Consider the following 115,343-nt stretch of genomic DNA (forward strand, 5'->3'; position numbering starts at 1 on the left):
ATGTTTCTCCAGAATACACGCATGATTTTACCATTACAAATACAACGCCTAGTTTGGCCCAGACTACTAATCAGGGAGGAGAAATAACCCCTTTTCTTGAATTTGTAGAGAATTATCAAACACTTGATGGCAAAATTGAAAAATTAAAGGATAAAACCCCGGACGGGACTCCTGTTTATTACGAATCAATGGCTAATATCTTTGCCAATAGAGATAAGCGCCTGGCTGCCACCGTACTTTATAGCGGATCAGAATTCAAAGGAAAAGTAACAAGTATACAGGCAGGACAGAAAGTATGGAACCAGCAAACGGGCAATTATGATTATATAACGGGAATGTCTCTTGGAGACAAAGACGAGAATGAATTATTAATTAGAGGCTTTGATGGTCCATCGGAAGATAAGAATATCACAAACACCGGATTTTATCTAAAAAAGTTTGTTTCAACCAGCTCCGATGCCGGATTATCTGCTGTAAAAGCCAGTAATTATTGGCCTATTTTTCGCTATGCCGAAATTCTACTTAATACGGCAGAAGCCGGATTTGAGTTAGGTAAACCTCAAGCGATTGATTACATTAATGCAATAAGGGAAGATGCCGGTTTTGGTCCTAACAGTCTTGTTTCTTTAACTTTTGAAGATATTATTCAGGAAAGGAAGGTTGAACTTGCATTTGAGGGACATCGCTATTTTGACTTAAAACGTTGGAGATTATCCGAAAAAATAATCAATGGAGTAAAATATCACGGACTGTATCCATATTTGATAGTTCATCCTGGCAATGAAAATCATTTGAAATATACATTTGAAAGAGTAGATCTTAAACGTTTGAGTAGATATAAAGTATTTGAGAGAACAAATTACTATACGTTTATTCCTGGTTTTGCCATAGAAAAAAATCCAAAACTAGTCAAAAATCCGGGACAATAATATAATAAAAAAATCACGCAATTATGAAAAAACATATTGTATATATACTATTAAGTTGTATAACCTTAGTTTCTTGTAGTTTATATGAGTTAGACAACCAAGAGCCTCCAAAATCCGAGGTATATGGAAATCTAGTTTATAACGGACAAGTTGTCCCTGTAAAAAATGGGCAGATTCCTTTGAATTTTTATCAGGATTCATATAAAGGAAATGGAAATTTTCAAGTCATGCCTTCGCAAGATGGGAAAATTAACGCATTATTATTTGACGGAGAATATAAAATAATATTAGCGAGTAATCAAGGGGCTTATGAAGAAAATGCCACTCCATACATATTAAACGTAAAAGGAAAAACTGAACTTAATTGGGAGATAACACCTTTTTTCTTTGTTAATAAAGCCACATATAATTGTGCAAATAAACAAATTACAGCAAAGGTAGATATTAGTAAAATCAGTCAAAACCGAGATTTGGAATTTGTATCAATCATTGTATCAAAATCAATAATATGCGACAGAATTAATAAAGAAAAAGAATTTATTCTAAACGCTAGCGATATTTCCAATCTATCTGACATTCATATAACAGGCGATTTATCTGACTGGAAAAATGATTACTGCTTTGTTAGAATCGGAGTCAAATCAGTTGGAAACACTTTCTACAATTATAGCCAAGTTCAAAGAATAGAATTATAGACTGCTACACAATGGAGGTTGGTTCAAAAGACAATGAAAAAGTATTTAATGTGATTTACTTTTGAGCCAACCTCTCCCACTATTTCAATAAATAAAAGATGAATATAAAATATATATTTTCAATGATGGCCATTGTCTGTTTGGCAGCATGTAGTACGCCATCTTCACATACCATAGTCACCTCTGTATCACACCCCGATGTATCTACACAAAATGCATATTATACTGGCAACAGAGAACCATTGCTGCCATTACATTTTATAAAATTACCTGTCGGTTCCATACGTCCGGAAGGTTGGGTAAAAGAATTTCTTCTTCGCCAACGTGATGGCATGACCGGGCACCTAACTGAAATAAGCGGTTGGCTGGAAAAAGAAAACAACGCGTGGCTAAGTCCCGATGGAACAGGAAAGCACGGTTGGGAAGAAGTCCCCTACTGGCTCAAAGGCTATTTGAGCCTCGCATATACGCTTGACGACCAAGACATGATAAACGAAGCTCATACCTGGATTGAAGCAGCATTGAACAGTCAACGCAGTGACGGATACTTCGGACCTTGGATTGAAAAGCAAGGAAATCCCGATCTTTGGGGAAATATGATTATGTTGTGGTGCTTACAAACTTATTATGAATATACCACTGACCCAAGAGTAATCGAGTTAATGACTAATTACTTCAAATGGCAATTGGAATATCCGGAAGAAAAGTTCCTGAAAGACCGCTGGGATACCATACGGGCAGGAGATAATCTATACAGTGTATACTGGCTTTACAACATCACAGGGGACGAATGGCTTCTCGAACTCGGAAAGAAAATCCAACGCAATACAGCCAATTGGCGCATTGATAGTACCCTCCCTCAATGGCATAATGTAGATATCGCACAAGGATTCCGCGAACCTGCAACCCGTTGGATGCAGACCAAAGATTCGGCTGATCTGGCGGCTACATACAATAATTTCCACTTGGTACGCCGCATATTCGGGCAAGTACCAGGAGGAATGTTCGGAGGTGATGAAAATTGTAGGATGGGATACATTGACCCCCGTCAGGGTATTGAACTTTGCGGAATGGTAGAACAAATGGCTTCGGATGAATTACTTCTCCGCTTTACCGGAGACCCTATATGGGCGGATAATTGCGAAGACATTGCATTCAATACGTACCCGGCCGCCGTAATGCCCGACTTTAAGTCGCTACGTTACTTTACCTGCCCCAATATGGTTACCACCGATGCACGCAATCACAATCCTGGTATAAACAATCACGGACAATTCCTTATTATGAATCCGTTCAGCCATCGTTGCTGCCAGCACAATCATGCACAAGGTTGGCCGTATTATGCTGAAAATATGTGGTTAGCCACTCCTGACAATGGTCTGGCAGCTACACTATATAGTGCTGGAACTGTAACTGCACGAGTAGGCAACGGCACTGAAGTTAGCATAACCGAAGTAACCAATTATCCGTTTGAAGAAAAAATAAGATTAATCGTACATACTCCGGATGCTGTAAAATTCCCGCTTTATCTCCGTATTCCCGGATGGTGCGAAACAGCAAAAATATCCATTAATGGAAAGACAGTTACAGAAACATTTGCAGCCAGTAAATATGTCAGATTGGAACAATTATGGAAAAACGGAGATGAAGTATTAATTGATTTCCCGATGAAAATTACTATGCGCCAATGGCCCACCAACCAAGAAAGCGTAAGTCTCAACTATGGTCCACTTACATTTTCCATTAAAATAGATGAAGAATACATACGTCAGGACAGTCGGGCAACTAAATTTGACGATTCCATCCTACACCCACAGATACAGGATGAGCAGTGGCCCGCCTGGGAAATCAATCCCAAAAGCACATGGAATTACGGTCTAGTATGTAATCCGAGTAATCCAGAACCTGATTTTACAATAATAAGAAAGGAATGGCCAAAAGATAATTTCCCATTCACTGCAAACAGTGCTCCTATAGAAATTAAAGCAAAAGGACAGGTGATTCCTAGCTGGAAAATAGATAATAATTATCTTTGCGGAGTACTCCCCCCTAATCCGGTACAAAGCCATGAGCCGGTTGAAGAAATTACACTGATTCCTATGGGAGCTGCCCGGTTGCGAATATCGGCCTTTCCCGTTATACAATAATCCATTAATCGTTTCAAAGAATGATAAACAAAATTAAGAACCTTATTCTTCTTTTCCTGTTTGCAGGAATACTGCCTCTACAGGCACAACAAACAAAAGTGTCTAACTACACCAACAACCGTTATCCATTGTTGCAGAAACCTTTTGTCGAATTGCCCATTGGAACTATAAAGCCAAAAGGTTGGCTCGAAGAACAAATGAACCGTATGGCTACCGGTATGACCGGTCACATGGATAGTATTTACGAAAAAGTAATGGGACAGCGCAATGGTTGGTTAGGTGGTGACGGAGATGTATGGGAACGTGGCCCGTATTGGATTGACGGACTGTTGCCCTTAGCTTACATTCTGGATAATAAAGAGTTAAAACAAAAAGTACAGCCCTGGATTGAATGGACACTGGCTTCTCAAAAGCCTAATGGATATTTCGGCCCCGATACCGACAAAGGCTACGAACCTGGTCTGCAAAGAGACAATGCACGAGACTGGTGGCCCAAAATGGTTGTATTGAAAATTATGCAACAATACTATTCAGCTACCAAAGATCAACGGGTTATACCATTTATGACCAATTATTTTAAATATCAACTGGAAGAATTGCCGAAAAACCCGCTGGGCAAATGGACTTTCTGGGCCGAGCAGCGAGGAGGAGATAACCTGATGATGGTATACTGGCTATACAATATTACAGGTGATAAATTCCTGTTAGAACTGGGTGAACTTCTAAATAGTCAAAACGTTAACTGGACTGATGTATTTACCAAAGACAATCATTTATATCGTCAACACAGTCTGCATTGTGTAAACCTGGCACAAGGATTCAAACAACCTACCGTATATTACCAGCAAAGCAAGGACAAGGAGAATCTGGAAGCAGCAGAAAAAGCGATGAAAACGATTCGCAATACTATCGGAACACCAATAGGTCTTTGGGCAGGCGATGAACTGATTCGTTTCGGTGACCCGATATACGGTTCCGAACTCTGTACTGCGGTAGAAATGATGTACTCACTGGAAACCATGCTCGAAATTACAGGCAATATGCAATGGGCTGACCAACTGGAACGAATAGCCTACAATGCACTTCCCACCCAGATTTCAGACGATGCACAGGCCAGGCAATATTATCAGCAAGTAAACCAGATTGCAGTAGTGAACGATTACCACAACTTCTCCACACCCCATGAAGGTACTGATAATCTTTTCGGAACACTGACGGGATATCCCTGTTGCAGTTCCAATCTGCACCAAGGATGGCCGAAGTTTGTACAACATTTGTGGTATGCCACTGTAGATAATGGCGTTGCCGCACTTGTATATGCACCTTCCGAAGTAAAAATGCAGGTAGCCAACAACATCTTGGTCAATATTAAGGAAGAAACTTATTATCCGTTCGATGAAACAGTCTCTTTTTCTATCACTTATCCGGATAAGAAAATAAAGAAAGCCGCTTTCCCATTTCATCTTCGCGTACCCGAATGGTGTAAAAAACCAATTGTAAATCTCAATGGACAAACGATTGAAACGGATGTAACCGGAGAACGGATGATTATACTCAACCGCGAATGGCAACAGAATGATAAAATAACTATCGAGTTTCCGGCAACCATTTCAATATCTCATTGGTTTGATGGTGGAGCGGTTGTTGAAAGAGGGCCACTGGTATATGCTCTGAAACTGAACGAAAAGTGGGAGAAAAAAACATTCGACTCACCTAAAGATCAAGAACAGTATGGAGAATGGTATTACCAGGTTACTACCGATTCGCCTTGGAATTTTGCTTTCAAACACAACCAAATACACAAAGATGGTATTGAAAAGAATTTCATCGTCGAGAAAAAAAAGAACATTGCAACTTATCCATGGACGTCAGCAGATGCTCCCATAACTATTCGGAGCAAAGCATACCGACTGCCCGGCTGGACAGAAAACCGTAATTCTACCGGTTCTATTGCTTATCTTGTACAACATCATGATAGTCCGGAACCCAAAGAATACGACATCGAATTAATTCCTTATGGATGTAGTACCCTACGGATAACGTTGTTTCCCGTAAGATAAATTCAAAATACCACAGAAATTTTGTATGCGGGTGGCCTTTTGGGACACCCGCGTTTATCATTTCACATTCATTCCTTCAGCCATTGTATACATATCCGGCAAATCGGCAGAGAAAAGCGAAACCGGACTTTCATACATCTTTATAAAACTCTTTTCAGAGGCATGCCCTTTAAAAACAGAGTAGAAATGCGACTCACTTTCACTAGGATCATATTTGTTTCTCCACATCACAATCATGCTGACAAACTGTCCCGTAGCAGGGGTAAGGATTTGCTGTGTCCAATAGTTTTTCTCCGGAACACCATCACGTTGAATACCCTCTACTCCAGTTTCTGTAACCCCACACGGTTTTTTCAGTTCTTTTGACAGACGAGACAAGGTATTCATATTGGTAGTCAGCACAACCGGACTCAAACCATGATAAGAATCCATTCCTAAAAAATCTACATAATCATTGCCGGGCCATCTAAATAGGAAGTTCTCACGTCCCTGCACAGAATCTATTTGCGGGGAAATCGCATAAATAAGGTTATGCACATTTTTTGTGTCCCGCAAATAATTGACTGTAAATTTCCAAAAGGAAGTAAATTCATCACTGGTCGTACATGAACTCCCCCACCACGACCATGTTTGGGTATGCTCATGATAAGGGCGGAAAATGACCGGAACCAATTCACCATTCTTACCTTTCAAATTCAGTGCAAAATTCGCCAAACGATCCAGCCAAGTTTTAAATTTAAGATGTGTAGGACTTCCCTCTTTAAGAATCTCCTTCACAACCTCATTGCTGGAATTATCCCATGAATCACCTCCGGTCAACGGATTATTCAGATGTGCACATGCAATAAGTACCTCGCCACGCTCATAAGCCTCTAAAGCGACTCTTTTACGGATTTCATTTTCCGGGTTCTGATAACGATCATCCATTATTTCAGCAACATCAAAACTGAAAACCGCCGGATAGTCGCCACAAACATCATGAGTGTCGGAGCGTCCTTCCTCATTATACCATTTACGACCATACCAAAGATCATCATGATGTCCGAACATGAAACCTTTTGACTGAATAGCCCAAAGATTCGAATACAAGGCTTTAGTCTCGGAAGTCGCGTTTTTATCTACAATGGAGAGTTCTTTCACTTCTTCATATTCCGGATAAAGCGCCGATACCTCTTCCACATCGCTACAACTCATAAAGACGGATGCTAATCCGACCAAAAGTATATTGATTTGCTTTTTCATAATTATCTGTCTTTTAATCTATATTCGTTAATAAAATAAAACTTCGAGCCTTGAGGATAGTCTGATAAGTTCCATCAACAGTTAATCCTGTCTGGACAGGGACGGGGTGTCCTTCATTGTTAGTTTGCCTATTCCTTTCTTCATATACATATAAAGAAACATTCTCGAGAGCAGCAGGCAAAGAAATATCCAAAGAGCGCTCCTCGTCTCCTATATTAACGGCAGCAAAAACATATTTTCCTTGATATTCTCCAGCAGCCGCATAAACACCTTTCGTGCGATCAAGCGTTGTTTTAAGGATATTAGAACCAGTCGGAAAATAACGGCACATCAATGACCAAGTGTAATACCACGGACGGATTTCTTCCTGCAAAGGGTCATCGAAGACTTCTTCTCCTAAGATATTCCACATTCCCCACAGCTTAATATCTTCCGTCTTACCAGAATCACCGCTACTGTGCATTGCGTCATCCAACATCCAGGCAGCTATTCCCGAATATCCTCCATTCATTACCTCCATACAGAGCAATGGCATATCAAGACCATAAAAATAGTCGTATACCAACATATTAGAATCTGTACCTTTAGTAAACGGATGACCTTCGACACGCCGGTTATACTCTTTCATTAACAACGAATCTGCTTCACGCCAATATTTGTAACCGGCCTCTCCCAACACAATCTTTTTACCAGCAGGAATAAATTCCTTATGGCGAGCCAGAATCTCCGCATATTGCCCAGAACGTACTTCATGTTGTCCGGGATAGGCATGAATATCGTAAATACCGATGTGCGAATCCAAGTCGGTGGCCGCCTGTTTCACCCATCCTGCCGCGTCAAATGGAGAAGACGGATTCTTGTAATCAACGACTGCATCAGGGCCGGCAAACTTCACTTTGCCGTCTAGTCCGGGATATTCTTTCATCTTATCCGCAAAACGGAGTAACATGGATTTCCACAGGTCATAGTCACCGTCAGTTGACGCCCAATTCCCATCAGGTTCATTAAAGATCACAAAATATTTGATACAGGAAAAGCCAAGATCATTGACCAGATAATTCAGGTAATCGACAGACATATCCACCCAACATTGTTCATCCTTCATAGCCCAAGTAGGGGGATTATATTCACCATACATCACCACAATATTATGATCCGTACAATACTGCAACAAGCGGGAAAGTGACGCTATATTACGTGTTTTATCATACTTTCCCGTCTGCGGATCATAATAACGAAAAGGACTGTTAATCATACAACGCACATACCCCATACGCATAAAGTCAAGGCGTTTAAACAGTTTCTGCCAGTCTTCGTCAGAAACGGAGGCTCCCCATGACTCGGCTTCATCGTAAGGGTCCCACTCCACACCATTTCCTATGTAACCGGAAGTAACAACCTCTTGAGATACATTCACTGTCAGCCGGTTGTCAGAGTGCGTACATGAAACAAGCAACATCCCCACCACAAAAGTTCCTATTATTGTTTTTAAATTCATCATTCTGTTTTTAATAATCGTAATTAGTATACACTATCAGTGATTCCGCCGGCATAGTCACTGTCTCTCCTTTCTCAAGATGAAGAATCAAGTTCTCATCATTCGGCAAAAGGAGATGATCTCCTTTCCGCTTCAACGTACCGTCCGAATAGATGAACTTCTTACAACCTGACAGAGAAGAAAGAACATTACTTTTTAGTTTTACCGTTTTCGGACTATCAGAAACATTCACCAAAGCAATCATGTATTTCCCATCTTTTCCTGATACGGCAGCCTTTACGAAAGGCTCTCCGGTGGTGTCTGTTCTATAAACCGCAGTTCCGGCAGGCATATACTTGGTCAGTAACGACCAGACATAATACCACGGACGGACGTTTTCCTCTTCTGCTCCGAAACATTCTTCACCGAATATATTCCAGAATCCCCAAATCTTCAGTTTGTCAGGTGCTTCATTAGAGTGCATGGCATCATCCAGCATCCAGGCAATGGAACCTGAAAAACCAGTATTGACAGTTTGAATAAGAGCATCTGCCATATCTGTTCCATACATATAATCATAAACAAACATCTGCGAATCTTCCAACGAGGCGTTAACTTTACTCCCGGCTCTACGAATATTCTCCTTCTGATACAAAGAATCAGCCTTTTCCACAAATTTAAAACCAATTTCTCCCATCACGATTTTCTTTCCTTCAGGAATCTTCTCTTTATAGGCAGCAATAATATCTGCATATTCTCCAGAATTAACGGTGACTTTAGACGGATAAGTATGGATATCGTAAAGTTCTATTTGTTCGTTCAACTGCACTGCACAGCTATCTATCCATCCTGTCTCCGCTTTATCCCAGATGGCAATATCCGGACCGACGATACCAACTTCTCCGATCAGGTCAAATTCTTTCATATATTGATAAAACTGCCGGACAGATGATGCCCAAAGAGGAAAACTCTTATTAGTGGCAGCCCAATAACCATTCGGCTCATTCACTAGATTGTAATAGCGGATACAAGAATATCCTTTATTATGAACCAGATAATCAACCAAGGCAGCTGCGTGACGAAGACTTTGACTGTCAATCTCTGCTTCGCGGGCACGAATGACACTCCATCCCCAATCTCCGAACATGACAGTCACATTACGGCTCTGGCAGTAGTCTAACATTTTGGATAATACTTCCATCCCCCGTTCCGGCACCAATCTCCCTTGGTCAACAAACGAAGAAGTATTAATCATGATACGAATAAACTGCGGACGCATAAAATCAAGTCTGTCATACAGTTTCTCCCAATCAGCTTCCGAAATAGTTAGTTTACCTTTGCCATAATCCAGTTGATAAGGATCCCACTGCGCCCCATTGCCTATATAGCAATCATTTAGCACCGTTTCCGTATCTATGGTGATTATTACATCCTGTTCTACCGGAGAACAGGATGCAAAAAAGGCAACTATAAAAATAAAGAAGTATTTCTTCATATTTTATCATCCATTAGTTAATCCTCATTTTTTGTCACGAGTACAAAGAACTTACGTGCCTGTTTAGCAAACACATCATAATCAGTATAAATATAGGTCCACTCATCCACACCATTGATTTGGAAAGAGAAAGCATTATTCGGCAAAGTTACCGTATTGGTATAACCTCCCCCCTGGAATAATGTATAAGTTCCCGGATTTTCGAGTACGGCAGTCGATTCATTTCCGTCCGAATCAATAAAAGTAATAGTACCTAAACTGTAATTACGAATCCAACGGCTCTCTCCTACTGGGATTTTCCGATAATACTTCTTCAGATCAATATCCGTCTTATCTGCCGGATTAGAAGAACCTTTAAATATAAAGTCTGCATATTTCCCGTCAGGCCCGGCAGCATTTATACATTTCCCGGATGTGTTTCCATCATCTGTGATATTCTCCATAATAAAGGTCAGTGTATTGTCATACTCTTTTTCCGGGGAATATTCATCATACCAGCACCATGATTTGTCCATAAACGGATAAACTCTTCCGCCACCCCATTCCGGACCTGTACCACCATAAATAATCAAATTATTAATCGACCATGTACCTTCCAGGCTTTCACGGAATTCATTCACATAGATCATATATTCACGTGTTTTTCCAGTTGCGGAAGTTACAGTAAGAACCGATTTTCGCTCCGGATTACTAAAATCCAATGTACTGCCTTTACCTGCAGAAGCTGTGGCTTGATACGACAATTCGATAGATTCTATTTCAACTTTCGACAAATCAGGAATAGCCCCCACATTAAGGGTTACGGTAACTTCCCCAGTTGTATCATCAATGCGTTCAATTTCAGCCTGTCCCACCTGGTTCTTGAATTTAAGACTCGTTACAGACCTCTCGTTATTCCATCCTCCATCATTCAAATCATCCTGCATGTCTTTCACACAAGATTGCATTATCCCCATACAAAGGATAAACAGTGTGTATTTTAATAGTTTATTCATAGCTCACGATTTTTTATTATTCTCTTAAACTTGGATTAAGATTAATCTCGGTTTGCGGCAACGGATAGAAAGAATATTGACTTTCATTTAGTCCGGCATCCTTCACTTCTTTGATTTCTCCAATCCTGCCCCAACGACGAATATCGTACATACGATCTCCTTCAAAAGCCATTTCAAACTTACGTTCTTCATATACTTTCTCCCGGAATTCATCTATCGGCAATCCTGGAGTCAAATCCCCCAATCCTGCCCTATGTCTGATAAAGTTTATCAGTTCATAAGCTTTGGTAGTCGGGCCGGCAGCTTCGGCATACACCATAGCAATGTCAGTAAAACGAATGAGAAAGGGGCGTGTACTAGTCTTATCCCCATCAAATTTGGGATCGATGTATTTTCGGCAGAAGGGGTACTCAAAATCACCGCCATCCGGTTTCCATTCCGCTTTTACCGTTCCATCTTCATTATACACCTTGTCCACAATGAGATCTTTCTTACGCAAATCGTTTCCATCAAACTCATTATAGAAATTCATTTCCGTACGATATTCTCCCCAACCGTCATGAGATTTTATATATTCATCTTTGTCTCCTTGCTTGATCCAGATAGTAGCACCCTCAATATAAGGAAGGAACATTTTGGATATCTTAGAATATTGTCCTTCTGCCTCTCCCGTTCTATCCATAGACATCAAGAAAATATTTTCTTTACCGGCAAAGTTCTCTACATCATAAATCTTGAGCAAATCACTTTCAAAACCATACGTATTCTGCGGATAATCCGGATCCAATCCTAATGCTCTTCCGGCATAAGTCATAGCATCTTGATAGAGAGAATTGACATCTTTCGCCATTTCCTTGTATAAAGGCACATTATTTGCTTTGGCAGAAGCTGCATATAAATAGATTTTAGCTAACAAAGCCTGTGCACCGACTCTATCGATACGTCCCATTATGGGGGCAGCGTATACAGGCAACAATTCTTCCGCTTTTTTACAATCGTCAATCATCAAATCATAAATCTCATCCATATTATTTGCCAAAGGAGTACCCGTTTGCGACAATGTCTCCACTACTCCATAATGCATCGGTACCAAACCGAAGTTACGTGAAAGACAGAAGTAATTGTATGCACGTAAAAAATAAGCTTCACCCAAATACTGATCCTTTAGCTTGGAATCAATATCCGTACCCGGCATCTTCTTAATGACAGCATTCGCCCGATTAATAGCTATGAATGAGTATTTAAAGAAATTGACCAAAGTAGCATTGGTATCAAAGTTATCAATTCTCCACAGATTCAAGGCACGATTATCAACGGAGGCATCTCCTTTAGTAGTCATAATTTCAGTAGGCATATCACCGATGAAATAAAGAGCACGTGAATACTCGATATAGGTAAGAGTAGCATAAGCGTAATGAATAGCTGCCATTGCATCCCCCTCTGTTTTATAGAAGTTATCTTCGGAATAGAATCCGTAAGGCTCTTCATCAAGACTGCAACCGGAAAAGCCCAGGATACAGCTTATTAAAATGAAAGTGTATATATTCTTTTTCATATCATTTAATTTAGAATGTTATATCAAGACCTACTGTCCATTTTCTCAAGCGAGGATACCCACCGGAATAAATTCCGTTTTGCCCGACTTCCGGATCATACCCGTCGAACTTGGTAAATGTATATAAATTGGAAGCATTCATATATAGGCGTATTTTCGAGGCAAACACTTTCTGTTTAGGCAAATCAAAGGTATACCCTACTGTCAGATTCTGGATTCTCACAAAAGAGCCGTCTTCTATCCAATAGTCAGAAAAGCGAGTCTGACGTCCGTCACGCAGACTGGGATATTTGTTAGTCGGGTTGTCAGGTGTCCAACGGAGTGCAGCATTATGCGGATCACCAAAAGTCTTGGTGTTCAACACATCATTTCCAAACACACCATTCAGGAAAATACTCGCATCCAGTTTCTTCCAACGGAAAGAAAGATTCAGACTTGCCGTAAAATCAGGATTAGGATCACCGATAATACATTTATCGTTTTCATTCACAACACCTTGTGTCCCGTCCCCATCATACGTATTGACATATTTGAATTCTCCCGGCATAGCATCTTCTCCCGACAATCCTGCGTTAAGTCCTTCCGGCAAAGTCTGAATAATTCCATCACATTTATATCCATAAAAGACATTGATCGGTTGGCCAATAGCAAGTATATTAGTATAAGAGCGATACTGTTCACTCAAGTTACCGACAACTTCATATTCCATTCCCGTACGGGCATCTTTCAATAGACCCGATTCGACACTACTTCCCAAATCAAGCACCTTGTTACGGTTCATAGAGAATATAAAAGTTCCATTCAAGCTCCAATCTTTTTTATCTACCATAACTCCGTCAATCGTTACTTCAAATCCCCGGTTGCGAATCTTACCATCATTCACCCACATGCGGTCATAACCGGAAGAAAGGGCCAGGTTTCTTTCTCTCAACAGGTCAGACGTCTCTTTATTGTAAATATCCAAAGTGACGCGAAGTCTTCTGTTAAAGAAAGCCATATCAATACCAAAGTCCCATTGCGCAGTTGTCTCCCATTTCAAGTCCGGATTAGGAATTCCACTCCAAATTTTCCAGATTCCGTCTTGCCCGGACTGCCCTGACTCATACCCGGGACCGATAGCAGTCAGCCATTGTCCCTGATGGTAATATTTAGTCGTTCCATAACGGCTAAGAGTCTGATAAGGACTGATTCCCTGATTTCCCGAAATACCGTAACTTAAACGAAACTTCAATTCATCAAATGTATTTAGTTTCTTTATAAACTTCTCTTCGTGAGCTTTCCAGCTGATAGCTCCGGAAGGGAAATACCCCCACTTGTTATTCTTACCGAATTTAGAAGAACCGTCGGCACGAAAAGTGGCAGTAAGCAAATACTTATTATCATAAGTGTAATTCAGACGGGCCATTCCGGAAACCAGTTTACTTTTCGAGAACCCGTTGGAAATAATATTGTTCGCTTTCTCTCCGGCTCCCATATTCTCATTTCCCAATGCTTCATTCACAAAACCATTAGCAGTCAGATACGAATCACGATATTGATACCACTCGTAAGAATGACCTACCATGGCGCCCACTTCATGTTTGCCGAACATTTGAGAGTAATTGGCAAATGTTTCGGAAACAAAATTTTGATTCTCTGTGTTACCAATGACTCCCCTACCACGATTCTCCGTACCGACTTGGGTGTATTTCTGTGGCAGATACTGGTCGTTGGTAGATTTTCCATATTTATAATTCAACTGGCTTGTGAGACGAAGTTGCGGTATCACTTGCCATTCAAAAGCCCCGGATGAGATAACATCCAGCATTTTGGTTTTATCCTTTTTATGCTCGCGAATAGCGATAGGATGACTATAATCTTGAGCAGTAGTCTGATAATAAGTTCCGTCTTCATTATACACAGGATAAATCGGATTTCTCCAATACGCCATTCCGCCATTGTTATTACGGTTGCCAAGATATAGAATATTGGATGCACGAATCGTAAAGTTCTTATATATCTTATGACTGACATTCAGATTATACCCCCCTTTACTATAATCATCATCAATATACATTCCTTGGTCCGTATAATAATTAGCACTCAAGTTAAAACTCGTCTTCTCGTTAGCACTGGAGACAGAAACTGTTGTATTATTAGACACAGGCGCATCTCTAAACACTAATTCATCCCAACGGGTATTGGTTGTCCAAGTAGTCTGAAGCTCCTCAATAGACGGGTAATAAACACCGGCAGAATTATTTGCACCGATATAGAGCGGCTGTAATCCACCATTCACACGTCCCTCATTGTTCAACATTGCCATCATCACCGGGTCTCTCCACAAATCCAGTTTGGAAGAAAATTCGGAGAAAGTGAGCTGCTGTTTGACAGATACCGTCGTAGTTCCTTCTTTCGCCCTTCGAGTGGTTACAATTATAACTCCATTAGCACCTCTGGAACCATAAATTGCAGAAGCAGAAGCATCTTTCAATACTTCCATTGAAACAATATCATCGGTATTAATCTGTTTCAAATCACCGGCATCTCCCAATGGAAAACCATCTACCACAATCAAAGGTGAATTGGATCCGCGCAGCGAACTATTACCACGAATACGAACCGTTGATCCGGCTCCCGGATCCTGTGACGAATTGATTACTTGTACACCAGCCGCACGCCCCTGCAACAATCCTTCAACAGAATTAGCCGGTATATCACTTAATGCCTCCGGCTTTACCGTCGCAACCGATCCCGTCAAATCACTCTTTTTCACCGACCCGTACCCAATGACCACCACCTGATCAAGTAATTGAGTAGCATCACTAAGTACCGCATTTACCACCTTTTTTCCGGAAACCGATATTTCTATACTATTCATACCTACATAAGAAAACTCTAAAACCCCATTCACCGGCACATTGGCCAGAGAGTAATTCCCATCAAAATCACTGACTGTTCCTACAGCCGAACCTTTAATTTTAATAGTAGCTCCTATCAGAGGCTCACCTTGTACATCTTTAACCACTCCAGTCACAGTAATCTTGGAAGATGTTTGCTCTACCGCAGCCCATGCGGTAGAAAATACGGACAAAAAAAGGCATATCAACACAACTTTGCAGAGTGACATGCTACCAAGCCGTTTTTTCTGTTTATTCATCATAATATAAAATTTAAGCGTTGAATTCTTTACTGATAATTTGATAATACAAATATAGACTATAACCTTTCATTTTCATTCGCACTATTTACTCTATTATTATACTTTTTTGAACGATTTAATCTATGATTATCTATTTTTCGCATAGCAACCTCCCCAATGTACACATAAACAGTGTATACACATCGCATTAAAAGACTAAAAGATAAAGGAGATTCAGTTAATTACACCTTGCAGTCGGTCAACAAGTAAGAGAGCAGTTCATTTACAGAGCAGGTAGCCACGCAGACATACTTATCCGCACTACCATAATACACAAAGAGCGTATCATCCACAATCACATTTCCCGTAGGGAATACACAACCGTTATAATACCCGTTTATCTCGAAGTCCTCTTCCGGTTCGAGAATTGATTCATGCGTTTTGGCTAGTATTTTCAGAGGGTTATCCAAGTCGAGCAATAAAGCCCCCACCCTATAATACCCTTTTCCGCCATGCTCCACACCATGATAGAGCATCAACCAACCCTTATCCGTTTTCAGGGGAGGAGTACTTCCACCAATCTTTTCCTCCCAAGTATTTTCACGTCCTGTCAGAAGAAGATGGCTTTCCTTACCCTCCCAATCTAATAAATCATCCGAAAACTTTATCCAGATAGAAGGGTATTCTACACCAAATTTTTCGCCAATATACTGCTTGGGGCGATGTAACATAACAAATTGTCCGTTTACCTTCTCGGGAAAAAGAATCACATCGCGATCATCAAGCACCGGTGAAGTCAAACGTCCCAAACGGCGAAAATGGCAAAAATCTGTAGTAACAGCCAACCCAGTATTACCCAAATTCTTAGCAATAGCTGCAGGAGCATACTTACCACATTCAGGAAGTAAAACTTCATCATGCCCAAACTTCCAATACTGCCCGGGTGGTACCGGCCGATAGGCATAAGTAATATAATACTCACCATCAAACTTCACAATACGAGGATCTTCCACACATCCGGAATCAGGCCCATCGACACTCGGAGAAAAAGCCGGCTGATCCGAGTGTCTTTCAAAATAAAACCCATCCCTGCTCGTAGCCAATCCCAAGCGGATAACATGTTCTCTATCGTTACCTGCAGCACGATATAACATATAAAACATACCGTTATCATAGAACACGCCAGGATTACAAGTCACCAAAGATTCCCAATCATTCTTTTCCGACGGAGAAAGAATCGGGTTTCCTTCAAATTTCTTTAATTTCATATATTCTATTTATTTTATTGGAAAATAATCCAAATCAATGCGCTTAACACAAGTAACACCCCTGCCCATACCTGATAGTTCTTATACCAGACTACTGTTTTCAAGGTTACATATTCTTCTTTCAGATCACTAAGAGAAAAGGTGGTGTCAGTAAGCTTATCTTTACCCGGAGCCGCATAAAAGAAACTGCTTACACAAATCACTATTATACTGAATATCAACAAGAAAGGGACCATCAACAAAAAGTGCAAATCACCAAAAACCGTATTTTTAAAGAAAAGTAAAAGAACCGCTACTACCAGACCGAGAATCAATCCCATAAAAGCTCCGTCACCATTCACTCTCTTATTAAAAATTCCAAGAAGGAAAGCCGCTACGATAGGAGGAGAAATATAAGAAAGCATTTCCTGATAATATTTTAGAAGAGATCCGAATTTACCAATTTGAGGTGCCCATAATGCAGCTAACAGAATAATCACACAAGAAGCGATTTTACCAACCAGTACCAGCTTTTTTGTATCAGCATGTTTATTAAACTTCGCATAAAAGTCCATCGTAAACAAAGTAGAAGTAGAATTCAAGATAGCACTAATCGTAGAAGTCAATGCAGACAACAGAGCAGCCAGCATAATACCCAGCAAACCCACAGGCATTAATTGCATCACCATATTAGGATATACCATATCGGGTTTATCCAAACCTGGAAATAAATCACGGGCAATCAATCCGGGAATAGCAATAATAAACAATGTGCTCATCGTGAGAAAACCGGTGAATATAACACCTCTCCGACCTTCATCAATAGTCCTGGCACTCAAAACACGTTGTACTAGAGTCTGATTATTAGCCCAGAAGTAAATACCCAATATGGGCATCCCCACGATCAGCCCCAACCAAGGAGTGGCATTATCGGACAACGGGCGAATCAGCTTCACCAATATATCATCGTTTTCAAACAAATGATAGAAATAACTTCCTCCCTGTTGAAAACAGAAATAGGTAAGCAAAACCGAACCCAAAATCAAAACTACCGCCTGTATCAGTTCCGCGTTAATGGCAGAAGAAAGTCCTCCCGGAATTGTATATGAAGCTGCAATAATAGCAAAGACTATAATAATCATCTGAAGATCAGCTTCAGGTAATACCAGTTTGATAATTAATGCGGCTGCATAAAGCGCACCGGCAGCATCCAGAAAAATATTTCCGATAATACAAATAGCGGAAAAGTAGTAACGGGAACGTTTATCAAATCTCTTCTCCAGAAACTCCGGAATCGTAAAAACCTTCGACCTTATATATAAAGGTAGAAGGAAAACAGCAAAAAACACCATAACTACAATACCGGTCAGGTTATAATTGAAAACGGCAAGCCCCGTATCATAAGCATCACCCGATTGCCCGATAAGCGTAGTACTGGATATACTGGCGGCAAACAGAGACAACCCTACAACCCACCAGGGCATGGAACGTCCGGCAAGAAAATACGATTGAGCATCCGAACTCTTTCCGTTCTTTACACCCCACCATATAATAAATAGCAAATATACGACTACGATTATAATATCAATAGTTCCGATAGAAAATGATTCCATAGCATTCAATTAGTTATTAAGTATGATTCACTTTGCAAATGTAAGGCATATAATGATAGTTTTTTGATATTATATTGCTTAATAATTATACTTTTTTGAATAGCCTGTTTTTGTATTATTATTATTCGTACATTTGTATCAAGTTAAATACAGTTCTTATGAAAGACATTCAAAAGGAAATTACTCCCATTTCTTCTGATGATTTATTCATCGTTTTAAATCATCCCAATGCAAAATTTGATTATCCGGTACATTATCACTCCGATTATGAAATTAATCTTGTGATGAATACGTATGGAGAAAGAATTGTAGGCGATTCAGTCGAAAAGTTTGACAATCTAGATTTGGTAATGACTGGCCCCAATCTTCCGCATGCCTGGAAAGGGGAGATTGTAGAAGGCAATCATGTGGTGACAATTCAGTTCTCGGACAAATTGCTCAATTTTCCAATATTGGAGAAACGACTATTCAGCCCGATTAAACAACTGTTACTCGACTCACAGAAAGGAATTAGCTTTTCTGAAAACACCATGCTGGCAATGAAAGAGAAAATTCTCCAGCTTACCCGGATGCAAGGCTTCCACACCGTTTTAGAGTTTCTCTCTATCTTGTATGATCTCTCCACTGCCGACAGACATATTTTAGTCAGTAATCTCTATGACACAAAAGACACGATACGTACCTCAAAAAGTAGACGCATTGCAAAAGTCTGCGACTATATAGAGAAGAATTTTGAAGAACCTATCAAACTGGGAGATGTAGCAGCTCTGGTAAATATGTCAGAATCCGCTTTCAGCCATTTCTTCAGAAAGAAAACAAATTGCACCTTTATTGACTATATCAACAACCTCCGTGTGGCCCGTGCTTGCCAAATGCTGACTGAAACATCACACACGGTAGCAGAAATCTGCTACTCGTGCGGATTTAATAATCTATCGAACTTTATTCGGATATTCAAAAAGAAGAAAGGAAACACACCTAGTGAATACCGTACAATCCTGCAACAGATGTTGATTAAATATTAAGTGCATTTATTTAATATCCATCGACCAACGATTTGATTTTTAGCTGTCGGGAAAAGTCCGTATATGAAATATCGGTACGAACTTTCACTATCTTATCTTTTCCCGGCATCAAATCGAAATAATTATCTTCAAAGAAATTATCAATTCCATCAAGAGACAAGTATACAGCTCTTGCAAAACGGTCTGCTTTTAAAGTCAATTCATATCCGTCAGGCAGTGACTTTAATTGATATGATATATTTACTTGCGGATATAACATCTCCTTTTGCTTCGTCAAGAAATAATTATTTGTGTAAATCGTTCCTTGTTGATCGGTAAGGGTTGCGGAGATAACAAGCTGATTTTCCGGTTGTGATTTTATAAATGAATTCAATTTGTGGGATATAACGACTTTACTTTCATTAGCAGGAATAGTTACCGATCTTCTGACTGAATTAACAAGCTTTCCTTCCATGTCACAGACTTCCAGTTCCAGTATAGCGCTCGTTTTCCTTAATCTATCAGATACAATATATACATCAAGCCTGTCATTATTAACTATGGGAGATACAAGCACGTCCCGAAAAGCTGCCTTGGCAAAATAATGTTGCGCTTTCCAACGTCCGTAGTAATCACGGCTCGACCACGAAGCAACCGGCCAGCAATCATTATGTTGCCAAAATAATGTCCCCATACAGTAAGGCATATCCCTGCGATGTGCTTCAATAGCCGTTTTAATAGCATCCCCTTGCAGTACAAGGTTCATATACAGAAATGATTCGAGATCTTTAGGTTTGCGATATTCGTTCAGCAAATAGTCTTCAATCAGTTTGTTCGCGAACTCACCTCCCCGTTGATGAGACATCATTACCTCGGAAGTTATTTCCCAGTCTTCAGGGTGCGGAGCATACATTTTGACCGACTCAAATTCGGGAAAAGATTGAAAACCATATTCACTAAAGAAACGACTACGCACCTTATTATATTCGGAGATCGGCTTTTTTGCATGCCATACAGCCCAATAATGCGTATCTCCTTTATTATTCTCGGAAACTCCGTCATAACGACTGAAGGGCGATGAAGGCCAATAAAATGTTTCAGGGCTGTTGTCAGTCACCACTTCCGGTAGCATTTTATGAAACAGATCTTCATACTGCTGCCAGATAATCCGGGCATACTCCGGATTCTGCTTCGCATAGTTTTCTTTCCAATTCCAACCAAACCAAGCTTCCAGGCATTCATTATTACCACACCATAAAGCAAGAGAAGGGTGATTGCGCAAACGGCGAACATTATCAATTGCTTCCTGACGAACATTTTCCAGCAATTCACCTTCGGAGGGATATACGCTGCAGGCAAACATAAAATCCTGCCACACAAGAATACCATATTTATCGCATAATTCGTAGAAATAATCATCTTCATAAGTCCCTCCACCCCACACACGCAAAGTATTCATATTAGCATTGACAGCATCCAGGATCGTTTTCTCATACAGTTCCTTCGTCACACGAGGCAGAAAATTATCACAAGGGATATAATTAGCCCCTTTGGAAAATACAGGTATTCCATTAAGTTGAAAATAGAATGATCTTCCCTCTTTATCCTCCTTACGTATAACTTTTAATGAACGTATTCCTGTAGAAGTTATAAGACAGTCCTTATTTTGCTCGTTTGTTTTTACTTCGGTCCGGAATTCATATAGATTGGCTTTTCCGAGTCCATTGCTCCACCACAAATTAGGATTCTTTATAAAGAAATTTACAGCAATCTTATTCAATCCTTTTGTCAGGCAGGTAGCAGTAGCACCATAAATCTTTCCAGTCTTATTGTCTCTGACCGTAACTTCAGCCTTCTCAATATCTTTATCGGCTAGTATTTCTACAATATTACTGATGTCGGCTTGTTTATAAGAAACCTCTTTTTGCCGGATAAACACATTTTCTATCCGAAAATCATCCCATGCTTCTAATAAAACAGGTCTCCAGATGCCAGAAGTTACCAGGCGAGGTCCCCAGTCCCAACCATAATGATAGCCTGCCTTACGGGCAAAAACACTAACCTTTCTATTGAATACTCCTCCATTCTCCGACTGGTCGTTGATTGCCTCATAGTGAAAAGGCAGCGCATCCCATTTAGGCATATCCCGTTTAATTGGAGAATGGAAATATATCCTTAATTTATTATCCTTTGCTTTCAGTTTATCTTTTACGGGAAGTTTCCATTCACGAAACATATTGTCTGCCTCCAATATCTTTTCTCCATTCAAATAGACATCTGCATAAGTATCAAGCCCTTTAAAATAAAGCCGTATATTGTTTTTATCCATCAATTCGGGTGCTACATCGAAGGTTGTTTCATAAATCCAATCTTCCTTATCAACCCACTGTACACCTCTTTCATTTAAGCGATAAAAAGGATCTTCAATGATTTTATTATCAATCAAGTCAGTGTGTACTACTCCCGGGACTGTAGCAGGATACCAGTTAGAAAGACGAGCTTGTTTAAACCTCCATCCCGAATGGAGTTCTTTCTGAAGTGTATTGGCAGATATGTGACCATTCAGAGTGGAAAATGTAGTGACCATAGCTAGTGCAACCATCTTTAAATAAATTATCCTTGTTGATTTTCTCATAACAACTTTATTGTGTATTAGATTTCCATTTAAAATAACGTTGCAAACATAGGCAATTGTCAATCAATATTTTAATACTATATTACTTAATCATTATACTTTCTTGAAAAGGGTAATAGGAATTTATTTTATTTAAATAAACAACTGCTTATCGACTTGATAATATATACTTTCAATGTTCTATTTTTAATATTATACAAGGAAATGGCCAATTAGAAAATAACGAACCGGAAAATAAACTGCATAAATAAACGCATGAGCATACAAAAGGATGCCTAATATTGCATAAAAGCAAACAGGATATGCATCTTTCTCTATTCAGAAACCGCTCATTGCTTTAAAACCAACGAAGTGTTCCTCGGTGTGCATCGACTTGTTCCTCACCGAGGAAGCTATCGTTCCCCGGTGAAGAAGATAAAAATGGACTATTAAGAAACATTTTTATCTCTAGTTTACCATAATATATCGGAAAGGAAAAAATAATAAAATGATTAGTTATTCGGGCATCTGCTCTCCAAATAACAAAAATAATCAAAAATCTATCGCAGCTTGATTGGCATATTTTCGAAACAGCCGAAATAGAGAATCGCGTAATTACAAATGCAGGACATTTTCCTGCTTTTCTTTACCAAACTGCAATTCACGTCCTTCTTCCAATGATTAAATATTCCTTTTTTAAGAATCATCGTTTTTTAAGAGGCTACTGATTCCTTCAGAAGGCTCTTTCAACTTTTATCCTTCAATAGCTCTTTTGTCTTATCCGCCAAAAACAGGGGGATATTAATCAAATTACCATCTTGTTTCAAATTCAGCATTGAATAGCGAATCAGGTAAGCGGGTTGGAAAAGCTTCTCATAATGAATCACACTTTTGATATCAGAAATGTGATAACTTACACATTTCTGATATGAGTTTCGTGCGAATCTACACATTATCCATATAAAACGAAAGAAAAACTCTGAATATTAGCTTGCCAACAGCTCCCTGTTTATTTAAAAGTAATCATCAACTGTTCATCAACACCTTTATCAGGTATTCTCACACTACAGACACCTGTTTCCTTATCCCAACTCCACGCTACAGTTTCAGTGTTATTCTCCAGATTTTCTTCCAAACGTTCCGGTTTAGTTTGCTTTATCTTCTTTCCTTTGACAGTTATCTCTTTCGGAGCTTTCGCAGAATAAATACGGAACAACAGATTTCTCGGACCGGGAACAGTGTATCCTTTTCCTTCACGGGCAGAGACGGTCAGTTCATATCCATTTGCCAGAGTGCTGCAAATAATCGGTGTTTTGACAAATTCATCACGCTGATATCCTAAGTCTTCTCCTTCATCTTCGTAAAGAGTAAAGGCTGCTTGTGCACCTTCCTGGGCGGGAAAGATTTCAAAAGTAAGTGGATATACCGGTTTCTCATGGGTGTAGTTCATCACCGGCATGGTAGGGATGATGGAACCTTGCTTCACAAACATGGGAACAGAGGACAAGGGAGCATCAACGGTAGTCCATTGCTCTCCGGTGTAGACCGTCTGCTTGTTGTTGTAGTCTATCCATGTGCCTTCGGGAAGATACACGTTCTTTGTGCGAGCACCTTTCTTCACCACAGGAGCTACCAACAATTCACGACCGAACAGGAATTGGGCATCCGTGGAGAAAGTTTCCATATCCATTGGATATTCGAGAAACAGAGGCCGCATGATAGGCAATCCTGTATCATACGCTTCGCGGGCGTAAGTGTAGATATACGGCAACAAACGATATTTCAGTTCGATAGCTGCTTTCGCGTTCTTTTCCGCTTCCGGTCCGAAAAGCCATGGTTCCACCGGATTATCTCCCTCATGATGAATACGGCTCAAAGGATTGAATGCACCGAATTGAATCCAACGGGTATAGAGTTCCGCCATAGCCGGATAATCCTCAATATCCCCACAGTAACCGGTAATATCACAGGAAGAAAATGGGATTAATCCCAAACCTGCGGAAAGCATTACAGGAATCTGATTGGCTAATTGTCCCCAACCTTGCAATACGTCGTCTCCGTTTCCGCTATCACCCGTCCAGCCGAACGTATAACGTTGCAATCCGGCATAAGCAGCACGAGTCATTTGAAAAACACGACGGTCCGGATTCCTCTTTTCAAATTGCTCCTTCACCACTTTGTCCCAGGTCAGGCCATAGACGTTATGGATTTCATCGTGCATACCCAAATGGTGCTTCATCACCAGGCGTTCCGTCTGCTCTTCGTTACTCCAGGCAGGTTCGCCCATATCCGTCCAGAAGCCGAAGATGCCATCGTCAATAGGTTTCTGCTGATAAGTTCCCCACCAGTCGGCTACGGCAGGCAGAGTGAAGTCCACCACTCCGCAGTTGCCACCCCAAGGCCAGGGCATATCGTAGCTTTTACCGTTCGTACTGTCCTTTACAAAATAACCCAAACGGTCTGCTTCTTCCCATTGTTTTTTGTTGGCTTGTGCAATTACCGGGTCTTGAGATACGACTACCTTAAAACCCATCTCTTTCAAATCCGAAAGCATCTTTTTGGGGTTCTCATAGTTTCCTTTGCGCCACTCGAAATCCTGCAAGTATTCTGTCCAGCCGATATCCTGATAGATAATATCACAAGGTATTCCCCGTTTCCGGTAGCCTTCGGCTATCTCACGACTTAGCTTTTCACTTGTCAACAGACCGCGGCATTGAGCAAATCCCAACGCCCATTTCGGCGGCATGATAGGTTTTCCCGTCAGTCCGACGTATTGGCTGATGATTTCTTTATAGTCTTTACCGAAGATAAAGTAATATACCATTTCCCCGTTCGGCGCTTCAAAGCTGTAATAATCACGGCTTTCCGTTCCGAATTTGAATTCCGTCTTATAGGTGTTATCAAGAAAAATACCATATCGGTAATTGCTCATAAAGAAAGGAATACTCTTGTAAAGAGGATCTTCTACCACACTATAACAAGGTTTGTCACTATTCCACATCTTATAAGACTCGCCACGACGATCCATCTTTCCCGCTTTCTCACCAAGTCCGAAGAAGTGCTCGTCACGACGAAGCACTTTATATTCCACCTTCTTCGTTCCTTCACTGACATGGCCTTTATCGGCATAATCGCTAAACAAGAGTTTCTGATATTTATCGAATATCTGAAGACTCATCGGAGATTTATTCACCCGGATACGCAACTTCGGAGTAAATATCTCATAACAGGCCGCTTGTTCATCCACATGAATAGTTCCTACCTCTTCCAGCTCTTCATTAATCACTGCAAACGAAGCATTTCTTCGCTGCAATTGCCCGTCGGGTGAGAACCAGATTTTCACGACGGAAGAGCTACAAAGTTGCAATTGCAACGCGGCACTGTCCGTCAGGTGAAAAGTCACCTGACGTCCCTGCTGTGTAAAAGAGGAGCATGTACGTGTCGTTTTTTCCGCCCAAACCCATGTTGGAAACACCAAGCACAACACCCATACCCATAATCTATATCTAATCATCATACCTATCATTTTAAGTCATTCTGCTACAGCCGCGTTATTGGACTATACTCATTTTATTCAGCTGCAATCTCTTTTATTCAGCCACAATCATTGTCCAATATTTCAAGGAAGGCAATGTAAAAGAGACAATTCCGTTCTCCTGTGTAAAGGCCAATTCCTGCAAGGCTCCTCCGTGTGCATCCGGCGACGCTACCCATAACTTATTCACCTTTGCCGACAGATTCATTTGCAAAGCCGCTTTCGTAATCAAAGCCGGTTCCGGCATCGTACCGTCCACATCTCTCCAGCTAAGACTGTTCGCTTGCGAGAAATTAAGAAGATGTATGACTTGCTTGCCACCTACCTGCTTGGCATAAGTAGTAACTGATCCCTGTTGAGGAGGCCAACTATTCAATCTCATTTCGCCATTGGTACAATCTATGGAAACACGATTCTCCGTACCACCGTCACGAAGCAGATTCTGATAAGAAGTCAGAAAATCATAATAACGAACCATCGCTGTTTTCAATTCTTCGCTCATTGTCAGATTCTCATTCGGGAAGTACTCTTTGCACAACATGTGATCGCCTCCCAGTTCAAGGTGCGAACCACCCAAAGCAAACATGACAGCATCTGTCAATAAGATACCCGGCGTATTAAATTCTCCCCGGTTATCCGCTTTATTATAATTCATATAAGCTGCAAAAACCGTATTCAACTGATAATTGCCATATACTCCATTTTCATAAAGAATGGCTTTCAGATTGGTAAAATCAGCCTCATCCGCCCACACTTCATTATAGAAGAAATCAACTTTACCTGTCTCTCCTATCTGACGGGCACCGTAACGGCTGACCGCATTCATCACCAAACTCTTGTCCGGATGAGCCTGCTTCGTCGCTTCAATAAAAGAAGCATATCCCTCACGCAGATTGACCGGAATACCGTTGTAATTGTAAAGCGTGCTGCGTCGTCCCAACTGGTCTATCTGATAGCCGTCGAAGGCAAAGTTCGCATATACATCATCATTCCTTTCGTTCAAATATTTCTGCCATTCCTTATTAGAAGGATCTACCAGATAAATATTACTTTTCCATCCGCCCGGCAAATCATGACTATCTTTAGTAGTGTGAGAAGCATCCTTAAACAAATACCATTCCTCCTTCACCCCGTCCGTAGCGGCATCCTTCAATGCTCCGAAACAAAGATTGTAAAACATAGACTTCATACCGAAACGATGCTGCGCTTCAATGTAATTTTTCACCGAACTTGTATAAACCTCCCGGTTAGCGATGTCCATATATACTTCGTCCAACTGTGTGCGTGTACCGCCCAACGGCCAGTGATGTTTATTATGCCAGTCCTGAAACTGTACCCAATTGATGTGATGACGATTCAGATACGCCATCTCTTCCTGTGTCTTTTCAGCCGTCTTCTCCCGACTGAAATCAGCGACAAAACCATAACGCGGAAAACGTGCCGGATCACTGGATACATCTACCGCAATCGTACCGACAATCACATCCGTACCATTCTCCTGACGGTACAGTTCCGCCATATATCCTTTGAAATCAGTAGTAGGCGGTTGCCATGTCCAACTGGTACCATTTACCACCGACTCTTCTCCGACAACCTCCCCTAAAAGGCGATAACGAACTTTAGTTCCGGCAGGCAACGCATCTTCTGCTGTAAATACCACTTTCTCCCCCGGTTTATAGAAAGCCTTATCCGTAGACAGGTCCACACTTAAATCCGATGTTACCGGAGTCACTTCGGTGACACTGCCCGAAGCTCCTCCATTCTCCTGGTTCGACCCATGATCGTCACTGCAAGCCATACACAGGAAAGCAGCCACCCAATATATTATTTTCTTCATCTTGAATTCTTGTTTTATTGTTTCACAATCGAAATCGTCTCTTTCAACTGGTCAATCGTAATCCGATAAGAACCGGCTTCCTGAATATTCCATTTATAATCCAAACTACCCAAATCTGCATCCGGATACATACTGTTCAACTCCGCATCCGACTTGGTAACGAACAATGCCGTCTCTACTTCCCCCGTCGGAGCCTTGTTGCTCTTATCCGCCATAAACCAATCCCCGTTCCAGTCTGACTGCTTGTCGCAGGAAATCTTCATCTCACCTGTTTTCAGCGTACCGCTCCAGGTAAAGATGTAAGGACTGTCGGCACTCTTCGTCATCGGAGTAGCATTGCCTAAATCCCATCCGTTCGGAGTTGCTTCACCCACCAGATACAGCCCTTCGTAAGGAGTGAACGGACGCATCAGCATCTTCTCTTTTCCTTTTCCTGTGTAGAACCATACTTTATAAGGCTTGCCACATTCGGCTTCCTTCATCTGCCATTTAGTATCGTCATCTCCTCCAAGTACTACCGATGTCGAAGTGTACGGAGCATTAGCCATGGTAGGATGGAAGAAAGCATCCGCCTGACCGAAGTCTGCCACGGAAGCGAATTTAAATTCTCCGTCCGCCTTCCAGGGAATCACGGCTCCATAATGGAACAGGTTCATCTGAACAGCATCTTTAGACAGTGCTTCAAATCCCCAACCATTGTTACCCGTAAACGAACCGACAATGAAAAATTCTTCATATCTCCAGCCAATATCTTCCGTTTCGGTAAGTGTTAATGTCAGGTCGAGCAGGTTTGCTTTTACGATATAAGTTGCTTCTTTACTGATTGTGAACTGTTCGTCCGGTTGGTCACCCGATGTACGGTAGGTCAGTTTGAATCCTTCTTCGGCAGTAGCATCACGGTTGTACGACGGCAGGAATTCTCCTAAGGTCGTTATAAATTTAAACGATCCGGTATTCAGCTTTCCTGTCCATGTAAATTGTCCGTTATCCGTACGTTCCATTGCCGTTGCGTTATCGGCGCTCCATCCGTTCGGAGTAGCATCACCAATCAGGTAAAGCGTCGTAGTAACCGGCTGGTAAGTAGTCACCGTAAAGGCAGCCGTCGCAATCTGTTTCTGATCTTCCATTCCGGCAACAACCGCTGTGATACGTGCTTCCAACTCCGCTTTCACGGCATAACCGATACCGAACTGCGTATGCAGAAATTGGTTAAGTTCTTCCACTTTCTTAGTCCATTGATACGTTCCCGTACCCAAATCTACCGAATAAGGATTCGCAAAGTCCGTTCCGGCTTTCGCCAGTTCCAGCGTATAAGAGATACGGTTACCGCTTCCATAATTCGTTCCGGTAGTCCATGAAAGCGCCAGCGCCTCCTGACTATGGTTCTTTTCGTTCAACACCAACTCCTGCTGATTCACCGAAAGGGTGAGGGTATCATGTCCTTTATCTGTCTCCATATAATCCTCGGTACAAGCAACCATCGTTCCACCGATGAAAAGAGAGCATAACAACTGATATATATATTTCTTCATCATATTATTTGTCTAAATGAATGATTATAAAACGGATTAATAACCGGGATTTTGAGTCATCAGGTGATTGGAGTCCATCTCCGTCTGCGGAATAGGCAACAGGAGACGTTCTTTGGTCACATTATTCTTACCGATAGATTTCAGGAATGTCAATGCATAATTTCCATTATCAACCCGGATCATATCGAACCAGCGATGTCCCTCAAAAGCAAGTTCCATCCGACGTTCGTGAATAATCTTTTCTCTCATTTCGGTCTGCGTCAGAGTAGTCGGCAGCTCTGTCAGTCCGGCACGCTTACGAACGATATTCAATGGTTCGGCAGCCTGATCCGGATGTCCCTGCTCATTCAAAGCTTCCGCTTTCTTCAGTAAGACATCCGCATAACGGTATACTACAAAGTTGTTGGGGTTGGTATTATACTCCGGAGAGACGGTTTTCGACACAAGGAACTTACGTACGTTATAACCCGTATTCGACCAGGAACGTCTGTATTCCATACCGTCAAAAGCAGGACAACCCTGATACAACACAGTGATGTCTTTCCGCAAATCACCGTCTTCGTATTGCTTGAAGAACTCTTCCGTAGGCAGGTTCCATCCATAAGCACCGGCTACCATACCCGAATTACGAGGCCCCATGAAGGTAGACAGCCAGGATGACTGGTTATCACCGCCCCAGAAGTCATATTCCGTACTACCGGAGTATTGCACTTCGAAGAGAGATTCTGCACCATTATTGATCGTCGCATTAAAGTTATCGGCATAATTGCATTGAGTCAGATCATATCCCATTGCAGCAATGTTATTGCACAAGGTCACTACTTCATTATAATAGTCACGATGATTGGGAGCCAGTGTCAGGTAAATATCCGCCAGCATCGCCATTGCAGCCTCTTTGCAGGCACGTCCCCTGTCAGCATCTCCATAACTGCTTTTCGGAGGAAGCATATTCACTGCATTTTTGCAGTCGGAAAGAATTTGAGCATATACCTCATCTACCGTATTACGGGCAATATCCGCAGATTCTCCCGGTTCAAACGGCTCCAAGCGCAAAGGCACCCCTCCGTACAAACGAACCAGAATATAATAATAATGTGCACGCAGGAAATAAGCCTCACCCATGCAACGGGTCTTTATCTCATCGGAGATAGATGCTGAAGGCAAATTGGAAAGCACGATGTTGCAACGTCCGATCCCAACCCACGGAGAACGCCATACATACAAGGCAAAGCCGTTGTCGCTCTGGGCTATGAAGTTGGAAGCCTGAACAGTCTCCAAACCGTCAGTACCTCCTCCGGCTCCTACTTCACTGTTGCCTGCGATGATGTCGAGGCTCCAAATACGCTGGTTATACATATTAGATGACTGAAGAGTCTTGTAGCAGGCAGTAGTCAGTGCCACAGCAATCTCATTCGTCACTTCCGACTCGGGATCGACGCCATATTTGGGATATTTATCCAAGAAGTCGTTGCACGATGTCAATGCCAGCACGGCAGACATAAATACCAAAGTTATTATCTTTTTCATATTCTTTCTCCTGATTTAAAAGTTAAAGTTCAAGCCCATACTGAAGGTACGTGAAATCGGGTAACGGCTGCTGTCGATGCCATTAATATCCACTTCCGGGTCGAAGCCGGAATATCCGGTGATAGTTGCCACATTCTCGCAAGAGAAAGAGATGCGGGCATTTTCCAGTTGAATCTTTTGCATCCACTTTTTAGGCAGTGTATACGAAAGCGTGATATTCTTCAGACGGAGATAGGAACCGTTTTCCACAAACCTGTCGGATACACGGCAGTTTTGGTTCGGGTCTCCCCAAATGGCGCGGGGCATAGAGTTGCTGGTTCCTTCACCCGTCCAGCGGTTCAATACGGCTGTGGTCTGGTTGTAAGCGGCTGCCATTCCTTCGTTGTCAACATTGTTGGCGTTATAAATCTTGTTTCCCGATACGCCTTGCAGGAAAACGGAGAGTTCCCATCCCTTATAAGAGAAATTATTGCTTAAAGAGAAGAACCAGTTCGGATTCGGGTTACCGATAACGGTACGGTCTTCATCGTTGATGACTCCATCGTTATTCAAATCCCTGAAACGGATATCCCCCGGAGCTGCTCCCGGTTGGGTGGCGTGGCGGTTTACTTCCTCCCAGTTTTGGAAAAGTCCGTCGGTCACGTATCCGTAGAATACATTGATCGGATAACCGGCTCTAAGCATAGTCACGTATGAGTTACCCATCTGATTGATAAACATCGGAGTTTCGCTGTTCAGGTCCAGAATTTCATTCTTGTTATAGGTAGCCGTTAAAGCAGATTCCCAAGAGAAAAGACCTTTCAGGTTGATGGTGCGCAGGGTCATTTCCACTCCTTTGTTACGCATTTTGCCGGCATTGGTAAAGGTTTCAGTAGTATCTTCAAAACCGGAGGTGATAGGGATGGAAGCTTTCACCAACATGTCTGCCGTCTTTTTGATGTAGGCATCCAGCGAAAGGTTGACACGTGAATTGAACAGGCTCATATCCACACCGAAGTTGGTTTGGCGTACCTCTTCCCAATGAATATTCGGATTGGAAAGGGTGGTAGATACCAAAGCGGTGGAGTTGTTGTTGCCGAAAGGATAAACTCCCGTATTATAGGAAGCCACAAAGCCGTAGTTACCGATTTCCTGATTACCGGTCACACCGTATCCGATACGCAATTTGAGGTCATTCACCGGAGAATTGTCTTTCGGAAACCATTCTTCCTGCGAAATACGCCATGCCAGAGAAACGGAAGGGAATGTTCCCCAACGGTTGTTCTTACCGAAGCGGGAGGAACCGTCACGGCGCACAGTGGCTGTAAGCAGGTATTTATCTTCGTAAGAATAGTTGAGACGTGCCATCAGAGAAAGCAGTGCCCAGTCGCTCTGGCTGCCACCGATACTGTACATCTTCTCGCCGTTGTCCATTTCATGGATATTATCAAACATGAAGATATTCTTTTGAGCATTCAGGTAATCATAGTTGTTCCACTGGGCGGAAGAACCTGCCATCACACCTACACGATGTTTTTGGGCGAAAGTATGGTCGAATACAAAATAATTATCCCACAGGTAGGTAAATGATTTGTTGTCACTCTTATAGCGGGAAGATTCTTCTACCGGATTCGGTTTCCAGTCGTAAGCCGGAGTAAAGTTGTCGACAAACCAGAATTTGGCATCATAACCAAAGGTACTTTTCAACTTCAACCATTTGGTAAAGGCAATCTCTCCGGTGATGTTTGCCAGAAAGTTATATCCTTTTGTCTCGTTCGTCATCATATATAACGTACCGATCGGATTGCGGACACTTCCATACCATTGCGCTTCCTGTCCGGGACCGCTCCAGCTACCGTCTTCATTCTTCACCGGCTGGGTGGGAAGTGCTTTCATCGCATCTCCGATGCTATAGCTTCCTCCTTCTTTCACGTCCGTACTGAATGTCAGGTTAGTAGTGAACTTCAACCATTTATTGACCTGGGCATCACTATTTGCCTGGAAATTGAAACGACGGTAATTAACGCTTTCTACGATACCGGACTGGTCGAGGAAACCGCCGGATACATAGTAATGTGCCTTTTCCGTACCACCGGAATAGCTAACCGAATAGCTTTGTTTCACTCCCGTACGTAGCATCTCATCCAGCCAGTTCGTTCCTGTTCCCAATAAAGAAGGATCTGCCCAATAAGGGTTTGTATTATCATCATTATTAGACAGCATATCATTGCTCAAGGCGGCATATTGCGCAGCATTCAGCATATCGGGCACTTTAGTAGCGTTCTGAATAGCCCAGTTTGCGTTTACCGTTACTTTTCCGGCACCTTCGGCACCACGTTTGCTGGTAATCATCACCACACCGTTGGCACCACGCGAACCATAGATAGCTGTTGCCGAAGCATCTTTCAATACGTCTACCCGTTCCACATCAGCCATATTCAAGGAAGACAATCCCAAGTCGGTAGGAATTCCGTCAATGACAATCAGCGGGTTACTGTTATTGATCGTACCCAAACCACGGATCTTAATGGTGACATTATCACCCGGTTTACCGGCATCGATAATCTGCACGCCGGATACTTTTCCCTGCATTGCCTGACCGATATTAGCTACCGGAGAGTCTTTGATGTCCTTCACTCCGACAGAAGATACGGCACCAGTCAAATCGCTCTTTTTCATCGTTCCGTAACCTACTACAACAACTTCGTCCAATACTTCCGTATCTTCCTGCAAGGTTACTTTCAACGAGTTTTTCCCGTTCACCGGAACAGTCTGCGTTTTATAGCCGACAAAAGAGATAGTCAGCGTGCTGTTAGCCGGAACGCTTAATGAGAAATTACCGTCTACATCGGTTATCGTACCATTCGTTGTACGTCCTTCCACCACACTGGCACCGATCACCGGTTCACCTGTGGCATCTACTACATGTCCTTTTATTGAAATCTGTTGTGCGAATGCACTAAGAGATAGGAACAAGCCCCACATTATTAATAAGAGGCGGCGTTCAAAGCCTTTCGACTTCATACTCTGTTTCATGTACATTAATTTAAAGTTAATATTAGGGTTACTTTTGTTTTCGTTCTCTGTGTCATTGCTGAAATGACCGTGAAACAAAAGTATCCACATTTCATACTGCTTCTTTGAGCAGATAGCAAAAATATAGTGATTTAGAATCAACGAAAACATCTAATCACCTTATAACAAACAAATTACAGTAACAACCATACAAATAAAAAGTAGTGATTGTATTTACGAAAAAGTGGCTTAACAGGGATGATATCTCCGATAAGTCACTTTATTAACCTAATTATTCAAGTATCATTCGCTAGCTGAAATAACTCCGTCAGCTATTTTAATAGCAGGAATAGATAGGACGTTTTCATCATATAATCACCACCAGTCTCATAAGAAATTGGCTGGTTGATTACAGGGACAAAGATTCACTCTCACGGAGCAACCTTTGCCGTCGTAACAGAAATGATTGAACCGATTTAATTATTTTTATTAATCAGATTTACAATAACTTTTATCATCGTATCCATTTCCTCCGTACGACTTTCGGCAATCATTAAGGTTAGAGCCACAAGCGTATTATTTCCGATACGTTTACTTCCGTCCGAATTGTAGAGAATCCCGTTCCGCTCCATGAACCAAAGGAATAAGAACGCAGCAATCCGTTTATTACCATCGCTAAATGAATGATTCTTAGTAGCTAAATACAACAAAATCGCCGCTTTCTCCTCTACGCTCGGATAGAGGTCTTTACCGCCAAAAGTTTGGTAAATAGTGCCAATGGAGCTTTTGAACGACTGGTCTTTCTCATTACCGAACAGAGAACTACCACCAAATTTCTCCCGCAACTCATTAATAGCTACCATCGCACTCTCATAGGTAACAGTAAATTGCTCTTTATTAGTTGTCTGATTTATTTCAAGTTGCTGATAATCGTATCGATCAAGAGTATCAAGGGCATACGTATAGTCGGTAACTATTCGTAGCAAACCTGTCGCTTCGGAATATTCCAATGTCTTGCAGTTAAGAACATTTGCCAACACTTTGATGGTTTGTTTCAAATCCTCGTACTGCTCTAACTTGATGTTATCCTTAACGGCATATCCTTTAATGAGATACTCTTTCAATATTTTATTTGCCCAGATACGAAATTGAGTCGCATTTTTTGAATTAACTCTATAACCAACGGACAAAATAGCATCAAGATTATAATATTTCACTTCTGTTGTTTGCGTTTTATCCGTCATTGCACCGTGTCGAGTGGTATGTTCCAAAATGGAACATACCATATTTTCCTCCAATTCACCCGATAAAAATATATTTTTCAGGTGTTTCGTTATAGCAGGTCGTTTCGTTCCGAATAATTCAGCTATTTGTTTTTGAGTTAGCCAAATGGTGTCCTGCTCCAACTTAACATCAAGCGATATACTGCCGTCAGTAGTCTGGTATATGATTATCTCCCCTTTGTTCATAGCGTCTAAATTTTCGTAAAGTTAATGATTAATTCCACTCGTTCAGACAGGTTATCGGATATCATATTATTCCTCCACCATCTTTCCAATGCCCATCACTTTAGCCTCAAATTCATCTCTTTCTCCCAAAGATTTGTTACGGACACGGGTCCGGTAATTATAAATGGTAGTGACGGAATAACGGAGGAATTGCGCTATCTTAGTACTGTCCGTAATCCCCAGCCGGATGAGGGCAAAGATACGGAGTTCGGTGTTCAACAGTTCTCCCGGTTTGGGTTGCATGGGTTCTGTGAGCAGCGCATTAAATTCCTCCACAAAATTGGGGAAGAGTTGCAGGAAAGTCATGTCGAAGTTTGCATAAAACTCTTTCAGTTCTTCATCAAGGAATTGGGAGGATTTAATGGCTTTATATAGTTCTTCCACTCTTCCGGCGGCAGCAATTTTATTCAGGGAGCGACGGTATAAATCCATCTTGTCGAGATAGGTGGAGCATTGATCCATGTATCGGCCGATATATTCCTCCTTGATATAGTTGGCTTCCGAAAGCGTATGATTCATCTCTTTCAGTTGCGAATTGGAATCATGGAGCTCTTCGTTCAGTTCTTGCAACAACGTATTGGTATCGACCACTTCGCGACGTGCGGCAGCAACCTTTTTCATCTGCTTGTAAACGAAGAAAATGGCAACCAACAAAAATACGGAAAGCAAACTGATACAAATCAATGATACTTTCATCTCCTGCTGCTGCCGTTTGGTTTTCAATTGGTAAGCCTGGTCAATGATAGGAAAGACTTGCGAGATTTCTAACGTACGAAGGCGGGCATTACAAAGAGTGGCATCCTCTAAGGAGCATTTCAGGTAATTGTAGGCACGGTCAATATCCCCTTCATCGTAGACAAGAGAAGCGAGTTTGCGCAAAGATACATATTCCTTTACTGCCGATTTCAGGTCGGCAATAGCCGAAAGGGCCAGGTAATGCTTTTGCCCCTGCTTGTCGCCTTTCAACCGGTAACCCTCGGAGAGAGTATAAGTAAGCATTGCTTTTGAATGGTCGTCCAAAGAAGGTTTGTTGTAATATTCCATCAGCATACGGATGGCTTCATCGTATTGAGCATGTACGATGCACTTATCCGCCATCACCAATACGTGCCCCAAAGAGTCGGAAGCGTTGACCTGCAGAAGAGAGTCACGATACAGATCCGTCATTCGATAATATTCTTTCTTGGCTTTCTCCGTAACGGCATAATCTCCCATCAATCCGTAAATAGTGCGATACAAATGATAATAGTAACCATAGAGATAATCGGGCAACGTTTTCTTATCAATCTGCCCCAATAGTTCCAACGCTTCTTTATACATTCCGGTAGTTCCCATCACTTCCGCCATATTCATGGCAGCATCATCCAGGTAATCCAGTTTATCCATGCGATGGGCCAGTTCTTCTTTCCGTTGGGCATAGACAAAAGACGAATCCAGATTATAAGCCCGGTATTCATCAAAAAGACGTCCGCAAAAACCATATCGTTGTTCATCGGAAGTAGCCTCCGTCAACAATTTCTTCAGGTCAGCGATACGCGCCTCCTTTTCCGCTCCATAGGTCTGACGGTTTTTAATGATACCATCAATCTCACGAAGTAACGCATCGGTACTCTTATTATCTTTTGCATAAAGCAGACCGGAAAGGACGATTGTCACAAAAATCAGAATCACTTTTTTCATAGTGCCGTATGTGTTATGTAGGTTTGCGGCGTTACCGCCGCATTCCCCATTAAGAACTGTACGTGCGAGTTTCCCCGCATACAGCTCCGATAATTCAAAATTTAATTCTCATAAAATTAAATCGGCTCATCCGCGCCTTTACAGGCAACTGTTTCCGATAAAGTTCCCTTTCGGGACGTACGTGAGCGGTTGCGTTTCTGCATCCGCTTCAAGAAGTAGGCATCCCAAGTCGGGTCGTATGGATTGGCTTCACATTTCACCTTTACATGTCGTCTAATCGGTATGTCAGCCAGCTTCATAAGTGTAAAGATAGCACCTTTTTCACAATCTTTGTACTTGAAGCCGAAAATCCAGTCCCGATTGCCGACCTTGATAAAGTATTTGTTCTTTATCCATTCTCTCGACTTGTTCGTATGCCTTCGATAGGACCACCGCTTTAACTGGTTGGTTAATATATGGTCTATCTTGCTAAACGTAGTTTTCGATACCACACTACTGTAGTAGTTTCCCCATCCCCTCAATACAGGGTTGAGGTCTTCTATCAGCTTCTGCTGTGCTACAGCCTTGTTCTTTTTGAACACGACTTCGTGCAGTTTCTCTGTGAACCGTTTCTGACTCTTAGGGGATGGTTTGATTAACAATGTGCCGTTGTACTTCCGAACATTGAACCCTAAAAAGTCAAAACCCTCGCTGATGTGTGTTATCAGTGTCTTTTCTTCGGATAGCGTGAGACCACGTTTCCCAAGAAACTCAATCAACATACATTTTGTCTCTTCCAGTATTTCTCGTTTGTCTGCCGTGATGATGAAATCATCAGCATAACGCACGCAATTCACTTTCGGATGATAAAGTTTTCCATCGATGTAGCTCACCTTATACTTCTCTTTCAACATTCTTTCCATGCCGTCGAGTGTCATGTTGGCAAGTGTCGGTGAGATGATGCCACCCTGCGGAGTACCCTCCACGGTGGGTTGTAGCAACTTATTGAATACGACACCACTTTTCAGCCATTTCTCTAAGATGTGCTTGTCGATTCGTACGTTATCGAGAAGCCATTGGTGACTGATGTGGTCGAAGCATCCTTTAATGTCTCCCTCCAATATCCATTGGGGAGAGCAATCTTTGCTTAACCATCTGTGCAGGGCATCCATAGCATCTGCCGCACTTCTGAACTTTCTAAATCCATAAGAGTTGGCATCAGCGGTTGTCTCCGCAATGGGTTCTAGAGCCATCAGATAAAGAGCTTGCATGGCTCTGTCCTTCATGGTCGGAATCCCGAGCGGTCTCATCTTTCCGTTCTTCTTTGGTATGTTAACCCTTTTCAGTGGAAGGGCTTTGTACCCTCTCCGTTTCAAAGAACTCACTGCGTTTATTTTCTTGGCATCGGTGTCCCATAGTACATGGTCCGCTCCTGCCGTACGTTTTCCTTTATTGGACGTCACTTTCTTTACCGCCAATCCCTTGGCTTCAAAGGAGGTGACAAGAAGATGTTGCAAGGCTGTCACCTTGTTGTATCTTCCTTCTTTCTGAGCCTTTGCTATTCGGACTTGTAGCTTCCTTACCCTACGCTCGCATCGTGCGAAATCTATTCCTTTCCACACTGTTTTGCGTTCGGCTGAAGATGCACACTTGGCTTGCGCCTCGCTCCTTTGCTGTTTCTCCATACTTGAAGTTCTACAATTCGTTTCACAAAGAATTACCCTGTGGAAGTCTGCCCGCTTTCGCGTAGGGTGACGTTGAAACCCTTATCCACAACATTACATCATGATATTCGCTTTCTCCACAATCCTTTACCCGCACCCCGTTCGGCCGCTCTTACGATTGGCTTACCCATTTGCTATTGGCTGATGGGAGAAATACGGGCTTACCAAGTTTCGCACAAGTAACTGACGACCGACTTAGAGTCCGCCCATCCACCGGCAGTGCAACATCCGTGTAGTACGACATAACAACGTACTATCCTGACTGCTTGCCTTTTGGCATGGCTCCTAAACATCCGTAAGCCAATTCTTTGTAACGATGGTGCAGCGATTCACCTGCGTTACTCCTATCGGTCAGCCTTGCCATTCTTCGCCTATGATGTTTAGGTTGGAACGTCGTTCTCAAGAGGGCTCCGCACCCGACCGTTACCAGTCACGCACGCCTCTTTAGGCTACTATTGACGGAACAATAGGTTCAGACATGATGCTGAACAATTACTTGTGAGACCTCTTGTCGCACATTATGATTGCAAAGATAAAAGTCTTTCAGAAACTTCCGGCTTTCAGGAGAAAATTATTGCAGGCAGAAAAACAATGTTTATTAAAAAGAGGAGGTAAATCGGATTTATTATAAACATAATTATTATATTTGTAATAATTGTGTTTATAATAATCAGTATGAAATAGCAGATAAACTGTTGGGAGTCTGGTTACAAAAGAATTACTAGACTATAAATCCTAGAAATGAATAGTTAAGAATAAGGTTTCATTCATTTTTGGTACGGTTATTAGCAAAGCATCTCCATTATCAACATTATTTGGCTAATGACATAAAAACGCAAGAGAGTTTATATTCATCACTCTGGTGCGTCAACATCCCCAACTTTCTTTCCCTTTCTTTGTTCTTTCTGCGGGAATATGCTACTTTTGCATTATCTCATAAATATGAGAACTAAAGAAAGGAACAAATTATGGAAGAAGTAAAAAGAATCCCTTACGGAGTTTCCAACTTTGTGGAAGTGGTGGAACAGAATCAATATTACGTAGATAAGACTATGTATCTGCCGTTGTTGGAAAAACAACCTAGTAATTTGTTCTTTATCCGCCCCCGCCGTTTCGGCAAGAGCATCTTTCTGAGTATGCTCCGAACTTATTATGACATCGCTCAAAAAGAAAAGTTCGAAAAACGTTTCAGCAATTTATGGATAGGCAGTCGTCCTACACAGTTGCAAGGGACTTTCCAAATACTCTTTCTTGATTTCTCCAGAGTGGGAGGGCTTGACAGAACGCTTGCCGAAAACTTTGATGATTACTGTTGCGGCGGACTGGATGATTTTGCTTCTATCTATGAACCCTATTATTATCCCGGCTTTGAAGAGGAAATGAAAGCCCAATACGGCACTACCAACAAACTGAATTTCCTCGATCGCAAGGCACGCAACAACGGCTCCAAGCTTTATCTGATAGTGGATGAATATGATAATTTCACGAATGTGGTGCTAAACGAGCAAGGCGACAAAGTCTATCACGCCCTAACCCATGCCAGTGGCTTCTACCGCGAAATCTTCAAGAAGTTCAAAGGCATGTTCGAACGCATCTTCATGACCGGAGTCAGCCCCGTAACGCTGGACGACCTGACTAGCGGATTCAATATCGGCTGGAATATCAGCACCGATCATCAGTTTAATATGATGTTGGGATTCAGCGAGACCGATGTACGCGAGATGATCCAATACTATAAGGATGCCGGACAGTTGCCGGGCAATACGAACATAGATGCGATGATAGAGGAAATGCGACCGTGGTATGACAATTATTGTTTTGCCGAAGAAAGCTTGGAGCGTGACCCGAAGATGTTCAACTGTGACATGGTGTTCTATTATCTGCGTCATTATATGACTTTGGGCAAATCTCCCAAAGAAATGATAGACCCCAATACCCGCACGGACTATAATAAGATGAAAAAACTTATCCGGCTGGACAAGTTGGACGGTAACCGCAAAGGAGTGTTACGTAAAATCACCGAAGATGGGCAGATTGTCACCACGTTGACAACTACCTTTCCCGCTACCGATATTACCAAACCTGAGATTTTCCCCAGTCTGCTTTTTTATTATGGTATGCTTACCATTACTGCCACTCGCGGCAACTATCTGGTGTTAAGTATTCCCAATAATAACGTGCGTAAACAGTATTACGAATTCTTGTTGGAAGAATATCAGGACAATCGACATATTAATCTGAACGACCTTGGCCTGATGTATTACGAAATGGCTTACGACGGCCATTGGCGTGAAACGCTGGAATTTATCGCCCATGCCTACAAGGAAAACTCTTCCGTGCGCAACGCTATTGAGGGAGAGCGCAACCTGCAAGGCTTCTTTACTGCTTACCTGAGTACGAATGCATATTACCTGATAGCCCCGGAAGTAGAATTGAACCACGGTTATTGTGATCTGTTCCTAATGCCCGACCTGATACGCTATGACGTGAAGCACAGTTATATCATCGAACTAAAATATCTCTCTGTCAAAGACTCGGAAGCGAAAGCCGAAGCCCAATGGAAAGAAGCTGTAGAGCAGATAAAAGGTTATGCTGCCGGTCCCAAGGTACGCAGGATGATATACGACACCGAGTTGCATTGCATCGTCATGCAGTTTCGCGGATGGGAGTTGGAACGGATGGAAGAAGTCAGATAGAAACTCTGCCTGATATAATTATTCTGAATACACAAATTTTCATTTCTCATAGTGTCTTTCCAGTCAACCTATAACAAGAATAAAAAAACAACTAGTCAACCATTATCAGGGAAGTACATATTCTTTTTGTCCCATATATTGTGGGAAAGTATTCCCTACTGACTGGGAAAAGATTCCCTCATTTTGTGGGAACAAATTCCCATAATATGAGGGAATACTTTCCCACAATATATGGGACGATCGGAACTAGTTTATCTCCAACTAGAAAAAGGAAGAAGACAGTATCTTGACTATGAGAAATACCTTGAAATACTATGAGAACAAGGTGAATTTTAAGCTAAAATAGAGGGTACGTTATGAGAAATACCATATTAGAAAGTATTTCTCATAAGCTACTTATTTGATTCTTTGTTGTTTATCAGTCATCAATGAGAATATGAGAAATAAAAATGAAAAATCGTTTGCAGAGCTTGCTGAATTTTTAATTGATGTACTCATGACTGCACCGTTCTTAGTTAAATGGAAATTTAGGGGCGCTATGCCCCTAAATTTCCATGTTTGAGTTGACATTTGCCTCATTTCCAGACCTTTGTAAACCAATTCAATTTTATTCTTTTGATTCTCATACACCACTTTTTTAACCGGCATTTATAACAGTTGAACTGTCCTAATTCAAGTTCTATTTCTAAATCCCGTACCCGTTCGTTTTGTTCCATCCACATGCCCCGTAACGCATCTCGCTGTGATTTGGCTTCCCTATACATTTCAAGCTCTTTGTCGCGTGCCCCTAAGAGGAAAGCATATATCAAGCACGTCTCGGATTTACTGATACAGAATTGTTCCAATGCTTTCACATATTCCGGATCAATGCCTTTCTCCCTGGTTTTCAGGAATCCACGGAGACTTTCATCGTTTACAACCGTTTTGTAATCCTTGAAATATGACATGATTACCCGCATATCCACCCAAAGTTGGATATATTCTTTTTTAAGATTGTATTTCTTAGCCGCTTCTTCTACGCTAATCCATTCTGACATAATGTTCGTTTTTTTATGTGTGATACAATGAAAGAGGGATACTCTTTTTATTATATTAGTGCAACGGGCATCTACGCTTCCTGCAGTCCGGTGGGCGGGGATTGGTTAGGTTATATTGGGGTATTATGAATAAACCGACCGGATACAAGAAAGGCGCAGATGCTGTTGCACCATTATCCGCTCATGAGGCTTAGCAAGACCTTTCCAAAGGATAATGATAACAACAGACACCCACGCCAATCGTTTATATATAACACATTCCTGACGGATATGTTGATATACACCGTTCGGGTGGAGTATCTGCTGAATCATCTCTCTTTGGTCGAAAGTTGCTAATTTTCATGAGCGAGAGATAATACGCTTTTACTCCAATAAGAGATAAAACCACTTTCCACCAGTTCCATCACGCTGATGGGCAGAAAGCGTGTGACAAAGATAAATGATTTATTTGGAATATATTGGAAATAAGGCAATAAATAATAAAAGGTACATACCTTACAATAGAAACAGACAAAAGAAAAACAAGTCTGTTAATAAGCCCTCAACCCATAATCGAATCTCATCTTCTTGCTATCTTTCACTTCAATTTTCAACAAATTACTTCCTTTTCGCAAGTAACGGCTGTAATCGCTGATATTATATTGATTATATTGCCTGGTCTGCTTTGCCTCCTGCGCAAAGACTTCCACTCCATTCAGCCAAACTTTGGCTTCTCCGGCAACATTCAGCCATAAAGACAGATGATTGAAATCCTTATCCACCTTAAAAGTAGCTTCTGATACTACCGTAGAACGAGGGGGACAGTCGAAAGGCAAAGAAGTCATTTTCAGCTCCTGACCGTTCAGACTGACAAGACGGGTATTCTTGCTTCCGTTCTGACTGTCTGCAATCAAAGTAACAGCTTTCGCAGGGGTGATTTCATACAAACGGTTGTGCATCAGGTGTAACAAGCCTTCTGGTATTTTAGTTACTTTCCGGTCGTAAGTAATCAGGCCGTTCACTTCTCCTTCCACATCAGTGGTTTGTGTATAGACTGCCGCACTCAATCCTTGGGCAATCAGCGTTTCCAAATCATATACCAGACGGCCATAACTATCAATCAGAGCCATTGCTCCGTCTATATTCTTATACCCCCAGTTCCTCATATTCGGATTCCAGATATGCTCTTTGATTGCCCAGCCATAGCCGCCGAATTCTCCCAGTACGGAAATGCGGTTGCCGTTGTTCTCCGGCAGAATCATGGAAGTGACAGGATAATTATGTACGTCGTACATATCGCCTACGCCTCTGTCCGTCCAGCCGGTCACTCCGTTTATCAGGCGTGTATCGTCGTATTTTATCACTTTATTTACGATTTCCACCGTGTTATGCTGTCCCCATCCTTCATTGAAAACCACCCAGGTAGTGATACAGGGATAGAAACGGAGACGGTCGATCATCTCGAACATTTCTTTTTGCCATTGGCGGGTGTGTTCTTCGGGAGCGTTCCAATCAGTAGTAGCCAACGGATTGACGTGTTCCTCCTTCTTCCTTGACGTAGCAAAACCGGAAACCATGTCTTGCCACATCATCAATCCCAGAGAATCGGCGTAATAATAATATTGCTCCGGTTCTACTTTGATATGTTTACGGATCATATTGAATCCCATCTTCTTCAACTGCACCATGTCCCACAACATCGCTTCCTCGGAAGGAGGAGTCAACAATCCGTCGGGCCACCAGCCTTGATCCAGCGGACCGTATTGGAAGATGGGTTGGTTATTCAGGCAAATACGGTTGTATCCACATTCATCTTTACGGGCATCTACTTTTCTCAAGGCAAAGTAACTCTTTACCCGGTCTAAAACACGTCCTCCATTGGATAAGACAATATTCAAATGATACAGTTTCGGAGATTCGGGAGACCATAAGACAGCGTTCGGAACGTCTATCTCCATCGCATTAGTCAACTTCTGTTCCACCGTCTTGATTACTTTGCCATCATCCAACACTTCTATTTTCACTTCTTCATTGCCTTTGGCTCCGATTATATCGAAAGCCAGCTTCACGGATTTTCTTTCAATATCAGTGGAAGGAAGTACCTGACGGATATAGGTTTTATTCACCGCTTCCAGCCACACAGTTTGCCAAATGCCCGATACAGGCGTGTACCAGATACCTTCCTGATTAAGTTGTTGTTTCCCTCGGGAAATAGATTCCGTGTCCGTCGGGTCGGTGACGGCTACTTCAATGCTTTGAGGACCACTCTTCTTCAGATATTTAGTAATATCGAACGAGAACGGGTTGTTTCCTCCTTTATGCGTACCGACCAACCGGTTATTCACCCATACTTGACATTCATAATCCACTGCTCCGAAATGCAGGATAGTAGATTTGTTCTTCCAGGAAGGATCTAAGGTGAACTCACGTTGATACCATAGTTTATCCGTAGGAAGAAATGTTTTCTGCACTCCGGACAGAGATGATTCAATCGCAAACGGGACCAGGATTTCCCCTTCAAAGGAAACATTCTTCCGAGGCGTGTTCTGATCCGTTACGGCATACTTCCACAATCCGTTCAGATTGATCCATTCTGCCCGTTGCAACTGTGGTCTGGGATAACTTTGCCACACATTTTCCGGCGTCACCTGTTCAGCCCATACTGTTTTAATTTTATCTCCTTTAGGCTCCCATGCATGGGTAAACACCTGCGACATGGCTCCTAAAGCCAGAGTTAGTAAGATTCTCTTATCCATAAGCATTAGCGGGTTTTATATTCTTTAAAATCTTTCCGTCGATTCTTATTGTAGGTATTCCACATTTTCTGGAAATACAGTACATCACTCTTGTCCGCCCATTCGAAATAGGCTGTTTCCAATTCTTTTGCCATTTCAGGATATTTACCGATCAGGTTGTGCTGTTCGGTACGGTCTTCCTTGATGTTGTACAATTCCCATTCATCTCCCTTGAAGTTGGCGGAAACCAGCTTCCAGTCACCTTTACGCACCATGCGGTTGCCTTCATGCTCGGCATAAATATATCTTTCGGGCATCTTCTTTCCTTTCACAATCGGAAGGATAGACTGACCTGCCGTAGGCAGAATCGCTCTTCCCTGATATTCTTTCGGATAAGTGGCTCCTGCCAGTTCCACACAGGTAGACATGATATCGGAGAATTGTGCAGGCTGATGATTCAGTCCGCCTTTGTTCTTCACATGATTACCCCAGGAAATGATACACGGAGTGGAAATACCTCCTTCGTGTGCATAATGTTTATAGAGCGTGAACGGCGTGCAGCAAACATTTGCCCAGCCTGTACCGTAATGATGATAGGTTCCGGGCAAACCCATTTGGTCGAGTTCTTCTCCGGTATGGGTATGGTATTCGACTCCGGTCTGTTTGTCGAAGCCAAATTCGTGCCATTCGGCACAAGCTCCGTTATCGGACATAAACATGATAAACGTATTGTCTAACTCACCGTTCTTCTTCAATTCATCTACTACCCGGCCGATGTTCGCGTCCATCACATCTACCATAGCGGCAAAAATGGACATACGGCGTGCGAGGTCGGTCTGCTGATCTTTCGTCAATGAGTCCCATGCCGGTAGCGGATGCGTTTCATCTTCAAACAGACTTTCGGGAACTACACCACGCGGACTAAGTGCCGGCTTTCCCTGCATAAGTTTCAGGTCCACAATCCGTTTCCAGCGGGCGTCACGAATCTTGTCCCATCCCTGCATATAGAGAGACATATATTTATCGGTCACTTCTTTCGGCGCGTGCAAAGGGAAATGGGGAGCGTTATAGGCCAGATACAGGAACAACGGTTTCTTCTCCTGATGTGCCTGGTCGATAAAGTCAATCGCATAATCCGTTATCACATTGGTAGCGTAGAAAGTTCCTTCCTCATAGTGTCTGGGCGTACGGTCTTTCGGCAAACGGGTATATACCGCCGGATTCCAGAAAGAGTTGAATCCGCCCAACAAACCGTAATACTCTTGAAACCCACGAAGAATAGGATTCGACTTATTCCCCAAATGCCACTTTCCTGACATCGCCGTAAAATATCCGGCATCTTTCAGGACTTCTGCAATCGTGACGTTGTCCGAATTGGAACGGAAACCGGAATATCCTTTCGGCCAGGCAGGATGACTGCCGTCCATGTGTCCCAATCCCGTCTGATGCGGATAAAGCCCCGTCAACAGGTTGGCACGCGACGGGCAACTGCGTGCACTGTTATACATCTGCGTCATACGGACGCCATTCTTTGCCAGTTTATCCAACACCGGTGTATGAATCTCACCACCGAAACAGCCAAGATCGGAGAAGCCCAAATCGTCTGCCAGTATGATAATAATATTCGGTTTGTCCTGCGCATACGTCATCGGGACCAGAGCCAGGCTGCCTGCTATCAATAAAGAAGTTTTCATTTGGTATTATAATTAAAGTTGGGTTTGAATTTACCATTCTCATAGATCATCGGAATTAATCCGGGACGGCACGTCACTTTATATTCCGCCGCCTGTGCCCCACGCGGATTGAAGAACATGGTAGCCCACCAGTTTCCATCCTTATCCTGGAAAAGGTTGTTGTGTCCTCCTCCCGTGATGGCATTGTAGCGTTCGCTATAGGGACCATACACATTATCGGCTGTCGAGATGATGCAGTCATAACTATAACGTGTCTTCGGCGAGGTTACTCCCTTTTTCTCAACATAGGTATCTCCCTCCGACGTACGGTGCGACCATATAGCCTGTACGAGGTGATATTTGTTATCATATTTGAAGATAAACGCTCCTTCAATATACGGTTCCGGATTATATTTTTTCTCTTTCAATGTTTTCAGTTCCTCGGCAAATCCGCTCATATCCGGTTTCATACGGGCGATATAATGGTTGTGCCCGACAAAGTAGACAGTGCCGTCCGTATCTTCGAACAAACTTCCGTCGATATTCGGGAAGATGGCTTTGTCTTTATTACCTTCGATATTCTCGTACGGTCCTTCCGGTTTTCCGGTCTTGCTCCGCAAAATGAAAGAACCTCTCCCACCTGCCGACTCATTCATGCAGGCAACGATAAACCAGTTCTTCGCGCTTTTGATATAATGCATTTCCGGAGCCCACACTGCATGGAAGCGGTTGTCCATCGGATCACCGTTGATGGATTTCTTCTGATATTTCTCTCCTGCTTTATATACTTTCGGCTTCTTTTGCCAGGTTCCGTCTTTTTCCATCGACCATATTTGTCCTCTGGCTTCCCAGGACTTCATATCTTTGGAACGCCACAAGTACAAACCGTCGTTCCAGTCCCAGCAATGCCTCTGTCCCGGAAAGTAACGGTCGGGGGTAGAGGTGGTTCCTGTGATATAATAATAACCGTCGGGACCCAGCGTAGCCCAAGTGTCCCTCATCCAATAATCAAATGCCGGCTTTACAGATGTCGGAACACGTAGTTCCGGAGCGTTTGTATCTGCCGTTCCATATAACTGTGCTGATGCTGTAGAGATGGAAATAAATCCTGTAAACAAGATCAATCCTAATCGCAAAATCAATTTCATAAATTTCTGTTTTATGTTTACGGATACAAAAATAGGCCGTTGCGGGGCAGACTTCATGGAATCATGTTTTTAATATCCGTAGGTATGTACAATCTTCTTATTTTTTAGTGTTCCGGGTGGAGATAATTAAATGGATTCTGTTTAAAATGGTAACGTCTTTGCGGGAGAGGCAGCGGGTCCTGCAAACGCAACTCCCATGCCAGTAAACGGGTCAGAAGTTCTGTTTGAATTTCGCTGTATTTCTTCTCGCCAAACAGATTATGAATCTCCGAAGGATCTTTCTTTAAATTATAGAGTTCTCCGTTGCCATAATGATTCATGACCAGTTTCCAGTCATCCTTTCTTATCATGCGTGAGGTACCGCTTTGCGTCCAGGTGTTCAGTTCGTCGAAGTGGGCTATTTTGCCGGAAGTCAATGCTCCTTCCTGTTCAAAAGTCAAGGAGGCATCCAGTCCAACATCAGCTCCTCCGAAGCCTTGTTGTACGACCATGCTAGAGAATTCTTCTTTAGGGTAAGCTTTTCCGGTCAGCATCGGCCACAAGCTACGGCCCTGAACTCCTGCCGGTATTTCGGCACCGATGGCAGAGCAGAAGGTGGGGAAAAGGTCGGCTATCGATACGTGGCTATCCATAGGGGCAGGCTGGTTCTTAATGTGATATCCTGCCCATACCATCGGGATACGTGCGAGGCTTTCGGAAAGTCCGGCTCCTTTACGGATCAATCCGTATTCCCCCCAGTAGTCACCGTGGTCGGAAAGTACGACAAAGAGGGTGTTTTCATATTGTCCGCTGGCTTTCAATGATTCGATCAGTCTCTTGATCTGATCGTCTATCAACCGGATCATTCCGATATAGTTGGCACGGATTCGAGGCAAGTCTTGTTCCAGGTTCGGGCAGGACGCGTCTTCCAGTTGCGCCAAAATACGGTATTTCTCTCCTTTCTTTGCCAAATCTTTGCGGGAGGTCTTTAAGACGGGAAGCTTATCGGGGGAGAACATGGAGTAATAGGGTTCACATACCTGATAAGGGTTGTGAGGTTCCGGAAAAGAAACCCATACGAAGAAAGGATTTTCTTTCTGCTGCTTAATCCATGCCAGTGCTTCGTTCACGATTTTGGTGGGATGCTGTTCTTCCAGCGAGATGGGAGATGGCTCCAACCATTGCCCCCTGGCTTGCTGATTCAGGAAACGGGCAGTCTCCTTCTCTGCGGGAGTCGTCTTTTTGTGCTTTCCCCAGTGTCCGTATTCAGACCAGAAATCAAGGTCGGCAGGTTTCAGGTAAGCGTGATTCTTGCCGACCAATGCTGTTTTATATCCGTTTTCTTTCAATACGCCCACTAAGTCCTGTTGATAGGAAATGTCAGGAATATTATGATTCGTGCGTACGTGAGTGGCGGAAGGAAAACGCCCGGTGAACATGGAACAACGTGCCGGAGAGCTGGCTGGCATCACAGTGTATGCCTTATTGAACCATACATTCTCTTGCGCCAACCGGTCGACAAAGGGAGTCACTTCCAGCGGAAAACCTTCCCTGCCGCACAAATCGGCACGCTGCTGATCGGTCATAATAACCACAATATTCGGTTTGCCGGTTTGCGCCTGGGCTGATATTGTCAAACCTTGTATGGCAAGCCCTGTGATACAAAAGATTGCTTTCATTTTATTAATTTGCTATTTGACGATTAAAAAACTGTCATGACTTATATCTCGGAATAGTAAATGATAATTTTGCGGAGTGCCCTGAAAGGGCTTAATTATATAGCGTAGGGCAACGCCCTACGTAAAAACGACAATCTGAATTTGCGCCCTGAAAGGGCATAATTGTATACAGTTCCGCCCTTTCAGGGCTTGTGGCTGGTGTGTCTTTTTCGTAGGGCGTTGCCCTACGCTATGTAATTAAGCCCTTTCAGGGCACCCCAATAAATATATAATTGTAAGGCTTTCAGCCTAACTGATAAGTTCTCATTTAACCGATAAATTCCCATTTATCATTTCAATTTAAAACGGTATACAACCATGGAAGCGGCTTCCAATTCGAGCGGCTGATTCAGGTCCAGTCCGACTTCCGTCTCTACCGGTTGGACTTCATTCGGAGCAAACGGTGTGTTTTCTTTTCCCGGAACCAGTACCAGACTTGTTTTATGTGCCTTGACGGGACGTTTGAAGCCGGAAACTTCCGGTTGTAGAGTGACTTTTTTATCCTGCAGGTTTATCAGTTTCAGGATATATTGTTTGCTGGCCGTATCATATCCCATCGTAACAAAGATGTTCTGCAAACCTTCTATATCCTTGATCGCTGCATCCAGACACACGTCAAACGTGTTATCCCTGAACATCTTTGCCAGGTAGAAGAAGGAAGTCTTTACGCTACTGCCTACTCCATTAATCAACATCGGCAGGAAGATACGGTGTTCCAGAAAGTCCCAATGCCTCATCACCGGACGTTCGGCAAACAAAGGATTCAGATCGCCGTTGCGTTCTATTGACATACGGATGGCTCCGGTAGCCAGCAGGTTATAAGGATATTTTCCGTTGATTCCCAATTCGCCGATAAATAGATCGGCAACACCCCGTTTGTAGTTATCAAAGCGATAATGCTGTTCGCAAGCCCATTCGATTGAGTTATAATAATGTTCGTCGAACACTTTTACATTCTTCGGGTTGACAAAATTGGGAATATCTTTCCGTTTGTCGTCATTCTCCCTTCCGACTACACGGATGACACTATTGGCTATATAAACCAAGTCGGGGTATTTGGCGGACAATGCCTGATAGATTTTTTCATAACGTTCCCAATACACAGGTCCGAAATCTTCATTTCCAATCTCGATATATTTTAGCGGGAAAGGAGCAGGATGACCGTTCTTTGCTCGTTCGGCTCCCCATTTCGTAGTTGTATCACCAATGGCATACTCGATGGCATCCAACGCATCCTGGATATAAGCGTCCAGATCGACATCAATGTGTCTGAAATTCCATTGTGGACTTTGCTTCACCCAACCGCTGCAAATCATACCCGTAGGCATCACATACATCGCATCGGCTCCCACATATTCGCACAATTCATAAAACTCATGATAACCGATTCCGTCGGTACGGTAATAAGGCGCCCATTTGCTCCACTGTCCCGGACGATTTTCAATCGGTCCGAGCGTCTTTTTCCAGTGATACATCGTTTCTTCATTGACTCCGTGCACGATGCACCCGCCCGGAAAACGGATAAAGCTGGGAGAAAACTCTTTCAAGTTCTGAACAATGTCTTTACGGAATACGGATTTTCCATCGTTCCAGGTATCGGACGGGAACAGGGAAACGACATCTATCTGAAATTGTCCTTTCGACATCGGTTGTATGGCAAACATTCCACGCCGGACGTTCTTTTCCGGTTTCAGTTCACCGGTATATTTTGTCCAGTCCCGATTCCCTACATTCACTTCGATCACATTGCTCACCCGCTGTCCCCATTCGTCAACCAGAAATACACGTAACGGAGCGGAATAATTCCTGTTCTTCAGAAACAAGGAAAGGCGGTAAGACGTATCCGTCTTCAGGTTCATTCCATAATATCCACGGTTGAGAATCAGGGCATCCGGATGGTTCGCAATATCTTCCGTGACATTAACCAGCATCGAATACTTATTTTCCCCACTCATCGGATTTTCATCCGTGCGACTGATAAATACAGGAGTATATGATAACGGATAAGTCGTCCATCCAATCAGCGGATCGGCCTGAAACACTTTTTTCTCTTTAACGCGGGGAGCCGGAACATTTTCATAAAGACCGTTCTTCACAGATAATCCGGCAGGCGGTGTAGCTTCTTCAAACGAACGGTTACGTATCAGTTCGGCGTGCAGGGCACCCTCGCCCATCATTCCTATTTCTTCATAATGGAAACCGTACTTTACGGGAGCCACTTTGTGGGTTTTCGATTTATTGATATACAACGTTCCATCGGAGGAAGACGGAGAGGAACTATTCCCATATACCAGAGGTAATGTGAAAAACAGACCGATACCAAACGTAAAGGATTTGAATGTCGAATGATTCATAGCATTTGTTTTTAGAGTTTCACATTGCAAATGTGGTCTTTTCTATCCAAGAAAAACAGAAAAATAATGCTTAATACCTGCAATCATGTATAAAAATCTGTAGCGAAGCGGCAAACTGAACATGAGTGCTGCCCGTTTGAACAATTCTACGACTGTTCAAAACAAAAAAAGACGTATCTTTAGGTCGTGAAAATCAATCAGAAAAGCCATGAGAACCACCTTACTTAAATTCGTACTCTTATTTAGTCTCGTGCTCTTAAATACAAGCTTGTCGACGGGACAGATTCAATATAATAACATACGCTTCAAACAGCTAAGTATAGCTGAAGGACTCCCGCATAATACGATCAATGCAATCACCCAGGACAACCATGGGTTCATCTGGTTTGGTACACGCAACGGATTGTGCCGATATGACGGTTATAATATCAACCTGTTCGCACATAATGAAGCCGACAGCACCTCACTCCGCCACAATTTCATCACACGCTTATATAACGATTCGCTCCGTAACATTCTATGGATCTCTACCGATCAGGGCATCTGCAGCTATAACTACGAGACAGAAGATTTCAGCCGTTACCAGATTAAAGGGAACACTAAGGATGATGTTTGTTTCCTGAATACCAGCGATGGTGTGCTTCTGGCCGCTTGTAGCAACGGACTCTATCGCTACAATGAACAAGACAGCTTGTTCGTCCCTTTTCTTCTCGATAAAGAAAAACCTCATGTGAGATACTTTGCGGAGGACGGAGACAAAACCTTATGGATAGATACCAACAAAGGACTGATGCGATACAGTCTGGAAAAGAAACAGTTCGTTTCCCTCCCGACTCTCATCCAGCCTTTTACACAGCAATGCAACAATGCCGTCCTGATCTCGTCCAACCAGCTTTTATTTAATACTAACAACGATTTTTTCGTCTATCATATACAAAGCAATACCCTGTGTAATCTTTCGAAAGACCTTGAAGTGAAAGACTTCCGGTGTGCGGCAACCGACCATACGGGGAATATATGGGTAGGCACGGAGTATGGCATCTTTGTCTTCAACAAACTCTATCAACTGATTGCACACTACGAACAATCGGAACGGGATTTAAGTGCGCTGAACGATTCTCCCATTTACAGCCTTTATCAGGACAAGGCTCATAATATGTGGGTGGGAACCTATTTCGGAGGAGTCAATTATTATATATTCGGTTCCGACCAGTTCCAGATATATCCATACGGAGCCAGTTTCAATCATTTGAGCGGAAAGGCTGTCCGCCAGATTATCAATGCTCCGGACAATGGTCTGTACATCGCCACCGAAGATGGCGGATTGAACTACCTGGACAATAAGAAAGAAATCACCCGCGCCGAACGGCTTCACAAGCAAATGCAAATCTACGCCAAGAACATACATTCTTTATGGCTCGACAAAGATAACAGCCTGTGGCTCGGACTGTTCCTGAAAGGAGCTCTTCACTATATACCGCATCTAAACCGCACGGTGGACTATAATCTACTGTCGGATGAAGTTTCTTCCGGCTTCTGCATCATCGAAGACAAGAACGATCATATCTGGTACGGAGGCCCTTCCGGCTTATTCCTGATCGACAAGAAGAAAGCGAACTCCCGCCCAGAAAAGATTTCATCTCTCCGTGTCTTTAACCTGGTACAGTTTAATGACAGTATACTTTGGGCAGGAACCCGAAAAGGCAGTATATTTCAGATCAATACCCATACACTGAAAGTAACCTCGCTCCCTATCCTGCCGCATACCGATCTCTACATCACCTATATCTACCCCGATTCACATCAACGGATATGGATAGGTACAGACAACAACGGGCTTTATGTATCAGACCGCAACGGTAGCATTATCGCCTTTTACAGTAAAGAACAGTTGGGATCCAACGCCATCAAAGGTATCATTGAAGATGAGATGAGTAATGTTTGGGTAGGTACCGGAAACGGACTTTGTTGTATCAATTCCCAAGCAGGAAGCATTGACCGATATACCACGGCCGACGGATTGCCCATCAACCAGTTCAACTACTCCTCCGCCTGCAAGAAGCCTGACGGAGAATTGTATTTCGGAACTATCAACGGTATGATTTCTTTCTACCCGGAACAGGTACGCTCCGTCAATCCCCGTTTCAACATTGCACTGACTGCCATTTGGAGCAACAGCGAATATATGTCGCCCAACAATGAGAAAGCATTCATCCCTTCCTCTATCTCCGAACTGACAGAGATCACCCTGACGCACGAACAAGCCCAATCCCTGCGTCTCGAATACTCCGGACTGAATTATCAATATACCGACAACACTCAATATGCGATGAAAATGGAAGGTATCGACAAGGACTGGCAGTTTGTAGGCAACCAGCATCAGGTACGCTTCTCCAATCTGCCTTCAGGAAGATATATCTTAAAGATCAAAGCCAGCAAAGATGGTATCCACTGGGACGAAACGGGCCAAAAGGACCTTGCTATCAGAGTCCTTCCTCCCTGGTGGCTCTCGCCGGGAGCATATTTAGTTTATGCACTACTCTTCCTATTAATCATTTACGCCGCATACAGATATACCAAAACGCGTATCATCCTGCTCATGCGACTGAAAACGGAGCATGAACAGCGCGTCAACATAGAGAATATGAATCAACAGAAGATCAATTTCTTCACTTACATCTCCCATGACCTGAAAACACCGTTAACTCTGATTCTATCGCCTCTGCAACGATTGATCCAGCAGCCACAAATCAGCAACAACGATAAAGAGAAACTGGAAGTCATCTACCGAAACGCCAACCGGATGAATTATCTGATTAATGAACTATTGACGTTCAGTAAAATCGAGATGAAACAGATGCGTATCAGCGTCCGGAAGGGAGACATCATGCACTTTCTGGAAGAACTGTCGCACATCTTCGACATCGTAGCCGGAGAACGGGAGATTGACTTCATCGTCAATCTGGAAGACACCGAAGAGGAAGTCTGGTTCTCGCCTTCCAAGCTGGAACGGATTCTTTATAACTTGCTCTCAAACGCATTTAAATATACCCAGCCCGGCGGATACGTCAAGTTGAGTGCCAAACTAATAAAAGAAGAGAAGGGGACATTTGTGCAAATCTCTGTCAAAGACAATGGCAGGGGGATTCCTAAAGAAGCTCAGGAACAAATATTTGAAAGTTATTACCAGGTTGAGAAGCGAGACCATCGCGAGGGATTCGGACTGGGATTATCGCTTACGCGTTCGCTCATACACATGCACAAAGGAGAAATCCGGGTAGAAAGCGAAGTCAATGAGGGTTCGGACTTTATCGTTACCCTGAATGTATCGGAGGATGCTTATGGTCCCGATGAACGCTCGTCCGAGAACATCACGACCGAAGAAATACAGAAATATAACCAGCGAATCAAGGAAACCATCGAACTCATTCCCGAAAAGCTGACCAACAAAGAAAAAGATCCTGCTCGGGAATCTATTATGATTGTGGAGGACAACAAAGAAATGAATGATTATCTTGCCAGCATATTCAGTGAGAAATATGATATTATACGGGCGTATAACGGTGCGGAAGCCTGCAAGAAGATAGCCAAACAGCTGCCCAACCTCATTATATCGGATTTAATGATGCCGGTGATGGACGGCCTGGAATTCACGGAACGTGTCAAACAGGACGTAACGACCAGCCATATCCCCGTTATCCTCCTGACTGCAAAGACTGATGAAAACGATCATACGGAAGGTTATCTGCGAGGAGCCGATGCGTATATCACCAAACCTTTCAACGCCAAGAATCTGGAACTGCTGGTACAGAATATCCAAAAGAGCCGGAAACAGAGTATTGAACACTTCAAACAGGCAGAAGAACTGAACATCAAGCAAATAACCAACAACCCGCGGGATGAAATATTCATGAAAGAACTGATGGAACTGATTATGGCGAACCTCACCAAGGAAGACTTCGGAGTAACGGAAATCACAGCCCATCTCCGCATCAGCCGCAGCCTGTTGCACATGAAGCTGAAATCACTCACCGGATGCTCCATCACTCAATTCATACGGACCATCAAAATGAAAGAGGCTAAAACTCATTTACTGAATGGTATGAATGTCTCCGAAGCATCATTTGCCGTCGGTATATCAGATCCGAACTACTTTACAAAGTGTTTCAAGAAAGAATTTAATATCACTCCGACAGAGTTTCTCAAACAGTTGAAATAGAAAGCAAAAGTAACTGCTTCAGAAATTCAACCTACCCTTAGACAACGTGTCAACTATTAATAGAAAAGTTCTTTTGCTCCCTTTGCAAAGATCTCTTCCCTTCATAGTAAAGTTGTCTTTGCCCTATTTCAAACTATAAACGCAAGTTCCGTTTATATAATTGCAAGCTTTGTTTTTATAAACGGAACTTGCATTTATAAAAACAAAGCTTGCAATTATAGTTTGGAATGAAGAAAAAGGAAGTTATCCAACCGGCAAAAAGAAGTTTGGTCTATATCAAAAGGAAGTTAGCTATTAATAGCCAACAGGGCAAGTAGGTATATATTGTAAATCAACTACGCCCAACAGAAAAAGATATCGCCGGTAATTAATCTGCAACATTCACTGATGTAGCTAATTACCGGCGAGCAATAGAAATCTATAATCAACTCATACCTATTCTACCATTCCTGGAAGCGTAAATCAGCTTCCGGATTCTGACGACGAATCAGTTCCTCGTCAACCTGATAAGTGACGCCACCTTTCGTGTACTTATAAGAAAGGGTAAACTTAGGCTGTTTCCCTACAAATTCCAATGATTCGGCTGCAGGATCTAATGTGGCGGATGCATCTGTGATAGCGACGCTTCCTCCGGCTTCAATATTGACGCTTCCATCCGGATTGACTGTCAGATTCACCGACTCATTGTTTTCCAATGTGTTTCCGAAACCCGGTCTGCGTACTTTGTTTCTACCTAACGAAACAAAGTCGCGGGTCATATTCTGACTCAAATCCTTGTTACTGTATTCAGTAACCTGCTGGGTAGACAAATTGGTAACTTTTCCTTTCACAAAGTAGGTACCATGATACTGGCTGACAAATTTGACAACTACAATACTGTAATCCTTCAAATTACCATTCACATCAGTACTAATTTCATCCTGATTATGATCGACCAACCGGAAAGGGATTGCATAGTGCTTGTTCAAAGCAGCATTGTCTTCATAGAAAGCATCGGAGAAAGTCACTTTCACATCTGCGATTGCCAGGTTCGGGTTGCTGATCGTCATCTTGTTCGGATTAGCCAACTGATAATAGTTTCCCGGCATTAGTGTCAAGCCCGTACCATCCAATAAAGACGGATCGATCTCGAATGTAGCCCAATCATCGGTATGCACCTCTCTTTTACCGCCAATAGCCACTCCTACCTTTATCGACATATCTGTATCGGCTACCAGTGTCCGCAAAGGTTTTTGCGAAGCAAAGTACACAGAACTCTTATCGTAGTCCTTTTCATAATCGTCATAACAAGCAGTCATCAGAACGCTTATCAGCCCTATCCATAATATATTTAGTCTTTTCATTGTAAATAAGTATTTATATCAACAGCACGTTATTCCCAACCCTGATTATTCATTAGATTCTTATTCTTTTCCAGCTCTGCATACGGTAATGGCATGAAATAGTTTTTCACTTCATATTTCCGTTGTTCCACTTTCTGTACTTTGAAGCTGAATGTGCCATCTTCATTGCGGGTAACGGCAACACCCTCCACCTCTTCGTTCAACGGTAATACCCAACGACGCATATCAAAATAACGATGATTCTCGAAAGTAAATTCCAAGCGACGTTCGTTCTGAATCAACTTTCTGAACGAGTCCTTACTTTGAGCCATTTCATCCAGATAAAGATCAAAATTGATACCCCCGGCTTGCGAACGGATTGTTTTCAATATTTCGTATGCAGAATACAGGCATCCTTCGGCTTTCACCGTCGGGTTGCCCCAAGCCTCATTGGCAGCTTCGGCAAAGTTAAGAAGAACTTCCGATTTCCGTAACAAAGGATTGTAATGAACCGAGTTTAACGTCTGAATCGGATTCAGCATAGCCGATTTCTTGGAAACGAATTTAGCCAGATAATAACCCGTACGTGTAGCATTCTCACTAAACGAAGGAGAATCTTTTCCACCCTCGGACATATCCAACGGCTGACCGGAATCGCCAAATGTAGCACTATGATAGTAGACATTCAGCGCAAAGCGATTATCCAGTACGGCATAAAGCTGCGTCAGATCGAAATCAGGATCAGACAGATCGACACCGGAACGAACATCGGTTGCCGGATAACCATTCTTCGCATAAAAAGCCTTTACCAGATTATGAGAAGGAGTGGCACGGGCACTTCCGTAGTAGAACGGCGGGAAATGAAGGCCTTCCAACAGGTTATTATTAAAATATCTGCGGAAAGCATAATCGGAACTTTCCGTCTGAACATCGGCAATGGAGGAAGCCGTAACAGGAACATAAGTTCCGAAACCTTCCATGCCCAGAATCTTATTGATCTCTTTGGCTACCGCTTCCCATTTTGCTTGGTAAACCGTAGGGTTCAGTATTTCGAATTGTCCCATGCCGGTGATCTTCGTCACGTCATCATCCTGCATGGCAGGGCTTGCGCTATATAAAAGCGCACGACTTTTCAGAACAGCTGCCGCCGCTTTCGTGGCACGACCGATTTGTGTATTACCGAACTCCAAGTCATCTCCCTGATACACGTTCGGCAATAACTCGATGGCATTATTCAAATCGTTGACGATAAAATCGACTGTTGCCTGATAAGTAGGACGAAGAAATTCACCGTTCTGCGCGGCCTCATCCTGCGAAATAAAATGATCTGCCAACGGAATACCCAACGCTTTTCCATTCTTCGCCTTTCCGCCGTACATCTTCAATAGCTCAAAATGCCACCATGCACGCAGGAAATACGATTCACCTTCCAGACGCAGCTTGATTTGCTTGTCCACTTCCGGGTCGGTGCGGTTGTACTGCACTTGGTCGGTTAAGCCGTTTTCGAGGAAAGAGTTTACATAGTTCAGCATGTTGTACGCATTACTCCAGTTTCCGATTGGGTTGTTAAACGCTGTCATCCCACCCATATTTAATTTATAGACAGAAGAGCTGCGCAGATTAGTCACTGCATTATCGGTAGCACAATCCAGAAAGTTATCTTCAAAACAATCCGGACGGTTGGCTATGCCATTATAAGCTTTATATAGTACGCCTTGAGCAAGTTCCGGCACTCTCCAGGTATCAGAGTCTCCGATCTGCCATGTCACCTTTGTATCCAATGTGTCGTCACAAGCACAAAAGAGAAACAGACCTGCTAAAACGCAACTTCCTAATATATGTTTCATATTGCCATCTATTAATTGTTCAAAATTAAAATACAAAAGAGACTCCGCCTGTAAAAGTACGCGTCACCGGGTAGTTTGTCACACCGGCATTCAGCAATTCAGGATCCAAATCTTTCACGGAAGAAAGCACAAACAAATTTGCACCACGAGCGAAAACCTTCATCTTCTTCACGACCGAACTTGGGGAGAACTGATTGAACGTGTAGCTCAATTCAACATTCTTCATACGGAAGAAGCTTGTATTCTTCAACCAGAAAGAAGAATTGCGGAAATTGTTCTCACCGGCAGTGGTTGTCAGGCGCGGATAACTTCCGGTCGGATTGTTTGCCGGATGATAACGATCTAATGCCAGTTTAGAGTATTTACCTTCTCCATTGTTCCAATAATAAGCATTTGTTGCCCAAGTGTGAACGCCCAGTTCGGAATATCCCTGAAGATACAATCCCCAGCCTTTGTAACTTACATTGAAATCGATGCCCAATGTAGTACGTGGGAATGAGTTTCCGAGTTCCTTTACGTCACGACCGTCAATGATCTTATCGCCGTTCAGGTCTTTGTAGGCGATGTCGCCTTCCTGATAATCGGCAAACGTCTGGGGGGCATGTCCGTTGATGGCTACATCTTTGCCAAATAATCCTTCGGCAACCAGTCCCATCATAGCATCGGTAGAACGCCCCACTGTATAACGGTATTCTTCACCATGTTTCACCTGGTTCCATTTCAATACTTTATTCTTAGACCATACGAAATTAGCTCCTACCGAATAAGACCAGTCGTTGATACGGTCGCTCCAAGTGAACATTCCTTCTATACCATGATTCAAGACGGAGCCCATGTTATCCTGGTAGGTAAAGTTGCCTGTATAATCCCCGTAAGAGGCATCGACAGAACCGATGATGTCCGTATGTTTCTCACGGAAATAGTTTATTTCGGTATATAAGCGGTTGTTCAGGAACAGGCCTTCCACACCGATGTTCCATTCTGCTGCCTTTTCCCATTTCAGGTTCGGATTGCCTGCACGGACAAAAGTGGAATAGTAAGCCGTAGCACCGTTGTTCGTTGTTCCGAACCGGAAGCTGCCGTCTTGCGACCAGGCACGTTCATACAATAAATGTTCCGTGCTTCTGTCATAGCCCAATATACCGGCACTGGTTTTCAGTTTCAGGAAGTTCACGTATTCATTGTCTTTCAGGAAATCTTCATTGCTTAGAATCCAGGCTAGGCCGCCTGCTGCCGAGAAGAAGTATTTATCTCCCGATTTGAAACGGTTGCTTCCCATCAATGCCATGTCGGCTTCCACAGCATAGCGGTGGTCATACATATAGTTCAGACGCAATGCGTAGTTTGCATTGATGATGTCTTGGGTCACTCCCTGATTCGTTGTTTTCGAGTACATGTAAGTCAGCCGTGCCGATACATCATGCTTTTGGTTGAATGTATTCTCGTATGCGGCAAAGGCATTCCAACCCAATGTCTGCTGCAAGGTAGTCGACTTCCGGCTTTGTGAAGTGGCTACATCTGTTTTCTTCATCTGGGTGTACATAATTTGTTCCTCACCGGCAAAGTCACGATATGTCTTGATGGCATACGTCGGATAGACTTTGCTCAAAGAGAGTTGCAGGTAATCATAGTTGTCGAAAGAAAGGAAAGCACCGGCTTTCAATCCTTTTGTCAGCATATCAAGATCAAATTTCAAACCGATATTGGTCTGGCTGCGTGTATAACGCTCATCCGTATATCCTCCGTACATCGTTTCCGCGTATGCATTCATCGGACGCAACAGACTTGCGCCAAACAAGGGAATCCCGTCCGAGCTGGCCAGTCCGGTTTCTTCCGGTGACATAGTCAGCGGGTATTCATTCGGACGATGCGTAGACAGGGCCGTAAATACCTGACCACAGTCCAATTGCCCCCATTTACGCATTTCCATACGTCCGGCAACGTCTGCGGATATAGTCAGGAAATCCGTTACATTGAAGTCGAGGTTTCCGCGAAGAGTCAGGCGGTGCAATTGCGGAGTATAGGTGACGTCTTCAAATCCGCTACCTCCTACATATCCGGCAATCAGGGCATAACGCACTCTGTCGGTACCACCCGTCATATCGAACGATACTTTCCGATAGTTGGCATTTTTGTTCAATAACTGATCGTACAAATCGACGTTCGGATACAATAGGTCATTGGCTCCTTTGGAGTTTTTATATCCTTCCAGTTGTTTCTGATTATAGTAAGGAGTCAATCCGTCATTTGCACGCGCTTCATTGTACAGATTAGCATACTGATAAGAATTCAGAAAATCAGGAGTACGCGTCATCTGTACCACACCTGCTTCGGCGGTTGCGTTATAAATGCGGCGGTTGGCCTTTCCTCTGCGGGTAGTCACCCAAAGTACGCCATTCGCAGCACGTGCCCCATAAAGAATCTTGGCAGTGGCATCTTTCAGCAACTCGATACGTTCGATTTCTTCAGGAATCAAATCCGCTGCCGGACGTTCCACACCATCGATGATAACAATAGCTGTATTCTCCGACATGCCATGCTGGCCACGGATAAATAAATCAGGCGTATTATTACCCAATCCGCTGACTGTGGAGCGAACTTGCAGACCTAACATTTTACCTTGCAGCATATTAGTCAGCGTCAAATCAGGGAACGTTCCGAACTGTCCGTTCTCCAGTACGCTCGTTGCGCCTACTTCATTCCCTTTATATGTCTTGCCACCATCGGCTCTATTCACCAGCGATTCTTCGGTCAGGAACAGAGGCTCTTTCTTCAGGACAATCTTTTCAGGAACGATATTGCTGCCTGTCAGCTTATACACTTTATCTTCATATCCCAAAGCCTCCACCATGACGGTTGCGTCATTCTCGACCTTCGTCTGAAAACGTCCCTTTGCATCTGTATATAGAACGACTGCGCCTTCTCCACAAATGATAGAAACATTCTTCAACGGGTTACCTTTCTCGTCGGTAACAATAGAAACTACTTCCACCAAAGGCTTCTTCGCCGACTTTCTCTTTGATTTATTCTGTGCGAAAGTCAGGCTAGAGCCAACAATAAGGACAAATATGAGCCCTATCAGTCTTATATATCTAATCTTGTTTCTCATATACTTTTCTTTATTTATAGGTATCACCATCCGGGGTTCTGTTGAAGATTATCCAAAGCCGCCACTTCATCCATCGGTAGCGGATACCAATAATTACGCTTGTTAAACGTCCGTACGGCTGTCCTCACCGGGACATACTCGTAAGTAAAGTCGGTCAACTTATAAGTGCAGGCTTTATCCTCTTTCAACTGGTTGGCCGTATAAGAATGGTTGATCGGAGTTGCTTTGACACCCATGATCGGATATTCACCCTTAAACAGGTCTTCAGCAATCATCCAACGGCGGATATCATACCAGCGGTGTCCTTCGAACATCAATTCCACACCACGTTCCCGGCGATAAGCTTCTCTAAAGTCAACTCCATCCGGCAGTTCACCGATTCCGGCTCTTACACGGATTTTATTCAAAGCCTGACGGGCCGACATCGTACAACCCGTAACGACTGCATCCGGATCACCTGTCGCTTCGTATGAAGCCTCTGCCATATCCAGATAAACTTGCGAAACACGAATGTACACAGCCACCAAACGATATAATTGGAAACCAGCTTCGCCAAACAAAGGCACACTTGCTTCCGGCCAAATGAACTTCTTACACATATATCCGGTCTGTTGAGAGCCTCTCGTAAACTGATTGGTAGAAATGAAGTTCTCGGAGTAACCGCCCGAATAAGTAGTCAGATAATAGGGAACACCCTGTAAATTCTTTCCCCATTGCTCACCGGGCACGAGGATATTATTAGTGAAACGAGGGTCTCTGTCCGAGTAAGGGTCGGTAGTCTTTACCGCATCATAGCCGGAACGCGGATCAGTGATTGGATAGTAGTTGCCGTCAGCTCCCTTACGTTCGTACATATCTACCGCATTTTGTGTCGGAGCATTATAAGGAGTACCTTCGGCACCGGTCTTGTTATCGTATGGTTGTGTCAGCCATTGCGCTCTGACGAAAGCAGACCAGTTGCCATGATGCCAACGCAGGAACCATAAGTATTCCGGCTGTGCGAATTGATTGGAATTAGGCATTAATTGAATACTACGATATTCGTCGTGATTCATCAAGCGATAATATTCGTGGCTTTCAATAGCGTTGATCGCCTTTTGCGCACTACGGGCAGCTTCGGCAGCCATCTCTTTTCCATATCCTTTGTTTTCAATAGAATTCAAGTCGTTCTGCATCAAAGGGCTGGCAGCATACAGCTGTGTCATCGCTTTTAATGCCATGGCGCCTACTCTGTCAGGCCGCCCATGTTCCTCGTCAGGCCAGCTTATAGGTAAATATTCAATGGCTTTATCCAAGTCTGTCTGCATCCAAGCATTGGATTCCTGATAAGTTTTACGGGGAAAGTCAAAGTCGTCCGATGCTCCCCAAAGCTGGTCAAAGATGGGCATTCCGCCATATCGTTTGATAATCTCAAAATAGAAGTAGGCACGCAGGAAATGAGCCTGTCCCAACAGTTTTCTCCTTTGGTCGTCTGTGATGGATTTCACTTGATCGACTCCACTAATTACACGGTTCACGATACGAAGTCCGGTATAGGCACGAGCAATAGCACTTTTGTTATTCTTCCCGTCACTTTTACTTCCTATTTCGAAACGTGTACTAGCATTCTCCAGCCAATTACCTGCATTGACAAACTTCGACGGATCATTATCGCGAACGGATGCATATTCATCCGATAAATTACCTACCGTTACGTATGTATTCGAATAAGAGTTGATACCATGTGTAAAGATTAATATATCATCATTTTGAAAGATGCGGTCCATGAACCCTAACAAACTGCTATAATCTTTATAAACATCATCTTCGGAAAGTCCGTCATCAGGAGAGCGGTCCAGATAGTCCTCACAGCTTCCTACAAACAGCCCCAATAGAATGATCCATATCCAATTCAACTTATGTCTTCTCATATCAGTAAATTTAAAGTGTCTCATAATCCTAATCTAAAACCAATGTTATAACGTCTCACCACCGGATAAACATTCTGTCCCGAATGTTCGGGGTCACGGCGGGAATCACCTTTTGAGAACGTCAACAGATTGGTACCGTTGACATATACTTGCAGTTTTGTCAGACGTAAAGGCTGCAACCAACGCTTCGGAATCTGATAATTCACTTCCAGGTTCTTCAAGCGAAGATAAGCATGGTTGGTATATGTGTATGTACTAGCCACCGAATTATAACTTCTCTGAACATGAATACTGGGGCGAATCGGACCGCTTTGAATCGGAGCATCGGCTGTCCATGTATTCAACGTATTTGGTTGAGCCTTGATATTACCTTCCGGAAAATCCCATAAATAGGAAGGAATCGCTTCTTTATAAACGTCCATAGCACTGTACCACAACATATTGAATCCGATTCCTTTGTAAGAACCTCCCAATGTAAATCCGAGGGTAGTAGTCGGATAGTTCAGGTTTTTCATCGGAACCATATCCTTAGCATCAATCATGCCGTCACCATTATAATCGATGTAATACAAGTCTCCCGGAATCAATGTATTATGTGTACCATTGGCAATAGTGGACTGCGCCGAGTTATAAATATCATCCAATGACTGGAAGTTTCCTGTTGCCAGGTATTTATTCACATATCCGATTGACTTTCCGGCTTTTTTCAAATATTCGCTCTGATTCTTCGGGTCATCAATAAAGACAACACGGTTCTCACTGGTTGCAAAATTAAACTTCGCGTAATAATTAAACTTTCCAATACGGTCGTTCCAAGCAATATCCAGTTCAAGACCGTGATTTTTAGTCTTACCCAGATTCACCTGCGGAAAAGCAATACCACTATCGGCCCATGACGGAATCGTATTACGTGTCATCAAAATGTTATTACGCTTTTCATCGAACAAGTCCACAGTAAAGTTTAGTTTACCCCACAAACCTATTTCGATACCGATATTCTGCTTAATAGATTCTTCCCAGGTAGCATCGGGGTCGGCCAATTTTCCTTCTTTGTATAAAGGTCCCCAGTTACTGGTCTGATATTTACCAAACTGCGCATTGGCAGATAGTTGCTCAAACTTCTGAATATAGTTGAAACGGGTAGCACCTTTATCATTACCAACTACTCCATACGAATAGCGCACTTTCAGGTTGGTCAGTACACCTTTGGTCAATTTCTTTACCCATGGTTCTTCACTGATACGCCAACCAATAGAGGCAGAGGGGAAGAATCCGAAACGGCGTCCCGGAGCAAATTTTTCCGAACCAGTGTAGGCACCGTTAAATTCAGCAAGATAACGCTCTTTGAAGTTGTAAGTGACACGGCCTACCCAGTCTTCTTCGTAAGCCGGGAAGTTCATCACACCCGAATTAGCAGTATTGGTTGATTCGTTCATCTTACGGTTAAACACAAATAAGGCGCTTACATCGTGATCGCCAAACTGGCGACTATAATTCAATGCTAATTCGTAATAAAGTTTACGTCCGTAAGCCTTGAATCCGTCATAAACACCACCGACAGGCAAATCTCCGGGAGCATTTTCATCTGGATAGCGTTTCTCGGTATAATTATAAGTAATTGTTCCGTCAGCATTGTAAATAGGATTCGTGTAATCATACACACGATTAATACGAATATGCGTACGTTGGGCAACCAAGTCATCCTTACCCAAAATCTTACCCGGCATAATCTGGGTAGTCCATGAAGAAGAAGTAGTGTAAGACAATGATGCTTTCAATGACAGTCCCTTTGTAATAAAGTCCAGCTTCTGATTCAAGATTACATCATAGAAACCTTGATGCTGTTTAATATTACGACTACCTCCTTCGTTCATCAGACAGGCTATATTTTGATCGGAACTTAACCCGTCTCCCCATATTCCATTACTATATTTAATCGGAAATTCATTACTTGGAGCCGTAAAGAACGTTTTAAAAAAACGTTCATCCGGAGAATCGACATTCTCATAATAAGACGGTTGGTTCTGATAACCCATCTTACCGGCCACATTGAACGAAAGTTTAGTAGTACTTGTGATATTGAAGTCGAAATTACTACGCCAGTTATAACGACGGTAAGAGAAGGAAGGATCGAAATCCTCTTGTTTGGTAGTATTAAAAATATCTCCGTCATGCAAATAACCCAAAGATACGAAATAACTCATTTTCTTCGTACCACCACGTACATTAAGATTATAAGCCTGTTCATAACCTACATTCTTTACCAGTTCTTTCCACCAGTCCACTTCGGGAAAGACATCGTTATACGGACCGTAATTTCCGGTAGCATACGCATTTTCCCATGCGGTAATGGTAGATTCGGGAACCATTGCTCCCCAGTTACCATCATTAGCCTGGGCTCTGTTATATTGTTTCATAGAGGTCACATAGTCAGACCATTCAGGAGCAGCAGAAGGTTGTTTAAAACCGAAGTTAGCTGTAAATGATATTTCCGGTTTCTGTTCGAGTCCGCGTTTGGTTGTCAGCAAGATAACGCCGTTCGCACCTTTCACACCGTAAACCGCAGTTGCCGAAGCGTCTTTCAGTACAGAAATAGATTCGATTTCGTTCACATCGACATCGTTGAAGTCACGTTCGATACCATCCACTAATACCAGTGGCTCCGCTTCTCCCCAAGTAGACTTACCACGAATCAATAAAGAAGCTTTATCGGCTCCCGGCTTTGAAGTGGAATTGATGGCAACCACACCCGGCATCTGACCTTGCAAGGCTTCGGAAACGGAGTTCACGCTACCTATCTTTAATAAATCATCTCCTTTTGCAGTAGCAATGGAACCGACACTGGATACCTTTTTCTGTACACCGTATCCAACCACTACCACTTCTTCCAGTGTCTCCGTATCTTCTCCTAAAGAGATTACTCCTAAAGTCGTTTTATTCTTTAAATCCAGTTCCAGAGTTTTATAACCCACATAAGAAATGACAAGTATGTCTCCTTTCGATGCCTTCACAGTAAAATTACCGTCAAAATCAGTAATCGTACCGCTTCCCGTACCTTTCACGCGAACACTGACGCCAATCATCGGTTCACCAGATACTGCATCCTTCACTTGTCCCTTCCAATAATCTTGTTGTGCCTGCACGTCCAGCGCACAAAACAAAAAGCAACAAAGACATAAGAAAGAAAAATAAAGTCTGTCTCTTTTCATAAACATTATTTTTAACTGTTAACAAATTCTTTATCTCAAGACACAAATTAAGCGGGAAAATCTTCAAATGAAAAGGAAGATTATCCTCAAAACCCGTACAAATGTGCAAAATAGATTTCTCTACTACATTTCTGAACAAATCATTTCCACATTGGCTTTATGACGTGCTCTTTGTCTACGGTGATGTTGTATATGCCATCGTTTCCTTTCTTCAGGATGAGCGGAACAATACGTGTTTTACGAGGGGACACGGTGGAATCTGAACGATGAACGTGGTAAACATAGTAATATTTTCCATCCAGACCTTTAAATACATCTCCATGTCCTGATCCGTTTTCTCCTACGAGGCTGCGATGAATGATCGGACTGTTCGGATGCTTTTTCCACGGACCGAAAGGGGAAGAAGCAGTGGCATAACCTACCGAATAGTCGATATTCATAAAATGATTGGCAGAATAGAAGAGGTAATATACCCCGTCCCACTTCATAACAGTCGGTCCTTCCATCACCGGTGCAGACTTATAGTTCGGAGTCTTTTCCCAAGGCTCCGTACAGTCCATACATTGTTTCAATGTTTCCGGTTTGATACTTCCTTTCTTTATGTCAAACTCGGCTACCCAAAGATAATTGCCTTTATTAAAGCGGACATGATACAGGTAGTATTTTCCATCATCATCCTTAAATAGGAAAGAGTCTATATTCTTAGCGGAAGCGTCTATCGGTTTGACTTCCTTCTGCCGGAAAGGACCGAACACCGATTTGGAAGAAGCGATCACCGTTTGCTCATTGGCGGTATAAGTGAAATAATAAGTTCTTTTATCCTTAAAATATTGAGGTGCCCAGAAGCCTTTTTCACCATACGTTCGATCTCCTTTCCGAAGTATCAGTTGCAGGGAGGTTCCATCAGGCACCGTCCAATGCTCCAGATCGGTCGATTCGAGGATAGCAAAGCCCTGCGGTTCCTGATTGCGTGTGCCGGTGAGGTAATACTTGCCGTTTTCCACATAAATTGTAGGATCGGCATAAGTGATCTCCTTCTCATTAACCGAATCAGCCCGTACCCCAGTGACAGACAAACCAATGATTCCTAATGCGAGAATAAGTCTTTTTGTCATTTTATATTTTTTCATACCTATTTTATTCTATATCTGATCTTTATCTCATCTACAAAATTTCAATCTAACATCCAAACCAAACCGGGTTTCTCCCCTGCGAGATTCCATATTGCTTCATCCCAAGAAAGAGCCTTGGCAGCATCTATCGGGGTACTCATCGTAGAAAGACCATTGTAACGGTCGGCACCAAATGTTTGTGCTCCGTAATCGGGTATTTCTTCGTCTACGATAGCGGGCGTATTGGCAGAGAAACGACATTCCATATTTGGATTCGCATAGCAATTATTAGCCTCATTCTTGTTAAAGCGTCCGCAAATTCTTCCCGACTTAGGTGCACCGTTAGAGAATAATTTCTGGTTCCAAGCCACACAATGTGTTACGGTGATTCCTGTCGCCTTGTTAGCAAATCCCATAATACCGCCTACCTGATTTTGAGCGGAAATCTCGCAATCGGAATAACAATAAGAGATCACAGCTGTCGGACTAGGATCTACAAATCCGGCAATACCACCCGCAGGATTCGCCACTTTCATCGGGAAAGCTTGTGCGAGACCTGAAGAATAACACTGCGTAACGATAGAATATAACATACGTCCAACGATGCCTCCTACACATGATTCAGTCACAATATCCCCAGTGGAAGAGCATTGAGAGATCGTTGCTCCGCCTCTCGTTTCCCCACAAATACCGCCGGCGCACCATACGGCAGTAATATCCGTTGCCGATGTACACTGATGAATTTTACTATCTGCACCATGAAGTCTTGCACAGATACCACCAGCCTGACCGTTATCCCAGGCAGCCGCTCCCGTTCCCGAAGTTAAAGAAATCGTACCGGATACCCGAACATTCTCCACGATACCCGGAGAAGTAGCAGCTCCCACCTGTCCGGCAAGGATGCCTGCCATCTTTGTATTGGCTGTAATCTGCGCATTTTCAAAGTTTATATTGGAACACTTACCAACCAACAATCCAAAGAATCCCTGATTAACAGAAGAGGAAGTATTTACTTTCAGATTACGAATCGTATGGCCGCCTCCATCCAATACAAGTTGTTTGGAAACCGAGGTCTCTATCGGTTGCCAGTCTACACCTTGCAAATCAATATCATTCTCTATCTTGGCATAGATCGTCTTACCATCTTTGAGTTTCTCTCCGAGAGTTATCAAGTCGTTCGTTGTCGCCACGGTATAAGGGTTGTCGATTTCTCCCTGTTTCTGTTGCAGGAAGAAAGTCATTGTACTTTTCTCTTGATTGACTGCAAGATCGTCGGAAACCAGTTTCAAACCGAGAACGTATTTCTTTGATCCGTCAAGCGTACCTAAATCATGGAAGCGCAAATTTACCATACGCAGGACATCGTCCCCCTTAAAATTAAAATTATTTCCATCCAGATCATAATATTCCACAGGTAAGAGGTGATATTCTTCACCAAACTCTTTGGCATCGACAACAGCCAATTTCGCCTTTGCTTCTTTTTCGCAATGGCTTTTCTCCACCATAATGTTATATTGGTATTCCGGCTCATCCAGATATAAATCATATTTGCCTGTCTGATAAAGCGACAAGGTAATATTGGAATAGGTAACTTCAGCCTTTTCCGGCTGTGTCAGATCCATGACTTCACCACATGATATCAACGAAAACACCATTAATGACGCTACAATAGGAATGTATCTTTTCATAATATCTTTCTTTTAATTATTAAAAACAGGGATTACCATACCGACGTTATCTCCTGACAACCAAACTTTATCTCCGTCTATACGAACTACCTCCATCTCCATCCCTTCTTTGAGGAAAGAAACTCCTTGGAATGAGAATTCAGCCTTTATCTTTTGACCGACAGCCGTGGGCTTCCCGTCAAACTTCACATGAATGTATTTGCTTTGATCCGAATTTTGCAGGCGATAAGTCAACCGTTTAGGATTAATTGCAGCCTGAAGTTGTTCCTGCTCTGTAAAAGTACAAATTCCATCCAAACTATAAAACCCAACTTCGGTATATCCTGTTATATTCTTCTTATCAACCCCGTTTTCGGCATATTCCGTCTCCGCACAAGAGGTGAAAGCCAACAAACATACCAACACTACATATATTACTTTCATAAGCGAATAAATTTAAGATAATTACTTTCTAATAGTTGTCGACAATATTTCTACCGATCCATCCTTATAAGTCACTTCGGCGGTAAGTATTTGTCCGTTCAGGTTCTTATTCACTATATTGATTTCCTGTCCATCCAGCTTTACTTTATAAGATGAGACATCAGCCGGCAAATTTAATAGTTGTACTAACATATATTCATCCACTTGTTGATATTTCAACAAAGGAAACTTTCCTGTTACAGACTTGGTCTTAACATCATCCTTCCACAACACGGCATCATCCGATTTCAGCAATGCTACATGGTAGGCAGTTCCGGGAACAAGATTTTCAACCAATGTATAGTCATTCTCCGAATCAAGCGACCGACGTACTACCTCTGTTCCATTTTCATCTGTTACTGACAATATACCTGTTTTATCGGCTCCATTCCCCCAACGAATGAACAATTCCCGTTGCCCTCCGACAAGGCTGGAAACTGCCAATCCATCCCGGGCAGCGATGAAATCGGGATACAGCAATGGATTGGGATTGTAGAATCCGTCTGCATCCAGTCCTAAATAACGGGAAAAATAAATTCCTCCAAGTTCCCACATTTCAGTCTTCGCATCGTAAACAGCTCTCGCTCCACCGGGAACCACACTAAAACGTCCGGTAATGGCATACGTATCATATTTCTTGAACACCTCATAAAAAGTTTTATACCAATTCTTCGGATACCAGGAATAACTCTCAAAAAGGCTCTTGAACTCGGTTGCACTGACCGGTGTACCGGCGTTAGCTTTTTCGGCTATCAGATTAAGATATTCGTAAATTTTCATCCCGGCCGTATAACCATGCTTGGTTCCCCATTCTCCCAGTGCGTCGGCTACATGAGGATTTAAAGCACGTACCATAGAGAATTCCGTGCAAATCAGTTTCTTTGTTACACCATATTTATCGCGGATAATACGGAAATCATCTTCCGCCTGGTTGATTTTCAATGCGTGAACGTGTAAGTCGAGCCCTACAACATTAGGATTGTTATTAACCACAGAGACTACCGCAGGTACCGTTTCGCTCTTCGGCAATTCGGATACACGGTTCAATGCTCCGGCATAAATATCAAATGTCCATCCATTAGCCTGTTTCCAGGCAGTCAGCCGATTGGCAAACTCATTCAGAAATGCCCGATAATCCTCACCGTCCGCATGACAGAGATCGGTATCCAATGCATTCTCCCATTCCGGTTCGTTACCCATGACAAGTATTTCAATATTCTTCGCCATATCATAGGTTTTCAGTAATACTTCAGTTGCCTGAAATATGTACTCCATCTCCTTAGTTCCTACTTTGGGAACCGTGTCGGTATATAATTCAAAAGGTATTTTCAGGCTCAATATAAATTTCACACGGTCGCCCAAGGCTTTCTTGGCCTGAATAAATTTCAGTGTAGGAATATGTGTCCTGATGGCATTTTCTTTCACACCAACAATCTTCCCGTTTTCATTCTGAAGAAACAGATTGGGGATATTGACAAATCCTCTCACCCAAGTCACTTTCGACTGTTTCAACATCTCTATTTCCGTAATCGGGTAATCTATATTTTCATTATAGTTCGCCCCCAAATCCTGCGCCTTTGTTCCCATCGAACATAAGAACAGCAATACAAACATTAAAAAAGCTTTCATTTTCATATACATACTTCAAGGTTAATTGTCCGACATCGAACAGAACAAAGGTAGAGAAATAAACTCCGGTAGAATAGAACGATTGTTTTATCAACGGGATTTATGTTCAGAATAAACATTTGACCTTATTTTAATGGTTCTTCTTCTACTTCACTGCGATAATAACCGTCCACTTCAGCAAAGAAATTCTGCTTCAGGGAGTCCAGAAGTTCGGGCTGTTGTGCCGCCATATTCTGTTGTTGAGTCCGGTCGGCTTTTACATTGAATAATCCGTATTCACCCAGATTACCCAATTCATTTCCGGTCAGGTTTCGTTCGGAACCTTTATAAGGAGGCATCATAATCCAGTCGCCCGAACGATAAGCCATACGTCCTTGCGCTTCCAGCACTACATCCTTGCGGGCAGTCTGCTCTTTTCCGAAGAAAGCATCCAGATAGTTCCGACTATCCAAACCTTCCGGCAAATCGGCATGTATCATCGAACCCAGAGAAGCGAGAATATCTACCTGACAAACCAGTGCATCGGATACGACCGGCTGAATCTTTCCTTTCCAATAAACAAACAGAGGAATATGCGTACCACCGTCGAACAAACTATATTTACCTCCGCGCAGACCTCCTGCAGGAAGGTGATCGCCTGCCAGTTCGGGAGCACCGTCTTTGTAACCGTCATTCAGAACCGGCCCGTTATCGCTGGAGAAGATAATCAGTGTCTTTTCCAACAAGCCTTCTTTCTTCAAGTGGGCAAGCAGTTCGCCGACACACCAGTCTGCCTCAACGATGGCATCGCCACGAGGCCCCATCGTTGTTTTGCCCACAAATCGCTGGTGGGGAGCACGAGGGACGTGAGGTTCGTGTAAGCCATAATACAGGAAGAAAGGAGCACCTTTGTGTTCAGTAACAAAGTTCTTTACCTTATCTACAAAATAGTCGGCCATATCCTCGTCTTTCCAACGGGCTTTCTGTCCGCCTTTCATATATCCGATACGAGGAATTCCGTTTACTATAGAGTTATTATGTCCGTGTGCCCACTGCATTTTCAGCATCTCCGGATGAGAGATGGCAGTCGGTTCGCCCTCAAAATTATGCTCGTAACTTACTTCGATGGGGTCAGCCGGGTCGAGTCCTACTACATCACCGTTTTCCACGTAAACCGTCGGGACACGGTCGTTGGTTGCCGCAATCAGGCAAGAGTAGTCGAAACCGATTTCTTTGGCACCCGGTTTGACGGTTTCGTTCCAGTTGACATTGCCGTCTCCCATCCCCAAATGCCACTTTCCGATAGCTCCGGTCACATACCCGCACTGCTGCATCATCTTCGGCAAGGTAAACTGATTTTCATTAATGATAAGAGGAGCATCTCCCGGCAGGATTTTTGCATCCTTATTTTTCCACGGATACATTCCGGTCATCAAAGCGTAGCGGCTGGGAGTGGAAGTTGCCGAAGTGGCATATCCGTTCGTGAAACAAACTCCGCCATGAGCCAGACTGTCGATATTCGGAGTATGAATCGTAGTAGAGCCGTAAGCGCTGACATCACCAAATCCCAGATCATCGGCAAGAATCACAATCACATTCGGCTTTTCTTCTACGTGCTGTGAGGTACAACCTACTAAAGACAACGTAGGAACTAGATAGATTATCTTTTTCATAATATTATGTAGTTAATAACGATGCAAATTTAGCCACCACTTATTTATTTATGTAGAACAAATGTTTAATAATGGGGAGAAATGTCCATCCTGCAACTATTCTTATGAATCGGATGTAGCATATATATCAATCAAGAGCCTTATGTGAGTTTACAAACAGTAGACAAATTACTTCCACATTTCGATTGCAAAAGCATTTTTTTTCATAACTTTGTTCGCAATATCTTGGTTGCCTCTCTTGCGGAATACAATTTAATGAGCCAAGATACCCGATAATATATGCAGACTCGACTACTACAACTGGCTATTTTACTCATCTGCCTGTCCGGATGCACCAATGAACATACCAATACTCCCGCATTTTATATATGGAAAAGCAAATTAAGCGTACAAGATGCGGATACTGCCTACCTGAATACACTCGGAGCCAAAAAGATATATACCCGCATGTTCGATGTAGACAACAAAGGAAACGGGGTATTCCCTACGGCAGACTATTCGCCTTCGTTTTCTTTGGGTAGTCCCGGTTTTCGGCAAGAGGTAGTCCCCGTTATATTTATCACCAACAAGGCAATCCGGCAATGTACTGCCGCTGATATAGAGAAGCTTGCCCGCAACTGTGCCGACCGGATAGACACCTTATACCGTTTGCATTTCAACAAGCTCCCGACCGAATATCAGTTCGACTGCGACTGGACGGAAAAGACAAAAGAAAACTATTTCAACTTCCTGAACCACATCCGTAAGCTAAGGAAAGGAGTCCCGATAAGCTGCACCATCCGCCTCCATCAGATCAAATTCAAAGACAAAACCGGAATACCTCCCGTCGATAAGGGAACACTGATGTATTACGCTTCATCCGAACCTACGGATTTCGAGAATAAAAATACCATATTAAACAATAAAGACGCTGCTTCATACATCGAAAAGATCGGTTCCTATCCGCTGCATCTGGACATCGCACTGCCGCTCTACAGTTGGGGAATCGTGAGAAATCCGTTCGGACAGATTAAACTGATAAACGGAGTCCGCAAAGCTACCATCGACGCACGTCCCGACTATTACCAACCAACGAAAGACGGTATTTACTGCATACTCCAATCGCACTATATAAACGGAGTATGGGTGAATAAAGACTACGAACTTAAAGTAGAAGAAGTCAGCCCGGAAACACTGCTCGAAGCGGCCAAACTCCTGCGCAAAAAACTACGAAAGGAAAACAGGGAAATCATTTTCTACCACCTGGACAAAGAGATTATCAAGCAATATTCTACCGAACAATTAATCAACATCATAAACACTTTCTCATGAAACATCTGAAACGCTTTATCGCCACACTTGCCATAACCGTACTCCCCTTCCACTCCTACGTCAACGGATGCGGAGGCGATTTTTACGATTATATGAACTACTATAACCTTTTCGACCAGCTTCTTCTCGAGAACAAAGGCCTGCAACCTTTCCTCCTGACAACGGATGATGCATTCTACGGAGAAGACATGAACCCGGACGGGAAACAACAGCAGCCCGACGAAAATATAAACGCATGGATGACATTCTTCAAGAAGAACAAAACCCTTCAGGACATGAATGAAGAGCAGTTCAAAGCATTGCTTTACACCGCTTCCTACCAGTCGTTGAAGCAACCTTCTTCCCCATACGTCACCGCCCTGAACAAGACAGATGCAGGAAAGCATACCCTTATCTACCTGCAATATGCGAAAGAACTGGAGCCATACGCCCAACTATCGAATAACGGCGACTGGTGGGAAATGAAACGCACCTCCTCCCCCTCTGAAGAAACATACACCCACTACAAAGACAAAGGACTGGAACTCTACCGGAACTGCCCATACGATGAACTGAAATTAAGGTACGGCTACCAACTCGTACGCCTGGCACACTATATGCGAAATAAGAACAACGAAGCTATCCGAATGTACAACCTATACGTGAAACCTCTCAAACAGGAACATTACATCTACTACGCCGCCCTCGAACAGACAGCCGGTGCCCTCTATAACATAGGTAAACTGGCAAATGCCAACTACCTCTACTCCCGTGTGTTCGACCATTCGGATAACAGGAAGAAAACAGCCTACACCAGCTTCAAAATACAAAACGAAATAGACTGGAACGAAGCAATGTCCTGGTGTAAAGACAATCGGGAGAAAGCAGCCATGTATGCACTCCGGGGTTATAATACGTTCTCCAATGAACTGGAAGAAGTGGAAAACATCCTGAATATATATCCTGAATCACCCTATATCAAGCTGCTCGCCATCCGGTATATCAACAAGATGGAAAGGGATATTCTGACGCGCTACAGTCATTCGGATGCCACCGACGACACTAGTTCATTCATGCAACCTTCCGGAAAAGTACTTGCAGAATATGAGCGTGCACAGCAGATAATCAAAGCGGTAATGAATCACCCCAAAGTGGGCGACAAAGACTTTTGGGCTCTCTACCATGCACATATCTCTTTCCTCTGCAAAGATTACCGGCAGGCAGCCACATTCATCGACTCCGTCCAAACCACGAAGCCCGAATTGCTGAAACAAAAAAGCCGTACCCAATTCAGTCTTTACCTGGCACAACTGAAGTTTATCGGTGAAGATGAAGAAAAAAACATCCGGCAATACCTGCAAACAAGCCATGCCGATGAGGACTTTATCAACGAAATTGTCGGTCATCTTTATAAAATGCAGAAAGACTACGGCAAAGCATTCCTTACCCACAACCGCATAGAGAACCTGCGGCAGAATCCGGACCCGGATATTATCAATTCGCTTCTGGCAAATGCCGGGAAAGAGAATGACCAGACGCTATTGACCCAGCTTTACGAACTGAAAGGAACTTATTACCTACGCATGAATAACTTTGCAGAAGCAGCCAAATGGTTTGCCAAAGTTCCGGAATCCTATAGCCTCACTCACTATAAATACGATTATGAAACAGAGAAATATATCCCTACGGGTATCTCCTCGGATGACTTCAACGGCTATTCGGAAATCTCCCCGTTGATATTCAGCAATGGATTCAAAAGACTATTCAGCGTTCCTGCCGCTTCGCAACTAACGGACGTGATGTACGAACAGTATCCCTATCTGAACAAAGAACACAATAAGGCTACATTGACCGCCGCCCTGATGCAACTGGAAAAGGAAAGCCAGATGATGACGGAAAAAGGCGCACGGGCTGCCTATATGCTGGCCAACTATTATTATAACATATCTCCTACCGGTTATTACAGAAATATTCCTACATACTTCACAGACAACTCCTACTATTGGTCTGCATACGTCTCATACGGCACAACAGGCCCAAACTCCATTCCTGATTACAGCAAAGAGTATAATTACAGAGACTTCACCCAGGAATATATGGTAGTCGATAATATGGAGAACGCCCTCGCCCTGTATGAACAAGCTGCCACCTACTTCACCGACCGCGAATATAAAGCACGCGCACTGTTCATGGCCTCTTCCTGTACAATGGATCTTTATGCCCAAAACTGGTGGAGTAACTGGAACAATATCCTTAATCCTGATTTCAGCAGGTCGGATGACGAGAAGAAAGTGGACAGCTATTTCCGTCAATTAAAAAAATCATATAGCGATACACAGTTCTTCAAGGAGGCCGTGTACGAATGTAAGTATTTCGAATATTACGTAAAAACTGAACTCTAATTCCCTAATCATCATCACTATAAAATGAAAACAGCAGTATTTAAAACAAAAATGAGAACTCTCGTCTTATTACTGGCAGGGCTGGCTTTATCCTCTTCCTTATCCGCCCAAGATATTTCGGGAACTTGGCATGGAAAACTTTCCCTTCCCACCGGTTCGCTGACTATTGTATTCCACATCAGTCAAACGGAACAAGGCGCTTATGTGACCACACTGGACAGTCCCGACCAGGAAGCCAACGGTATCAAGACACAGACCACTTCTTTCAATGATTCTACTTTAATTATCCAGATACCTATGATTCATGCTTCGTACAAAGGAAAGCTGAACAGTGATAACACAATCAACGGAACATTTACGCAAGGGATGCCCCTTCCGTTGAATTTGAAAAAGGGAGAAGCCAGCCGCCCCAAACGTCCGCAGGAGCCTCAACCGCCTTTCCCTTACAGAAGTGAAGAAGTCACCGTGAGGAATGAACGGGATGGAATTAACCTTGCCGGAACATTGACTCTTCCCGAAAAAGGAACTAAATTTCCGGCAGTGGTAATGGTGACGGGAAGCGGTGCGCAGAACCGGGATGAGGAAATCATGGGACACAAACCTTTCTTTGTCATCGCCGATTATCTGACCCGGAACGGAATTGCTGTACTTAGGTGTGATGACAGGGGCACTGCCGCTTCACAAGGTACTCACGCAACAGCTACCAATGAAGATTTTGCCACAGATACGGAAGCAATGGTGAATTATCTGCGCAGCAGAAAAGAAATAAATGCAAAGAAGATCGGAATTATCGGACATAGCGCAGGCGGAATCATTGCATTCATCGTTGCCCAAAAGGACCCATCCATTGCATTTGTCGTTTCATTGGCAGGAGCCGGTGTGAAAGGCGACAGTCTGATGCTGAAGCAGGTAGAGTTAATCTCTAAATCCCAAGGAATGCCGGATGCCGTCTGGCAAGGGATGAAGCCTTCAATACGAAACAGATATGCCATACTGCAACAAACAGACAAAACTCCCGAGGAGTTGCAGAAAGAACTGTATGCAGACGTTACAAAAACAATGTCGCCCGAACAATTGAAAGACCTGAATACCATCCAGCAACTATCCGCACAAATCAGTTCGATGACTTCTCCGTGGTATCTTCATTTTATGAGATATGACCCGGCCCAGGATTTGAAGAAACTAAAATGTCCGGTTCTGGCTCTGAACGGAGAAAAGGATATCCAGGTGGATGCCGCCATGAACCTGACTGCCATCCAGGAAAGAATCACTGGAAATGGAAACAAAAATGTAACAGTCAAAGCCTATCCGAACTTAAATCATCTGTTTCAGACTTGCGAAAAAGGAACATTGGCTGAATACGGGCAGTTGGAAGAAACAATCAATCCGGAAGTCTTGAAAGATATCATTGAATGGATAAGGAAACAATAAGTCTATTAATGATATTACTTAGCAAGTACACATTTCTCAATATCACATTCTTTTCTTGCTAATTCTTGCTAATTCTTCAAATATTTGCAAGAATTAGCAAGAAAAGAATTATATTTGTAGACCAAATATAATATAAACAGATGGTATTATGATTGAATTCCCTCCTCAAATAAGTCAGGAAGAATATTTAAAGGTTCTTCTCACTGATCCGCTTGAAAAACTCAAGGCAATCATAGAAAAAAACAATGATAAATATAGTTATTGGTCTGATGTAAAATACCAAAAGGCTCCTGAAGGCATGTCGAGTAAAGAATTATGGTGCTATATAAAAGCATCACGGAGAGCAAAACGAATTATTGTATGGAAAAAATATGGCATATCTATCAGTATAACCAACGCCATGCAGCGGATGTGTCACGAGTTTGATATGAACTTTGGCGGCTCTTGGGGAAGTAATTCAATCATTCCGGCAGAAAACAAAGAACAGTATCTAATTAGCTCATTAATGGAAGAAGCAATCTCCTCCAGCCAAATGGAGGGAGCGGCAACTACCAGAAAAGTAGCTAAGGAGATGCTAAGAAAAAGCCTTTCTCCACAGGACAAATCTCAACAAATGATATTCAATAATTATCAAACAATACGTTTTATAACCCAAAATATACATACCCCACTATCATCCGAACTATTACAGCAGATTCATGTCTTAATGACTGAAAAAACGTTAGAAAATCCAGCAGATGCAGGAGCATACAGAACGAATGACGAAGTAGTAGTGGAAGATGCTATTACGCATGAAGTAGTACATACTCCCCCCTCATACAAAGATATCCCCTCATTTATTGAAGATTTATGCATATTCTTCAATGAAAGTGATTCTAAAGTATTTATTCACCCAATAATCAGAGGCATTATCATCCATTTTATGATTGCTTATATGCATCCGTTTGTAGATGGGAACGGACGTACAGCAAGAGCTTTATTCTATTGGTATATGCTAAAAAGTGGTTATTGGTTAACTGAATATTTATCTATCTCAAGAGTAATCGCCAAATCAAAAAAGTCCTATGAAAATGCTTATTTATACACAGAAGCTGATGAAAAAGACATGGGATACTTTATAGCTTACAACCTAAGAGTGCTAGAGCTTGCTTTTAAAGAACTACAAACTTATATCAAACGTAAATTAGATCAAAAACATCAGGCTTCTGTATTCTATAAATTAAATAATATCAACGAACGGCAAGCAGATATTCTTAGGCTTATTAATGATAATCCTAAAATATTATTCACCGTGAAAGAGCTACAAAATAGGTTTTCTATTACTCATACTACCGCCAAAAATGATATTGACGGTCTTGTGGAAAGAAAACTGGTTGATGAAATATCACTTAATAAAGTAAAGAAAGGATATGTAAAAGGAGAACTTTTTGATAAAACAGTTAAGTCTATCACATAATCTTTCCAATTCTTGCAAATTCTTCAAATATTTGCAAGAATTGGAAAGAAAGTAAATGGGTACAATTTACATATACTACATAAATCCCTCGTCATCAGTTTACACCAACATTGTCTAAATTGATTTAAATCAAAATCCATCTCATCGAACTCACCCTGAAAGATTTTGTTTTACCTTTGCAGCCAAAACAAATAAACGGCAAATAATAGTAAGGTAAAAAGGTAATAGGTATTAAGGTTAAGTTTTGTATGAAGAAGAGTCTTATTGCATTGGCGTTCGGCACACTAGGATTAGGTATTGCCGAATTTGTAATGATGGGAATTTTGCCCGATGTGGCAAAAGATTTAGGTATTAGTATTCCGACCGCAGGGCATTTCATTTCTGCTTATGCATTAGGCGTCTGTGTCGGTGCACCTGTATTAACATTGGCTCGCAAATATCCGCTAAAACATATTCTGTTAGTATTAGTTACCTTAATTATGATAGGTAATATCTGTGCGGCTATGGCTCCCAATTACTGGGTGTTGCTCGCTGCCCGTTTTATCTCCGGCTTGCCTCATGGTGCATACTTCGGAGTAGGCTCTATTGTTGCAGAGAAACTGGCCGACAAGGGTAAAGGTTCGGAAGCCGTCTCCATCATGATTGCAGGAATGACCATTGCCAATCTGTTTGGTGTACCTTTGGGCACTTCCTTAAGTACCATGCTTTCCTGGCGTGCCACTTTCCTGCTGGTCGGTATCTGGGGAATTGTTATCCTATATTATATCTGGCGATGGGTTCCTCATGTAGAGGGTCTGAAGGATACCGGCTTTAAAGGACAATTCCGCTTTCTTAAAACTCCGGCTCCGTGGCTGATTCTCGGTGCTACGGCATTAGGTAATGGCGGTGTATTCTGCTGGTATAGCTACATCAATCCGATGCTTACCAATGTGTCCGGCTTCTCCGCGGAAAGCATTACGCCTTTAATGATCCTTGCCGGCTTCGGTATGGTAGTGGGAAACCTGATTAGCGGACGTCTCTCCGACCGCTACACCCCCGGAAAAGTAGGAACTGCCGCTCAAGCACTTATCTGTATTATGTTATTGCTCATCTTCTTCCTTTCTCCCTATAAATGGGCAGCAGCCCTGTTGATGTGCCTTTGTACGGCAGGACTGTTCGCTGTATCCAGTCCGGAGCAGATATTAATTATCCGCGTATCAAAGGGAGGAGAAATGCTGGGAGCAGCCTGCGTGCAGGTTGCATTCAATCTCGGAAATGCCATCGGTGCTTATGCAGGCGGACTGGCTGTTAATGGTGGCTACCGTTATCCGTCCCTGGCGGGTGTACCATTCGCCCTGATCGGATTTACTTTATTCCTGATTTTTTATAAGAAATATCAGGCAAAATACTAAATAACTAGTAAAAGCTGCCCTACTTTCTGCTGCAAGATAAAATTCACTTTAAAGTCTTGTAGAATTATATTTTTACTCATACTTTTGTAAGGTCTGTTAAGTCTTGATAAATGGGAATGAGGAAAGATACACTTATCACAATTATTATGGGAGTAATTAGTATATTTACTTCTTGTAATCCGCATCCCAATCTATCAAAGGCTGACCAACTAATAAATTTTTATCCTGATAGTTCCCTGACATATTTGAAAGCTATCCAGCATCCTGAAAATATGTCCCCAAAGGATTATGCAAAATGGTGCCTATTAGTAGCTCAAGCAAAATATAACAATGCTCAAAGCTTAGTTCCGGACTCATTTGTTTTTAAAGCTTTTGATTATTTTTCCAAAGACACATCCGACCCGATACTAACAGCAAGAACATATTTTTATACTGCACTTATCAGTAAAGAAATAAGAAACATAGAAGAAGCTGCTCAATACTTATTAAAAGCAAGAGATTTCGCGGAGAAAGCAAATGACTACAATCTAGCATTCAAAATTTCCCATGACTTGTGCGACATCTACTCTAAACAAGGATTATTTGATTATAAGTTAACAGAGGCATGGAGAGGATATAATTATGCACAGATTTCTAAAGATAGTCTGTCTATTTATTATGCATTGGCAGATCTGGGACATGCTTATTCTACCAAAGAGCAAATCGATAGCGCACTTTATTTTTTCGAAAAGGCATTCCCTATTGCTCAAAAAGTACATCCCAAAGCCACCTCTTCTGCTTTAAACGATATATGTTATGCATATATAAATAAAAAAGATTATATTTCCGCACTAAAAATCTGCAATGAGGCCATTGCATGTGAAAAGGATTCAATTGACCGATATAACAATTACATTATCAAAGGAGTAATCTTTCAAGATATACAACAATATGATTCTGCTATCCATTATTTTACCCTAAGTAGTAAAAACCAATATATATATGCAAAAGCACTCAGTTATAGCTATCTGGGAGAAATTTATGAAAAAAAAGGGAACATTCTTAAAGCGTTAGAATTTATCAAAACCTATGAACTATTAAGAGATTCAATAGAAGATCAAAACCAAAGCGTGGCAATTATTAAAATGCAGAATCTATTTCAAAACGAAAAACTGCAGAAAAACAACAAAGAACTATCTAAAAAGATGGAAGAAATTAGTTCTCTTGTATATAAAATAAGTGCAATTGCAGCTTTCGCGTTACTAATTACAGGATTATGCTACTTCATAACCTACAAAAAGAAGAGTGAACGTATACGAAAACAAGAAAGAGAAATATCTCAAGCCAAAGATAAACTACAACAGCAAGCTATAGAAAATCTTCAAAAAGAAGAAAAACTATCTTCACTACAAGCAGACTTTTTACGCAGATTAGTGGCTATCAACATTCCATCTCTAAATAATAAAGCAAACGATCTCGTTATCAAACTTTCTAATGAGGATTTTGCTAATCTGGAAAAAGATATTAATGCTACTTTTGATCAATTTACAGTAAGACTAAAGAAAGAATATCCACTACTCGACAAAAATGAAATTCAGTTCTGCTGTTTAATAAAAATACAATTAGATTTAAATACCCTTGCCAATATCTACTGCAGAAGTAAAGCTGCAATTAGCAAAAGAAAACTTAGAATCAAACAAGAAAAACTAAACATTACAGATAAAAACATCTCTTTAGATGATTTTATTCAAAGATTCTGAAATATCCCTCCTTACATTAACATCTATTCATAATAAAAGGATTTAATTGCCATTTGTCCAATGGTAATCTATACCTATTTACATTAACACATTAATTATTAGCGATTTATATAATATCTATTGTCCAATGCTTTTTTTGTATTCATAAATCATATTCCATAACTTTGCAATATCAAACGTAAGCAAAATCAGATTCTATAATAACATCTTGATTAAACTATTAATATATAATATAAAATGTGATATAGCAAAAAAATCAATATTAATTATTTAAAACTAGAATTATGAAGAACCTAATTTGGCTTAGCGCATATCTTATCATAAGCGCAATTTTCAGTTCTTGTTCAAAAGACGACGAAAACACCTCTATTATTCCGGAAGGAGAAAAAACAAATGTAAATGTATCATTAAATATTGCTCCTATCAACGCAATGGGAACCAATATAAATGATAACAGAACTTCTATTGAAAACTTTTGGTTATTAGAATTCGATCAACAAGGTAAAAATGTTGCAGTTATAAAAGAACTACGATTCAGTATCAACTCTGCAGAAACAGTAGAATTAGTAGCAGGGGCTAATATGAAACTGGTAGTAATTGCTAATGTAGATAAAAGCATTGTTTTCCAATTAGGAAAACAAAACTATGAAGCACTAAAGAATACTATTCATACATTACCAGTCAATTCATCTAACGCAATTCCGCTAGTAGGAGAGCAAGTAGTTTCTATTACCAAAGAAAATCAGACATTAGATGCTATCACATTAGAACGAATTGCAGCTGAAGTAAAATTCACTATCAATAATACCTCTTCTGATTTCCAGTTAACTTCCATAGCATTAAAGAATATATATAAAATGTATTACTTTAGTAAGGGAACAATATCTCAAAGTAATATTGCAGACTATAGTGAAATCCCATGTACTATCGGTGAAGAAAATTATACCCATTACATAGCTGAGAACCTGATGGGAACAAATTCTAGTATCACAACAGACAAAGACAAGGTAACAGATAAACTAGCGACTTTCATTGAAATTGTTGGTGAAAGAATGAGTGAAGGCAATAAAGAAATAGCAACTTTCAAAATGTTCATTGGGAAAAATGAAAAAGATTTCAATGTAACAAGAAATAATGCATATAATTACAATATTAATCTTGATCTGGCAGATGCCAGTGATAAACGCATCACTATTGAAAAGATTCCATTAGAAGGCATTGCAGCTGAAGCTAACTGCTATATACTGAATCCAAATTCAGAACATGAGCTACTGGTTCCTGTGAAACGAGTAAATGCATTTTGGGGAACAGAAGAAGGCGGCTTCAAAACAGATCATATGTTGAATGACGGAAACAACCAAGGAAAAGTAACTAAATGGATTGCCCGTATCATAACAAAAGATAGTTCCAAGGAATTACTGAAATTCACCACCCAACAAGGAAGCTCCGCCAATGATTATATAGGAATCAAACCTACAGGAAACGAAGGTAATGTATTAATAGGTATTTACGACGCAACAGCAGGAGAACCTGCTCAAGACGCTAAACCATTATGGAGCTGGCACATTTGGATTACAGATTATAATCCGGGAGGAGATATTAATGGAATAATTCCTGCAATTTCTCAAAACCCAGGAAAAGCAGATGTTACAGGAGGAGCTATCTACCGTTTTGGGGGAGTTGATAACAATCAAACGAAAGATGGATCCACACAGGCAATGATGGATCGTAACTTAGGCGCACTAAGTGCAACACCAACTGACGGTGCGAAAACGATCGGTATGTATTATCAATGCGGTCGAAAGGATCCGATAATGACTGATTGGAGCCAAATCACTAAGTTAGGAACCAGCTCTTTAGGGGGAGACGTTTACTCCATTCATATCAAAACAGCAAAAGGTCCCGTATCTAAAGAAACAGCTGTGAAAAACCCGGATACCTATTTCTTGGGAGATGCAGACCATTTTACTTATAAAGATTGGTTAATTGAAGGCAGCGGTAGTACTGAACTATGGTACAAAAAGAGTGATGAAAAAACCAAAACACTATACGATCCATGTCCGGCAGGCTGGAGAGTGCCTTATAAGATGAACACTTATGGTGAAATAAACGGAGAAGATGTTGACAATGGTATATATCTTTGCCCTAATAATAGTTCCATAAAAATATTTTACCCGTTTGGAGGACATTTAAATGCCATTACCGGTCAATATCCGGGAGGAAGTTTGTTTGAATACAAAACTGCACAAAATGGTTGGCTAGGCAGTTATCCGGACAATCCTAATAATGCCTATAGTTATCATATATTCTCTGCAACATTAGTGGACGAATATGACGGACCATTCTTTCCCATCATGCCTAACAATGCAGACGGCAGATACTTAGGTTATAGCGTACGTTGTGTAAAAGAATAAATCACCAAAGAAAACAGGTACATGAATAAACACATTATTCTATTATTTATCATATTGTGCATTGGCCTTACAAAGGCCAGTGCACAACATAGTATTACCGGTAAGGTGCTAGATGCTACTAACCAGGAGCCTATCCCATTTGCCAGTGTTACTATAAAGAACGTCAAGAGCGGAACAACTACGGACAATAATGGTAATTTTACCTTAAAGGTCAATAATAACGATATTCTTATCGTCAGTTTTATGGGATACGAAACTAAAGAGGTTAACATTGGAACACAAAAGAAAGTAACGATATTATTATCAGAATCTTCTGTTTTATTGGATGCGGTAGTAGTCACCGGGTTTCAGAATCTTAAAAAAACAACCTTTACCGGCTCTTCCGTTAAAATCAAAGCTGATGATATTAATTTGCCCGGTGAAACAGACATAAGCCGTATGCTGGAAGGCAAAGCAGCCGGAGTATCTATTCAGAATGTATCGAGTACCTTTGGTAGTGCCCCCAAAATACGTGTACGTGGTGCCACGTCTATCAATGGAGAAAACAAACCTTTGTGGGTAGTAGATGGAATCGTATTAGAAGATGTGGTAAATGTATCTAACGACCAACTAGCAAGCGGTGACCCTACCACCCTGTTAGGCTCCTCCGTAGCAGGTATCAATACTAACGATATCGAAACAATTGACGTACTAAAAGATGCTGCCGCAACAGCATTATATGGAGCCAGAGCCATGAATGGAGTAGTTGTAATTACGACTAAAAGAGGAAAAGAAGGAAAACCACGTATTCATTATAGCGGAAACTACACAGTACGGACCAAACCACGTTATTCTGAATTCAATATTATGAATTCAGCCGATCAAATGTCTGTGTATGCAGAAATGGAACGAAAAGGCTTATTAACTTCGGACATTGTAAATAACCAGTCTTCCGGTATTTATGGAATCATGTATAATAGAATCAACACATGGGATGAATCAAAGCAACAATACCTTTTAGAGAATACATATGCAGCCCGTCACAACTTTTTAATGGAACACGCAGCAGCTAATACAGACTGGTTTGATCTGCTATTTACTAATTCCATAATGAATGAACATACATTAAGTGTATCAAGTGGTTCACAAAAGTCGAAATCCTACATTTCATTAGGCTTTTTGAACGATCCGGGATGGACTGTTGCCGACAAAGTGAATCGAATCACAATGAACTTCCGAAATGACTACCAGCTAAATGACAAAATCGGATTTAGTTTTCAAACGGTAGGTTCTGTCAGAATGCAGAACGCTCCCGGTTCATTAAGTCGTTCCAGTGACGTTGTAAGCGGTATTTCTTCACGTAATTTTGATATAAATCCGTTCAATTATGCATTAAACACAAGCCGTGCATTACGAGCATACGACTCAAATGGAGAACGGGAATATTATACACTCAACTTTGCCCCATTCAATATTTTAGAAGAACTCGATAATAACTATATTAAATTGAATGTGATAGATTTAAAAGCCCAAGCCGAATTTAACTGGCAAATTTTTAAAGGATTAAAATACAATTTTACCGGAGCTATCCGCTATGTACGTTCAAAGCAAGAGCATGAAATACACGAAAATTCTAATATGGCAAATGCTTATCGTGCAGCTGGCAATTCTACCATTCGAGAAAACAATCCCTACCTCTACAAGGACCCTAGTGATCCGTCAGCCGAACCGATTGTTGTTCTCCCCAAAGGGGGATTCTATAATACTGCCGAAAACTTATTATTAAATTATGATATAAGAAACTCTGTTAGTTTCAGCAAAATATGGAATGAGAAACATGAGTTCAACGCATTATTAGGACAACAAATCAAATATTCCGATAGACAAACGAACAGCAACACCGGCTACGGATTCCAATATGACATGGGAGGCACTGTTAGTATGAACTATCTTATAATGAAACAAATGATCGAGCAAAATTTTGATTATTATTCAAGAGCTTTGACATACGATCGTTTTGCCGCTTTTTATGCAAATGTTGATTACACCTATGACAGACGATATTCCATTTCCGGAACAGTACGGTATGACGGCTCCAACACAATGGCAAATTCCAGTTCAGCCCGCTGGCTGCCTACCTGGAATATCAGTGGGAAATGGAATATAGGTAATGAAGCGTTTATGAAAGATTTTGTCTGGCTGGATGCATTAGCGCTACGTGCCGGCGTTGGATTAACAGCCAGTATGCCTCCATTATCAAATGCAACACCCATTTTTATAAATTCCAATACTACGCGACCAAGTACGGACATCGAATCAGGCATTGAAATTTACACATTAGGTAATTCTGATTTGACATGGGAAAAGAGTTATCAATCTAATTTTGGTTTTGATGCCACTTTCCTTAAAGGAAGACTCGACTTTTCTTTTGACTATTTTATCCGAAACAGTTTCGACTTGTTAAGTGTAATAAAAGTCTCCGGAGTTGGAGGAGAAAGATATAAATGGGCCAACAGTGCCGACTTAAGCGCCTCCGGTTTCGATATAACATTGTCAGGAAAACCTATTGTAACAAAAGATTTCATGTGGTCAAGTTCTTTCACTATGGGATATTCCAAAAATGAAATCAAGAATTCAATGCAACAACCACAAGTCAACACGTTGGTAGGAATCACAGGAGGAAACAAAAACGGGTATCCGGTGAACGGGCTTTTCTCTATACCATTTGCCGGTCTGAATCCGGAAAATGGTGTACCGATGTTCTATGATGAGAATGGTACTATCACCAGTGATATCAATTTCCAAAGTACTTCAACAGATTACTTAAAATACGAAGGACCGACAGATCCCAAATATACAGGAGGATTTAACAATTCCTTTACTTGGAAAGGTATCTCATTAGATATTTTCTTCACTTTCCAAGCCGGAAATGTAATCCGGTTGAATCCTGTATTTAACAGCAGTTATAATGACTCTCAAGCAACCCCCAAAGAGTTCTTTAACAGATGGGAATTCAGAGGAGATGAGAAACATACTAATATCCCTGCAATAGCTGATAAAGATCTGATATCAGATTTGAGCAGTACTTATCCTTATTCAGCATACAATTATTCAGATATACGGGTAGCGAAAGGAGATTTCATCCGTCTTAAATCATTATCTGTAGGATATACCATTCCGCAGAAGCTTTTTAAATCGTGGAAGTTGTTCTCTGATATTCGTTTACGAGTAACCGGCAAAAACTTATGGTTACTATACTCTGATAAAAAATTGAATGGACAAGACCCTGAATTTGTCAATACCGGTGGTGTAGCCCAACCGATACAAAAACAAGTTATTTTTTCATTAGATGTCAGTTTCTAAATCATCCTTATACAATGAAGAGAATTAAAATATACTTATATATTGGAATCATGTCCTTTTGTACCAGTTGCTCTGACTTTCTGGACAAAGTGCCCGACGAACGTACTCAAATAGATTCTCCGGATAAAGTATCCGCATTATTAGTAAATGCGTATCCTAAAGTTTCTTATGCGGCTATTGTCAATACCCGTTGTGATTACATAACCGACTTCGGAAGCGTTTACTCTGGTGCACAACCAGGGGCCTTATTCAGCTTTATGGGGGAAAATTTCTTATGGAAAGACGTGATAGAAAATGGAAATGATTCCTTCGAAAACTTCTGGACAGGATGCTATGCAGCTATTGCAGTATCTAACCAAGCGCTTGTTTCTATCGATGAGTTAGGAACACCTGTAAGCACAATCAATCAAAAGGGAGAAGCACTCATGACCAGAGCCTTCTCACATTTTTGTCTTGCTTCACTCTTTGCCCAACAATATGACGAATCGACTGCATCGTTATATCCGGGTATTCCTTATGTAGAGAAACCAGAAACACAGCCAGTAGAACAATATGACCGGGAGACAGTGGCAGACACTTATAGAAAAATCACACAAGATTTTGAGGACAGCTATCCTCTTATGACGGATGGAAGCATTTATACAGCTCCCAAATATCATTTCAATAAGAAATCAGCTGCCGCCTTTGGTACCCGTCTTTATCTATTAATGAAACAATATGATAAGGTACTTGAATATGCCAATCAACTCATTTCCATACCGTCACAATTTGAAACATTGACGGATAGTAAAGGAGAACCTCTTAAAAATCAAGATGGCACCCCGCAACAATATATCTCAAAGGATGATCCTGCATTTTCGTTTGTAAGCAACAACTTTCATCCTTTTGCAACAACTTACATGGATGCAAGCGGATATATTGAAATGCGTTCGTATTTCTGCAGTTCTTCCACCAATGCCAATTTATTGATTACAGAAGCATTGTCTTCAATCGCCTGGGGAGAATTACCCTTCTATTCAAGATATGGTTTATCTTCTACTGACATTGGCAAGACAATCAATGCGGATAATGTTACAAATGGCATGTGGGCTATTCCCTATTACGGTACATCCAATTTCTACTTTATACCTAAATTTACCCAATTTACTAAACAAGAATCTTTAGACGCATCCAACTTTTTGCCGTATGCCAATATTCCTGTTTTGAGAATGGAAGAAGTGTTATTAAACCGTGCAGAAGCCTACCTAATGCTTAACCAATATGACAAAGCTATCGCTGATCTAAATTTATATGCCAGCCAACGTTTTGTTATAGCGAGAAGCCCGGCATCAAGCAGATATTATGATTCTAAAGAATTATGTATCACACGGGATAAGATACTCAATTTCTATAAAACCAAACTTAATAATACTGATCACTTTATCAATAAGTACAATCAGTCAGACTCTTGGAGTGATTTGAAAAAAGGTATCCTACTTGCAATACTTGATTTCAGAAGTATAGAGTTTTATAATGAAGGACTTAGATGGTATGATATTGTACGCTGGAATATCCCCGTCACCCATACCCAGGCTAACGGCAGCAAGTCCAGCTTAATGCCGGACGACGACCGAAGGGTACTACAAATTCCGGAAATGGCAACTATTTCGGGAATAAAACTTAATCCAAGAAATAACGTAAATAATTCATGGGAATAAAATGAAAACAACAAATCACATTGCCAAATGGATACAAGCATATTTCATGCTACTATTCTGCATTAGTACTGTTATTTTCACTGCCTGTAATGAGGACAAACTCAATCTTGACCAAGAGATTTATGGATTGGGTGGAAATGACGAGCAAAAAAATGAACTGGATAAATGGTTATATGAAAACTATACCCAAGCTTACAATATCGAAGTGAAATATAAATGGAACAGTTATGAACTGAACACTACCGCCCAACTAGTCCCCATTATGGAACGCTTCGTAAAACCTTCTATGGATATGATTCAACGAGTGTGGTTTGAGCCTTATAAACAATTGGCAGGAGATAAATTTCTTAGAGAAATGACACCTAAGAAAATCATTTTGGTAGGTAGCCCGGAATATAATGCAGATGGCAGTCAAGTATTAGGACAGGCTGAAGGCGCTCGTAAAATTACACTATTTGATGGTAATAGCTACAATCCGAGTGATGCAGACTGGATACGTTCTATCATGCATACCATTGAACACGAATTCGCTCATATTCTCCATCAAACCAAAATGTATGATTCCAGTTTCAAAGATATATCCGCCGGAGATTATAATCCGACAGGATGGACTTCTGAAACGGAAGTAAGCGCATTACTTGCCGGATTCTATTCCGCATACGCAATGTCGGGAGTTGATGAAGATTTCGTTGAAGTGGCATCATTAATTATGGTGTATGGAAAAGAATGGCGTGACTATCGAATTAATTTGCTCAAAAGTTTAACAACGTCTCCTCCTTCAGAGGGAGAAACAGCAGAAGAAACAGCACAGCGTATAGCCCTTGCCAATCAGGCACAAACGGCTTTAACCAGATTACTGGCTAAAGAAGAAATTGTGATCAATTACTTTAAAAATGTATGGAACGTACAGTTTTATGACGACGCAATGGGAAATAAAGGATTAGTATCTTTAGTACAAGATGCTATTAATCAAATTGTAAATGAAAACACTCCAGAATAAATAATTATGAAAATAGTTTATACATATTATCTTCTAACCTGTGTAGCATTGTGCAGTATATTTTCATCTTGCAATAATGAAACCGACATTTATATGGAAAACCCGGATAAACGGATTCAAACTAAAATGCAGGAATATACTGATATACTCACAGGAGCTCCCGATGGATGGATTGCAGAAATAAATACCCAATTAGGAGGTATTCACACCTTATGGATGCAATTCACTGCAGACAATCGAGTATCTATGATGTTCGATTATGTAGAATATTACCGCGACTTGAAAGCAAGTCCGTTTGAAAGTAGCTATATACTCAAGCCACTACAAGGACCAACTATATCATTTGATACGTACTCTTTCTTATCTATCTTTGCAGATCCCAACCAGCTGATGAATGGTGCAGGACAAGCAGGAACCGGATTAGGAGCAGACTACGAATACGAGATTATATCCTACAAAAACGATCAGTTTCTCCTAAAAGGAAGAAAAAACAAAATGGAAGCTACACTGACTAAAGCTACCAATGAGGAAAGAGAGGCCATCAAAAATGGCGCCTTAATGGAAAATCAGGATCAGGCTCCTATCTATCAAAAAAAATACTTCACTTTCAGTTATAAAGGACAAGCGTATGATTTTGTATCTAATGGTAGAAAAACAGGTTTCTTATCCGCTAACAATGGAAATCCGACCCTACAAATAGAAGGTTCTAAAATAGACCTGAACGGAAATATCGTAATGATGAACCCGTTAATCCTTAATGGTTACGAAATTTATCAGTTCAACAAGACATCCACCGGATACACTACACAAGTAGGCAATGATATACTTGAAATTAAAGGAGGTACTACACCAATTGTTCCTCTATTCAATGCACCTCCAGGAGCAATTCATCAGACAATGGTAGTGTACAACGATATGCAAAATCAATGGTCATCCGAATATTTTGATAAACATAAAGCTGCTGTTTCGAATTTATTTGCATTCACTCAAACTCAATTCTATATTGTGTATGTTGCCATACACATGTACACAGACGGAAGTATAGTGGAGATTGGTTATAAAATATATCAAAACGGTTCATTAGGAGCCGATACTTACGGATTCTATTATACATTCAACTATCAGAAGAATTCAGATGGTTCTATCACTTTTGGAGATTATACACCGTTCGATACAAGCAATCCTAATCACGAAGAGTTCGACAAATGTCTGTCACCTATTTTAGATGGTTACTTTAAAAAACACAAATTCTTCATTAAAAGCTGGCCGGCTTTGTACAACAATTCCAGCCAATATGTGATGTCCTCGCTAATTCCTGCAGAAGATAAGACACTTGGTGTCATGGTAGGCGTACCTATGACGTTCTAAAGTTTACTTTACATTTATAGGGATGCCTGAAAACGGCATCCCTCACTCATTAAATAGATATAAGAAAGAAGTATTTGTTTTCCAACCAATGTATATAATCTAAAAATGCCTATCTTTGCAGTCAGATTATCGATAACTAAATAAAAACGAAATAGATAAATGGCATTGCAATGTGGTATTGTAGGACTACCGAACGTGGGTAAGTCGACACTTTTCAACTGTTTGTCGAATGCGAAAGCACAGGCGGCAAATTTCCCTTTTTGTACAATTGAACCCAATGTAGGTGTAATCACTGTTCCTGACGAACGTCTGAACGCACTCGCTGAATTGGTGCACCCCCAACGAATTGTTCCTACAACTGTAGAAATCGTAGATATCGCCGGACTGGTGAAAGGCGCAAGCAAAGGTGAAGGACTAGGAAACAAGTTCCTTGCCAATATCCGTGAAACAGACGCAATTATCCACGTACTCCGTTGCTTCGATGACGACAATGTGACACACGTAGACGGAAGCGTAAATCCCATCCGCGACAAAGAAATCATTGACTACGAACTTCAATTGAAAGACCTGGAAACCATCGAAAGCCGTATCCAGAAAGTACAGAAACAAGCACAGACGGGCGGAGACAAAGCTGCAAAGTTAGCTTACGATGTACTCGTTCAATATAAAGACGCACTGGAACAGGGAAAATCTGCACGTACAGTGACTTTTGAAACAAAAGACGAACAAAGGATAGCTCACGAACTGTTCTTATTGACCAGCAAACCGGTAATGTATGTTTGCAATGTTGATGAAGCAAGCGCAGTAAACGGAAATAAATACGTAGATATGGTACGCGAAGCCGTAAAAGACGAGAATGCTCAAATCCTGATTGTCGCAGCCAAAACAGAAGCGGACATCGCCGAACTGGAAACGTACGAAGACCGTCAAATGTTCCTTGCCGAAGTAGGCTTGGAAGAATCGGGCGTAGCACGTCTTATCAAATCTGCTTATAAACTCCTGAATCTCGAAACATATTTCACTGCCGGTGTACAAGAAGTACGTGCCTGGACATACGAAAAAGGATGGAAAGCTCCTCAATGTGCCGGAGTGATCCACACCGATTTTGAAAAAGGCTTTATCCGTGCCGAAGTTATCAAATACGATGATTATATCAAATACGGCTCGGAAGCAGCTGTGAAAGAAGCCGGAAAACTGGGTGTGGAAGGAAAAGAATATGTGGTGCAGGATGGCGACATCATGCATTTCCGTTTCAACGTGTGATTATCGGTTACCACCGACGACTTATTAATTACTAATTCGCTAACAATATGAAATATCTCATTGCAGGAACGGGAGGTGTAGGCGGCAGTATCGCAGGATTCTTGTCGCTGGCAGGCAAAGATGTAACCTGTATTGCCCGTGGAGCTCATTTGCAGTCGATTCAAACGAACGGTTTGAAACTGAAATCGGATTTGAAGGGCGAACATACGCTCCGGATTCCGGCTACTACCGCTGAAGAATTCAATGGAAAAGCAGATGTGATATTTGTATGCGTAAAAGGTTATTCGGTCGATTCTATCGTAGAACTGATAAAAAGAGCAGCACACAAAGACACGGTTGTCATCCCTATTCTGAATGTATATGGCACAGGGCCGCGCATACAGAAGCTAGTTCCGGAAGTCACCGTTCTCGACGGCTGCATCTATATCGTAGGCTTCGTATCCGGCACCGGAGAAATCACCCAAATGGGAAAGATATTCCGGTTGGTATACGGCGCTCATCGCGGCACAGTTGTAAAACCCGGATTACTGGAAGCTATCCAACAAGACTTGCAGGAAGCAGGCATAAAGGTAGACCTCTCACCGGACATCAACCGGGATACGTTTATCAAATGGTCGTTTATCTCCGCAATGGCTGTGACGGGTGCTTACTACGACGTTCCGATGGGAGAAGTGCAGAAACCGGGAAAGATACGGGATACATTTATCGGACTTTCTACGGAAAGCGCTGCCTTAGGAAAGAAACTGGGCGTCGAATTTCCCGAAGACCCAGTCAGCTACAACCTGAAAGTGATTGACAAGCTCGATCCCGAAAGTACCGCTTCTATGCAAAAAGACCTGGCACGCGGACACGACTCGGAAATACAAGGATTGCTCTTCGACATGATTGCAGCAGCCGAAGAACAGGGAATAGATATACCGACCTACCGGATGGTTGCGGAGAAATTCAAAGAATCTAATCATTAACATTAATCCAATATAGAATGAATACCATGCTATTATCCATCAACTGGAACCCGAATCCCGAACTATTCAACCTGTTCGGCATTTCTATCCGTTATTACGGATTACTGTGGGCAGTAGGAATATTCTTTGCTTATGTGGTTGTTCACTACCAGTACCGGGATAAAAAGATAGAGGAGAAGAAGTTTGACCCGCTTTTCTTTTATTGTTTCTTTGGTATTCTGATTGGTGCCCGCCTGGGACACTGTCTGTTCTATGATCCAGGATACTACTTGTCTCATTTTTGGGAAATGATTCTTCCTATCAAATTCATGCCGGACGGAAACTGGAAATTCACCGGATATGAAGGACTTGCCAGCCACGGCGGTACATTAGGACTGATAATCGCCCTTTGGCTGTATTGCCGCAAGACGAAGCTCCATTATATGGACGTGCTGGATATGATTGCCGTAGCTACTCCAATCACCGCCTGCTTCATCCGTCTTGCCAACCTGATGAACTCCGAAATCATCGGCAAACCGTCTGATGTGCCCTGGGCATTCATATTCGAACGTGTAGATATGCAACCCCGTCATCCGGGACAGCTCTACGAAGCCATTGCTTATCTTATCCTGTTCTTCATCATGATTTACCTGTATAAGAATTACAGTAAGAAACTGCATCGCGGCTTCTTCTTCGGGCTTTGTCTGACTTATATCTTCACCTTCCGCTTTTTCATCGAATTCCTAAAAGAAAATCAGGAAGATTTTGAAAACAGCATGATGTTCAATATGGGGCAATGGCTAAGCGTTCCGTTTATCATAATAGGCGTCTATTTCATGTTCTTCTATGACAAGAAGAAAAATAAAATAGCCTAAATCAAAAAAAGAGGGATTAGCGGTTCAAACATCACTAATCCCTCTTTTTTATCAATAAAACAGGGATATTCCTAAAATAATAAAATTTAAGGCAACTAATTCATTGCGAGTTAGTTGCCTTTTTTGTATCTTTAAGCATTCCCCCCAAAAAACGGTTTGACGGCCAAAACGGGGGTAATTAAAAATAAAAACACATGGTAAAGATACAAAAAATCTCAGAAATCGAACCTTGTTTAGGTTTTACCGAGTTCGATATGCTTAAAAAATATCGTCAAAGTTTTGCAACGAGTGAATTAGGTCGCCTCCATTCTCTGTTCCCTTTCTCGGAACTGGCCCGACAAATGCATTTGAAGTCCTCTCCTTTTGGGCGTAAAAGTTATTTTTCTCCCGAAGGTAAAATAGCCTTGATGGTCTTGAAGTCCTATACCAACTTTTCCGATGCACAACTGATTGAGCATTTAAACGGTAATATTCATTACCAGTTATTTTGTGGTGTTCAGATTGATCCGCTTCATCCACTAACCAATCCTAAAATCGTTAGTGCAATTCGTCAGGAACTAGCGGATCGCCTTGACGTTGAGTCCCTCCAGCTCATTCTTGCCGAGCATTGGACACCTTATCTTGAGAACCTTCATGTCTGTATGACCGATGCCACCTGTTATGAAAGTCATCTGCGTTTCCCTACTGATACCAAACTCTTATGGGAAGGTATTGTATGGCTTCATCGTCATCTGTGCAAACATTGCCAGACCTTGCACATACAACGTCCCCGTAACAAGTATCTTGATGTACGCCGTGCCTATCTTGCTTATAGCAAACTGCGTAAACGCAAGAAATCACAGACTCGTATGATTACACGAAGGTTACTTCAGTTATTGGAAAAGTTACTTGACCAGCTGGAGCTGCTTCATTCGTCCTACAGGAACAGGCTTACACTATCCTCTGATTACCAAAGACGTTTCTCGGTCATACAGACAGTCCTTGAGCAAGGGAAGAATTTATTTGCAGGCAAAAAAGTGTCCAACCGTATCGTGAGTATCGACCGGCATTACCTTCGCCCCATTATCAGAGGCAAGGAAACCAAATCCGTTGAATTCGGAGCCAAAGTCAACAATATACAGATAGACGGAATCTCCTTTATAGAACATATCTCCTTTAAGGCTTTTAACGAAGGAGTACGTTTGAAAGACTGTATTCATCTGCAACAACAACTGACCGGGGTTAGGGTTAAGGCGCTTGCGGCGGATTCAATCTATGCCAATAATGCCAACCGGAAATTTTGTACAAAATATCATATAAGTACTTCCTTTAAGCGTAAGGGCAGAGCTGCCAAAGATGAGCCGCTTCGGAAAATCTTACGGTCGGAACTCAGCCGTGAAAGAGCTACCCGCCTGGAAGGAAGTTTTGGAACGCAGAAACAACATTACTCACTGGCCAGGATAAAAGCTAGAAACAGGAAAACGGAAGTACTTTGGATTTTCTTTGGGATACATACAGCCAATGCGGTATGTATGATAGAAAAGGTCGAAAAGAAAAAAAGAAAGGCAGCATAATCTAACTAAAATAACAGGAAAAACAGGAGAGGTTTTAACTTCCCCTAAAAAAGACATGTACATAATGCATGGGTGGGAAGGAAAAAATAAGAATATGTAAACAATATTCTACAAAAAAGATAGAAGACTGGGAGAGTTGAACGAAAAAATCAAGAGAAAAGCTCACGTAAAGCAAAGCTTTTCTCTTGATTTTTTAGAAAGAGGAACATTTACTGAATATCCCTAAAACAAATGCCATTTCCCTAATGTCAGGACAACAATCGAAAACATATCCTAAGACATTATATACATTTTCAGCTTATTTCCCCCTGACTATCTTCTTAATATCATTCAGTTTATTCAGCGCTTCAATAGGAGTAAGATTATTCACATCAAGATTCAATATCTCATCGCGAATCTGACAGAGAATCGGATCGTCCAACTGGAAGAAGCTTAACTGCATACCTCCACGATTCTCGCTCACTTCTGCCAGCGGTTTACCTGCTATGCCCTGTTGACGATTATCAGATTCAAGCTGTTTCAATATCTCATTTGCACGTTTCACAATGCTTTTCGGCATACCGGCCATCTTTGCCACATGAATACCAAAAGAGTGTTCACTACCGCCACGTTCCAGTTTACGAAGGAAGATTACTTTATTATCAACTTCTTTCACCGATACATTATAATTCTTGATGCGCTTGAAAGATTTCTCCATCTCATTCAATTCATGATAATGCGTAGCAAATAATGTACGTGCTTTTGCTTTCGGATGTTCATGGATATACTCTACAATTGCCCAGGCAATGGAAATACCATCATAAGTAGAAGTACCACGACCCAATTCGTCAAATAATACCAGACTCCGGGAAGAAACATTATTCAGGATATCAGCCGCTTCATTCATCTCTACCATAAATGTAGATTCACCGACTGATATATTATCGCTCGCTCCTACACGGGTAAATATCTTATCAACTAAACCGATATGCGCACTTTCCGCAGGAACAAACGAGCCGATTTGAGCCAATAGCGTAATCAACGCCGTCTGACGCAAGAGTGCCGACTTACCGGCCATGTTCGGACCTGTAATAATAATAATCTGCTGTGTATCGCTGTCCAGCATTACATCATTGGCAATATACTTCTCACCTATCGGAAGTTGTTTTTCTATTACCGGGTGACGTCCCTGACGAATATCCAGTACGTCATTATCCTCAATAATCGGACGGATATAACGATTCTCACGGGCCACATTGGCAAATGACAACAAGCAGTCCAAACGTGCAATCTGATTCGCATTAATCTGTATCTGTGGAATAAATTCCATCAATGCCTGTACTAAGTCCGTATATAGCTGCGTTTCCAGAACCAGAATCTTATCTTCCGCTCCCAAAATCTTTTCTTCGTATTCTTTCAGTTCCTGCGTGATATAACGCTCTGCGTTGACCAACGTCTGTTTGCGAATCCATTCGGGTGGAACCTTATCCTTATGCACATTACGGACTTCGATATAATAACCGAATACATTATTATAAGCTACTTTCAAGCTCGGAATACCCGTCTCTTCGCTCTCCCGCTGCTGTATCTTTAGCAGATAATCTTTTCCTGAATAGGAGATTTGCCGCAATTCATCCAAGTCTGCGTTCACACCGTCCTGAATCACTCCACCTTTATTTATCAGTAAAGGAGGATCATTTTTAATCTCTTTGGCAATCCGGTCACGAATAGAAATACAAAGATTCAACTGTTCGCCAATGCGATTCAAGCTCGCATTATCAGCTTCCATACATGCCTGTTTTATCGGCTCAATTGCTTGCAAGGCAACTTTCAACTGAACGACTTCACGAGGCGACACACGCCCTACAGCCACTTTGGAAATAATACGTTCCAGGTCACCTATCAGATGCAACTGTTCTTCAATCAATTCCTTAAAATCTGGTTGGCGGAAGAAATATTCCACTACGTTCAAGCGTTCATTAATCGGCTTCTCATCCTTCAACGGAAAAACCATCCAACGTTTCAACAGACGCGCTCCCATCGGGCTGATCGTTCTGTCGATCACATTGATTAGACTACTGCCTCCATCATTCATATTGCCAATCAGCTCAAGGCTACGCACCGTGAACTTATCCAGACGGACGTATTTATCTTCTTCAATACGTGCCAATGAAGTGATGTGACCAATCTGCGTATGCTGCGTCATTGTCAGATACTGCAGGATAGCACCGGAAGCAATGATACCGTTTTTCAAGTGCTCCACTCCGAAACCTTTCAGATTCTTCGTTTCAAAGTGTTTCAGCAGTTTCTCACGGGCAGTCGTTTCTGTAAATACCCAGTCGTCCAGCTCGAATGTAAAGAACTTGTTACCGAAATTACCTTCAAACATCAGGCGTTTGCCACGTTCAAAAAGAATTTCCTTAGGGGCAAAGTTATTCAACAGTTTGTCTATATAATCAAAAGGTCCTTCTGCAGTAAGGAATTCACCGGTAGAAATATCGAGAAAAGCAACTCCACAGGAAGCCTTTCCGAAATGAACGGCAGCCAGGAAGTTATTCTCTTTATAGTTCAGAACATTATCATTGATAGAAACACCAGGAGTAACCAATTCGGTAATACCACGCTTCACCAGCTTCTTCGTCATTTTGGGGTCTTCGAGCTGGTCGCAGATAGCGACACGTTTTCCAGCGCGAACCAGTTTCGGAAGGTAGGTATCAAGGGCATGATGAGGAAAACCTGCCATCTCGATAGTTTTTCCTTTCCCATTGGCACGTTTTGTCAGTGTGATCCCTAAAATTTCGGCTGCAACGATGGCATCCGTAGAATATGTTTCATAAAAGTCACCGCAACGAAACAGCATCACTGCATCCGGATGTTTTGCCTTCAAATCCAGAAACTGTTTCATCATCGGGGTGAGGACGATCTCTTCTTCGTTCACGGGTGTCTCCTTTTCTTTTTTATTGAGTGCATAATGTGATTATCCTTGCAAAGATAACGGTTTTTCGGCAGAGAATCAACGGTATGCTCCGATTCAATTTTCAAAATTAATGTTACATACCTTGAAATAAGGAGGACTGATTTCTTAACAAGTAGGGGAAAACTATTAAAACGTGTTATAAAACATGCTATTTTTCTTGGATAATTTGCTAATTTCCCAAGAGTCCGTATCTTTGCAATGTGTTTTTCATAGTATTAGATTTAAGGTTAACAAAGGTTGGAGCAAGGCGTTGCTCCTTTTTTTATGCCTATACGCTTCGTCCCTATTTGATATAAACCAGCAGAACTCTCTCTTTTCAATCATCAGATTCTTTTGGCGCAATCTGAAATCCTAGAGATTCGGTTCAGAGCAACCCCACCTTTAAAAATAGATTCATTCCGGTGCTCTAATGAACTAAACTAAACAGTAGCTTCCAATAGCCAGTAAGAGATAACCTGTTTTAATACTGTATTTAGTTTTTCATAATACTTAATTATTAAATTAAAAAATACAGTATTGATTAATGCATTAAAGATGAACCAAAGATATTTTATGGTGATTAATATTCTCTTAATGGCGAGACTTTACAAAAAAAATATTTGTAGAAGATAGATTTTAAGGTTACATTAAGTTTTCATTAATCAAACCATCCTATATTTACAGCAAATCTAATTAAAACCATCGAAAAATAAAAAAATCTGTTTATGTACAAGAGAAAATTCATTCCGTTAGTACTGTTAATGATTTTAATCGTCAATGGATGCAGCAACAAGCAAGAGGTAGTGTTAACTCCGGTTGACTATGTAAATCCCTATATGGGGAATATCAGTCATTTGTTAGTTCCTACTTACCCAACTGTCCATCTTCCCAATAGTATGCTCCGCATCTATCCGGAAAGAGCAGATTACACCTCTGATAAAATAAAAGGCTTACCGGTCATTGTCACCTCGCATCGGGGAAAGTCTGCATTCAGCCTGTCTTTCTATCAGGGAGCAGAGAGCGGATTACAACCGGTATATTACTATTGTTATGATAATGAAGCGATAAAACCCTATTCCTATTCTTCCTATTTTGAAGAAGAAGAGGTTTCCACTAAATTCGCTCCTTCCCACCAGGCAGGAATCTATGAACTAAGTTTCCGGAAAAACAATGCTCCATATTTAATACTTAGTACCACCAATGGTGAGCTTAAAACTACGGAGAATACCATTTCCGGTTATCAGAACATAGATCATCAAACCAAAGTATATGTTTATATGGAGACTTCCGCACTGCCGGAAAAAACGATGACTGTCAGCAAAGAAGAAATAAATCACAGCCACACTGCCATAAAAGGCAAGAACGTGGGTATCGCTCTCTTATATTCAACAGATATAAAAACAATCAAAGTTCGCTACGGCATTTCCTTCATTGATGAAAAGCAAGCAAAAGCCAACCTACAGCGGGAAATAAAAGATTATGATGTAGAAAACCAGATGAACATTGCCAAAAACATCTGGAATCAAACATTAAGTAAAATCAAAGTGGAAGGAATAGACGAAAATGCAAAAGCAATATTCTATACTTCCCTCTACCGGACTTACGAACGGATGATTTGCCTTTCGGAAGACAACCGCTATTACAGTGCTTTCGACAATAGTATCCACAAAGATTCTGTCCCATTTTATACCGACGATTGGATTTGGGACACGTATAGAGCAGTCCACCCCTTACGTGTTATCATCGAACCACAAATGGAAGCTGACATGATTCAGTCTTTTATCAGAATGGCACAGCAAATGGAACATAACTGGATGCCTACATTTCCTGAAGTTACGGGAGACAGCCGTAGAATGAATTCCAATCACGGTGTAGCCACTGTTATTGATTCATATATAAAAGGAATCCGTAACTTTGATTTATCAGCTGCTTACGAAGCCTGCAAACTTGGTATTACAGAAAAAACGTTAGCCCCGTGGTCAGGCATAAAGGGAGGTGAAATCACAAAATTCTATTGGGAAAACGGATATTTACCGGCATTGGCACCGGGAGAACAAGAAACAGCTGACGAAGTACACCCATTTGAAAAACGTCAACCGGTAGCCGTCACTCTAGGTACGTCTTACGATGAATGGTGCCTGGCACAAATAGCCAAACAACTTGGGTATGAGAAAGACTATAACTACTTTCTACAAGGGAGTAAAAACTATCGGAATATTTTCAATCCTGAAACAAAATTCTTCCATCCCAAAAATGCAAAAGGCGAATTCATAGAACCCTTTGATTATGCCACTGCCGGCGGATTAGGTGCTCGTGAAGCATACGGCGAGAATAACGGTTGGATATACCGATGGGATGTTCCCCATAATATTGCTGATTTAATTGAACTGATGGGAGGGAAAGAAGCATTCAGAAATAATCTTGAAACGATGTATAACACCCCATTGGGCGAAGCCAAATATGTATTTTATGCACAATTACCGGATCATACGGGTAATGTAGGTCAATTTTCAATGGCTAATGAACCCAGTATGCACATTCCTTATCTGTACAACTATATAGGAGAGCCCTGGAGAACTCAAAAAAGAGTAAGGACATTGCTCGATGAATGGTTTAGAAATGACCTGATGGGACTCCCGGGCGACGAAGATGGCGGAGGAATGTCAGCATTTGTAGTCTTTTCCATGCTAGGTTTCTATCCTATTACTCCTGGTTTGCCTATTTATGTCATCGGAACTCCTATGTTCGAAAGAGCAGTTATTGAAACAGGAGCCGGCAAATCATTCGAAGTTATTGCGCACAACTATTCGCCGACAAATAAATATATCCAATCAGCCAAATTAAATGGCAAAGATTGGAACCAATCCTGGTTCGAACATAAAGAACTGATGAATGGCGGCAAACTGGAATTTACAATGGGAAACACTCCCAATAAGAATTGGGCGGCAGACAGTGTGCCCCCTTCTTTTGAAATGAATAAATAACAGAATATGAATAAAATATTATTTGTCCTTTTATCGCTTTTGACTTCTCTGCAATCATACTCCCAAGAGCAAAATGAAAAAGAAGTTTCATTTCTCTTGTTGGGAGATATACACTATGATTTATTGGAAGATCACGATATGGAATGGTTATCCACCAAACCGGATGATCTGCGCCAAGTTACCAAAGAATATTCAGTATTCACGAAAAATACATGGCCGGAATTCTCCCGGATAATCAGCGGGCAAGTTCAAAAACACCAGCCGTCAATAAAAGCCGCTCTGCAAATGGGGGACTTGTCAGAAGGATTGGCCGGTTCTCCACAAAAAGCAATACAGATGGCTAACAGTGCCTTTAAAGCTGTCAACAAAATGAATCTGAAAGTACCTTTCATTATGACTAAAGGTAATCATGATATCACAGGGCCAGGGGCTAAAGAAGCTTTTGAAAAAGTATACTTACCCAATATGGCAAGGTTGGCAGGACATCCATCCTTACAGTCAGCCAATTACACTACTACTCTTGATGATGTATTATTTGTGTGTTATGATCCATGGGATCGGAATCCGGAAGGGCTACAACAATTAGAAAAGTCACTAGCCGGTTCGAAGGCAACTTACAAGTTTGTCATGTTACACGAGCCTGTGATTCCGGTAAACGAAAGATGCTGGCATGTATTCCGACAAGATAATGCCAAGAGGATGCAATTAGAATATTATGCCGCATTTGGAGAAAAGCCATACGATACAGTCAACATATCCGAATTACTTACTTCTAATTAAAAACATATTAGCCATGAATGTAAAATTTAAAGCTCATTTATTTATTTTCTCCTTATTCTTTTGCTATAATCTATCAGCACAAGAAATCGTCAAAGGAGATTTTAAGAACGAAAATCCACAAAGTTCGTATGTTCCTTCATTTGACATGGATGCTACCGACAAACCGGTGAAGAATGTCATCTTAATGATAGGTGACGGCATGGGACTGGCACATATCTGTTCAGGAATGTATGCCAATCAAGGACAGCTTACTATCACTAATTTAAAAACATGCGGTTTCGTCAGAACGCAATCCGCCAACAAGTTTACAACAGATTCAGCTGCTTCCGGAACTGCTTACTCAACCGGAAAAAAAACTAAAAACGGAGCACTCGGAATGGATGAAAATAACCAAGTTATTCCCAACTTACCGGAGAAGTTATCCGGCTATGGCTACATTTCAGGAATCGTTACCACTGACAATCTCGACGGAGCTACTCCTGCTGCTTTCTTTGCTCACCAACCGGAACGTGGAATGTCTAAAGAAATATGGGCAGATCTTCCTAACAGTAAGCTGACATTCTTTTCTGCCGGTAGTTATGAACTATTTGAAAAACAAGCACCAAACGTTCAAAAGGAAATCAAAAAAGAGTTTACCATCATAGAAGAACCGAATGACAAAGCCATCAAGAAATCTAAAAAACTAGGATATTTACCCACAAAGAGCAAAACGGCTTCTGTAAACGAAAACCGGGGAGATTTCCTTCCGTCTACCACCCAAATGGCTATTGACTATCTTTCGAGCAGGAGTACTAACGGTTTCTTCTTAATGGTAGAAGGTGCCCGAATAGATAAAAGTGCGCACAACAATGATTATTCGGCAGTTGTCCGTGAAGTATTGGACTTTGACAAGGCGGTAGAAGCTGCTATCAGATTTGCAGAAAAAGATGGAAATACATTAGTGATTATTTCAGCTGATCATGAAACCGGAGCATTAGCTTTACGTGACGGAAACATAAAAGAAGGCAAAATGAAAGCAATGTTTGTATCTAAAGGACATACACCAATCATGGTTCCACTGTTTGCATACGGTCCACAATCCAAGCTTTTTGGTGGTGTTCAGGAAAACAGCGATGTTAGTAATAAAATTCTCCAATTACTCGCTAAATAAGATATAAAACAGATCTGTCATTCAAACTGAAATAAGAAAGAATTTCTTCTTTGCATATAGAAAAAATTCTTTCTTATTTCTTTTCTGCCAGATAAACACCCAATTATAATACAAGCTGCCCCATCAAAGTAATCCATGTAATTCGCAATGAAGCAATTGCCGTATTTCTTTATTTTGAGAATACCCCTACTTTTTTCTATCTTTAAATAAAGCGATTATGACTACTTTTAGAATAGGATAAAAGATGATCAAAGCCCTCGCACCCCAAATGGTTAAAAGTAGACCTTGCAAGATGGGCATTATTTGAATTTTATATGGATCCTTGAACAATCCTAAAACACATAAACTTATTCCACTTAAAAAAATCACTAAAAAGAATACTGCACATATAAAAATGGGAAACGGACCGTCATATTCAGTAAAATCGGCTAATCCAAGCCATTTCTTCCATTTTCTCCGCCGTTCTTTCCTCCTTTCTTCCGGTTCCCTTTCTTTCCTCATTCTCTCCCACTCTATCACACGCCGACGGAATTCCTCTTGGGGACGCTGTAAGCTGAGATTGTATCTCCGCATCTTTTCGCTGATGCGTTTCTTTTTTCTTTTTGTCATTCTTGTATTTGTTATTTCTTATGTGTTTTTACCTATTTATTTCTTTTCTGCCTGATAGACTCCAAAAATAATGCAACCTGCTCCCAATAATGTAATCCACGTGATTTTTTCGTGGAGAATGATAACCGAAGCTACCATAGTCACCAACGGATTGAGATAGATATAATTGGAGGCTCTAACGGTTCCCAACTGTTTCAATACCACATTCCAAAGGACATAACAAACCAAGGATGCCAGGACGGCCAGAAATAAGAGATTGGATAATACAACCGGTTTTAAAAGTACATCGAAATCCGGTTGCAGCGGATGAAGAAGAAAGGCGGGAAGTATGGTCAATACTCCATAAAAGAATATTTTGCGGGTGATAAATACAGTGGGGTAACGCCCTGTCATTTTCTTTATCACCAAACTATAAAATGCCCACGACAGGGCGGCAAGTAAAGTGAGCAAATCCCCTACCGGAGATAATTTGAGTACAAAACTACCGTTAAAGACCACCAGTCCCACCCCGATTAAAGCTAATATGGAACCATAAATCAAACCTTTGGTGGCTTTTTCACTCTTATAAAAGAGAAGGGAAAGAATGGTAGTAAGCAGGGGAGCTGTGCAAATGATGAAAGCGACATTGGATGCTTGTGTGATCCCCAAAGCTGTATTCTCTGTAAAGAAATAGAGTGAACCACCGAAGAAACCTCCTGCCATCAACCAAAGTTCGTCTTTCCAATTACCCGCAAACAGACGTTTGGGAGAAATCACCCAAATACCCAGATAAGCAATGAAAAAACGATAAAAGAATATCTCCTGTGGGGTCAGTCCGTGATTAATCAATACTTTGGTTGATATGAAAGTCAATCCCCAGATAGCAACTACAAGTATCGCAATCAGATGGTAATATCCATGCTTCAATTCCATAATGGTGGTGATGTTTGTTTAATAGAGTGCAAAGATAGCGAGAAGTTATGGAATGTTTGTTTGGAGAAGTAACAAAAAGCCCGTACCTTTGTTTATGTTCAAAGAAAGTTCCTAAAATAAGGTATAAGTTATGGAAAAATATATAGCACCGGACAGGAAACGTATCCCATACGGCATGATGAACTTTGCAGTAATCCGCCGCGACGACTGTTATTATGTAGACAAAACCCGGTTTATACCCATGATAGAAGAGGCGGACAAGTTTTTCTTCTTTATTCGTCCGCGCCGTTTCGGCAAAAGCCTCACAGTAAATATGTTGCAGCACTATTATGATATACTTGCCAAGGATAAGTTCGATGCCCTGTTTGGCGACCTTTACATCGGAAAGCACCCTACGCGCGATCGAAACAGCTATCTGGTACTATACCTCAACTTCTCCGGAATAGTAGGCGAACTGCACAACTACCGCAAAGGACTGGACGCGCATTGCCAAACAATGTTCGACTATTTCTGTGACATTTACGCCGACTATCTCCCCAAAGGCATCAAGGAAGAACTCGACAAAAAAGAAGGAGCTGTCGAACAATTTGAATACCTGTTCACAGAATGTAATAAGACCAACCAACGTATTTACCTCTTTATTGACGAATACGACCATTTCACCAATGCCATCCTCTCGGATATAGAAAGCCTGCATCGCTATACGGACGAAACACATGGCGAAGGTTATCTGCGCGCCTTCTTCAATAAAATCAAAGCCGGAACCTATTCCAGCATCGAGCGTTGTTTCATTACCGGCGTAAGCCCCGTGACAATGGACGACCTCACAAGTGGTTTCAATATCGGAACCAACTACTCACTCACACCGGAATTCAACGAGATGATAGGTTTCACGGAAGAAGAAGTGCGCCAAATGCTCACTTATTATTCCACCACCAGTCCATTCAACCACAGTGTGGACGAATTGATAGAAATAATGAAACCTTGGTATGACAACTACTGCTTTGCAGAAGAATGTTACGGTGAAACCACTATGTACAACTCCAACATGGTACTCTACTTCGTCAAGAATTATATTCAACGAGGCAAAGCCCCCCGGGATATGGTAGAAGACAATATCCGTATCGACTACGAAAAATTACGTATGCTCATCCGGAAGGACAAAGAGTTTGCTCATGATGCCTCCATCATACAAACATTGGTGAGCGAAGGCTACGTCACCGGAGAACTGAAAAAAGGTTTTCCTGCCGTCAATATCACCAACCCCGACAACTTTGTGAGCCTGCTCTACTATTTCGGTATGCTCACCATTAGCGGCACGTATAAAGGAAAGACCAAACTCACCATCCCTAATCAGGTAGTCCGCGAACAAATCTACACTTATCTGCTAAGTACCTATAACGAAGCCGAACTCAATTTCAGTAGTTACGAAAAGAACGAACTTGCCAGTGCTCTTGCCTACGATGGCGACTGGAAAGCCTATTTCGGTTATATTGCCGACTGCCTGAAACGCTACACCTCCCAGCGCGACAAGCAGAAAGGTGAATTTTTTGTCCACGGCTTTACGCTTGCCATGACGGCACAAAACCGTTTCTACCGTCCTATTTCCGAACAGGACACACAGGCAGGCTATGTCGACATTTTCCTCTGTCCGCTACTGGATATCTATTCAGACATGAAGCACAGCTACATTGTAGAACTGAAGTATGCCAAGTATAAAGATCCCGAAAGCCGCGTGGAAGAACTACGACTGGAAGCTATTGACCAAGCCAATCGCTATGCTGACACTGATACGGTGAAGAGAGCAGTCGGCACTACACAGCTTCATAAGATTGTGGTGGTATACAAAGGAATGGATATGCCGATATGCGAAGAGGTTTAACAGATAGGCTAACAATATGAAAAGATCAATAAAACGTTTGCCCAAACGCACGCAAGAAGAGTTGGCGGTGTTGCAAGAGCTGATATTGTCGAATCTTACGAATGTGCGTATGATTATCTTGTATGGAAGTTATGCGCGGGGAAAATATGTCATCTGGGATGAAACATACGACGAACGTGGAGTAACTACTTACTACCAAAGTGATTTGGATATTCTGGTGATATGTGATACGAGAGACGCAAATAAAGCAGAGAGGCATGCGCGCGAGGTGATCGTTCCTAAATATGATACAAGAATGGAAGGAAAGCGGCATCCGGCACCGCCTAATATTATTGTAGAAACTCCAGTGACCATTAATAGAGCTATAAGAAGGAAGCATTATTTCTTTTATGAAATTATAAAAGACGGAATTCTGTTGTATGACAATGGTACGTTTCATATTGGCAAACCTGAAAAGTTGCCGTATCGGGAGATTAAGCAATATGCAGAGGAAGAATATGAAGAATGTTTTCCTTTAGCAGAAGGATTCTTAAGACATGGCGAACTAGCCTATGAAGATGGAGACTATAAATTAGGTTCTTTCTTATTACATCAAGCCTGCGAGCGCTTCTACAAATCATTTACGCTTGTGTATAACGGAATTCGCCCTAAATCTCATGAATTAAAAGTACTGGGAGCGATGGTCAGAAGCTGTTCACGAGGATTTGCTAATGTGTTTCCTACCAATACTTTCGAAGATAATAAAGCATTTGATAAATTATGCAGGGCATATATCGAAGCGCGATACAACCGGCTGTTCACCGTCAACAAAGAGGAATACGAGTATATGCTGGCACGAACAGAGGTACTGCGCGAAGTGACTATCCGAGAATGTGCTGCACGCATAACATATTACGACGAGATGATAGAAAAAGAAGAGAAAGACAAGATATAACCATATATTGTAAAAATGAAGAATTACCCTCATCACAAATAGCTGTAATGAGGGTAATCACGTTAAAAGAGAGTTTCGATACATCTCCTTACTATCAAATTCTTACATGAAGAACTATTTGGTCACCTTGTAAGTTCCACTTCCATACTCCTTTGACTTCATCTCTCCGGGAAGGGTTACGGTAGCGGTAACACCCTTAGGAATGGTGAATTCCCAAATCCAGGTGTCACCCTCATATTTCCAGGCGCTCTTGATGAGTCCGGAGGCAGAATGGTATTCGGCAGTCACGTGTCCTAACCGCTTGTCTGGAATGGGCTTCATAATGATATGTTTGAAGCCGGGGGTGGCAGGATCGGCTGCGATGCCGGCAACGGTTTCCCAAATCCATTCACATACGCATCCGTAGGCATAATGATTGAAGCTATTCATGCCGCGCGGTCCCATTCCTTTGTCTATCATATAGCTGTTCCACCGTTCCCAGATGGTGGTGGCTCCATTGTCCACAGAATACAGCCAGCTTGGGTTCTTACGTTGAAAGAGTAGTTCATAGGCAATGTCTTCCATGCCATTCTCCGTGAGGGTAGCCATGAGAATGGATGTGCCCAAGAACCCAGTCTGCAAGCAAAGATCGTGCTGTGCGAAGTTTTCACGCAGACGGTCTATCATCTTCGCTTTGGCTTCGCCTTCCAAAAGCTGGTTCTTTAGGGCAAACAAGGCAGGAGTTTGCATGGTGTTGAGGATGGCGGTTTTGAAAGTGCCGTCTTCGTTGAGGAAGTTCTCTTTGATGTATGCCTTTGCCGAATCAGCCATTTGCTGGTACTTGGCAGCATCGCGACCGGTGGCGGCAGCCATATCTCGCATCATGAAAGCATCTATTACCCAGTAGGAAGCGCTCAAATAGTTCCAATAGCTGACGGCATCAGGAAGCGGACCTTGGGGAGAGAAAGCCAGTCCGCTACAACTTTCCAGTGGTTCGTAGCTCAACCAGTCGGCCCATTGGTAGTTGCCGTTCTCACCGCAGAGAGTCTCGTGGTTATACTTGGTGTCGTTGATGTGATTCATAAACAGGTCCATGGCGTTCCAGCTCTCCTCAATAATTTGCGTGTCACCGAATTGCTTCCATACCGTCCAGGGCACAATGATTCCGGCATCAGCCCAACCCAAACGCATTTTCTCATCACCGTATTGTGCCAAGGGAGCCACTCCGGGGAATCCGCCCAAACTGTTTTGAGTGTCGCGCATGTCACGCATCCACTTATGGAAAAACTTCATGGTGTTAGCAAAGAACGTACCGGTTTCTGCAAACACTTGTGTGTCTGCTGTCCAGCCCAGGCGCTCGTCGCGTTGCGGACAGTCGGTGGGTATGGACAGGTAGTTGGATAGCTGTCCCCAATAAGTGTTGGAGATGAGCTTGTTCACAAGGTCGTTGCCTGTGGTGATAGTGCCGGTCTCCAGTTCCTTTGCGATGGAAGTAACGGGGATGGACTTCAACGACTTGATGGCAACATTCCCGGTGGCAGTTATGGAGACATAGCGGTAACCGAAGAAGGTGCAGTGAGGATAATAGGCCACATAGTTATCTCCGCCAGCAAAGGTGTAATCCAGACGGATACCGGTGTGGGGGATGCGCAGGTTTTCGCGATGACAGCTTCCTTCCGGACCGTCCATCCCACGAATCTTGGCACCGTTGCCGTCATTGAGCAGCTCTGCAGGGAGGCAGGTCAGCACCGTTCCCTCGGCGGCTTTGAATACGAAAGAGGGTACGCCGGCACAATTTTGTCCGAAGTCCACCACTAACGTCTCTCCCGGACTTACGGTCATTTCCGTACCCGATGCGAACTCACGGGCGATAATTACCTTACCGAACTCATTCTCCTTTGCTCCTTCTACATTCTTCCAAACGTATGCTTTGACAGGAGCAAGGGCGAGATCTGTACGCAGATAGACTTCCGCTCCGTCCGAAGGCAGGATGTCGCCGGAGAATTCTGTATTCTCTTCGGGGGTGGAAAGTTTGTCCACACATTCGTAGCCCATCGGTTCGCGTGCATCGTACTCTTCTCCGTCAAAGATACTGGCATGTTTCACCGGGCCGGCAATTCCGGCTTTCCAGTTTTTAAGGTCAGTACCGTAACGCTTTTTGGTTCCGTCAGAAAAAGTTAGTTCCAGTACACCACAGAAGGCACATTTCTTGCCTATCATGCCGTCATATCCTCCGGGAGTTATGATTTTGTCACCCCACCATCCTGGCGTCACCTGTACGGAAAGCATGTTCTCGGCGTTTGGCTTAGTACGGATGATGTCTGTAATATCATAGGTGAAAGAACGTTTGGTCTTGGCATAGTGTGTGAAGCCCGGTTTCAGAAATTCCCCGCCTACGGGTTTCCCATTCACATACAACTCGTAAACTCCCAGTCCAGCGGTCATCCACTTGGCAGAGACAATTTTCTGTTCGTTTTTCACGGTAGACACGAACCAACTTGCGCCATCGGCTGCGCGACCGTCGTTATGTCCTTTCACTACAGGGGCGTCTACTGCGGAAATCCATTTGGATTCGTTCCAGGCTGATGCTTCCAATGCGTCAGTACGTTTTCCGACTTCGGTTGCGTTTATCAGTCCGCTATTCGAGAAAAGCTCTAAGTTTGCAGTCGCAAGATAAGAGAGTGGAAAATTTATCTTAATAATACCAAGCGTGGCAGATAAATTTGTTCCGAGAACTTATTGAAGCAATGTCAGTCTTAATATCTTTGTTGTATGAAGAAGAAGACTGACAGGCAGGGAGAGGAATCCAGAAAAAAGCAAGTCCTTTGAGACTATCCCGCGTTACGGTCTCTCCCCGCCAAGCTGCAAAACTCCGATAGAATATTAAGGCTACGAGCCTATTTAGAGTTTAGAGTAAAAAACAGCTTTTTATCAGTCTTGAAAAAAAGATATGTAAAGATATGAAGAAACTATTTATCGGCATAGATTTTGCCAAAGAGAAATTCGATGCAGCCATCATCGAGGCTTGTGGACTCAAAGAGTTTGGTAATCGGGAATACGGCACGTTCACAAACGACAAAAAGGGCTATCGACAGTTCTTCAAATGGGTCAAAACGAATGCGGACAAGTCCGTGGAGAACGAGTGGTTATTCTGTGGCGAGGACACCGGATCATGTAGTCTGGGACTGAGCAAATGGCTGTATGGCAAAGGCCTTGACATATGGATTGAGAATGCCTATTCCATCAAGCATAGTAGCGGAATCCAACGTGTCAAGAGTGACAAGACCGACTCATCCATGATCGCAGAGTACGCCTGGAGACATCAAGACAAGGCAGTCCTGTTTGAGCCGCTTAGCGAATCGCTGTCACAACTTCGTGAGGTGTTTCTTTACCGGCATAAATTGGTACAGCAACATATTGCCATGGATGTTAGAAAGCAAGACAAGGAAGCCGCCGAACCCTCGAAGGCTATCAGTTTTATCAAGCGCAAAAGCAAGCATTTAATGTCTGAGATTGATAATGCCATCAAGGAATGCGACCTGATGATAGACCGCATCATAGAAAGTGATGCCGAACTTAAGGAGAACTATGCTATCATCACTTCGATAAAAGGCGTTGCACGTCAAAACGGAGCCTGTTTGCTTATCTTCACCAACAACTTCAGACGTTTTGACCTGGACGCACGCAAAATAGCCTGTTATTATGGTGTTGCCCCGTTTGGAAAAGATTCAGGCACAAGTATCCACTCGCCGGCTAAAACAAGCCATTTCGCCAACAAGCTCATAAAATCCTTGCTGGGACAGGCTGCTCATTGTGCAAAAAAATTCAATCCAGAGATAAGAGAGTATTATAACCGACTGATTGGGCGTGGTAAAAAGCCACAAGTGGCTTTAAACAATGTCAAGAACAAACTCATCAGGATTATTGTGGCTCTTGTGCGAAAGAAGGTCTATTACGACCCAAAAACATACATGTTTTACAATGCTAAATTTACCGATGTTAAGAAAATGTTAAACTCATAAAATGACTTGGATAGAAACATAGAATACGCGAGAATCATTATCGGGATAAGATTCGCAAAACAATGAAGATTCATTTTCATACTTATATGTATTTTTTAGTATTAAAAGATTAACTTGGAAATGCTGTTTTAGTTTTACAGGGCTTGCACAACAAAATTACAGAATTATATGATATGACAGACGATTTCTGCATTTTTTTTGACTCAATGATGGTTTCTATTCAATCCGGAACTGACTCATAAGTCCGAACTGATTGAACAGACAGCAGGAGCTTTTTACGTTGAATGATCGATTACCGAGCAAAACAATGATATATTGTAAAATAATATAATCAACACACTCATTCAGTATATTGTATAAATTATTTACTAAAGAAGAAAAGAAGATGCCGGTTATTCATTGCAATCATTCTTTCTTCTTTACACGAAAACCTCGAAATCGAATAAACTCTATTCAAGTTTTTAATAAATAACGAAGAGGTTTATTATAAACGGTATCCAAGTTTATTATAAACTCTTTTTTGACACTTTCAATACCTGAAATAGAATTATTGCAACAAAAATGGGCAAGAACCTTCACAGTTTCTTGCCCATTCGTTATCCTCGTTATGCAATTCGCATATTAACCTATTGAACTTTATGTAATAAAATTTATATATTTCATTGTTATTTCTTTATTATTATTGACCTCAAATATACAAAATAAAAAGAAGAAAGTCAATAGGGAAAGCGTGGTTATCTGAAAATAAACACGTAAATTTGTGCCTCGAATTAGAAATAACAGTATAAATCACTATAAATAAAAACTTTATCACTATGGAGTACAATTTCAGAGAAATTGAAAAGAAGTGGCAGAAAAGGTGGGTAGAAGAGAAAACCTACCAAGTTACGGAAGATGATTCGAAGCAAAAATTTTATGTACTAAACATGTTTCCTTACCCATCAGGAGCTGGTCTACACGTAGGTCATCCGCTGGGATACATTGCTTCGGATATTTACGCCCG

General features: G+C 42.0%; 67 protein-coding genes (2 of these 67 running past the window's edge). 29 read left to right on the forward strand and 38 right to left on the reverse strand.

Annotated elements, in window-relative coordinates; translation table 11 throughout:
* From HMPREF9009_RS03020 to HMPREF9009_RS03035, 4 genes are all read left to right on the forward strand, one after another.
* A protein-coding gene (locus HMPREF9009_RS03020) for a RagB/SusD family nutrient uptake outer membrane protein (RefSeq protein WP_083444139.1) crosses the window boundary here: on the forward strand, positions 1–929 show its 3' portion. It extends 853 nt beyond the left edge of the window; only the last 929 of its 1,782 coding nucleotides appear in the window; its start codon lies off the left edge, out of view; it ends in the stop codon at positions 927–929.
* 23 nt (positions 930–952) lie between these two features.
* The gene (locus HMPREF9009_RS03025) at positions 953–1,624 is read left to right on the forward strand and encodes a DUF3823 domain-containing protein (RefSeq protein ID WP_049701400.1); all 672 of its coding nucleotides are present in this window, start codon (positions 953–955) and stop codon (positions 1,622–1,624) included.
* Between the two features lie 122 nt (positions 1,625–1,746).
* Complete coding sequence (locus tag HMPREF9009_RS03030) at positions 1,747–3,771, forward strand: beta-L-arabinofuranosidase domain-containing protein (RefSeq protein ID WP_083444182.1); 2,025 nt, start codon at positions 1,747–1,749, stop codon at positions 3,769–3,771.
* Between the two features lie 20 nt (positions 3,772–3,791).
* Positions 3,792–5,831 carry a beta-L-arabinofuranosidase domain-containing protein gene (locus HMPREF9009_RS03035; protein WP_083444140.1) on the forward strand — a complete coding sequence of 680 codons (2,040 nt, stop codon included), beginning with the start codon at positions 3,792–3,794 and terminating at the stop codon, positions 5,829–5,831.
* 57 nt (positions 5,832–5,888) lie between these two features.
* On the opposite strand, the gene HMPREF9009_RS03040 is transcribed toward HMPREF9009_RS03035, so the two are convergent.
* The 8 genes from HMPREF9009_RS03040 to HMPREF9009_RS03075 all read right to left on the reverse strand — a co-directional run bounded on the left by HMPREF9009_RS03040 (position 5,889) and on the right by HMPREF9009_RS03075 (position 18,576).
* The gene (locus HMPREF9009_RS03040; RefSeq protein ID WP_015531867.1) at positions 5,889–7,073 is read right to left on the reverse strand and encodes a glycoside hydrolase family 26 protein; all 1,185 of its coding nucleotides are present in this window, start codon (positions 7,071–7,073) and stop codon (positions 5,889–5,891) included.
* 13 nt (positions 7,074–7,086) lie between these two features.
* The gene (locus HMPREF9009_RS03045) at positions 7,087–8,571 is read right to left on the reverse strand and encodes a hypothetical protein (protein ID WP_049702223.1); all 1,485 of its coding nucleotides are present in this window, start codon (positions 8,569–8,571) and stop codon (positions 7,087–7,089) included.
* Between the two features lie 10 nt (positions 8,572–8,581).
* Positions 8,582–10,045 (reverse strand): hypothetical protein, encoded by a 1,464-nt coding sequence (locus HMPREF9009_RS03050; protein ID WP_049701402.1) that lies wholly within the window; start codon positions 10,043–10,045, stop codon positions 8,582–8,584.
* 17 nt (positions 10,046–10,062) lie between these two features.
* Positions 10,063–11,040, reverse strand: coding sequence for a hypothetical protein (locus tag HMPREF9009_RS03055; protein WP_049701403.1), 978 nt, complete (start codon positions 11,038–11,040; stop codon positions 10,063–10,065).
* Between the two features lie 16 nt (positions 11,041–11,056).
* Positions 11,057–12,595, reverse strand: a complete 1,539-nt coding sequence (locus tag HMPREF9009_RS03060; RefSeq protein ID WP_004317432.1) for a RagB/SusD family nutrient uptake outer membrane protein — start codon at positions 12,593–12,595, stop codon at positions 11,057–11,059.
* Positions 12,596–12,605: 10 nt separating this feature from the next.
* A complete protein-coding gene (locus tag HMPREF9009_RS03065) occupies positions 12,606–15,734 on the reverse strand; it encodes a SusC/RagA family TonB-linked outer membrane protein (RefSeq protein ID WP_004302753.1) in 3,129 nt (1,042 codons plus the stop codon).
* A 224-nt stretch (positions 15,735–15,958) separates the two neighbouring features.
* Complete coding sequence (locus HMPREF9009_RS03070; RefSeq protein WP_049701404.1) at positions 15,959–16,984, reverse strand: glycoside hydrolase family 130 protein; 1,026 nt, start codon at positions 16,982–16,984, stop codon at positions 15,959–15,961.
* Between the two features lie 14 nt (positions 16,985–16,998).
* Complete coding sequence (locus tag HMPREF9009_RS03075; protein WP_049701405.1) at positions 16,999–18,576, reverse strand: sodium:solute symporter; 1,578 nt, start codon at positions 18,574–18,576, stop codon at positions 16,999–17,001.
* A 158-nt stretch (positions 18,577–18,734) separates the two neighbouring features.
* Here HMPREF9009_RS03075 and HMPREF9009_RS03080 point away from each other — a divergent pair, with 158 nt between their 5' ends.
* Complete coding sequence (locus tag HMPREF9009_RS03080) at positions 18,735–19,601, forward strand: AraC family transcriptional regulator (protein ID WP_004317421.1); 867 nt, start codon at positions 18,735–18,737, stop codon at positions 19,599–19,601.
* Positions 19,602–19,611: 10 nt separating this feature from the next.
* Here HMPREF9009_RS03080 and HMPREF9009_RS03085 read toward each other — a convergent pair whose 3' ends face one another.
* The 9 genes from HMPREF9009_RS03085 to ltrA all read right to left on the reverse strand — a co-directional run bounded on the left by HMPREF9009_RS03085 (position 19,612) and on the right by ltrA (position 38,471).
* On the reverse strand, positions 19,612–22,182 hold the full coding sequence (locus HMPREF9009_RS03085) for a beta-mannosidase (RefSeq protein WP_192919043.1): 2,571 nt from the start codon (positions 22,180–22,182) through the stop codon (positions 19,612–19,614).
* 1,021 nt (positions 22,183–23,203) lie between these two features.
* Positions 23,204–25,708, reverse strand: a complete 2,505-nt coding sequence (locus tag HMPREF9009_RS03095; RefSeq protein ID WP_049702224.1) for a glycoside hydrolase family 31 protein — start codon at positions 25,706–25,708, stop codon at positions 23,204–23,206.
* Positions 25,709–25,784: 76 nt separating this feature from the next.
* A complete protein-coding gene (locus HMPREF9009_RS03100; protein WP_049701407.1) occupies positions 25,785–27,566 on the reverse strand; it encodes an endo-dextranase in 1,782 nt (593 codons plus the stop codon).
* A 14-nt stretch (positions 27,567–27,580) separates the two neighbouring features.
* Positions 27,581–29,098, reverse strand: coding sequence for a SusF/SusE family carbohydrate-binding protein (locus HMPREF9009_RS03105; RefSeq protein ID WP_049702225.1), 1,518 nt, complete (start codon positions 29,096–29,098; stop codon positions 27,581–27,583).
* 36 nt (positions 29,099–29,134) lie between these two features.
* On the reverse strand, positions 29,135–30,598 hold the full coding sequence (locus tag HMPREF9009_RS03110) for a RagB/SusD family nutrient uptake outer membrane protein (RefSeq protein WP_369798457.1): 1,464 nt from the start codon (positions 30,596–30,598) through the stop codon (positions 29,135–29,137).
* A gap of 42 nt (positions 30,599–30,640) precedes the next feature.
* A complete protein-coding gene (locus HMPREF9009_RS03115; protein WP_049702226.1) occupies positions 30,641–33,640 on the reverse strand; it encodes a SusC/RagA family TonB-linked outer membrane protein in 3,000 nt (999 codons plus the stop codon).
* Between the two features lie 455 nt (positions 33,641–34,095).
* Positions 34,096–35,088, reverse strand: a complete 993-nt coding sequence (gene rhuM, locus HMPREF9009_RS03120; protein WP_049701409.1) for a virulence protein RhuM/Fic/DOC family protein — start codon at positions 35,086–35,088, stop codon at positions 34,096–34,098.
* A gap of 66 nt (positions 35,089–35,154) precedes the next feature.
* Positions 35,155–36,807 carry a DUF6377 domain-containing protein gene (locus HMPREF9009_RS03125; protein ID WP_049701410.1) on the reverse strand — a complete coding sequence of 551 codons (1,653 nt, stop codon included), beginning with the start codon at positions 36,805–36,807 and terminating at the stop codon, positions 35,155–35,157.
* A 116-nt stretch (positions 36,808–36,923) separates the two neighbouring features.
* On the reverse strand, positions 36,924–38,471 hold the full coding sequence (gene ltrA / locus HMPREF9009_RS03130; protein WP_083444141.1) for a group II intron reverse transcriptase/maturase: 1,548 nt from the start codon (positions 38,469–38,471) through the stop codon (positions 36,924–36,926).
* A 1,007-nt stretch (positions 38,472–39,478) separates the two neighbouring features.
* Between ltrA and HMPREF9009_RS03135 the strand changes: the two genes are divergently transcribed.
* Complete coding sequence (locus HMPREF9009_RS03135; RefSeq protein WP_004298610.1) at positions 39,479–41,206, forward strand: ATP-binding protein; 1,728 nt, start codon at positions 39,479–39,481, stop codon at positions 41,204–41,206.
* Between the two features lie 575 nt (positions 41,207–41,781).
* Here the strand turns inward: HMPREF9009_RS03135 and HMPREF9009_RS03145 are convergent.
* From HMPREF9009_RS03145 to HMPREF9009_RS03170, 7 genes are all read right to left on the reverse strand, one after another.
* Positions 41,782–42,243, reverse strand: a complete 462-nt coding sequence (locus tag HMPREF9009_RS03145; RefSeq protein WP_004298612.1) for a hypothetical protein — start codon at positions 42,241–42,243, stop codon at positions 41,782–41,784.
* Between the two features lie 123 nt (positions 42,244–42,366).
* Positions 42,367–42,555, reverse strand: a complete 189-nt coding sequence (locus HMPREF9009_RS25645) for a hypothetical protein (RefSeq protein WP_143241511.1) — start codon at positions 42,553–42,555, stop codon at positions 42,367–42,369.
* Between the two features lie 218 nt (positions 42,556–42,773).
* Positions 42,774–44,978: a glycoside hydrolase family 2 protein gene (locus HMPREF9009_RS03150; RefSeq protein ID WP_087323569.1), complete on the reverse strand. Its 2,205-nt coding sequence runs from the start codon at positions 44,976–44,978 to the stop codon at positions 42,774–42,776.
* A 5-nt stretch (positions 44,979–44,983) separates the two neighbouring features.
* On the reverse strand, positions 44,984–46,651 hold the full coding sequence (locus HMPREF9009_RS03155; protein ID WP_004298622.1) for an arylsulfatase: 1,668 nt from the start codon (positions 46,649–46,651) through the stop codon (positions 44,984–44,986).
* The gene (locus HMPREF9009_RS03160) at positions 46,648–47,835 is read right to left on the reverse strand and encodes a family 43 glycosylhydrolase (protein WP_049701413.1); all 1,188 of its coding nucleotides are present in this window, start codon (positions 47,833–47,835) and stop codon (positions 46,648–46,650) included. Before HMPREF9009_RS03160 ends, HMPREF9009_RS03155 begins: the two co-directional genes overlap by 4 nt.
* A 47-nt stretch (positions 47,836–47,882) precedes the next feature.
* Positions 47,883–49,436 (reverse strand): sulfatase family protein, encoded by a 1,554-nt coding sequence (locus HMPREF9009_RS03165; protein WP_049701414.1) that lies wholly within the window; start codon positions 49,434–49,436, stop codon positions 47,883–47,885.
* 329 nt (positions 49,437–49,765) lie between these two features.
* Complete coding sequence (locus HMPREF9009_RS03170) at positions 49,766–51,829, reverse strand: alpha-L-arabinofuranosidase C-terminal domain-containing protein (protein ID WP_049701415.1); 2,064 nt, start codon at positions 51,827–51,829, stop codon at positions 49,766–49,768.
* A 208-nt stretch (positions 51,830–52,037) separates the two neighbouring features.
* Here HMPREF9009_RS03170 and HMPREF9009_RS03175 point away from each other — a divergent pair, with 208 nt between their 5' ends.
* Complete coding sequence (locus HMPREF9009_RS03175) at positions 52,038–56,048, forward strand: hybrid sensor histidine kinase/response regulator transcription factor (RefSeq protein ID WP_049701416.1); 4,011 nt, start codon at positions 52,038–52,040, stop codon at positions 56,046–56,048.
* Between the two features lie 440 nt (positions 56,049–56,488).
* Here the strand turns inward: HMPREF9009_RS03175 and HMPREF9009_RS03180 are convergent, their stop codons facing one another.
* From HMPREF9009_RS03180 to HMPREF9009_RS03225, 10 genes are all read right to left on the reverse strand, one after another.
* Positions 56,489–57,391 (reverse strand): BT_3044 domain-containing protein, encoded by a 903-nt coding sequence (locus tag HMPREF9009_RS03180; protein ID WP_049701417.1) that lies wholly within the window; start codon positions 57,389–57,391, stop codon positions 56,489–56,491.
* A gap of 29 nt (positions 57,392–57,420) precedes the next feature.
* The gene (locus HMPREF9009_RS03185) at positions 57,421–59,217 is read right to left on the reverse strand and encodes a RagB/SusD family nutrient uptake outer membrane protein (RefSeq protein ID WP_004307747.1); all 1,797 of its coding nucleotides are present in this window, start codon (positions 59,215–59,217) and stop codon (positions 57,421–57,423) included.
* Positions 59,218–59,242: 25 nt separating this feature from the next.
* Complete coding sequence (locus tag HMPREF9009_RS03190; RefSeq protein WP_049702228.1) at positions 59,243–62,326, reverse strand: SusC/RagA family TonB-linked outer membrane protein; 3,084 nt, start codon at positions 62,324–62,326, stop codon at positions 59,243–59,245.
* A gap of 23 nt (positions 62,327–62,349) precedes the next feature.
* Positions 62,350–64,236 carry a RagB/SusD family nutrient uptake outer membrane protein gene (locus HMPREF9009_RS03195; RefSeq protein ID WP_049701418.1) on the reverse strand — a complete coding sequence of 629 codons (1,887 nt, stop codon included), beginning with the start codon at positions 64,234–64,236 and terminating at the stop codon, positions 62,350–62,352.
* A gap of 20 nt (positions 64,237–64,256) precedes the next feature.
* Entirely contained in the window at positions 64,257–67,445 is a 3,189-nt protein-coding gene (locus tag HMPREF9009_RS03200) for a SusC/RagA family TonB-linked outer membrane protein (protein WP_049702229.1), read from the reverse strand.
* Positions 67,446–67,585: 140 nt separating this feature from the next.
* The gene (locus HMPREF9009_RS03205) at positions 67,586–68,575 is read right to left on the reverse strand and encodes a glycoside hydrolase family 43 protein (RefSeq protein ID WP_009040301.1); all 990 of its coding nucleotides are present in this window, start codon (positions 68,573–68,575) and stop codon (positions 67,586–67,588) included.
* A gap of 44 nt (positions 68,576–68,619) precedes the next feature.
* Complete coding sequence (locus tag HMPREF9009_RS03210) at positions 68,620–70,245, reverse strand: DUF1735 domain-containing protein (RefSeq protein WP_049701419.1); 1,626 nt, start codon at positions 70,243–70,245, stop codon at positions 68,620–68,622.
* 12 nt (positions 70,246–70,257) lie between these two features.
* On the reverse strand, positions 70,258–70,668 hold the full coding sequence (locus HMPREF9009_RS03215; RefSeq protein ID WP_004317373.1) for a hypothetical protein: 411 nt from the start codon (positions 70,666–70,668) through the stop codon (positions 70,258–70,260).
* 21 nt (positions 70,669–70,689) lie between these two features.
* On the reverse strand, positions 70,690–72,348 hold the full coding sequence (locus HMPREF9009_RS03220) for a hypothetical protein (protein ID WP_009040299.1): 1,659 nt from the start codon (positions 72,346–72,348) through the stop codon (positions 70,690–70,692).
* 113 nt (positions 72,349–72,461) lie between these two features.
* A complete protein-coding gene (locus HMPREF9009_RS03225; RefSeq protein WP_049701420.1) occupies positions 72,462–73,988 on the reverse strand; it encodes a sulfatase-like hydrolase/transferase in 1,527 nt (508 codons plus the stop codon).
* Positions 73,989–74,267: 279 nt separating this feature from the next.
* On the opposite strand from HMPREF9009_RS03225, the gene HMPREF9009_RS03230 reads away from it, so the two are divergent.
* From HMPREF9009_RS03230 to HMPREF9009_RS03300, 15 genes are all read left to right on the forward strand, one after another.
* Entirely contained in the window at positions 74,268–75,299 is a 1,032-nt protein-coding gene (locus HMPREF9009_RS03230; RefSeq protein ID WP_151921865.1) for a hypothetical protein, read from the forward strand.
* Positions 75,296–77,680 carry a hypothetical protein gene (locus tag HMPREF9009_RS03235; RefSeq protein ID WP_049701421.1) on the forward strand — a complete coding sequence of 795 codons (2,385 nt, stop codon included), beginning with the start codon at positions 75,296–75,298 and terminating at the stop codon, positions 77,678–77,680. The genes HMPREF9009_RS03230 and HMPREF9009_RS03235 overlap by 4 nt, the downstream gene beginning before the upstream one ends.
* Positions 77,681–77,704: 24 nt before the next feature.
* The gene (locus HMPREF9009_RS03240) at positions 77,705–79,111 is read left to right on the forward strand and encodes an alpha/beta hydrolase family protein (protein ID WP_049701422.1); all 1,407 of its coding nucleotides are present in this window, start codon (positions 77,705–77,707) and stop codon (positions 79,109–79,111) included.
* 148 nt (positions 79,112–79,259) lie between these two features.
* On the forward strand, positions 79,260–80,567 hold the full coding sequence (locus HMPREF9009_RS03245) for a Fic family protein (RefSeq protein WP_049701423.1): 1,308 nt from the start codon (positions 79,260–79,262) through the stop codon (positions 80,565–80,567).
* 248 nt (positions 80,568–80,815) lie between these two features.
* Complete coding sequence (araJ, locus tag HMPREF9009_RS03250; RefSeq protein WP_049701424.1) at positions 80,816–81,958, forward strand: MFS transporter AraJ; 1,143 nt, start codon at positions 80,816–80,818, stop codon at positions 81,956–81,958.
* A 110-nt stretch (positions 81,959–82,068) separates the two neighbouring features.
* On the forward strand, positions 82,069–83,697 hold the full coding sequence (locus tag HMPREF9009_RS03255) for a hypothetical protein (RefSeq protein ID WP_004298660.1): 1,629 nt from the start codon (positions 82,069–82,071) through the stop codon (positions 83,695–83,697).
* Positions 83,698–83,981: 284 nt separating this feature from the next.
* Positions 83,982–86,111, forward strand: coding sequence for a DUF4906 domain-containing protein (locus tag HMPREF9009_RS03260; protein ID WP_049701425.1), 2,130 nt, complete (start codon positions 83,982–83,984; stop codon positions 86,109–86,111).
* 21 nt (positions 86,112–86,132) lie between these two features.
* Positions 86,133–89,453 carry a SusC/RagA family TonB-linked outer membrane protein gene (locus HMPREF9009_RS03265; protein WP_049701426.1) on the forward strand — a complete coding sequence of 1,107 codons (3,321 nt, stop codon included), beginning with the start codon at positions 86,133–86,135 and terminating at the stop codon, positions 89,451–89,453.
* 14 nt (positions 89,454–89,467) lie between these two features.
* Positions 89,468–91,150 (forward strand): RagB/SusD family nutrient uptake outer membrane protein, encoded by a 1,683-nt coding sequence (locus HMPREF9009_RS03270; RefSeq protein ID WP_049701427.1) that lies wholly within the window; start codon positions 89,468–89,470, stop codon positions 91,148–91,150.
* Between the two features lies 1 nt (position 91,151).
* Positions 91,152–92,150, forward strand: coding sequence for a putative zinc-binding metallopeptidase (locus tag HMPREF9009_RS03275; protein WP_004317346.1), 999 nt, complete (start codon positions 91,152–91,154; stop codon positions 92,148–92,150).
* A gap of 6 nt (positions 92,151–92,156) precedes the next feature.
* Positions 92,157–93,518 (forward strand): DUF4302 domain-containing protein, encoded by a 1,362-nt coding sequence (locus HMPREF9009_RS03280; protein WP_004324099.1) that lies wholly within the window; start codon positions 92,157–92,159, stop codon positions 93,516–93,518.
* A 159-nt stretch (positions 93,519–93,677) separates the two neighbouring features.
* Positions 93,678–94,781 carry a redox-regulated ATPase YchF gene (ychF, locus tag HMPREF9009_RS03285; protein WP_049701428.1) on the forward strand — a complete coding sequence of 368 codons (1,104 nt, stop codon included), beginning with the start codon at positions 93,678–93,680 and terminating at the stop codon, positions 94,779–94,781.
* 47 nt (positions 94,782–94,828) lie between these two features.
* A complete protein-coding gene (locus HMPREF9009_RS03290; RefSeq protein ID WP_004317339.1) occupies positions 94,829–95,746 on the forward strand; it encodes a ketopantoate reductase family protein in 918 nt (305 codons plus the stop codon).
* 17 nt (positions 95,747–95,763) lie between these two features.
* Entirely contained in the window at positions 95,764–96,600 is an 837-nt protein-coding gene (gene lgt / locus HMPREF9009_RS03295) for a prolipoprotein diacylglyceryl transferase (protein WP_004322664.1), read from the forward strand.
* 194 nt (positions 96,601–96,794) lie between these two features.
* Positions 96,795–98,153 carry a transposase gene (locus HMPREF9009_RS03300; RefSeq protein ID WP_008022065.1) on the forward strand — a complete coding sequence of 453 codons (1,359 nt, stop codon included), beginning with the start codon at positions 96,795–96,797 and terminating at the stop codon, positions 98,151–98,153.
* A gap of 298 nt (positions 98,154–98,451) precedes the next feature.
* Here HMPREF9009_RS03300 and mutS read toward each other — a convergent pair whose 3' ends face one another.
* Positions 98,452–101,040, reverse strand: a complete 2,589-nt coding sequence (mutS, locus tag HMPREF9009_RS03305; RefSeq protein ID WP_032849410.1) for a DNA mismatch repair protein MutS — start codon at positions 101,038–101,040, stop codon at positions 98,452–98,454.
* Between the two features lie 773 nt (positions 101,041–101,813).
* On the opposite strand from mutS, the gene HMPREF9009_RS03310 reads away from it, so the two are divergent.
* The 3 genes from HMPREF9009_RS03310 to HMPREF9009_RS03320 are packed head-to-tail and all read left to right on the forward strand — an operon-like array spanning position 101,814 to position 106,002.
* A complete protein-coding gene (locus HMPREF9009_RS03310) occupies positions 101,814–104,072 on the forward strand; it encodes a GH92 family glycosyl hydrolase (RefSeq protein WP_049701429.1) in 2,259 nt (752 codons plus the stop codon).
* A gap of 6 nt (positions 104,073–104,078) precedes the next feature.
* A complete protein-coding gene (locus HMPREF9009_RS03315) occupies positions 104,079–104,852 on the forward strand; it encodes a metallophosphoesterase family protein (RefSeq protein WP_049701430.1) in 774 nt (257 codons plus the stop codon).
* A gap of 13 nt (positions 104,853–104,865) precedes the next feature.
* On the forward strand, positions 104,866–106,002 hold the full coding sequence (locus HMPREF9009_RS03320; RefSeq protein WP_008023614.1) for an alkaline phosphatase: 1,137 nt from the start codon (positions 104,866–104,868) through the stop codon (positions 106,000–106,002).
* A 186-nt stretch (positions 106,003–106,188) separates the two neighbouring features.
* Here the strand turns inward: HMPREF9009_RS03320 and HMPREF9009_RS03325 are convergent, their stop codons facing one another.
* Positions 106,189–106,611, reverse strand: a complete 423-nt coding sequence (locus tag HMPREF9009_RS03325; RefSeq protein ID WP_008023617.1) for a hypothetical protein — start codon at positions 106,609–106,611, stop codon at positions 106,189–106,191.
* Positions 106,612–106,647: 36 nt separating this feature from the next.
* Positions 106,648–107,523 (reverse strand): DMT family transporter, encoded by an 876-nt coding sequence (locus HMPREF9009_RS03330; RefSeq protein ID WP_004314163.1) that lies wholly within the window; start codon positions 107,521–107,523, stop codon positions 106,648–106,650.
* A gap of 130 nt (positions 107,524–107,653) precedes the next feature.
* Here HMPREF9009_RS03330 and HMPREF9009_RS03335 point away from each other — a divergent pair, with 130 nt between their 5' ends.
* Together HMPREF9009_RS03335 and HMPREF9009_RS03340 are read left to right on the forward strand one after the other, a co-directional pair.
* The gene (locus HMPREF9009_RS03335; protein ID WP_008641410.1) at positions 107,654–109,405 is read left to right on the forward strand and encodes an AAA family ATPase; all 1,752 of its coding nucleotides are present in this window, start codon (positions 107,654–107,656) and stop codon (positions 109,403–109,405) included.
* Between the two features lie 16 nt (positions 109,406–109,421).
* Positions 109,422–110,339: a HEPN domain-containing protein gene (locus HMPREF9009_RS03340; protein ID WP_008775344.1), complete on the forward strand. Its 918-nt coding sequence runs from the start codon at positions 109,422–109,424 to the stop codon at positions 110,337–110,339.
* A gap of 114 nt (positions 110,340–110,453) precedes the next feature.
* Here HMPREF9009_RS03340 and HMPREF9009_RS03345 read toward each other — a convergent pair whose 3' ends face one another.
* Positions 110,454–113,021, reverse strand: a complete 2,568-nt coding sequence (locus HMPREF9009_RS03345; RefSeq protein WP_049701431.1) for a family 78 glycoside hydrolase catalytic domain — start codon at positions 113,019–113,021, stop codon at positions 110,454–110,456.
* Positions 113,022–113,278: 257 nt separating this feature from the next.
* Here HMPREF9009_RS03345 and HMPREF9009_RS03350 point away from each other — a divergent pair, with 257 nt between their 5' ends.
* Positions 113,279–114,340 (forward strand): IS110 family transposase, encoded by a 1,062-nt coding sequence (locus tag HMPREF9009_RS03350; protein ID WP_049701432.1) that lies wholly within the window; start codon positions 113,279–113,281, stop codon positions 114,338–114,340.
* A gap of 815 nt (positions 114,341–115,155) precedes the next feature.
* On the forward strand, positions 115,156–115,343 hold the 5' portion of the coding sequence (gene leuS, locus HMPREF9009_RS03355; protein ID WP_049701433.1) for a leucine--tRNA ligase. 2,647 nt of this gene lie beyond the right edge of the window; 188 of the gene's 2,835 nt are visible here — the first part of the coding sequence; its start codon is at positions 115,156–115,158; its stop codon lies off the right edge, out of view.

The sequence above is a fragment of the Bacteroides sp. 3_1_13 genome, from assembly GCF_001185845.1.
Classification (GTDB): domain Bacteria; phylum Bacteroidota; class Bacteroidia; order Bacteroidales; family Bacteroidaceae; genus Bacteroides; species Bacteroides xylanisolvens.

Bases quoted from the DNA above. Each gene is read 5' to 3' on its own strand.
- HMPREF9009_RS03025 (WP_049701400.1), top strand. From the start codon at position 953: ATGAAAAAACATATTGTATATATACTATTAAGTTGTATAACCTTAGTT.
- HMPREF9009_RS03030 (WP_083444182.1), top strand. From the start codon at position 1,747: ATGATGGCCATTGTCTGTTTGGCAGCATGTAGTACGCCATCTTCACAT.
- HMPREF9009_RS03035 (WP_083444140.1), top strand. From the start codon at position 3,792: ATGATAAACAAAATTAAGAACCTTATTCTTCTTTTCCTGTTTGCAGGA.
- HMPREF9009_RS03040 (WP_015531867.1), bottom strand. From the start codon at position 7,073: ATGAAAAAGCAAATCAATATACTTTTGGTCGGATTAGCATCCGTCTTT.
- HMPREF9009_RS03045 (WP_049702223.1), bottom strand. From the start codon at position 8,571: ATGAATTTAAAAACAATAATAGGAACTTTTGTGGTGGGGATGTTGCTT.
- HMPREF9009_RS03050 (WP_049701402.1), bottom strand. From the start codon at position 10,045: ATGAAGAAATACTTCTTTATTTTTATAGTTGCCTTTTTTGCATCCTGT.
- HMPREF9009_RS03055 (WP_049701403.1), bottom strand. From the start codon at position 11,040: ATGAATAAACTATTAAAATACACACTGTTTATCCTTTGTATGGGGATA.
- HMPREF9009_RS03060 (WP_004317432.1), bottom strand. From the start codon at position 12,595: ATGAAAAAGAATATATACACTTTCATTTTAATAAGCTGTATCCTGGGC.
- HMPREF9009_RS03065 (WP_004302753.1), bottom strand. From the start codon at position 15,734: ATGAATAAACAGAAAAAACGGCTTGGTAGCATGTCACTCTGCAAAGTT.
- HMPREF9009_RS03070 (WP_049701404.1), bottom strand. From the start codon at position 16,984: ATGAAATTAAAGAAATTTGAAGGAAACCCGATTCTTTCTCCGTCGGAA.
- HMPREF9009_RS03075 (WP_049701405.1), bottom strand. From the start codon at position 18,576: ATGGAATCATTTTCTATCGGAACTATTGATATTATAATCGTAGTCGTA.
- HMPREF9009_RS03080 (WP_004317421.1), top strand. From the start codon at position 18,735: ATGAAAGACATTCAAAAGGAAATTACTCCCATTTCTTCTGATGATTTA.
- HMPREF9009_RS03085 (WP_192919043.1), bottom strand. From the start codon at position 22,182: ATGGTTGCACTAGCTATGGTCACTACATTTTCCACTCTGAATGGTCAC.
- HMPREF9009_RS03095 (WP_049702224.1), bottom strand. From the start codon at position 25,708: ATGATTAGATATAGATTATGGGTATGGGTGTTGTGCTTGGTGTTTCCA.
- HMPREF9009_RS03100 (WP_049701407.1), bottom strand. From the start codon at position 27,566: ATGAAGAAAATAATATATTGGGTGGCTGCTTTCCTGTGTATGGCTTGC.
- HMPREF9009_RS03105 (WP_049702225.1), bottom strand. From the start codon at position 29,098: ATGAAGAAATATATATATCAGTTGTTATGCTCTCTTTTCATCGGTGGA.
- HMPREF9009_RS03110 (WP_369798457.1), bottom strand. From the start codon at position 30,598: ATGTCTGCCGTGCTGGCATTGACATCGTGCAACGACTTCTTGGATAAA.
- HMPREF9009_RS03115 (WP_049702226.1), bottom strand. From the start codon at position 33,640: ATGAAACAGAGTATGAAGTCGAAAGGCTTTGAACGCCGCCTCTTATTA.
- rhuM (WP_049701409.1), bottom strand. From the start codon at position 35,088: ATGAACAAAGGGGAGATAATCATATACCAGACTACTGACGGCAGTATA.
- HMPREF9009_RS03125 (WP_049701410.1), bottom strand. From the start codon at position 36,807: ATGAAAAAAGTGATTCTGATTTTTGTGACAATCGTCCTTTCCGGTCTG.
- ltrA (WP_083444141.1), bottom strand. From the start codon at position 38,471: ATGGAGAAACAGCAAAGGAGCGAGGCGCAAGCCAAGTGTGCATCTTCA.
- HMPREF9009_RS03135 (WP_004298610.1), top strand. From the start codon at position 39,479: ATGGAAGAAGTAAAAAGAATCCCTTACGGAGTTTCCAACTTTGTGGAA.
- HMPREF9009_RS03145 (WP_004298612.1), bottom strand. From the start codon at position 42,243: ATGTCAGAATGGATTAGCGTAGAAGAAGCGGCTAAGAAATACAATCTT.
- HMPREF9009_RS25645 (WP_143241511.1), bottom strand. From the start codon at position 42,555: ATGATTCAGCAGATACTCCACCCGAACGGTGTATATCAACATATCCGT.
- HMPREF9009_RS03150 (WP_087323569.1), bottom strand. From the start codon at position 44,978: ATGGATAAGAGAATCTTACTAACTCTGGCTTTAGGAGCCATGTCGCAG.
- HMPREF9009_RS03155 (WP_004298622.1), bottom strand. From the start codon at position 46,651: ATGAAAACTTCTTTATTGATAGCAGGCAGCCTGGCTCTGGTCCCGATG.
- HMPREF9009_RS03160 (WP_049701413.1), bottom strand. From the start codon at position 47,835: ATGAAGTCTGCCCCGCAACGGCCTATTTTTGTATCCGTAAACATAAAA.
- HMPREF9009_RS03165 (WP_049701414.1), bottom strand. From the start codon at position 49,436: ATGAAAGCAATCTTTTGTATCACAGGGCTTGCCATACAAGGTTTGACA.
- HMPREF9009_RS03170 (WP_049701415.1), bottom strand. From the start codon at position 51,829: ATGAATCATTCGACATTCAAATCCTTTACGTTTGGTATCGGTCTGTTT.
- HMPREF9009_RS03175 (WP_049701416.1), top strand. From the start codon at position 52,038: ATGAGAACCACCTTACTTAAATTCGTACTCTTATTTAGTCTCGTGCTC.
- HMPREF9009_RS03180 (WP_049701417.1), bottom strand. From the start codon at position 57,391: ATGAAAAGACTAAATATATTATGGATAGGGCTGATAAGCGTTCTGATG.
- HMPREF9009_RS03185 (WP_004307747.1), bottom strand. From the start codon at position 59,217: ATGAAACATATATTAGGAAGTTGCGTTTTAGCAGGTCTGTTTCTCTTT.
- HMPREF9009_RS03190 (WP_049702228.1), bottom strand. From the start codon at position 62,326: ATGAGAAACAAGATTAGATATATAAGACTGATAGGGCTCATATTTGTC.
- HMPREF9009_RS03195 (WP_049701418.1), bottom strand. From the start codon at position 64,236: ATGAGAAGACATAAGTTGAATTGGATATGGATCATTCTATTGGGGCTG.
- HMPREF9009_RS03200 (WP_049702229.1), bottom strand. From the start codon at position 67,445: ATGAAAAGAGACAGACTTTATTTTTCTTTCTTATGTCTTTGTTGCTTT.
- HMPREF9009_RS03205 (WP_009040301.1), bottom strand. From the start codon at position 68,575: ATGAAAAAATATAAAATGACAAAAAGACTTATTCTCGCATTAGGAATC.
- HMPREF9009_RS03210 (WP_049701419.1), bottom strand. From the start codon at position 70,245: ATGAAAAGATACATTCCTATTGTAGCGTCATTAATGGTGTTTTCGTTG.
- HMPREF9009_RS03215 (WP_004317373.1), bottom strand. From the start codon at position 70,668: ATGAAAGTAATATATGTAGTGTTGGTATGTTTGTTGGCTTTCACCTCT.
- HMPREF9009_RS03220 (WP_009040299.1), bottom strand. From the start codon at position 72,348: ATGTATATGAAAATGAAAGCTTTTTTAATGTTTGTATTGCTGTTCTTA.
- HMPREF9009_RS03225 (WP_049701420.1), bottom strand. From the start codon at position 73,988: ATGAAAAAGATAATCTATCTAGTTCCTACGTTGTCTTTAGTAGGTTGT.
- HMPREF9009_RS03230 (WP_151921865.1), top strand. From the start codon at position 74,268: ATGCAGACTCGACTACTACAACTGGCTATTTTACTCATCTGCCTGTCC.
- HMPREF9009_RS03235 (WP_049701421.1), top strand. From the start codon at position 75,296: ATGAAACATCTGAAACGCTTTATCGCCACACTTGCCATAACCGTACTC.
- HMPREF9009_RS03240 (WP_049701422.1), top strand. From the start codon at position 77,705: ATGAAAACAGCAGTATTTAAAACAAAAATGAGAACTCTCGTCTTATTA.
- HMPREF9009_RS03245 (WP_049701423.1), top strand. From the start codon at position 79,260: ATGATTGAATTCCCTCCTCAAATAAGTCAGGAAGAATATTTAAAGGTT.
- araJ (WP_049701424.1), top strand. From the start codon at position 80,816: ATGAAGAAGAGTCTTATTGCATTGGCGTTCGGCACACTAGGATTAGGT.
- HMPREF9009_RS03255 (WP_004298660.1), top strand. From the start codon at position 82,069: ATGGGAATGAGGAAAGATACACTTATCACAATTATTATGGGAGTAATT.
- HMPREF9009_RS03260 (WP_049701425.1), top strand. From the start codon at position 83,982: ATGAAGAACCTAATTTGGCTTAGCGCATATCTTATCATAAGCGCAATT.
- HMPREF9009_RS03265 (WP_049701426.1), top strand. From the start codon at position 86,133: ATGAATAAACACATTATTCTATTATTTATCATATTGTGCATTGGCCTT.
- HMPREF9009_RS03270 (WP_049701427.1), top strand. From the start codon at position 89,468: ATGAAGAGAATTAAAATATACTTATATATTGGAATCATGTCCTTTTGT.
- HMPREF9009_RS03275 (WP_004317346.1), top strand. From the start codon at position 91,152: ATGAAAACAACAAATCACATTGCCAAATGGATACAAGCATATTTCATG.
- HMPREF9009_RS03280 (WP_004324099.1), top strand. From the start codon at position 92,157: ATGAAAATAGTTTATACATATTATCTTCTAACCTGTGTAGCATTGTGC.
- ychF (WP_049701428.1), top strand. From the start codon at position 93,678: ATGGCATTGCAATGTGGTATTGTAGGACTACCGAACGTGGGTAAGTCG.
- HMPREF9009_RS03290 (WP_004317339.1), top strand. From the start codon at position 94,829: ATGAAATATCTCATTGCAGGAACGGGAGGTGTAGGCGGCAGTATCGCA.
- lgt (WP_004322664.1), top strand. From the start codon at position 95,764: ATGAATACCATGCTATTATCCATCAACTGGAACCCGAATCCCGAACTA.
- HMPREF9009_RS03300 (WP_008022065.1), top strand. From the start codon at position 96,795: ATGGTAAAGATACAAAAAATCTCAGAAATCGAACCTTGTTTAGGTTTT.
- mutS (WP_032849410.1), bottom strand. From the start codon at position 101,040: ATGATGAAACAGTTTCTGGATTTGAAGGCAAAACATCCGGATGCAGTG.
- HMPREF9009_RS03310 (WP_049701429.1), top strand. From the start codon at position 101,814: ATGTACAAGAGAAAATTCATTCCGTTAGTACTGTTAATGATTTTAATC.
- HMPREF9009_RS03315 (WP_049701430.1), top strand. From the start codon at position 104,079: ATGAATAAAATATTATTTGTCCTTTTATCGCTTTTGACTTCTCTGCAA.
- HMPREF9009_RS03320 (WP_008023614.1), top strand. From the start codon at position 104,866: ATGAATGTAAAATTTAAAGCTCATTTATTTATTTTCTCCTTATTCTTT.
- HMPREF9009_RS03325 (WP_008023617.1), bottom strand. From the start codon at position 106,611: ATGACAAAAAGAAAAAAGAAACGCATCAGCGAAAAGATGCGGAGATAC.
- HMPREF9009_RS03330 (WP_004314163.1), bottom strand. From the start codon at position 107,523: ATGGAATTGAAGCATGGATATTACCATCTGATTGCGATACTTGTAGTT.
- HMPREF9009_RS03335 (WP_008641410.1), top strand. From the start codon at position 107,654: ATGGAAAAATATATAGCACCGGACAGGAAACGTATCCCATACGGCATG.
- HMPREF9009_RS03340 (WP_008775344.1), top strand. From the start codon at position 109,422: ATGAAAAGATCAATAAAACGTTTGCCCAAACGCACGCAAGAAGAGTTG.
- HMPREF9009_RS03350 (WP_049701432.1), top strand. From the start codon at position 113,279: ATGAAGAAACTATTTATCGGCATAGATTTTGCCAAAGAGAAATTCGAT.